General features: G+C 56.8%; 118 protein-coding genes, 5 tRNA genes and 1 riboswitch (1 of these 124 cut by a window edge). Of the genes, 42 read left to right on the plus strand and 81 right to left on the minus strand.

The annotated features are described in order from the left end of the window. Window positions 1-76: 76 nt before the first annotated feature. The 11 genes from EDC27_RS04220 to EDC27_RS04270 all read left to right on the plus strand — a co-directional run bounded on the left by EDC27_RS04220 (window position 77) and on the right by EDC27_RS04270 (window position 8,519). The gene (locus EDC27_RS04220; RefSeq protein ID WP_123289366.1) at window positions 77-277 is read left to right on the plus strand and encodes a cold-shock protein; all 201 of its coding nucleotides are present in this window, start codon (window positions 77-79) and stop codon (window positions 275-277) included. A gap of 157 nt (window positions 278-434) precedes the next feature. Next, window positions 435-510, plus strand: a tRNA-Ile gene (locus EDC27_RS04225). A 204-nt stretch (window positions 511-714) separates the two neighbouring features. After that, a complete protein-coding gene (locus tag EDC27_RS04230; protein WP_123289367.1) occupies window positions 715-1,605 on the plus strand; it encodes a Nif3-like dinuclear metal center hexameric protein in 891 nt (296 codons plus the stop codon). Further along, window positions 1,562-2,308: a zinc ribbon domain-containing protein gene (locus tag EDC27_RS04235; RefSeq protein ID WP_170161579.1), complete on the plus strand. Its 747-nt coding sequence runs from the start codon at window positions 1,562-1,564 to the stop codon at window positions 2,306-2,308. Before EDC27_RS04230 ends, EDC27_RS04235 begins: the two co-directional genes overlap by 44 nt. A 92-nt stretch (window positions 2,309-2,400) precedes the next feature. Then, window positions 2,401-3,354 carry a ribose-phosphate diphosphokinase gene (locus tag EDC27_RS04240; RefSeq protein ID WP_123289369.1) on the plus strand — a complete coding sequence of 318 codons (954 nt, stop codon included), beginning with the start codon at window positions 2,401-2,403 and terminating at the stop codon, window positions 3,352-3,354. Window positions 3,355-3,409: 55 nt separating this feature from the next. Next, the gene (locus tag EDC27_RS04245) at window positions 3,410-4,726 is read left to right on the plus strand and encodes a uracil-xanthine permease family protein (RefSeq protein ID WP_123289370.1); all 1,317 of its coding nucleotides are present in this window, start codon (window positions 3,410-3,412) and stop codon (window positions 4,724-4,726) included. A gap of 41 nt (window positions 4,727-4,767) precedes the next feature. Further along, window positions 4,768-5,190: an NUDIX domain-containing protein gene (locus EDC27_RS04250; protein ID WP_123289673.1), complete on the plus strand. Its 423-nt coding sequence runs from the start codon at window positions 4,768-4,770 to the stop codon at window positions 5,188-5,190. Continuing rightward, window positions 5,187-6,005, plus strand: a complete 819-nt coding sequence (gene fdhD / locus EDC27_RS04255) for a formate dehydrogenase accessory sulfurtransferase FdhD (protein ID WP_148045682.1) — start codon at window positions 5,187-5,189, stop codon at window positions 6,003-6,005. The genes EDC27_RS04250 and fdhD overlap by 4 nt, the downstream gene beginning before the upstream one ends. Window positions 6,006-6,007: 2 nt before the next feature. Continuing rightward, the gene (locus EDC27_RS04260; protein ID WP_281273118.1) at window positions 6,008-7,195 is read left to right on the plus strand and encodes an aminotransferase class V-fold PLP-dependent enzyme; all 1,188 of its coding nucleotides are present in this window, start codon (window positions 6,008-6,010) and stop codon (window positions 7,193-7,195) included. A 5-nt stretch (window positions 7,196-7,200) separates the two neighbouring features. Continuing rightward, the gene (locus tag EDC27_RS04265; RefSeq protein WP_123289373.1) at window positions 7,201-7,659 is read left to right on the plus strand and encodes an N-acetyltransferase; all 459 of its coding nucleotides are present in this window, start codon (window positions 7,201-7,203) and stop codon (window positions 7,657-7,659) included. A 179-nt stretch (window positions 7,660-7,838) separates the two neighbouring features. Further along, a complete protein-coding gene (locus tag EDC27_RS04270; RefSeq protein ID WP_170161580.1) occupies window positions 7,839-8,519 on the plus strand; it encodes an N-acetylmuramoyl-L-alanine amidase in 681 nt (226 codons plus the stop codon). A gap of 161 nt (window positions 8,520-8,680) precedes the next feature. Here the strand turns inward: EDC27_RS04270 and EDC27_RS04275 are convergent, their stop codons facing one another. From EDC27_RS04275 to EDC27_RS04285, 3 genes are all read right to left on the minus strand, one after another. Next, the gene (locus tag EDC27_RS04275) at window positions 8,681-9,328 is read right to left on the minus strand and encodes a hypothetical protein (protein ID WP_123289375.1); all 648 of its coding nucleotides are present in this window, start codon (window positions 9,326-9,328) and stop codon (window positions 8,681-8,683) included. 158 nt (window positions 9,329-9,486) lie between these two features. Further along, window positions 9,487-11,796, minus strand: a complete 2,310-nt coding sequence (locus EDC27_RS04280; RefSeq protein ID WP_170161581.1) for a PEP/pyruvate-binding domain-containing protein — start codon at window positions 11,794-11,796, stop codon at window positions 9,487-9,489. A gap of 26 nt (window positions 11,797-11,822) precedes the next feature. Continuing rightward, entirely contained in the window at window positions 11,823-13,073 is a 1,251-nt protein-coding gene (locus EDC27_RS04285) for a Glu/Leu/Phe/Val family dehydrogenase (protein WP_123289377.1), read from the minus strand. A gap of 279 nt (window positions 13,074-13,352) precedes the next feature. Between EDC27_RS04285 and EDC27_RS04290 the strand changes: the two genes are divergently transcribed. After that, window positions 13,353-14,918, plus strand: coding sequence for an FMN-binding glutamate synthase family protein (locus tag EDC27_RS04290; RefSeq protein ID WP_123289378.1), 1,566 nt, complete (start codon window positions 13,353-13,355; stop codon window positions 14,916-14,918). 86 nt (window positions 14,919-15,004) lie between these two features. Continuing rightward, window positions 15,005-15,211: a 4Fe-4S binding protein gene (locus EDC27_RS04295; RefSeq protein WP_123289379.1), complete on the plus strand. Its 207-nt coding sequence runs from the start codon at window positions 15,005-15,007 to the stop codon at window positions 15,209-15,211. Between the two features lie 918 nt (window positions 15,212-16,129). On the opposite strand, the gene EDC27_RS15910 is transcribed toward EDC27_RS04295, so the two are convergent. Next, complete coding sequence (locus tag EDC27_RS15910; RefSeq protein WP_170161582.1) at window positions 16,130-16,294, minus strand: hypothetical protein; 165 nt, start codon at window positions 16,292-16,294, stop codon at window positions 16,130-16,132. A gap of 257 nt (window positions 16,295-16,551) precedes the next feature. Here EDC27_RS15910 and EDC27_RS04305 point away from each other — a divergent pair, with 257 nt between their 5' ends. Both EDC27_RS04305 and EDC27_RS04310 read left to right on the plus strand, forming a co-directional pair. Next, the gene (locus EDC27_RS04305) at window positions 16,552-16,983 is read left to right on the plus strand and encodes a DUF4870 domain-containing protein (RefSeq protein WP_170161583.1); all 432 of its coding nucleotides are present in this window, start codon (window positions 16,552-16,554) and stop codon (window positions 16,981-16,983) included. A gap of 20 nt (window positions 16,984-17,003) precedes the next feature. Next, on the plus strand, window positions 17,004-17,498 hold the full coding sequence (locus EDC27_RS04310; protein WP_123289382.1) for a hypothetical protein: 495 nt from the start codon (window positions 17,004-17,006) through the stop codon (window positions 17,496-17,498). Here EDC27_RS04310 and EDC27_RS04315 read toward each other — a convergent pair. Beyond that, a complete protein-coding gene (locus EDC27_RS04315) occupies window positions 17,486-18,634 on the minus strand; it encodes a coiled-coil domain-containing protein (RefSeq protein ID WP_123289383.1) in 1,149 nt (382 codons plus the stop codon). The two genes, EDC27_RS04310 and EDC27_RS04315, sit on opposite strands and share 13 nt — an antisense overlap. 234 nt (window positions 18,635-18,868) lie before the next feature. Between EDC27_RS04315 and gspG the strand changes: the two genes are divergently transcribed. Then, a complete protein-coding gene (gene gspG, locus EDC27_RS04320; RefSeq protein WP_245994254.1) occupies window positions 18,869-19,282 on the plus strand; it encodes a type II secretion system major pseudopilin GspG in 414 nt (137 codons plus the stop codon). A gap of 73 nt (window positions 19,283-19,355) precedes the next feature. Here the strand turns inward: gspG and cbpB are convergent, their stop codons facing one another. Continuing rightward, window positions 19,356-20,747: a peptide-modifying radical SAM enzyme CbpB gene (gene cbpB, locus EDC27_RS04325; protein ID WP_123289385.1), complete on the minus strand. Its 1,392-nt coding sequence runs from the start codon at window positions 20,745-20,747 to the stop codon at window positions 19,356-19,358. A 237-nt stretch (window positions 20,748-20,984) separates the two neighbouring features. Further along, window positions 20,985-21,177, minus strand: a riboswitch (cobalamin riboswitch). Window positions 21,178-21,494: 317 nt separating this feature from the next. Between cbpB and EDC27_RS15915 the strand changes: the two genes are divergently transcribed. Then, window positions 21,495-21,653 (plus strand): hypothetical protein, encoded by a 159-nt coding sequence (locus EDC27_RS15915; RefSeq protein ID WP_170161584.1) that lies wholly within the window; start codon window positions 21,495-21,497, stop codon window positions 21,651-21,653. A 503-nt stretch (window positions 21,654-22,156) separates the two neighbouring features. On the opposite strand, the gene EDC27_RS04330 is transcribed toward EDC27_RS15915, so the two are convergent. From EDC27_RS04330 to EDC27_RS04395, 14 genes are all read right to left on the minus strand, one after another. After that, the gene (locus EDC27_RS04330) at window positions 22,157-22,600 is read right to left on the minus strand and encodes an Hsp20/alpha crystallin family protein (RefSeq protein ID WP_123289386.1); all 444 of its coding nucleotides are present in this window, start codon (window positions 22,598-22,600) and stop codon (window positions 22,157-22,159) included. Window positions 22,601-22,729: 129 nt separating this feature from the next. After that, window positions 22,730-22,990 carry a hypothetical protein gene (locus EDC27_RS04335; protein ID WP_123289387.1) on the minus strand — a complete coding sequence of 87 codons (261 nt, stop codon included), beginning with the start codon at window positions 22,988-22,990 and terminating at the stop codon, window positions 22,730-22,732. A gap of 25 nt (window positions 22,991-23,015) precedes the next feature. After that, window positions 23,016-23,429, minus strand: coding sequence for a hydrogenase iron-sulfur subunit (locus tag EDC27_RS04340; RefSeq protein WP_123289388.1), 414 nt, complete (start codon window positions 23,427-23,429; stop codon window positions 23,016-23,018). Next, window positions 23,426-26,320: an FAD-dependent oxidoreductase gene (locus tag EDC27_RS04345; protein ID WP_170161585.1), complete on the minus strand. Its 2,895-nt coding sequence runs from the start codon at window positions 26,318-26,320 to the stop codon at window positions 23,426-23,428. The genes EDC27_RS04340 and EDC27_RS04345 overlap by 4 nt, the downstream gene beginning before the upstream one ends. Window positions 26,321-26,323: 3 nt before the next feature. Continuing rightward, window positions 26,324-26,503 carry an FAD-dependent oxidoreductase gene (locus EDC27_RS16195; RefSeq protein WP_123289390.1) on the minus strand — a complete coding sequence of 60 codons (180 nt, stop codon included), beginning with the start codon at window positions 26,501-26,503 and terminating at the stop codon, window positions 26,324-26,326. Continuing rightward, a complete protein-coding gene (locus EDC27_RS04355; RefSeq protein WP_123289391.1) occupies window positions 26,500-27,972 on the minus strand; it encodes a heterodisulfide reductase-related iron-sulfur binding cluster in 1,473 nt (490 codons plus the stop codon). The genes EDC27_RS16195 and EDC27_RS04355 overlap by 4 nt, the downstream gene beginning before the upstream one ends. Before the next feature lie 34 nt (window positions 27,973-28,006). Continuing rightward, window positions 28,007-28,519, minus strand: coding sequence for a hydrogenase maturation protease (locus tag EDC27_RS04360; RefSeq protein WP_123289392.1), 513 nt, complete (start codon window positions 28,517-28,519; stop codon window positions 28,007-28,009). A 128-nt stretch (window positions 28,520-28,647) separates the two neighbouring features. After that, window positions 28,648-31,362, minus strand: a complete 2,715-nt coding sequence (locus EDC27_RS04365; RefSeq protein ID WP_123289393.1) for a PAS domain-containing protein — start codon at window positions 31,360-31,362, stop codon at window positions 28,648-28,650. Between the two features lie 165 nt (window positions 31,363-31,527). Continuing rightward, a complete protein-coding gene (locus EDC27_RS04370; RefSeq protein ID WP_123289394.1) occupies window positions 31,528-33,549 on the minus strand; it encodes a methyl-accepting chemotaxis protein in 2,022 nt (673 codons plus the stop codon). Continuing rightward, the gene (locus EDC27_RS04375) at window positions 33,546-33,971 is read right to left on the minus strand and encodes a hypothetical protein (protein ID WP_148045683.1); all 426 of its coding nucleotides are present in this window, start codon (window positions 33,969-33,971) and stop codon (window positions 33,546-33,548) included. Before EDC27_RS04375 ends, EDC27_RS04370 begins: the two co-directional genes overlap by 4 nt. A 418-nt stretch (window positions 33,972-34,389) precedes the next feature. Continuing rightward, a complete protein-coding gene (locus EDC27_RS04380; RefSeq protein WP_123289396.1) occupies window positions 34,390-35,871 on the minus strand; it encodes a sigma-54-dependent transcriptional regulator in 1,482 nt (493 codons plus the stop codon). Window positions 35,872-35,874: 3 nt separating this feature from the next. Next, window positions 35,875-37,428: a hybrid sensor histidine kinase/response regulator gene (locus EDC27_RS04385; RefSeq protein ID WP_123289397.1), complete on the minus strand. Its 1,554-nt coding sequence runs from the start codon at window positions 37,426-37,428 to the stop codon at window positions 35,875-35,877. A gap of 518 nt (window positions 37,429-37,946) precedes the next feature. Further along, window positions 37,947-40,592 (minus strand): hybrid sensor histidine kinase/response regulator, encoded by a 2,646-nt coding sequence (locus EDC27_RS04390; RefSeq protein ID WP_170161587.1) that lies wholly within the window; start codon window positions 40,590-40,592, stop codon window positions 37,947-37,949. Window positions 40,593-40,597: 5 nt separating this feature from the next. Beyond that, entirely contained in the window at window positions 40,598-41,755 is a 1,158-nt protein-coding gene (locus EDC27_RS04395; RefSeq protein ID WP_123289399.1) for an ABC transporter substrate-binding protein, read from the minus strand. A gap of 240 nt (window positions 41,756-41,995) precedes the next feature. Here EDC27_RS04395 and EDC27_RS04400 point away from each other — a divergent pair, with 240 nt between their 5' ends. Next, complete coding sequence (locus tag EDC27_RS04400; RefSeq protein ID WP_123289400.1) at window positions 41,996-43,096, plus strand: ABC transporter substrate-binding protein; 1,101 nt, start codon at window positions 41,996-41,998, stop codon at window positions 43,094-43,096. A gap of 33 nt (window positions 43,097-43,129) precedes the next feature. Continuing rightward, complete coding sequence (locus tag EDC27_RS04405) at window positions 43,130-46,186, plus strand: PAS domain S-box protein (RefSeq protein WP_123289401.1); 3,057 nt, start codon at window positions 43,130-43,132, stop codon at window positions 46,184-46,186. A gap of 213 nt (window positions 46,187-46,399) precedes the next feature. Here EDC27_RS04405 and EDC27_RS15925 read toward each other — a convergent pair whose 3' ends face one another. Further along, window positions 46,400-48,394 (minus strand): methyl-accepting chemotaxis protein, encoded by a 1,995-nt coding sequence (locus EDC27_RS15925; RefSeq protein ID WP_170161588.1) that lies wholly within the window; start codon window positions 48,392-48,394, stop codon window positions 46,400-46,402. Window positions 48,395-48,421: 27 nt separating this feature from the next. Next, window positions 48,422-48,928 carry a chemotaxis protein CheW gene (locus EDC27_RS04415; protein WP_123289402.1) on the minus strand — a complete coding sequence of 169 codons (507 nt, stop codon included), beginning with the start codon at window positions 48,926-48,928 and terminating at the stop codon, window positions 48,422-48,424. Between the two features lie 269 nt (window positions 48,929-49,197). On the opposite strand from EDC27_RS04415, the gene EDC27_RS04420 reads away from it, so the two are divergent. From EDC27_RS04420 to EDC27_RS04440, 5 genes are all read left to right on the plus strand, one after another. Continuing rightward, window positions 49,198-49,274, plus strand: a tRNA-His gene (locus tag EDC27_RS04420). Window positions 49,275-49,384: 110 nt separating this feature from the next. Next, the gene (locus EDC27_RS16700) at window positions 49,385-49,675 is read left to right on the plus strand and encodes a potassium channel family protein (protein WP_123289403.1); all 291 of its coding nucleotides are present in this window, start codon (window positions 49,385-49,387) and stop codon (window positions 49,673-49,675) included. Between the two features lie 207 nt (window positions 49,676-49,882). After that, window positions 49,883-51,061, plus strand: coding sequence for an acetyl-CoA C-acetyltransferase (locus tag EDC27_RS04430; RefSeq protein ID WP_123289404.1), 1,179 nt, complete (start codon window positions 49,883-49,885; stop codon window positions 51,059-51,061). Window positions 51,062-51,085: 24 nt separating this feature from the next. Next, window positions 51,086-51,877, plus strand: coding sequence for an enoyl-CoA hydratase/isomerase family protein (locus tag EDC27_RS04435; RefSeq protein ID WP_123289405.1), 792 nt, complete (start codon window positions 51,086-51,088; stop codon window positions 51,875-51,877). Between the two features lie 23 nt (window positions 51,878-51,900). Then, window positions 51,901-53,049: an acyl-CoA dehydrogenase gene (locus EDC27_RS04440; RefSeq protein WP_123289406.1), complete on the plus strand. Its 1,149-nt coding sequence runs from the start codon at window positions 51,901-51,903 to the stop codon at window positions 53,047-53,049. Window positions 53,050-53,362: 313 nt separating this feature from the next. Here the strand turns inward: EDC27_RS04440 and rpsU are convergent, their stop codons facing one another. Together rpsU and fusA are read right to left on the minus strand one after the other, a co-directional pair. Beyond that, the gene (rpsU, locus tag EDC27_RS04445; protein ID WP_123289407.1) at window positions 53,363-53,554 is read right to left on the minus strand and encodes a 30S ribosomal protein S21; all 192 of its coding nucleotides are present in this window, start codon (window positions 53,552-53,554) and stop codon (window positions 53,363-53,365) included. A gap of 168 nt (window positions 53,555-53,722) precedes the next feature. Continuing rightward, window positions 53,723-55,765 (minus strand): elongation factor G, encoded by a 2,043-nt coding sequence (gene fusA, locus EDC27_RS04450; RefSeq protein WP_123289408.1) that lies wholly within the window; start codon window positions 55,763-55,765, stop codon window positions 53,723-53,725. A gap of 109 nt (window positions 55,766-55,874) precedes the next feature. On the opposite strand from fusA, the gene EDC27_RS04455 reads away from it, so the two are divergent. Beyond that, complete coding sequence (locus tag EDC27_RS04455) at window positions 55,875-56,093, plus strand: hypothetical protein (RefSeq protein ID WP_123289409.1); 219 nt, start codon at window positions 55,875-55,877, stop codon at window positions 56,091-56,093. A gap of 308 nt (window positions 56,094-56,401) precedes the next feature. On the opposite strand, the gene rplQ is transcribed toward EDC27_RS04455, so the two are convergent. The 47 genes from rplQ to EDC27_RS04690 form a co-directional block, all read right to left on the minus strand. Beyond that, window positions 56,402-56,818, minus strand: coding sequence for a 50S ribosomal protein L17 (gene rplQ, locus EDC27_RS04460; protein WP_123289410.1), 417 nt, complete (start codon window positions 56,816-56,818; stop codon window positions 56,402-56,404). Between the two features lie 2 nt (window positions 56,819-56,820). Next, window positions 56,821-57,831 (minus strand): DNA-directed RNA polymerase subunit alpha, encoded by a 1,011-nt coding sequence (locus EDC27_RS04465; protein ID WP_123289411.1) that lies wholly within the window; start codon window positions 57,829-57,831, stop codon window positions 56,821-56,823. A gap of 129 nt (window positions 57,832-57,960) precedes the next feature. Then, window positions 57,961-58,587 carry a 30S ribosomal protein S4 gene (rpsD, locus tag EDC27_RS04470; RefSeq protein WP_123289412.1) on the minus strand — a complete coding sequence of 209 codons (627 nt, stop codon included), beginning with the start codon at window positions 58,585-58,587 and terminating at the stop codon, window positions 57,961-57,963. A 57-nt stretch (window positions 58,588-58,644) separates the two neighbouring features. Beyond that, window positions 58,645-59,037: a 30S ribosomal protein S11 gene (gene rpsK / locus EDC27_RS04475; protein WP_123289413.1), complete on the minus strand. Its 393-nt coding sequence runs from the start codon at window positions 59,035-59,037 to the stop codon at window positions 58,645-58,647. A gap of 15 nt (window positions 59,038-59,052) precedes the next feature. Further along, window positions 59,053-59,424, minus strand: coding sequence for a 30S ribosomal protein S13 (rpsM, locus tag EDC27_RS04480; protein ID WP_123289414.1), 372 nt, complete (start codon window positions 59,422-59,424; stop codon window positions 59,053-59,055). A 15-nt stretch (window positions 59,425-59,439) separates the two neighbouring features. Then, a complete protein-coding gene (gene rpmJ, locus EDC27_RS04485) occupies window positions 59,440-59,553 on the minus strand; it encodes a 50S ribosomal protein L36 (protein WP_123289415.1) in 114 nt (37 codons plus the stop codon). Between the two features lie 35 nt (window positions 59,554-59,588). Then, window positions 59,589-59,810 (minus strand): translation initiation factor IF-1, encoded by a 222-nt coding sequence (gene infA / locus EDC27_RS04490; protein ID WP_123289416.1) that lies wholly within the window; start codon window positions 59,808-59,810, stop codon window positions 59,589-59,591. A gap of 87 nt (window positions 59,811-59,897) precedes the next feature. Further along, window positions 59,898-60,650 carry a type I methionyl aminopeptidase gene (gene map / locus EDC27_RS04495; protein WP_123289417.1) on the minus strand — a complete coding sequence of 251 codons (753 nt, stop codon included), beginning with the start codon at window positions 60,648-60,650 and terminating at the stop codon, window positions 59,898-59,900. Between the two features lie 8 nt (window positions 60,651-60,658). Continuing rightward, the gene (locus EDC27_RS04500; RefSeq protein WP_123289418.1) at window positions 60,659-61,300 is read right to left on the minus strand and encodes an adenylate kinase; all 642 of its coding nucleotides are present in this window, start codon (window positions 61,298-61,300) and stop codon (window positions 60,659-60,661) included. Window positions 61,301-61,409: 109 nt separating this feature from the next. Beyond that, window positions 61,410-62,717 (minus strand): preprotein translocase subunit SecY, encoded by a 1,308-nt coding sequence (gene secY, locus EDC27_RS04505; protein ID WP_123289419.1) that lies wholly within the window; start codon window positions 62,715-62,717, stop codon window positions 61,410-61,412. A 13-nt stretch (window positions 62,718-62,730) separates the two neighbouring features. Beyond that, window positions 62,731-63,174: a 50S ribosomal protein L15 gene (gene rplO, locus EDC27_RS04510; protein ID WP_123289420.1), complete on the minus strand. Its 444-nt coding sequence runs from the start codon at window positions 63,172-63,174 to the stop codon at window positions 62,731-62,733. A 31-nt stretch (window positions 63,175-63,205) separates the two neighbouring features. After that, window positions 63,206-63,388, minus strand: a complete 183-nt coding sequence (rpmD, locus tag EDC27_RS04515; protein ID WP_123289421.1) for a 50S ribosomal protein L30 — start codon at window positions 63,386-63,388, stop codon at window positions 63,206-63,208. 3 nt (window positions 63,389-63,391) lie between these two features. Further along, the gene (gene rpsE, locus EDC27_RS04520; RefSeq protein ID WP_407923342.1) at window positions 63,392-63,910 is read right to left on the minus strand and encodes a 30S ribosomal protein S5; all 519 of its coding nucleotides are present in this window, start codon (window positions 63,908-63,910) and stop codon (window positions 63,392-63,394) included. Between the two features lie 25 nt (window positions 63,911-63,935). Next, window positions 63,936-64,307, minus strand: coding sequence for a 50S ribosomal protein L18 (gene rplR / locus EDC27_RS04525; RefSeq protein WP_123289423.1), 372 nt, complete (start codon window positions 64,305-64,307; stop codon window positions 63,936-63,938). A gap of 14 nt (window positions 64,308-64,321) precedes the next feature. Continuing rightward, on the minus strand, window positions 64,322-64,867 hold the full coding sequence (gene rplF, locus EDC27_RS04530; RefSeq protein ID WP_123289424.1) for a 50S ribosomal protein L6: 546 nt from the start codon (window positions 64,865-64,867) through the stop codon (window positions 64,322-64,324). A gap of 20 nt (window positions 64,868-64,887) precedes the next feature. Beyond that, a complete protein-coding gene (gene rpsH / locus EDC27_RS04535) occupies window positions 64,888-65,286 on the minus strand; it encodes a 30S ribosomal protein S8 (protein WP_123289425.1) in 399 nt (132 codons plus the stop codon). Window positions 65,287-65,314: 28 nt separating this feature from the next. After that, complete coding sequence (locus tag EDC27_RS04540) at window positions 65,315-65,500, minus strand: type Z 30S ribosomal protein S14 (protein WP_123289426.1); 186 nt, start codon at window positions 65,498-65,500, stop codon at window positions 65,315-65,317. Between the two features lie 27 nt (window positions 65,501-65,527). Further along, a complete protein-coding gene (gene rplE / locus EDC27_RS04545) occupies window positions 65,528-66,067 on the minus strand; it encodes a 50S ribosomal protein L5 (protein ID WP_123289675.1) in 540 nt (179 codons plus the stop codon). A 32-nt stretch (window positions 66,068-66,099) separates the two neighbouring features. Beyond that, window positions 66,100-66,432 (minus strand): 50S ribosomal protein L24, encoded by a 333-nt coding sequence (gene rplX / locus EDC27_RS04550; protein WP_123289427.1) that lies wholly within the window; start codon window positions 66,430-66,432, stop codon window positions 66,100-66,102. A 24-nt stretch (window positions 66,433-66,456) separates the two neighbouring features. Next, window positions 66,457-66,825 carry a 50S ribosomal protein L14 gene (gene rplN, locus EDC27_RS04555; RefSeq protein WP_123289428.1) on the minus strand — a complete coding sequence of 123 codons (369 nt, stop codon included), beginning with the start codon at window positions 66,823-66,825 and terminating at the stop codon, window positions 66,457-66,459. Between the two features lie 71 nt (window positions 66,826-66,896). After that, window positions 66,897-67,160, minus strand: a complete 264-nt coding sequence (rpsQ, locus tag EDC27_RS04560) for a 30S ribosomal protein S17 (RefSeq protein WP_123289676.1) — start codon at window positions 67,158-67,160, stop codon at window positions 66,897-66,899. A gap of 11 nt (window positions 67,161-67,171) precedes the next feature. Further along, on the minus strand, window positions 67,172-67,372 hold the full coding sequence (rpmC, locus tag EDC27_RS04565) for a 50S ribosomal protein L29 (protein WP_123289429.1): 201 nt from the start codon (window positions 67,370-67,372) through the stop codon (window positions 67,172-67,174). After that, a complete protein-coding gene (gene rplP, locus EDC27_RS04570; RefSeq protein ID WP_123289430.1) occupies window positions 67,369-67,785 on the minus strand; it encodes a 50S ribosomal protein L16 in 417 nt (138 codons plus the stop codon). The genes rpmC and rplP overlap by 4 nt, the downstream gene beginning before the upstream one ends. Before the next feature lie 81 nt (window positions 67,786-67,866). Continuing rightward, window positions 67,867-68,493, minus strand: a complete 627-nt coding sequence (gene rpsC / locus EDC27_RS04575; RefSeq protein ID WP_123289431.1) for a 30S ribosomal protein S3 — start codon at window positions 68,491-68,493, stop codon at window positions 67,867-67,869. 31 nt (window positions 68,494-68,524) lie between these two features. Continuing rightward, a complete protein-coding gene (gene rplV / locus EDC27_RS04580; protein ID WP_123289432.1) occupies window positions 68,525-68,857 on the minus strand; it encodes a 50S ribosomal protein L22 in 333 nt (110 codons plus the stop codon). Next, window positions 68,857-69,144, minus strand: a complete 288-nt coding sequence (gene rpsS, locus EDC27_RS04585; protein ID WP_123289433.1) for a 30S ribosomal protein S19 — start codon at window positions 69,142-69,144, stop codon at window positions 68,857-68,859. Before rpsS ends, rplV begins: the two co-directional genes overlap by 1 nt. 19 nt (window positions 69,145-69,163) lie before the next feature. Then, on the minus strand, window positions 69,164-69,985 hold the full coding sequence (gene rplB / locus EDC27_RS04590) for a 50S ribosomal protein L2 (RefSeq protein ID WP_123289434.1): 822 nt from the start codon (window positions 69,983-69,985) through the stop codon (window positions 69,164-69,166). A 79-nt stretch (window positions 69,986-70,064) separates the two neighbouring features. After that, window positions 70,065-70,358, minus strand: coding sequence for a 50S ribosomal protein L23 (locus tag EDC27_RS04595; RefSeq protein WP_123289435.1), 294 nt, complete (start codon window positions 70,356-70,358; stop codon window positions 70,065-70,067). Next, entirely contained in the window at window positions 70,358-70,978 is a 621-nt protein-coding gene (gene rplD / locus EDC27_RS04600) for a 50S ribosomal protein L4 (RefSeq protein ID WP_123289436.1), read from the minus strand. Before rplD ends, EDC27_RS04595 begins: the two co-directional genes overlap by 1 nt. Window positions 70,979-71,019: 41 nt before the next feature. Further along, the gene (gene rplC, locus EDC27_RS04605; RefSeq protein WP_123289437.1) at window positions 71,020-71,652 is read right to left on the minus strand and encodes a 50S ribosomal protein L3; all 633 of its coding nucleotides are present in this window, start codon (window positions 71,650-71,652) and stop codon (window positions 71,020-71,022) included. Window positions 71,653-71,695: 43 nt separating this feature from the next. Then, on the minus strand, window positions 71,696-72,004 hold the full coding sequence (gene rpsJ, locus EDC27_RS04610; RefSeq protein WP_123289677.1) for a 30S ribosomal protein S10: 309 nt from the start codon (window positions 72,002-72,004) through the stop codon (window positions 71,696-71,698). Window positions 72,005-72,079: 75 nt separating this feature from the next. After that, window positions 72,080-73,273 carry an elongation factor Tu gene (gene tuf / locus EDC27_RS04615; protein WP_123289438.1) on the minus strand — a complete coding sequence of 398 codons (1,194 nt, stop codon included), beginning with the start codon at window positions 73,271-73,273 and terminating at the stop codon, window positions 72,080-72,082. Window positions 73,274-73,429: 156 nt separating this feature from the next. Next, a complete protein-coding gene (gene rpsG / locus EDC27_RS04620; protein WP_123289439.1) occupies window positions 73,430-73,900 on the minus strand; it encodes a 30S ribosomal protein S7 in 471 nt (156 codons plus the stop codon). A gap of 90 nt (window positions 73,901-73,990) precedes the next feature. Next, entirely contained in the window at window positions 73,991-74,362 is a 372-nt protein-coding gene (rpsL, locus tag EDC27_RS04625) for a 30S ribosomal protein S12 (protein WP_123289440.1), read from the minus strand. Window positions 74,363-74,503: 141 nt separating this feature from the next. Next, window positions 74,504-78,625 carry a DNA-directed RNA polymerase subunit beta' gene (rpoC, locus tag EDC27_RS04630; RefSeq protein WP_123289441.1) on the minus strand — a complete coding sequence of 1,374 codons (4,122 nt, stop codon included), beginning with the start codon at window positions 78,623-78,625 and terminating at the stop codon, window positions 74,504-74,506. Between the two features lie 46 nt (window positions 78,626-78,671). Continuing rightward, window positions 78,672-82,790 carry a DNA-directed RNA polymerase subunit beta gene (rpoB, locus tag EDC27_RS04635; protein ID WP_123289442.1) on the minus strand — a complete coding sequence of 1,373 codons (4,119 nt, stop codon included), beginning with the start codon at window positions 82,788-82,790 and terminating at the stop codon, window positions 78,672-78,674. Between the two features lie 172 nt (window positions 82,791-82,962). After that, on the minus strand, window positions 82,963-83,349 hold the full coding sequence (gene rplL, locus EDC27_RS04640) for a 50S ribosomal protein L7/L12 (RefSeq protein ID WP_123289443.1): 387 nt from the start codon (window positions 83,347-83,349) through the stop codon (window positions 82,963-82,965). 21 nt (window positions 83,350-83,370) lie between these two features. Further along, window positions 83,371-83,892 carry a 50S ribosomal protein L10 gene (rplJ, locus tag EDC27_RS04645; RefSeq protein WP_123289444.1) on the minus strand — a complete coding sequence of 174 codons (522 nt, stop codon included), beginning with the start codon at window positions 83,890-83,892 and terminating at the stop codon, window positions 83,371-83,373. Window positions 83,893-84,106: 214 nt separating this feature from the next. Beyond that, window positions 84,107-84,811, minus strand: coding sequence for a 50S ribosomal protein L1 (gene rplA / locus EDC27_RS04650; protein ID WP_123289445.1), 705 nt, complete (start codon window positions 84,809-84,811; stop codon window positions 84,107-84,109). A 55-nt stretch (window positions 84,812-84,866) separates the two neighbouring features. After that, window positions 84,867-85,289 carry a 50S ribosomal protein L11 gene (gene rplK / locus EDC27_RS04655; RefSeq protein WP_123289446.1) on the minus strand — a complete coding sequence of 141 codons (423 nt, stop codon included), beginning with the start codon at window positions 85,287-85,289 and terminating at the stop codon, window positions 84,867-84,869. Window positions 85,290-85,375: 86 nt separating this feature from the next. After that, a complete protein-coding gene (gene nusG, locus EDC27_RS04660; RefSeq protein ID WP_123289447.1) occupies window positions 85,376-85,906 on the minus strand; it encodes a transcription termination/antitermination protein NusG in 531 nt (176 codons plus the stop codon). Window positions 85,907-85,957: 51 nt separating this feature from the next. Continuing rightward, a complete protein-coding gene (gene secE, locus EDC27_RS16205) occupies window positions 85,958-86,326 on the minus strand; it encodes a preprotein translocase subunit SecE (RefSeq protein ID WP_211334773.1) in 369 nt (122 codons plus the stop codon). Beyond that, window positions 86,323-86,472: a 50S ribosomal protein L33 gene (gene rpmG, locus EDC27_RS04670; RefSeq protein WP_123289448.1), complete on the minus strand. Its 150-nt coding sequence runs from the start codon at window positions 86,470-86,472 to the stop codon at window positions 86,323-86,325. Before rpmG ends, secE begins: the two co-directional genes overlap by 4 nt. 45 nt (window positions 86,473-86,517) lie before the next feature. Then, complete coding sequence (gene tuf / locus EDC27_RS04675) at window positions 86,518-87,711, minus strand: elongation factor Tu (RefSeq protein ID WP_123289438.1); 1,194 nt, start codon at window positions 87,709-87,711, stop codon at window positions 86,518-86,520. 136 nt (window positions 87,712-87,847) lie between these two features. Further along, window positions 87,848-87,924 (minus strand) — tRNA-Thr (locus EDC27_RS04680). A 113-nt stretch (window positions 87,925-88,037) separates the two neighbouring features. Further along, window positions 88,038-88,122, minus strand: a tRNA-Tyr gene (locus EDC27_RS04685). A 107-nt stretch (window positions 88,123-88,229) separates the two neighbouring features. Further along, window positions 88,230-88,304: transfer RNA gene (locus tag EDC27_RS04690), tRNA-Thr, on the minus strand. 333 nt (window positions 88,305-88,637) lie between these two features. Between EDC27_RS04690 and EDC27_RS04695 the strand changes: the two genes are divergently transcribed. From EDC27_RS04695 to rlmB, 10 genes are all read left to right on the plus strand, one after another. Further along, on the plus strand, window positions 88,638-89,552 hold the full coding sequence (locus tag EDC27_RS04695; protein WP_170161589.1) for a DMT family transporter: 915 nt from the start codon (window positions 88,638-88,640) through the stop codon (window positions 89,550-89,552). Window positions 89,553-89,814: 262 nt separating this feature from the next. Then, on the plus strand, window positions 89,815-90,117 hold the full coding sequence (locus EDC27_RS04700) for a YggT family protein (RefSeq protein WP_123289450.1): 303 nt from the start codon (window positions 89,815-89,817) through the stop codon (window positions 90,115-90,117). A 36-nt stretch (window positions 90,118-90,153) separates the two neighbouring features. Next, complete coding sequence (locus EDC27_RS04705; RefSeq protein ID WP_123289451.1) at window positions 90,154-90,651, plus strand: DivIVA domain-containing protein; 498 nt, start codon at window positions 90,154-90,156, stop codon at window positions 90,649-90,651. A gap of 15 nt (window positions 90,652-90,666) precedes the next feature. Then, on the plus strand, window positions 90,667-90,837 hold the full coding sequence (locus tag EDC27_RS04710; protein ID WP_123289452.1) for a Trm112 family protein: 171 nt from the start codon (window positions 90,667-90,669) through the stop codon (window positions 90,835-90,837). Window positions 90,838-90,856: 19 nt separating this feature from the next. Beyond that, on the plus strand, window positions 90,857-91,879 hold the full coding sequence (gene rfaE1, locus EDC27_RS04715) for a D-glycero-beta-D-manno-heptose-7-phosphate kinase (RefSeq protein ID WP_123289453.1): 1,023 nt from the start codon (window positions 90,857-90,859) through the stop codon (window positions 91,877-91,879). Continuing rightward, window positions 91,876-92,442 (plus strand): DUF4416 family protein, encoded by a 567-nt coding sequence (locus tag EDC27_RS04720; protein ID WP_123289454.1) that lies wholly within the window; start codon window positions 91,876-91,878, stop codon window positions 92,440-92,442. Before rfaE1 ends, EDC27_RS04720 begins: the two co-directional genes overlap by 4 nt. Continuing rightward, window positions 92,439-93,326 (plus strand): YicC/YloC family endoribonuclease, encoded by an 888-nt coding sequence (locus tag EDC27_RS04725; RefSeq protein ID WP_123289455.1) that lies wholly within the window; start codon window positions 92,439-92,441, stop codon window positions 93,324-93,326. The genes EDC27_RS04720 and EDC27_RS04725 overlap by 4 nt, the downstream gene beginning before the upstream one ends. Before the next feature lie 8 nt (window positions 93,327-93,334). Continuing rightward, window positions 93,335-93,616: an extracellular matrix/biofilm regulator RemA gene (remA, locus tag EDC27_RS04730; RefSeq protein ID WP_123289456.1), complete on the plus strand. Its 282-nt coding sequence runs from the start codon at window positions 93,335-93,337 to the stop codon at window positions 93,614-93,616. 1 nt (window position 93,617) lies between these two features. Next, complete coding sequence (gmk, locus tag EDC27_RS04735; RefSeq protein ID WP_123289457.1) at window positions 93,618-94,235, plus strand: guanylate kinase; 618 nt, start codon at window positions 93,618-93,620, stop codon at window positions 94,233-94,235. 21 nt (window positions 94,236-94,256) lie between these two features. Beyond that, entirely contained in the window at window positions 94,257-95,069 is an 813-nt protein-coding gene (gene rlmB, locus EDC27_RS04740) for a 23S rRNA (guanosine(2251)-2'-O)-methyltransferase RlmB (RefSeq protein WP_123289458.1), read from the plus strand. Between the two features lie 127 nt (window positions 95,070-95,196). On the opposite strand, the gene EDC27_RS04745 is transcribed toward rlmB, so the two are convergent. From EDC27_RS04745 to EDC27_RS04755, 3 genes are all read right to left on the minus strand, one after another. Next, window positions 95,197-95,898, minus strand: a complete 702-nt coding sequence (locus EDC27_RS04745) for a YggS family pyridoxal phosphate-dependent enzyme (RefSeq protein ID WP_123289459.1) — start codon at window positions 95,896-95,898, stop codon at window positions 95,197-95,199. 250 nt (window positions 95,899-96,148) lie between these two features. After that, window positions 96,149-96,769 carry a Maf family protein gene (locus EDC27_RS04750; RefSeq protein WP_123289679.1) on the minus strand — a complete coding sequence of 207 codons (621 nt, stop codon included), beginning with the start codon at window positions 96,767-96,769 and terminating at the stop codon, window positions 96,149-96,151. Window positions 96,770-96,906: 137 nt separating this feature from the next. After that, entirely contained in the window at window positions 96,907-97,704 is a 798-nt protein-coding gene (locus tag EDC27_RS04755) for a TatD family hydrolase (protein WP_123289680.1), read from the minus strand. A 444-nt stretch (window positions 97,705-98,148) separates the two neighbouring features. Here EDC27_RS04755 and EDC27_RS04760 point away from each other — a divergent pair, with 444 nt between their 5' ends. Together EDC27_RS04760 and nfi are read left to right on the plus strand one after the other, a co-directional pair. Beyond that, complete coding sequence (locus EDC27_RS04760) at window positions 98,149-100,356, plus strand: vitamin B12-dependent ribonucleotide reductase (RefSeq protein ID WP_123289681.1); 2,208 nt, start codon at window positions 98,149-98,151, stop codon at window positions 100,354-100,356. A 15-nt stretch (window positions 100,357-100,371) separates the two neighbouring features. Continuing rightward, window positions 100,372-101,034 carry a deoxyribonuclease V gene (nfi, locus tag EDC27_RS04765; protein ID WP_211334774.1) on the plus strand — a complete coding sequence of 221 codons (663 nt, stop codon included), beginning with the start codon at window positions 100,372-100,374 and terminating at the stop codon, window positions 101,032-101,034. A 66-nt stretch (window positions 101,035-101,100) separates the two neighbouring features. On the opposite strand, the gene EDC27_RS17140 is transcribed toward nfi, so the two are convergent. The 4 genes from EDC27_RS17140 to EDC27_RS04785 form a co-directional block, all read right to left on the minus strand. Then, window positions 101,101-101,664: a hypothetical protein gene (locus EDC27_RS17140; protein WP_245994265.1), complete on the minus strand. Its 564-nt coding sequence runs from the start codon at window positions 101,662-101,664 to the stop codon at window positions 101,101-101,103. 144 nt (window positions 101,665-101,808) lie between these two features. Further along, window positions 101,809-102,324: a 3'-5' exonuclease gene (locus EDC27_RS04775; protein ID WP_123289461.1), complete on the minus strand. Its 516-nt coding sequence runs from the start codon at window positions 102,322-102,324 to the stop codon at window positions 101,809-101,811. A gap of 94 nt (window positions 102,325-102,418) precedes the next feature. Further along, on the minus strand, window positions 102,419-103,198 hold the full coding sequence (locus EDC27_RS04780) for an alpha/beta hydrolase family protein (protein ID WP_123289462.1): 780 nt from the start codon (window positions 103,196-103,198) through the stop codon (window positions 102,419-102,421). Window positions 103,199-103,221: 23 nt separating this feature from the next. Beyond that, window positions 103,222-103,935 (minus strand): class I SAM-dependent methyltransferase, encoded by a 714-nt coding sequence (locus tag EDC27_RS04785; protein ID WP_123289463.1) that lies wholly within the window; start codon window positions 103,933-103,935, stop codon window positions 103,222-103,224. 164 nt (window positions 103,936-104,099) lie between these two features. Between EDC27_RS04785 and EDC27_RS04790 the strand changes: the two genes are divergently transcribed. Next, on the plus strand, window positions 104,100-104,549 hold the full coding sequence (locus tag EDC27_RS04790) for a hypothetical protein (protein WP_123289464.1): 450 nt from the start codon (window positions 104,100-104,102) through the stop codon (window positions 104,547-104,549). Here EDC27_RS04790 and EDC27_RS04795 read toward each other — a convergent pair. Genes EDC27_RS04795 through EDC27_RS04805 form a run of 3 tightly spaced genes read right to left on the minus strand, consistent with a single transcriptional unit; the run spans window position 104,544 to window position 107,791 of the window. Further along, window positions 104,544-105,326, minus strand: coding sequence for a macro domain-containing protein (locus EDC27_RS04795; protein ID WP_245994267.1), 783 nt, complete (start codon window positions 105,324-105,326; stop codon window positions 104,544-104,546). The two genes, EDC27_RS04790 and EDC27_RS04795, sit on opposite strands and share 6 nt — an antisense overlap. A 37-nt stretch (window positions 105,327-105,363) precedes the next feature. After that, window positions 105,364-106,956: an MBL fold metallo-hydrolase RNA specificity domain-containing protein gene (locus tag EDC27_RS04800; RefSeq protein WP_123289465.1), complete on the minus strand. Its 1,593-nt coding sequence runs from the start codon at window positions 106,954-106,956 to the stop codon at window positions 105,364-105,366. 13 nt (window positions 106,957-106,969) lie between these two features. Next, window positions 106,970-107,791, minus strand: coding sequence for a CheR family methyltransferase (locus EDC27_RS04805; RefSeq protein ID WP_170161590.1), 822 nt, complete (start codon window positions 107,789-107,791; stop codon window positions 106,970-106,972). Window positions 107,792-108,180: 389 nt separating this feature from the next. Here EDC27_RS04805 and EDC27_RS04810 point away from each other — a divergent pair, with 389 nt between their 5' ends. The 4 genes from EDC27_RS04810 to recC form a co-directional block, all read left to right on the plus strand. After that, complete coding sequence (locus tag EDC27_RS04810) at window positions 108,181-109,299, plus strand: Sfum_1244 family protein (RefSeq protein WP_148045684.1); 1,119 nt, start codon at window positions 108,181-108,183, stop codon at window positions 109,297-109,299. Window positions 109,300-109,624: 325 nt separating this feature from the next. Further along, window positions 109,625-109,930: an ArsR/SmtB family transcription factor gene (locus EDC27_RS04820; protein ID WP_123289469.1), complete on the plus strand. Its 306-nt coding sequence runs from the start codon at window positions 109,625-109,627 to the stop codon at window positions 109,928-109,930. Window positions 109,931-109,982: 52 nt separating this feature from the next. Continuing rightward, entirely contained in the window at window positions 109,983-110,447 is a 465-nt protein-coding gene (locus EDC27_RS04825; protein ID WP_123289470.1) for a DsrE/DsrF/DrsH-like family protein, read from the plus strand. Window positions 110,448-110,731: 284 nt separating this feature from the next. Further along, a protein-coding gene (gene recC, locus EDC27_RS04830) for an exodeoxyribonuclease V subunit gamma (protein ID WP_123289471.1) crosses the window boundary here: on the plus strand, window positions 110,732-113,340 show its 5' portion. It continues 694 nt past the right edge of the window; the window shows 2,609 of its 3,303 coding nt (coding positions 1-2,609); its start codon is at window positions 110,732-110,734; the stop codon falls past the right edge of the window.

Raw genomic sequence — 113,340 nt, forward strand, 5'->3', positions numbered from 1 at the left:
TCCGGCTTTTCCTCAGCAGCCTCGCGATCCAAAGCATCACCCGGCATGCCGTACAGAACAGAAGGAGTTCGGTTTTATGCAGCAAGGTCAAGTGAAGTGGTTTAACGAGAAGAAGGGGTTCGGTTTTATTGAAACGCAAGGCGCCGGGGATGTATTTGTCCATTATTCCGGCATCGAAGGCCGCGGTTTTCGTACCCTGACCGAAGGTGACGCCGTGGTCTTTGAAATTTCCCAAACCCCCAAGGGACCTCAGGCCATCAATGTTCGCCGTGCCTAGTTCCTGATTCGGCATGACCCTTCAACGCCCCGAAAGGCTTCGTCTTTCGGGGCGTTGTTGTTTGGCGCGCTGTCGGCGTGGGAAAAAACGAGCTATGCTACCTTTTCCTTGACACATTGAGAAACTCACTTTTATATACGTATTCACTTTTGCTTTCGGGCCCATAGCTCAGTTGGTAGAGCCACCGGCTCATAACCGGTCGGTCCCTGGTTCGAGGCCAGGTGGGCCCACCATATTCTTCGGGAAAGTGGCCGTGGCATGAAACAACCCATCACTAAGAGCCGACAAGTCCGTTCCATTGAAGGCTTAAAAGCCAAATCCTGCGAACAAAAGGTACCCATACGCTCAGGGGGTGTTCCTCGCAAGGAACACCCCCTTTGCTTTTCGCAGCATGCCGAACGCACCCCATCCATGCCCCGCTCACAAAGGACTCGCCCATGAGAACGCATGTCACCGTCGCGGATGTTCTGCAATGGATCGACGATCTTGCCCCCTTTCGGTTTGCCGAAAGCTGGGATCATTGCGGGTTGCAGGTGGGGGATCCTCAAGAGAAAGTCTCCGGCGTGCTGGTGGCTCTGGACCCGTCGCTTTCCACGGTTCAGGAAGCAGCCCAAAGGCAATGCCAAGTGTTGGTGGTGCACCATCCCCTGTTTTTCAAACCGCTCACTTCCATTTTCCTGGATCGTTCGCCTGGACGAATCGTTGCGGAAGCCATTCGCCACAACGTCCATATTATCTCGGCCCATACCAATCTGGATGCGGCATCCTGCGGCACCAACAACGTTCTCGCTCAAGCCATAAGCCTGCACATTCAGGGCTCCCTGGAAAACCTTTCCACGGCCGATTCCGACCCACGCTACCTTGGTTTGGGCCTCTACGGCCTCTTACCCAAAACATGCTCGGCCTTGGAACTCACGCAACAGCTAGCTCACATTTTGAGTTTACAAACGGTTCGCCTCATCGGCCATCCGGAAACACTTGTGCACAAAGTGGCTCTGTGCACGGGAAGCGGCATGAGCCTTCTCGGTCGCGCTAAGCAAAACGGCTGTGACGCTTTTATTACCGGCGATGTGAAGTATCACGATGCACAATCCGCACTCGACCACAACATCGTGGTCATCGACATCGGCCATTTCGCCTCGGAAGCCCTGGTGGTGTCCCCGTTGGCGGAAGCCCTTCGGGCAGCGGCTCGTCGCCACGACGCCGCCATTGACATCTGGACAAGCACCGTGGAAAGCGATCCTTTTCTTACGGTGATTTTTGATGACAAAAGGAGGACATGCCTTGCAGGAACAACTGAAGTACCTGGTGGAACTCCAGATTCTTGAAAACAAAAAGGCGCAACTCCTGCGAAAGCGCGAGGAAACGCCGCTCAAAATTGCCGCACTTGACAAGGAATTTGCCGCCTTGGAAAGCGAATATCTTTTGAAAAAGACAGAACATGACCACGCGGTGCAACTCCGCCGCTCGGAAGAAAAGGAAATCGCCGATCTGGAAGCCCGCATTCGGCGCAGTCGCCAGAAAGAGCACGAAGTAAAGACCAACCGAGAATACCACGCCCTGCTCAAGGAAATTCAAGACCTTCAAGATGAGATTCGAGCCCGGGAAGATCACGTGCTGGAACTCATGGAGAAGAGTGAAACCCTTTCCAAGGAACTGAAAAGCATGGCGCAGGAACTGGACAAGCGCCGAAAGGCATTAGAGGAACAAAAAGCAGCATTGCAAAGGGAAGGCGATCAAGTGGAGGAAAAGATCGCGCGCCTAGAACAACTTCAGGCGCAGGTTCGCGAGAAACTTGTGCCTTTAATCTTCAATAAATGGAACACTTTGAGCCAGCGCTACAAAGGAGTGGCCGTGGCTCCGGTCAGCCAAGGCGTGTGCCAGATGTGCCACCTCAACATTCCACCCCAGCGGTTTATCGAACTCCTTCGGGACCAAGACATCCTCACCTGCCCTCACTGCCATCGTTTCATTTACTGTCCAGAAAACGAAGCGTATCGGGCGATTCACGAAAACTTCAAGGATTTCTGAAAGGCTGTTGCAAATTTGGGTCTCGTGGACTATGAAAGGACCGCTCAGATCGTGAAGGGCAGAACGTTTTGTAACACGGAGGAGAGCCGTCCATGGCGACCTATGGTTTAAAGATCTTTTCGGGTAACAGCAATTTGGAACTGGCTCAAAAGATCTGCGATGCTTTGGAAATTCCTCTAGGGCGCGCCTTGGTGACCACCTTTAGCGACGGGGAAATACGTGTGGAGATAGGAGAAAACGTCCGTGGGGCGGACGTTTTTGTGGTGCAGTCCGGAGCCCCTCCGGTCAACGATCACCTCATGGAACTGCTCGTCATGATCGATGCCCTGAAGCGGGCTTCCGCCCGCCGCATTACCGCAGTCATTCCCTACTACAGCTACTCCCGGCAAGATCGAAAAAACAAGCCCCGCGTACCCATCACGGCGCGGCTTGTGGCGGACCTCATCACGAGCGTCGGCACGGACCGCATTCTCACCATGGACCTCCACGCAGGCCAGATTCAAGGCTTTTTCGATATTCCCGTGGACAATCTTTATGCCTCCCCCATCTTGCTTCCCTATATTCGTGAACACTTCAACCACAACCTGGTGGTGGTGAGCCCGGATGCCGGAGGCGTTCCGCGCGCCCGCGCGTATGCGCAGCGGCTTCCTGCTGGGTTGGCTTTGATCGACAAACGGCGTGTGGACGTCAATGAGGCCGAAGTGATGAACATCATTGGGGATGTGGCCGGCAAGACCGCCATCATTTTGGACGACATGGCCGACACGGCGGGAACCCTGGTGGAGGCCAGCAAGGCTTTGTTGGAACGCGGCGCCCGTGAAGTGCATGCCTGTGTCACCCATCCCGTGCTTTCGGGCCCTGCGGTGGAGCGCATCGAAAAAAGCGAACTCAAGAGCCTGGTGGTAACGGACACGCTCCCGCTTCGACCTCAAGCCGCCCATTGCGATAAGATCACGGTGGTGTCAGCGGCCCGGTTGTTCAGTCAGGCCATCAAAAGCATTCACAACGAGGATTCCATCAGCAGCCTCTTTGATATTCAACACTGAAAACCGCATAAGACTGGCTTCGCAATTTGGGAAATGGGGCTAAATCGGCGTCGCCATGCCATCTTCAGGTTCCGACCAATATCTCTACGGGCTCGACGACCACCCTCCCCTTGGTTTGACCCTATTGTACGCTCTGCAGTGGGCCATGATCATCTTTCCCGCTTACGTGATCACCGCCAAGATCGCGGCCCAAGCTCTCCATCTTGCCGGCCCCACGGAAGCCCTCTTTCTTCAGATCACGCTCGTCTGCTCAGGGTTCGGCACGCTGGTTCAGACCCTTTGGGGGCACCGGTATCCGCTCGTGGAAGGGCCGGCCACGGCGCATCTTTTAACTTTCGTGTCTCTGAGTCCTCTGGGTATGGACGTCATTCAAGGGGCTTCGGCGACCGCGGCGGCATCCCTGGCCCTGGCTGCCACCACGGGAGTCATGAAATACGTGGTGCGCCTCTTTACGCCCAACGTGGTGGGCGTCATTTTAATCCTCATCGCCTTTTCTCTTCTGCCTCACTTGATCCCTTCCCTACTGGGGTTGGACGCTCGGCACACTGAGCCTTCCGTGGCTGTGCTGAGCGTGACTCTTGCCTTGGTGGTCTTGATGGCCATCTTGGGACAGCACCTCAAGGGTGTCTGGAAGACGTGCAATCTCGCTTTGGGACTGGTCGTGGGCACCGTCCTTTTTTCCTTTTTCGATCGCGTGAACTGGAACGCTCCGCTAACTGCGTCGTGGCTTTCCCTGCCTCAGCCCTGGGTTCCCTTTGCGCCTCGATGGCACGGCGGCGCCTTTGTAGCCTTTCTCATGACCTACTTGGCCATCGCGGTCAACAGCATCGGAAGCCTGCAGTCCATGGAAGCCGTGACGCGCCCTGCTCAGGCGGACACGGCACTGCGCCGAGGTCTCGTGGTCAACGGCCTTTGCGGTGTGGTCTGCGGCTTCTTTGGCGTCGTGGGGACGGTTAGCTATAGTACCGGACCGGGCGTGGTCCTTGCCAGTCGCGTGGCCAGCCGGTTTCCTCTGGCTTGGTGCGGCGCTCTGGTGATCGTTGCCGCTTTTGTTCCCAAGCTGGTGGCCGTCCTGACCCTGGTGCCGTCGGCGGTGGTGGCGTCGGCACTGTGCGTGGCCATGGCGGGCCAAGTGGGCGCAGGTTTGGCGGTTATCGGGGCAAGACGGACCCTGGCATCCCGTGACTATTTTGTCGTGGGCATTCCCGTCCTGCTCGGCACGCTCTTGGCCTTTCTCCCTTCGTCCTTTATAGTGTCCATGTCAGGAACGGTTCGCATTTTTTTGGGAAACGGCTTGATCTTTGGCATCCTTATTGTTTTGCTGCTCGAACATGTGGTTTTTGGGAAAAAGTCCAAGGAGCGAGCGACGTGAAAGCCCACGTTGTTTCGTGCCCTCACTGCGGTGCCGAAGTGCTGAAATACCGCCAACCGGCGCTGACGGTGGATGTGATCATTCACCCTCAGGACGCCCCGGGCCGTGTCGTGCTGATACGCCGAAGAAATCCCCCCTTGGGCTGGGCACTTCCCGGGGGATTTGTTGACGAGGGTGAAAGCTTGGAGCGCGCGGCGCAACGGGAGGCCAAGGAAGAAACGGGGCTGGACCTGGAGGACTTGAGGCAGTTTCGGGCCTATTCGGAGCCGAATCGAGACCCTAGACGACACACGGTCACCGTGGTCTTTTCGGCCACAGGCATCGGTCGCGCTCGAGCGGCGGACGATGCGCAAGATCTCGGGATTTTTTCACTGGAAGCACTCCCCCAGGACATGGCCTTCGATCATCGCCGCATTCTGGAAGATTACATGCAGTGGACGCTTCGAAGTGTGGTGCCGTCGTGAGTCCTAAGCCTCTGGGTTCCCTAATGAGCGACGTGGAAAAAGTGGCCAGTGTGCCCGTGTTCATTTATTCGCCCGACGGCCTTTGCGAGCAAAGAGTCCAATGGGTAATTGAGGAAACACCTGTCACACTCTACATCAACGGCAAGGAATTGGTGACGCTTCTCTGTGCCGGACACCACCTGGACGAATTGGCCGTGGGGTTCGCTTACGCTGAAGGTTTCCTGGATAACCTGGAGGAGCTCCACGAGCTTCGCATCGATCACGAACAAGGGCGAATATTTCTCGAAGTCCAAGGGAAAGATCACCTGGCCTTTGATCTCTGGAATAAGCGCACCATCAGTTCCGGATGCGGGAAAGGGACGGTTTTTTACCATGCTCTGGACGCCTTGCTGGCCCGGCCCATGGCGCAGGGACCGATTTTTTCCGCGCGCACGGTTTGGGAACGCATGGAAGACCTTCACGGGTTGAGCCAGACGTACAAAAGAACCCACGGCGTCCACAACTGCGCCTTGGCCGATGCTGAGGGGATTGTGGTTTTCCGGGATGACATCGGCCGCCACAATGCCGTCGATATGCTCGTGGGTCACAGCCTCTTGAACGAACTTCCTCTGACCGATAAGATGCTCGTCACCACAGGGAGGCTCACCTCGGAAATCGTCATCAAAGCCGCTAAGGTGGGCCTTCCGTGCCTTGTGAGCCGCAATACGGCGACAACTTTGGCCATTCGACTGGCGCAGGACGTGAACATGACGCTTATCGGCTATGCCAGGGCCGGGAAATTCACCGTATACACAGGCAAGCAGCGCCTCGCATGAACATGGACACCCCACAAGGGGGCAGGCAATCCGAGATTTATTTGGACCATGCCGCGACAAGCTTTCCGAAGCCAAAAAGCGTCGTGGCGGAAGTGACGCGGGCCGTGGCGGAGTTGGCTTCTCCGGGGCGTGGCCAATCCCGACGAGCGATGTGGGCCGAAGCGATGGTGCGGGAGGCGCGAGACAGGGCGGCGCGTTTTTTCGCCGTTCCCGAACCTTCGCGCCTCGTCTTTACCAAGAGCGCCACGGAAAGCCTCAATATGGCCCTCAAGGGTTTTCTGAAGAAAGGCCATCGCGTTCTCACATCGTCCATGGAACACAACGCCGTCGCTCGCCCCTTAGCCCGTTTGGCTGAAGAAAGGGCGGTGGAAATCATTCGAGTCCCGTGCTTTGCCGACGGATCCTTGAATTTGGATGCCTTGCGACGCGCCTTGGATCCACCACCGGCGCTGGCCGTCTTTGTCCATGCGTCCAACGTGAACGGAGCCCTGGTCGCCACACCGAAGGTCCTTTCCCTGTGTCGCGAAGCCGGAGTTCCCGTTGTGCTCGATGCCGCTCAAACGGCGGGGCTTCTTCCCATCTCTGTGGTGGACCATGACCTGGGCATGCTTGCCTGTTCCGGCCACAAGGGACTCTTGGGGCCTTCCGGCATCGGAGTCCTCTACATTCGAAGCGACCTGCAGGTGGAGCCCCTCATTGAAGGCGGCACCGGAAGTCATTCTGAGCAATGGGTTCAGCCTCGGGAGATGCCCGAGGCCATGGAAAGCGGAACGCCCAACATACCCGGCATTGCCGGCCTTCAAGCAGGCTTGGAATGCGTGTCGGCCATGGGTCTTGAGACCCTGCAACGGCATGAATTGGGATTGGCCGATGACGTTGCCCAAAGACTGCAGGGGATCAAGGGAGTACAGGTCTACAGGCCTTCGGTTCGCGGTGGCAACGCCGTTTCTTTCACTGTGGAAGGAATGGCGCCGCACGATGTTGCAGCGATCCTGGCCGAAGCCGGCATTGCGGTTCGGGCTGGTCTCCACTGTGCTCCATGGGCTCACGAAACCCTGGGCACCTACCCCACGGGAACTGTGCGCGTTTCACCGGGTTGGTGCACAACCCGCGAAGATCTCGACGCTTTTACGGAAATCGTCGACGCGATGCTCACACGGCGACGCCGCAGACATTTAGGAAGGGCCTAGACGGCATGATACGAAAGGCACGCATTCACGATGCCAAGGATCTGCATAAAATCTTGAACGGCTTTGCCGCTCAAGGCAAGCTGCTGCCCCGGTCTCTGAGCGATCTTTACACGCACATTCGGGAATTCGTGGTCTGGGAATCCGAGGGAACGGGCGAGATCCTAGGCTGCTGCAGCTTGCACATCGTCTGGGAAGACTTGGCAGAAGTGCGTTCCCTGGCCGTTGTGCCTCAATGCCAAGGACAAGGCATTGGTACCTCCCTGGTCCACGCCTGCCTTCAGGAAGCCAGAGAACTGGGCCTTGCCCGCATCTTTGCTTTGACCTATGAAATCAGATTCTTTGAAAAACTCGGTTTTCGGATTACAGATAAGCAGGTGTTTCCGCAAAAAATTTGGGCGGATTGCTTGCACTGCACCAAATTTCCGGACTGTGACGAAACGGCAATGGTTCTGGACTTGGATTAAGGAGCGACGGGCCCATGAGCTCCTTTGCGGGACCTTGTGCATGGCGAACGACGGGACTGTTTCTGATACTCGTGTCGCTGGCCTTGTGGGGCTGCACATCTCACAAACCCGCTCCCTTCGCTGTGCCGGCGCCGGGGGGCACACCGCCGCCGCACCCCGCACCCTCATTAGGAGTTCCGGTGCCCCAGCGCATCCAGGTGATCCAAGAACCCTTGGCAAACCAGCAGAAACCGCGAACCGTCATCCATGAAGTCGCCCCCATGGAAACCATATGGCGCTTGTCCAAGATGTATGGGGTTTCCATGAAATCCATTTACCAAGCCAACAACTTAAAGCCAGGAGCCCCCATTGTCATCGGGCAAAAGCTGATCATTCCCAACGCAACCAAGTTTCAAAATGTTATCCCCCTTTACCCCAACAGATGCTGGCAGTATATCGTGGTGCACCACACGGCCACAGATATCGGCAAGGCCACCCTCATTCATTACAACCACCAGAACCGCGGCTTTTGGAATGGGTTGGGTTACCATTTCCTGATCGACAATGGCACTTTGGGAAAAGGAGATGGCCAGATTGAAGTGTCTCCCCGCTGGATCAAACAACAGAAGGGAGCCCACTGTGTGGCCGGTGGCATGAATGATGTGGGCATTGGTGTGGCTCTGGTGGGCAACTTTAACGAACGACCGCCGACCCCTAAACAAATGCAGTCTCTCGCCCGCCTCATTCGACAGCTGGCCCACTACTACGGGATTCCCCCGAAAAACGTTTTGGGCCACGGTGACGTGCCGGGAGCCAACACGGATTGTCCGGGTAAGCGCTTTCCATGGGGGGAACTCCAAAGGCTCTTGTCATCGGGCTAGGCATCTTGCCTGCGAAGTCTGTTTTATCTATTGCTCTTTTGGAACCGCTAACTGACTGAAATGAGATAATCGGCATTCTTGAGCACTTTCTTGGTCGTTTTCCAAGAACATGGAATTCCCTACCAGCGGCATAAATCAAGATTTGACCCCCATGGTGGGGATCAAGGACGCGGTACAAACCGCTGCCATGCCTCGGGGGCTTTGGGAAATCTCAATGGGCGCCGTGTTCTGAATGGGAGTCGCCCCCGGCGTCGTTCCTTTTCTTGTTGGGCTCGATAGCATTGAGCTTCCCGCATCATACGGGACTTTAGGGTCAGTTTGATCGCATTGCCCTGCGTGTGCTCTTCATCGTCTCCGTCGTAATGGCTTAGAATCATAGTGATCTCTTCGTCATTGGAAATGTCAAAGTTCCATCGCCATGCCACGTAGGCCTGAAAGGGATCCCCCACATACTGTGTCGGCGCGCCATAGCGGGATTTGACGGCCTCGAGTAATTTGTCAAAGAAATCCCGGCTGTCTTCTTCATACTTGACTTTGATTCGCACTATGGTTCCCGGCGCATCGCAGGTTCCGTAAATCACGTAGCCGCTTTGAAAGCCTTCGGGAACCGACACAGCAGCTTCGCGCAGATAAGGGCGCAAACGCACGACGTAGTCCCTGTTCGCCGCAATGCGATTTCCATATTCTTGGATATGAGTCCCCAGGCGGTATCCCGCAATTTCGCGAGGGGGCGGCGGCTGGGCCCAGGAGGTTCCGCATGAACTGAAAACCCACGAAAACAACCATAGGTAGATCCCCACACGTCTCATGGCATCCTTTCCCTTACCCTCTTAAGAAAACGCTTAGAGACGTCGAGAACAAAAGGCGCCGTGACGGCCTTTCGCACCGAAACTCACCGACGTGCCGGCCGCACGAAATTCCTGCCCACGGCCAAAACTCCCATTCAACGCAGGCTCACACTCGCTCATCATCGGCCCGCACTTCCTTTGGGTGCCAGAAAGCCGATACCCCTTTGATGGTGGGCATCCTGATAAACGTGCAACCACAGCCCCTCGGTGGCCTTGGGCACCTGGACAATCTTGATGACATGGGCCCATTGCACCTCGTCCGGACAGATGTGGGCCAAGGCATTGAACGACGGCGCCGAAAAAAAGACTTCGCGAAAAAGCTCCTTCGGATCATCGGGGAAAACGGCCACCGGGACAATTCGCGCTTCCACCAAGTCACTGAAAAAATGCGTTCCATAGGACACTTCCGGCGTAACCCCTTCCCATTCAAAGGCAATCTCGCCCAACACCAGCGCATGGTTGATGTCTTCATACCCCACGGGCACCCCCAAGTGCAGTTCCTTGCTACCCCACCGCCCGGGCCCAAACAGGGCAAACCGTTTTCCTTCCAAGGCTCGGTTGATTTTTCCCACCACTCGTCCCACGGTAGCCTTGAGCGCGGTGTCTTCAAGACGGGCATAAACTTTGGGATCCACATAAACCACATATTCCACATCGAACACAACGGCGTTGAACAAGACATGGGAATTGGTAAAGAGAATCCTATCTTCCGGAATGTTCTTAGGAATGTCCACCTGGGCCAGTTCTTCGTGCACGGCCAGGGTTCGGCATTGCAAAAGATAAAGTTGATCATCGTGCCAGGCAAATTCCACATCCACAGGATGCCCGTAGGCCTTTTCCAGACGCTGAAGAATCTTGCGAAGAAGTCGTGCAAAAGGGGAGCGGCGCAAAAGGTTGTCAAACGTGATGACGGCCATCTCCTGGGGAACACTGTGCCCGCTGAAACCGGGCGACGCCAGATGATCCTCTTCCATCTGAGAAAGGACCCAAAAGGAGGCCTTCGGTGGCACATGCGACAGTACCTCACGGAACGGTACCGTTTCCACACGCCCGGTATCCATATGAAGGGCATCCACAAAGCGCTGGGAATACTTGACGACATCGCGCGCCGAAACCTCTGGTCGCATATCAGGATGGCTTAAGGCAACCAGTCGAGCGTAATCCTGACCGATCCGCTCCACAGCCCGAGTGCCCAAACCAAAGACCACTCGAACCATGCCCTCTTCTTCCCGAATTCTGGGCGACCATCGGTAGGTGTTTCGAGAAAACGCCACGCCCGAAGCGAGGGGAAAAAAGTAGGGACCGTAACGAGCGCCCACCACTTTCTGCACAAGCACGCTCATCTTTTCGTCAAAATCCAGCAACTGATGATCCCGACGGTATAAAATGGGCGCCGGTGCATAGGTGCTCATGTGGACCCGTTTTAATCCCCAAATGAATTCTTCCAGTCGCCTTTCCAGCGGACCTTGATTGGCCAAAAAGACGGAATCGTACTTGCCCGAAAAAGCATGCCCGAAATTGTCCTCCAAGAGGCTCGACGATCTCAAAATCAGAGGGCATTCGCCAACTTTTTCCAGAAACTTTTTGAACATGGCCACCATATCCGGAGGATAGGTCGCTCGAGCGAAACATTCCGAAATATCTTTGTATTCTTCCTCAATGGCTTCTCGGGTCTTGTATTTTTGCGTTCGAAACCAATGGAGATTGTTGTAGTCGATAAAATCGGAAAATATTCCGGAATTGAAATAATAGGACTCCGGGATTCGAAGATACTTGGCCAGCTCTGGATCGGGCGATAAAAACCGCGGCATGAGAATCTTATAGGCCAGAAGCATTCCCGCAGCCTTGCCGCCCACCTTGCCCGACCTTCGAGGATTCCAGTAGGCGCGGTCCATCATCTCGTCGATGTCGCGTAGGGTAATGTACTTCTTGGCAATCCCCACAAAAGGCAGCTGGTTGGAGATGAAATGGTTGATCAAAGCCACGCGAACCCCTTCGGCTTCGCTGGGAGGAATACGCAGATCTCCTTGAGGGACGGCGCAAAATTCCTTGAGTGCTCTTTTGATTTGTTTGGACGTGGCCCCCTCCGCGTGGACCACTCGATCGAGAATCTTGAATTTTTCCAACTTTTGAGCCAGGTGAATGTGATCTTGAATTTCCTTTTCGGAGAAGGCTCGAGCCGCCAGAATGTCCGTGAGAACGGCGGTCACTTCGCGGCGATGCTCCGGCGCATCGGGAAGGCCGAGAGCCTTCAGGGCTTCGTGGACAAGGCCTTCCAGCCACGACGACGTCACAAGACCCCTTTCCACCATGGTGCGCATCAGAAGCCCTCGAATGGCCTCGGCCAAGGAAGCATGGGCAAGGATGCGCTGCTGCACTCGCGCGATGCGCATCCACTGAATGATCTGCTCGGAACGGATATCCATCATGGGTGAGGCCCTGTTCCCCCTTCCTTTCATACCCACCCGCGCAGCTTGCAGGCTTCCGCCACGCGCGCCACGCTAACCAAGTAGGCCGCCTCTCGCAGATTCACCTTATGCCGCTCCGCCATGGCGTGCACATCATGAAAGGCACGGCACATCTTGTCGTTGAGGCGCGCATGAACGTCTCGGATTTCCCAATAGAAATTATAGGTGTTTTGCACCTGCTCAAAATAAGACACCGTAACGCCGCCGGCGTTGGCCAGAAAGTCCGGCAACACCACAATGCCTTTTTCATACAAGATGGCGTCGGCTTCCGGGGTCGTGGGCCCATTGGCCAGTTCGCAGATCATTCGAGCGCGAAGGCGCGGTGCGTTGTCTTCGGTGATCACATTTTCTAATGCCGAAGGGAACAAAACCGTGACGTTCAATTCCAGGAGTTCGGCGTTGCTGAGAGAGTCGGCTTCGGGAAAGCCCACAACGCTGCCTGTTTCTTTCTTGAAGTGAATCAGGGCTGAGGGGTCGATTCCTTGAGGATTATAGACACCTCCTTTGGAATCGGAAGCCGCCACCAATTTGAGACCCAGAATTTCCGCACCCAGCAGTGCCGCATATTGCCCTGCATTGCCGAATCCTTGAATGGCCATGGACCCGCCTTCCAAGGCAATCCCAAAAGCCTTGGCCGCTTCCCGCGTCACATAGATGCCTCCTCGCGCCGTGGCGTCATGGCGCCCCAGGGATCCTCCCAACGGCACAGGTTTCCCTGTAATGACCCCAGGATGATGGTGACCCACAATGGTTTCGTATTCGTCCATCATCCAAGCCATGATTTGGGGCGTGGTGTAGACATCGGGGGCCGGTACATCCTTGGTCACGGCCACGATCCCTGCGATAGCTCGCATGTACGCGCGGGCCAACCGCTCCTTTTCCGCCTCGGAGAGTTCCTTGGGATTGCACACAATGCCCCCTTTTCCTCCTCCAAGCGGAATATCCACCACAGACGTCTTCCACGTCATCCACGCAGCCAGGGCTCGCACGGTGTCCAGCGTTTCGTCCGGATGCCAGCGCAACCCTCCCTTGGCCGGGCCGCGGGCCGTATTGTATTGTACGCGATAGCCTCGAAACACTTTGGTGGACCCGTCATCCATGCGCACCGGCATCATGAAGGCATATTCCCTCATGGGCCAGCGCAAAAGCTCGTGGGTGGCCTCATCCAGGCCGAGTGTCTCGGCCGCCCTATCCAATTGTCTCTGAGCTATGGCAAACGGGTTGATCTGTTCCTTCATGTTTCGCCTCCCTGATGTTTCTCACGACCCTGTTCCGGACACAATGCCTTGGCGTCGATGTCCCCCCGCCCTTGTGAGCACTTTCCTGTTGACAAAGCCTATCACACCTCCTAAACACGTTTGCGTAATTTTTTAGTCTAATGGATCTCCCTGCGCACAACGGCGTGCGGCCTTGAGGGAGCGAAGCCAAGGACGACGGCGTCCAATCTTCTTCATGGTTGAAGAAGGTGGGCGCCTTTTTGTTTGGACAAAAAGACCATTCGTGAGGAGGACTGCAGCATGTCTTACAGCAAGCCGAACCGTAGTGCCGCCACGTTGACGACCACACGCGTGGAACCCGCTCCCATCTCGGGTATTTGTGTCACGTGCCTGGACGGCTGTGAGGGGCCTTGTGAAATCGGCCGATCCGCACTCAAGGGCCGGGAGATGATTTATCCGCAACCCTTTGGAAAAATCACGGCGGGCGCCAGTAAAGAATACCCTGTGGATTTTTCCCACTTCAATATTCAAGGAACCTGTGTGGGTGCCGTGGGAGTGGCGGCCGACCCGGATGTGGCCACATTTCCGGCCGTGGATTGCACAACGGCGGTGGGCGCCGACGGCTCCATTCATCTGGATTTTCCCGTCTTCACCGGTGCCGTTGGGTCTACGGAGATTGCGCGCATCAATTGGGAAGACGTGGCGGTGGGCGCCGCCATTTCGGGGATCATGGTGGTGGCCGGAGAAAACATCTGCGGCATGGACCCACAAGCGGAAATCAAAAACGGGCGGGTGGTCAAATCTCCGGAAATGGAACGGCGCGTGTCCGCATTCAAGCGCTGGTATAACGGCAAGGGCGGCATCATTGTTCAAGCCAATGTGGAAGACACCAAGTTGGGCGTGCCCGAATACGTCATCGAAAAGCTTGGCGTGGAAATCTTTGAACTCAAATGGGGTCAGGGCGCCAAAGATATCGGTGGTGAAGTGAAGCTGCCCACCATAGAAAGGGCTTTGCAACTCAAAGAACGCGGCTACATCGTGTTGCCCGATCCCACCAAGCCGGCGGTCCAAAAGGCCTTTCAAGCCGGCGGCATCACGGAATTTGAACGCCACTCCCGCCTCGGCATGGTGGACGAAGACGGCTTTTACAAGGAAGTGGAAAGGCTGCGCAAGATCGGTGCCAAATACGTGACCTTGAAGACCGGAGCGTACCGACCGGCGGATTTGGCTCGAGCCATCAAGTATTCTTCCCAAGCCAAAATCGATCTTTTGACCATCGACGGCGCCGGCGGTGGCACGGGCATGAGCCCCTGGCGGATGATGAACGAATGGGGCATTCCCACCGTCTACTTGGAATGCATGACTTACGCCATCTGTGAGAAACTCCGAGCCAAAGGGGCCTATGTGCCGCCCATCGCCATGGCCGGAGGGTTGAGCCTGGAAGATCATCTATTCAAGGCCCTTGCACTGGGGGCGCCTTACGTCAAGGCCATCTGCCTGGGACGGGCCATTCTCACCGCCGCCATGGTGGGTAAGACCCATGGCAAGCTCATGGCCAAAAAGATGGCTCAGCAAGGACGAAGCCTTGAAGAAGGCTATTTGTCCCTGTTTGCCGTGGGCAGCCAACTCAAGGAGCGCTTTGGAAACGACTTTGAAAAACTTCCTCCGGGCGCCATCGGCATGTACTCCTACATTGACCGGTTGCGCCAAGGTCTGCAACAGCTTATGGCCGGAGCGCGCAAATTTGCGCTCAAATACATTGACCGAAACGACCTCGTTGCCCTGACTCGAGAAGCGGCGGACATTTCCGGCATTCCCTACATCATGGACAGCGACCGCGAAGAGATTGAAAAAATTCTCGGCTAAGGGTTGAAAAGGCGGCCCCGCCGGAACCCAAAGATGTCGGGGGCCTCTGTGCCCCCTCGAAAGCCCTGAAAAGGAAGGAGTCATTCATGTCCAAGAATGTCTGCGCCCATCTGTGTAAGTCGTGCTATGCGGCCCATGTGTGTGCGGTGCACGCCATCACTGAACTCGACGCATCGGTTCTCATCAATCCGGAAAAATGTATTGGCTGCGGTTCCTGCAAGACAGCCTGCGTCGCTTTCGGCTTCAAGGCCCTGCAAAACAAATCTGCAGCCTCCTTCATGAAAGAGGCCTAACCACCTCAACGTAGGCGAAAAAGCCGCCGGGGCCAGAGCCCCTTTCGGCCCCGGTGGAACAAGGCCACGTTGCCATCGGTTAAAAAACGCAGGCAATTTTCCCCTTGTCCGTCAGTCGGTTTATTCCGTGGCCATGGCCCACGACGGTGGAGCGGCTGTGGGATTCCCGTTTCGCCGTGCTGAGGGGATGGCCGCGGTCAGCTTGATGATGTTATCCTGATGTCCCGCAAAAGCCTTGTTCCCTAGAGGAAACGTCCCCGTTCCTTAAGATTGCGCCCCCCACCTCATGGCCCTTGCCCATAATAAAATGTGTGGCGTCAAAGCTTCCAAGATACATTTCCATGAGATACGGCAGGATTTTGCCTCTCAAATCCCAAGAATTCAAAGCCCGAATGCGCGTGCTTGAAGACGGAGGACCAATGGTCTTGACCACGGGCGCCTCCGGTTCATCTCATCGTCTACGGGAAAAGCGTTCACCGAGGATCCTTCGGTGAAAAACGAAGCGGCGAGAACGTGGAGACCCTCGGCCATTTTGAAAAGGGCCGGCATGGAGGAATAGATCATCTGGCTTTTCACCGGGCACATGATGCTGGGAGTCACCCCTACCCATCGTGACAATTCCGTTTGAGAAAGCCTTCTTTTGTGCGCAGATGCGAAAGACGCCGGCCGATGCTCACGCGGTCCTTCCCCAAACGTCCCGGGAGACAACCACCTGGGGACCGTCCGTCCAGTAAGACACCGGCTCGCCAAAAGAAGGGAGATTCTTTCCCTGTCGGCCTTGAGCACAGTCAGGGTGGCGGCGCGTTTCATCACCATTTCAATGCCAACCTACGCACGCAATCGGGTTGATTCGGGCTTGAAGGTGCGCTGAAAGGGCATTTTTTTCATGATCCAGTAGGCGCCGCCGGTGTTGAGTTCTTAGAGGCGAGGGCAGGGATGGCCGTAAAACATGAAGCGCAGACAAAAGACTGAAGCCAGACTCCCCGCCGCGTCGCACCAGATCACATTGCCCCCAATGACCATGCCCTCCAAGAAATCATCCCATTCCGGAACGCCGGAAACAACCTTCTGTCTCTTCAACATTGGGAACGCTCCCCAGCGAGGAAGGGATTGTCGTGAAACGACGTTAGCCCACCGGGCATGCCACGTCAATGCGCAAGATGAAAAGGAATCCGGGGCGTCCCTTGGTCCTCTGCGCCGCTTCTCCTTCGGCCAACTTTCATCAACGATCCCTTTGGAAGCTTTTGCCCTGCAGCTTCGTCTGTGTTACTTTCGTTGGGGCTTCGGCACGCTCGTTACCCAAACCCAGCCTGAGACGATCACGGGCAAAGGGACCAAACATGACCGCAGATCCGTCAAACGACAAGGATGACGTTGGCACCTGGGCATCCCTGTGCCACTTCAGTGCTTTCCTTGGGGCCATTTGGTGGATCCCCACCAGCACGCTGTGGCTCCCAGTGGGGCATCTTCTGTGCCCCCTGGGCGTCTGGCTCGTCAAGCGAAAAAGATCGCCGAAAATCGACTGGGCCGGAAGGGAAGCCTTAAACTTTCAAATCACCATGACCGCTTACGGGGCTTTGGGCGCTGTGCTGCTTCCCGGCATCGCGGCAACCCTCTGGCTCTGGGCCGTGGCCCTCACGGACCTGTACTGGATTGCTCGTGCCGGCGTGGCGGCCAGTGAAGGGCGGCTCTTTTCGTATCCTCTTGTATTCTGGAGGCTTTTGCGCGAAACCGAAGCCATTCGAGCCATGCGAGAAAAAGAATCTTGGTGAGACGAGCCCAAGGAGAATCCATGGACGGAGCCTTTGACAAACTCCTGCCCATTCTGAGGGAAGGGGTGGATGTGATGAAGATGGTGATTTTCAAGCATCTTAAAGAATATGTTCGTCAGAGCCGTCCCATGATGCCGCCCGATGAGGCGTTGCGCCTCACGGGCGCTGCGGTCAATGAGCTGTTCGGGCACATGCCCGCCGAGGAACCTCATCTGTCTTTTGCCCTGCGCCACGCTGACTGCATTCAAAGGCTTCTCGAAGAGATTCCGGTGAATCTTTCGCCACTTAAGGTACCCATTACGGATGCGCTTCGCATGCAATGCCTATGTGATCGCCTGGAAGGCAAGGATTCCATGAACGTGCTCAAGCAGGCTCAAAGGCTGGGCATTCTCGTCCTGGAGCGGGAGGTGCCGTTGCCGGCATCTTTTATGAGCCTGGTGCGCAGCTGGGGTGTGGCCAGCGGCATCCTCACCGCATCCACTCCAGCTAGCACTCAAAACCTTCAAAAGTCATAGGACCAAAACGCCAGAATGCCTTTTTCTTCAAGATAATGTTCCACCGGCGGCGGAATATCGTGGGCCACGAACACGTGAACAACCTCGCCCCAACCTTCTTGAATGGCCAAACGGCGAGCGATTTTCAGGAACCTATCCACCTCTTTGCGTGACGGGCGCACCTTGCTCTCACCGACAATGACCACTTCACGACCATTGCGACGACCTCGACCCCAAATGTTGACCTGCCGATCGCCCACATACCGACGCAAGAGCTTCCCCTGAACCACAATCCCGTAGCGATCGTGAAGCAGTTTCGGCAAAGCCTTGAAAGCGGCATTTTCCAAGCTGTAACCCACGGAATTGGAGATGCCGTCCAGACGTTCCTCAATGTTTTCCACACGCTGGGTCAATTTCAGAAGCGCTTCTTCCGTGCGTTTCTGCGCCTGGGCCAGTTCTTCCACGCGCTCTTCTGTGCGCTTTTGCGCCGCCGCCAGCTCTTCCAGACGCTCGTCCGTGCGTTTTTGGGCCTGAGCCAGCTCCTTGATGCGTTCTTCGGTGCGTTTCTGCGCGACGGCAAGTTCTTCAAGGCGCTCTTCCGTCCGTTTCTGCGCCCGGGCCAGTTCTTCCACGCGCTCTTCTGTGCGCTTTTGCGCCGCCGCCAGCTCTTTCAGACGCTCGTCCGTACGTTTTTGGGCCTGAGCCAGCTCCTCGATGCGTTCTTCGGTGCGTTTCTGTGCGACGGCAAGTTCTTCAAGGCGCTCTTCCGTGCGCTTCTGCGCCTGGGCCAGTTCTTCCACGCGCTCTTCCGTGCGCTTTTGCGCCGCCGCCAGCTCTTTCAGACGCTCGTCCGTACGTTTTTGGGCCTGAGCCAGCTCCTCGATGCGTTCTTCGGTGCGTTTCTGTGCGACGGCAAGTTCTTTAAGGCACTCTTCGGTCCCCTTGACGGTTTCCGCCAGCTGCGCAAGCTTCCTTTCGGTGAGCTCCTGGGCTTTCGCAAGGCTTTCAATGACTGCCATAAGTTGTTGGAATTCCGCCCTTCTGGCCACATCGTACAATGGCTCGATGGTGCGTAGCACCTCTAATAGAACCGCTTGCAATTCGGAAGGGCTCAGCGATTCATTCTGTAATTTCTGCAGGATATCGATCCAACCCACGGTTTCACCTCACTCGCGACGGTGATCTTTCTGCCCTTTTTAACCCATATGCATGGAGAATTAAAGCTTCAGGGAGTTGACAGACCGCTCCAAAGCTTTTACGCTCCAACGGCTGTGTTCGGAACGGTTTCAAAGCATGCACCCGATGAGGAAACTATGAATAGTCGCTCACTTTTGCAGGCGAGGCCGGCAAGGCACCAAGGGTGGAAAAAGCCACAAGACGGAAAAGATCGGTTGCAGAAACGAAGCCTTCGAGGTTTTACGCTCATTGAACTGCTCATCGTCATGGTCATTTTGGGGCTTTTGGCCGCTCTGGTGGCGCCCAAGATGTTCCAGAAAGTCGGCGCATCCAAGGTCAAAGCCGCCAAGGCGCAGATCGCTCTTCTGGGCACGGCCTTGGATGCTTATCGTCTCGACGTGGGCCGGTACCCCACCACCGAAGAGGGCCTTCAGGCCTTGAGGGTCAATCCAGGCGCCGACACATGGGACGGGCCCTATCTACCCAAGGACGTTCCCAAGGATCCCTGGGGCCGCGACTATGTGTACCGATCCCCCGGGCAACATGGAGACTATGACCTCTATTCATTGGGTGCGGATGGACAGGAAGGTGGAGAAGGTGAAAACGCCGATGTGGTCAGCTGGCAGTAGCACCCATGCGCCTGCGGCGTAAGGGTCTTTGCGTTCGCAGGCGCAGGGTTTCCGTCCGCGGCGTTGTTCTTTTTTAGGCACACCGATAGGTTTCTTCCGTTTCCGACTCCCACCCATTCCACAGGTACGCGGCTTCGCGCCCTTGAGCCACCACGCGGAAGGCGTAGCGGACCTGTTCCTCGTAAAAGTGGCAGTAAGGACTCGGCGCCTCCAACCTGCCACTGACCGCCTGCACCTCCGCAGGGCAAGGCGCTCCGCAAAAATGCCGCACGGCACATCGTCCACAAGGCTCGATGTTTTCCACCTTGCGGCGCGTCACAGCCTGAAAGGGATGGCTTTCCAAAACGCCCGCAATGTCGTCCCGAAACAGGTTTCCGCCTCGGTATTCGGGAAACCCGATGAACTCACTGCATGGAAACAGATCCCCTTGGGCGGACACGGCGAAGAAACAGCGGCCGCCGCCGCACGGGGAAATGTCACACATGAGCCGCCGGCCTGTCGGACCAACCACTCCTGCCAGAACGTTGGCAAAATTGGCAACAACCAGCTTTCTTGAAGTTTTTTCAAACAAGGCGTACGTTCTGTCCAAAGCTGCGCAGAACGCTTCGGCCAGGACGGCATCATCGGGCTTGAGATCCATGCCTCCTTGGCGGGTACACCGCACGGGGTTGAACATCACCACGCCAACGCCGGCGTCGTGATAAAAATCTACCAGCTCCGGCAGGAGCGCCACATTTTCTCGAGTGACCGTCGTGATCACGTTAAAGGCCGGGTACAATGCCAGCCGCTCCATGACCCGGCGCACTTGAGCAAACGCCCCCTTTCCAAGCCAATTTTTTCGAACCTTATCCGCCACGATGGCTTCATGGGCGTCCAGAGAGATGCCGATGCCAACCCCTCGGGACGTGAGAAAATCGATGGCCTCGTCATCCAGAAGGGTCGCATTGGTCTGAATCCCAAACAGGAACCTCCCTCGAAAGCGGTCGATGGCCGAAAAGACCGCATCTCGAGCCAACATGGGCTCCGAGCCGTGAAAGATGAGCTGCGGTGTTGCATCGGGCTCCAGTGTCCGGTCAAAATACTCTGCCAGACGCTCCAGGGCTCGTGCCACCTCTTCCGGCGTCATGGTTGCGCCGTTTCGGCGCATGTCTTCCGGAAGATAACAGTACGTGCAGTTGAAGTTGCACCGTTCCGTCGGGTTGAAATAGACGGCCGAAGGCGTCAACCCAAAACGGAGACGCTGCATCTCGGCTTCAAAGCCTTCCCTTTGCGCCAAAAAGTCCTGGAGCAGAGGCCCGGACAAGGCGTCCGGCAGCGATTCCGCCTCCACAACGGCCCAATAGGCACTGTTCGGCTCGACGACCGCGACGCGATTCGGCAAACCGATGTCCAGCACGGCAAAACAAGGCCCAAAGCCGCTATTGGCGTAGCGGGGACGGCCCTTAAGGAAAACTTCATGACCCATTTACTTGTCCTGTTTCTCTTTGTGACTAGGGGTCAGCAAAATGTAATGGGACAAGCCCGTCGAATCGCCCAACTTTCGGCATCGCCGACGGTACGCAATGATGCGGTTTGCTTTCTTCATGGTTTTCCTCCTCAGTTGATCTTCTGGAATCATCACATTTTGGCCGCGGACCAAATAAAAAGCCCGGAGCCATCCGCATACGCAGATGAACTCCGGGCTTCCTTTGCCATCGGTTGCCCGGCCTCATGTTTTCCAGCAGGTCTTCTGGCTCTCGGATCATCTGAAGGACCGCAGCCTTCCCCTCGGGGTGTTCCCCGAAAGTGACCGGTTCGACCGCTCGAACCTTCGCGCTCCTTCATCCCCGATCACAGCGGCGGGACCGCCACGGATTTTCACCGTGTTCCGGGATGCTGGAAAACCGTTACCGCATTCATGGCTTTTCTGCCACGAACCTCGGGGCCTGTCAAGGTGGAAACCTGCAACCCGTTTGCCCGGGGGTTCATAACCTTGACCCATGGAAAGGGACGATGGGTCCCCCATGGGCCGAAAATCACCATGGCCGTCGTGAAAAAAAAGATTATGACCCCGCTTTAGGTCCTGAGCTCTTTGAAGGGCTCAGAATAAGAGACGTTTATCGTGACCCCGCATCGGACTGACCAGCCATAAGCCGTCGATTTGGTCCGGAAAAGGTGTGTGTGATGGGGGAACAGTCGCTAAGCCAGTTCAAAGCCAAAGATGGACGGTTAAATGGAGATCGTGCTGGACATTCTCAAGGGCCACAAAACCATCGCGAAGGTGGCACGCGAGCACGATGTCAACCGGACAACCCCCAACGCAGGTCGAATAACCTCGAAAATCCCCTCGCGACCACATTGGAACCCGACGATCTATGGCGCATCTGAATGAACGCACCGTCGAACGGCCGGATTTCCTGTCAATCGGCATGGATGCCTCGGCTCAGGGCAGGCCCCCCTGCCGGCCCCGATGACCCCGTGTCTGACCCATGTAGGGGCAGCCACAGGGGCTGCCCCTACGGTGTCGTGGCCGGTTGTGGGTTCAAATGTTGTTACGCCATGTGATCCAAATGGTGTTGCCGCATGGGGTGCACATGTCGCTGCCGCATGAGGTGCATCAGTTTAAAACAACGACAACCCGTCGGTATGGGCACGGGGTGAACATGTCGGCTGCCCTGCTGCCCCCACCCGGGCCGGCCTTTTGCGCACGCGCATCGATATCCGGGCATTACGTAGGAGCACAGGCCCCCGCGACTGACCCGATGACCCCGTGCCTCACCAAAATAGGGGCAGCCACAAGGGCTGCCCCTACATGATCCGGACCTGAAGGCCAAGAAAAGCGCGGTCACAGAATCGACCGTTTTGGCCTTGATTCCTAGGGTTTATGACACGTTCTTAGTGCTTCACTTCAATCCTCTTTGGCCGAGACGCTTCGGCCTTGGGAATCTCGATGCGCAGCACACCGTCTTTGTAGACCGCCTCGATCCCTTCCGCCTTCACTTCCGCCGGCAAACTAAAGGATCGGGCAAACGAACCGTATCGGCGTTCCACGCGGTGGAAAGATTCCCCTTTCTCTTCCTTTTCCTGGCGCTTTTCCCCTTTAACGGTCAACACGTTATCCGTGATGCTGATGTCCAGATCCTTCACATCCACGCCGGGAAGATCGGCTTTGACAACAATCTTATCTTCCGTTTCGGAAATGTCAAAGGCCGGCATCAGCACTTTGTCCTCGCCCCACACGGCCGGAAGGGCTTCCTCAAAGAATCGGTCCATCCAGTCGAAGGCCCTCGGCCATGCAAGGAGCGACTCCCTTCGCGAACGCGGAACCAATCCGAGCATGTCCAGTACCTCCTTTAATGAGAGTTTTTCATGACCTACGCTTTCGCCAAAAAGTTAACTCTCATTGGGGTGCTGTCAAGTCCCCTCCTTGAGGGACCACCGCGTCCGTAAGCTCTGGGGCTTTTCTCGTCACCCTTTCGGGGCGTTTTCCCCTGTTTCTTCAAGGAGTCTTTTGAAACGGGCAGAATCCCGCACGCGGCGTGCCGAAGCCGCTTCCGCCTCTTCCACGGTCAGATGAATCTCTCCACATTCAGGACAGGTGACGTTCAGCTGATCACCGATGATGCGTTCCCGTATTTCGTCCACCGTCATATGGCCGAACAGCCCGCATTTGGTATCCACCCGTCTCGCCCGCACACGAACCGGAAAGGGTTTTTCCTCTGCCTTCATGCTCGGTCCTTGTTCGGTCGGCCGTTCAACCCCGGCCGTTGTCCAGGTCCTGGACCTGTCGAACCATGTCTCGGCACGCCTCCACAAACCTTTCCGCCTCCGATGAGGCGCACCACACCACACGAAACCGTTCCGGCTCCAACCCCATGGCTTCCATCATTTCATGAACCACCACCCGCCGAGCGTCCGCCCGAAGGTTGCCGTCTTTGTAATGGCATTCCCCCGGCCGACACCCCATGATCAGAACACCGGAGGCTCCCAGAGAGAAAGCTTCCATGACCCATTGAGGATGCACCATGCCGGAGCACATGACCCGCACGATGTGTACACTTTCCGGATATTCCATGCGGCGAATCCCCGCAAGATCGGCGGCGCTGTAAGCACACCAATGGCACGCAAAGACGACAATTGTTTTCTTACCCTGGTCGACGCCGTTCATGAGGCCGCCCAGCCCTGTTCAGACCCGAGAAGGGTTTGAAGCTGTCGCGACACTTGCCGCCCACTAAACCCGGCCACTCGAATGCCGTCTTTGGGGCACGTGGCCTGGCAGATACCACAGCCTTTGCACAAGGCCATGTTGATGACGGGAAGCCGCACCGAGTCATGGGTTTCACGCCCCTTGGGCGATCGACTTTCCCAGTCGATGGCCCCGTAGGGGCAGACGTCCAGGCACAAGGCGCACCCGTCGCAGTTTTCCATCACCACATGGGCTTTGACGGCATCCAGGGATCTTCGGCGGGTGGCCAGGATGGACGCGGCGCGCGCCACCACGGCCTGGGCTTGCACGATAACCTCATCCAAAGGCTTTGGCCCGTGCGCCAGGCCGGCCATAAAAACCCCTTCCGTCAAGAATTCCACGGGCCGCAGCTTCGCGTGACTTTCCTGAAAAAACCCGTCGGCGTTCACCGGCAGTTTGTAGATGCCGGCCAGCTCGGCCACCGCCGACTGGGGCACAATGGCCGTGGCCAAGATGATCACATCGGCTCGCAGCGTCAAAGGCCTTTGGAGCATAGGATCCATGGCGTGCACGTAAAGTTCGTTGGGACCGAGGCGCACCGCCGGTTTATGTTCCAGGTCATACCGAATAAAGACGACCCCCTTTTCTCGCGCCTGCCGATAAAGGGATTCGCGCAATCCGTACGTGCGCACATCACGGTAAAGAATGGTGATTTCCCTTGAGGCATCTTCTTCTTTCAATTCCACCGCCGCCTGCATGGCATGGGTGCAACACACGCGGGAACAGTAGGGCCGCTGAGGTTCTCGCGACCCCACACACTGAATGAACACAAAGCTTTTGGCCTCCGTAATGCGCTCATCCCCTACGGCGTGCAGTTTGTCAAATTCCAAAGCCGTCAGCACCCGTTGGGATTCGGCGTACCCGTATTCGTTGGGCTTATGGGCGGTGCCCCCCACGGCGAGCACCGTGACGCCATGGTCCACGCTAAAGGTCGCGCCGCCTTTTTGTATGGTCGACCGAAAATTGCCCACATACCCTTCCGCGGCCACCACTTCGCTTTTCAGGTACACACTGATGTAGGGGTGAGAGCGCACCTTGGCTGCAAGATGCTCCACAAACCCCGCCATGTCTTCCCCTTTCCAAGTGCGGTACAGATGCCGCGCGTTGCCGCCAAGCTGGGAACTCTTTTCCACCAGATGGACAGGAAACCCCTGGTCCGCCAGCCCTAAGGCCGTAGTCATGCCCGCCACGCCGCCGCCCACCACCAAAACCGTGGGGTTCACGTTCACCGTGACCGCAGGCATCGGTTCCTGCAAACTGACCTTGGCCACCGCCATGCGCACAAGGTCCGCCGCCTTGGTGGTGGCCGCTCGAGGGTCCCGCCCGTGAACCCATGCGGCCTGGTTTCGAATGTTGGCCATTTCAAAAAGATATTCGTTCAGGCCGGCATTCTTGAGGGTTTCTCGAAAGAGGGCTTCATGGGTGACCGGGGAGCAGGCCGCCACGACGATGCGGTTGAGCCGACGGCTCTCAATGCTTCGCCGAATCCGCTCCTGACTGTCCTGGGCACAGGCAAAGAGATTCCTTTCCACGTGGACCACGTAAGGCAGTCGAGAGGCCATCTCGGCGACGGCCTCCACGTCCACCACGCCCGCGATGTTGGACCCACAATGGCAAAGGAAAACCCCCACTCGAGGCGCTTCATCGGCGACGGAGCGCTCCTCGGGAAAATCCCTGAGCCTCGACAAACTGTTTCTCACATCCGCCAAGGGAACGGTGGCCGCCGCGGCCGCCGCCGAGCCTTCCAGAACCGCATGGGCAATGTCCTTGGGACCCGCCAAGGTGCCACACACGTAGATGCCGTCTCGGGATGTTTTCACGGGCTCAAAGGACGAGGTTTCCACAAAACCGTGGCTGTCCGTCTGCACACCCAAGCGATGGCACAAGGCTCGCACCCCTGAAGGCACCTCCATGCCCACGGAAAGGACCACCAGGTCAAACACGTGCTTGGCACGGCGGCCGTCCTCCGTAACAACCTGAATCTCAAGGCTGTGGCCGTCCTCGGCCATGTCTACCCTGGGCACACGGTATCGAAGAAACTGCACGCCGCGTTCTTGCATCGCATGGAAATACCGGTCAAAATCCTTTCCGGCCGTGCGCATGTCGGTGTAAAAGACCGTCACCTTCATGGAGGGGTCGCACTCCAGGGCCATGGACGCTTCCTTGACGGCCGTCATGCAACACACGGAAGAACAGTACTCATGACCTCTGGCCGACTCATCGCGGCTGCCCACACACTGCACAAAGGCCACTCGACGAACGGGAGCTCCGTCCGAGGGGCGCACCACCGGCCGCCGCTCCGCTGCGGCGGCGGAAAGCATGCGTTCCCACACCACGGATTGCACCACGTTATCATAAACGCCGAAGCCCCAAGGGTTTCGCGCCGGGGGTTCAAAAGGTCGAAACCCCGTGGCCACAACCACCGATCCCACGGAAACCGTCAGCCAGCGCTCGCGATCATCAAAGCGAACGGCATCGGCCGGGCACACCCGCGCACAGGCGCCGCACGTTCCTTGCGTCAGCTGCAAACATCGTCGGGGATCGATTTGATAGGCCATGGGCACCGCTTGAGGATAACTCAGGAAGATGGCGGCACGCCGAGCCTGGGGGCCGCATCGAGGATCCTCTATGCTTACCGGGCACACGCGCGCACACTCCCCACACGCCACGCATCGACGGACATCCACATATCGAGGCCGACACCGCAGGGTGGCCTGAAACCGAGGCGCCTCGCCTTCCAACCGCTCCAGCTCCGTGTGGGTCATCAATTCGATATTGAAGTGCCGACCGCACTCCACCAATTTGGGCGCCAAAATTCACATGGCACATTCGTTGGTCGGAAAGGTTTTATCCAAGCGGGCCATGGTGCCGCCGATGGCTCCGGTCCTTTCCGCTAGATAGACGAAATAGCCGGCTTCGGCCAAATCCAGGGCCGCCTGAAGCCCGGAAATGCCGCCTCCGATGACCAACACGGCGCCCACCTTTTGGCGAATCATATTTGCACTCCATCGTTTGTGGCGTGAGGCATCACCAGAGCCTCCGCCACAAGTTCCCATAGGAGTTTGACATCCACGTTGAGATCGTATTCCTTGCATAGGGCTTTGAGGATTTGATCCCGGCACGTGTGGCAGGCTGTAACCACCAAACTGGCGCCCGTTCGCCGAATCTGGCGCGCTTTGTGGCGTCCGAAAAAAACCCGCTCCTCATGAAAGGGCAAGGCCGAAAGCCCCCCGCCGGCACCACAGCAATAGGCGTCTTCCCGGTTGGGAACCATCTCCACAAAGCGGCTGCAGCACCGGCGCACGATGTCCCGGGCTTGTTCATCGTAGGCTTGCCCAAAGGCTTTCAGGGACTTTCGCGTCACATGGCAAGGGTCGTGATATGTGACGATGCCGGGATATCCATCCGACCGGACTTGCAGGCGTCCGGTATGGAGGTAGCCCGCAAGAAGATCAAAGAGGGTCAGGACCTGAAACCGTTTGGCTTCTTGCGCATACCATCGATGTAAGGCGAGGCGAAAAGCATAGTAAGCGTGACCGCATTCGGGCAGGAGCAAAGCTTCACAGCCCAGGCGGCGCATGGCGTCCACGACACGGCCCACAGACACCCGCACCGCTTCCTCATCGCCTGTGAAATAGCCCCATTGCACGCCGTCCCAAAACTCCGAACAAAGGGTCCAGGATTCTCCGGCGGCGTAAAAAATCTTCCACCAATGCTTCATCTGCCGGGGTTCCGCAAAGGGTTCTTTGGAATTGACGGTCACAAGCAGTCGAGCCCCTTGAACGTCCAACGGAAGCTGAAATCCTGAACACTCCGTTTCCGCCAATTCCCGAGCCACCGCTTGACAACACGCCGTGAAATCCTCCCGAGGAATCCCCAGATTGTTTCCGGTCTCCAGCAAAGTCACCACGCCCCTGTGCAAGGCGCCGGGCACTCGATCCCGATCCCAGCTTTGCCGCAGAGCCATCATGAGTCCCGTGATGTCCACTCCCGCAGGGCACACCTGTTCACATTGCGCGCATAAAGTGCATTTCCAGGGCCACAGGGATTCGCCCAGCTCCCGTTCCATTCCGAGAACCGCCATGCGGACCACCTTGCGAGGGTCCCAGCCGTCCACACCCGCCAGAGGGCACACGCCCGCGCAACTGCCGCAATTGATGCACACATCGGCCCATTGCGGCACGGCACGAAAGGTGCGGGAACGCCCTTCCACAACCACCGCCCCTTCCGCCTCTTCTTTGGGATCAAAAGGCAGCGCCGATGGAGAGGGCACCTGACGCCCCTGAATGGCCGAGGCATCCAGGCCGTATGTATGGCACAGCCGAATGAACTCGTCCTCGTCCAGCACATAGCGCTTGCCCGGAACGCGACGTGCCGGTAGCCGACCGCTACGTATCCAGTTGCGAATGGTGTTGCGGTGCACGCCCAACTGCTTGGCAAGCTGCCCAATTTGCACCACAATCACGGCTCTTCTCCCATCCGTTTCGCCCAAGACGCCGTCAGGCCACTGCCGGCCTCTCCGAGGCCAGAGCCTTTAAAAGTATTTCCACGGCATGAGGAACCGCTCGAGCCACCGACTCTGAAAGCCCCGGGGCCACATGGTTCGGGATCCACCCCGCCTGCACGGCCAAGACGGCTACCTTGACACCGCCTTCTTGCGCCAGTTCCCGCAACAGATCCGCCGACGGAAACTGATGCATGAGAAAATCCGCCCGCTTGGCCGCCGGGATGTCTTCCAAGGCAAGCCAGAAGAGTTCTCCGGGGTTGCGTCCGCTCATCTGCACCGCATCCACAATGAAAAGGGCCTTGGGCTTTTGGGGGCTGAGCACCAGGTCAAAGAGAAGGTCGGCGGCCGCCGTACCCGCATCTACCACACAGGCGTGGGCCGGACACAAAGCATGGGTCGCCAGAGCTTCCGCCACGGTTGGTCCAAAGCCATCATCACCAAAGAGCGTATTGCCGCAGCCCAGGACCACCGCTGCGGCCGAAAACAACCGGCTTCGTTCATTCATGAAACAAAGTTCCTCCGGGCATTGTGCATGTTGTGCATCCATCGGCTACCTAACGCGAGGCGCATGGCTTGTCAATGACGAAAAAAGGGCGGGGGTTTTGCGTCGTTCTTTCGTGGCGTTACGGCCCATTAACGGGCAAGAAGGGAGCGGATGGCCTGAAGTAGAACCCGCCGACGCACAGGTTTATCGATAAAAAGGTTCAGGCCCTTCGGGTTGTCGGCGCATTCCTCGGGCCGCTTCACATACCCGCTGATAAAAATCGCCGGAATCTTCCAGCCTCTTTGCCGAAGAAGTCCCACGGCCTCTTGGCCGCCCATGCGCGGCATGCTCACATCGGTTACGACCAGGTCAATGGGCTCCTCGCTGGTGGCAAACACTTCCACGGCCTCCATGCCGTCTTGCGCCTCCAAAACGCGATAGCCCGCCTCCCGAAGCACCGTCGCCAGGTAGCTTCGAACGGCCGGGTCATCTTCCGCCAAGAGCACGGTTTCCGTCCCACGTAAGGCCTCTTCCGCCAGAGACTCCGTCTGCTCTTCGCTCTCCGACGGCTTTCCTTCGTGCGGCGGCAAATATATTTTGACTACCGTTCCCTTGCCCGGTTCGCTGGAGACGTCAAGCACGCCGTCGTGCTGCTTGACGATGCCATAGACGACCGCAAGGCCGAGCCCCGATCCTTTGCCGACCTCTTTGGTGGTAAAGAACGGTTCAAAGATTCGTTCCAACACGTCGGCCGTCATGCCAAGCCCCGTATCCGCAACGGACACCATCACATAAGGGCCGGGTTTTAAATGAGCGTGTGGGCGAACATGGTCTTCATGCAGATGCACATTGGCCGTCTCCAGAACGATCTCACCGCCCGAAGGCATGGCATCCCGAGCATTGACGACCAGATTCATCAGCACCTGCTCCATAAGTTGCCGGTCCACCATGACCGGCCACAGCCCATGGCCGAGAACGCAGCGTACGGTGATGGTTTCCCCGACCAGTTTTTGCACTAGCTTGGCAAAATCACGAAGCAGCTCATTCATGTCGGTCACTTCCGGCTGAAGGGCCTTTTTTCGGCTGAAGGCGAGCAGTTGCTGGACCAATCGAGCGGCTCGAAGCCCACCGTGCATCACTCGCTGCAGGTGCTCTCGGCGGGGATCCTCGGCCGGCGTTTCCGCAAGAAGCATTTCCACATAGCCGTTTATGACCTGCAAAATGTTGTTGAACTCATGGGCCACGCCGCCGGCCAATTGACCCACCGCTTGCATCTTCTGCGCGTGGCGAAGCTGTTCTTGAAGCTTTTCACGCTCCGTGACATCGAAAAACAGGGTGACGAATCGACCAGGTTCCGTCTGGTAGGCACGCACAGAAAAGGTCTTCTGAAGCGTTGGCTCGTCAGCAATGAATTCCACCCTCTCGCCGTAAAGCGCCGTCCGTCCATAGCGTTGCACCCACTCCTGTGCACCCTGCGGCAGGATCTGCTGCAACGTCTTCCCCACCACGTCGTGTGCCTTCCACCCCGTCAAGGCTTCAAAAGCGGGGTTGACCTTCAAAAACCGGTAATCCACGGGAACTCCCGACGCGTCGGTTAGTATCTCGTGCAAGGCAAACGCCCCGTGCATGTGGTCAAAAAGAAGTTCCATTTCTCGGTGCTGTTTGGCCAAACGTTCCTGCGCCCGCGCCTCGTTCGTGATGTCCCGAAAGGATTCAATGACTCCCGAAATTTTTTCGCCGTTGTTCTTTAAAGGACTCACCACAACGTGAAACACCCGCGTGGTTTCATCCGCGAGCTGGATTTCCATGCGCCGTGAACACGAAACCCCTGTGGTCAGAACCTGCTGGGCAGGGCATTTTTCAAAAGCGCAGGCCCCGGAAAGAGCATGCCACTTAGAAAAGACGTCCTTGCACGAGCGTCCGACGGCTTGGTCCGGCTCGGTTTCGGCCAATGAAGCCGCGCTCGCATTGAGCACAACAATGTTTAGGTCCCGATCCAGGACCACCATGGGATCCTGAAGATTCTCCAGAACGCTTTTCCAGAACCGCTCCTGCCTTTGGGTTTTTGCGAGAAGGGATTCCCTTTCTCGAACCCGAGCGTAGGCCGTAAAGGACGCCCAGCCAATGCCCAAAACGCCCAGAAACCAAATGAGTGCATGCCGCCCCAGCACGGCGCTCAAAGACTCTCGGTGCGCTTCGGCAAACACGCTCAAAGGCACCACGGTGCTAATGCCGCCGCGAAGGGCTCCGGGTACATCCCAAGGGGTGTTGTGGCATCGACGGCACGCATCTTCCAGGACCAGAGGCATCATGACCTTCACCAATGGTGTACCCGATTCCTCGACCGTTTCGTAAAAGTGGCGCTTATCCGGGTGGTTCTCCAACCATTTCAGGGCTTTGGTTTCCCACGCATTCGGCGCGTTGGCCGGATGGGTTGGATTGAGGCTTGTGAGATGGGAAGAGCTCACGCCGCTTTTACGGGCCAGATCGTGGACCATGCGCGTCATGTAGGCGGGATTGACCAGCGTGAGCTTTTTTCCGAAGGGCGTCTCAATGTCCCGTTCCGGCACATTGAGGTAGGGATTGGGGGGCAGGTTTTCGCTCACGGGAGCATAGACGCCCCCCTGCTGAGCATTCCATCGACGGTACAGAAGATCTTTTTCCATCAGGGCCAGGGCATGTGAAAGAGCCGACTTTTCGATGTGCCGCCTTTCTTGTCTGAGCGTTTCTAGGCTCAAGACAAGGATCGCCGCCGTCCACAGGATCAATGCCCCGGCGGCGATCCACCGCAACGGTGGGCGACGATGGTCTTGGCCATCGGAAAGGGTCGTCCCCAGACCTTGAAATGACCCGACCTGTCCCATGATGCACCCTCTTCAACAAAGACACGCCCTGTTCCCTCAACCAACCTTGTGACGACGGACGCCTTTTCTTTAGAGAAATGCCGGGGGCCACCCACCTCCGGGATTTTCATAAAACCCTCTGTGAACGATCAGCCTTGGTTTTGGTTCGGAAGTTTATCATAGAACTTAAAAATCTTGATAGTCCTCGTCAAAAGGAATGAGCTCTTCGGGCTTCGGCTGCCTTTCCACCTTTTTCAGGGCCGGATGGGCCTTGCCGTTTCCAGAAGATCGAGTTGAGGTGTCGGACTTTGCAACCTGGGGTTTCTCATAGGCCGTCTGCGAGGCCACGGCTCTCTTTTTCCGTGAGAGAATCTTTCCCCCAAGGCTTTGTTCGCGCCGCCCCACCAAGGCCGCCAGCTCCTCCACGGCCCGGCGCATCTGTTCCGCCTGGGCACTGAGCTCCTCCGCCGCCGAAGCCGATTCCTCCGCATTGGCCGCCGTCTGCTGCACCACCTTGTCCATCTCGGAGATCGCCGTATTCACCTGACCGATGCCCTCGCTTTGTTCGTGGGACGCCGCCGCAATCTCGTTAACCAGCTCCGCCACTTTCACCACACTTTCATGGACTTGCTCAAAAACCTCGTTGGTGGATTCCGTTAGATTCACTCCCTGCTTGACCCGGTTCACCGTCCCTTCGATCAACTGCGCCGTGTTCTTAGCCGCTTCCGCCGCCCGCATGGCCAGGTTTCGCACCTCATCGGCCACCACGGCAAACCCCGCTCCGGCCTCCCCGGCCCGCGCCGCCTCCACGGCCGCATTGAGGGCCAACAGGTTGGTTTGAAAGGCGACCTCATCAATGGTCTTGATGATCTTCTGCGTCTCCTCGCTGGATCGGTTGATGTCTTCCATGGACTGCAGAAGATTCGCCATGGCGCTCTTGGCCTGCTCGGCGGCCTTGGCGGCCTGCTTCATGAGTCCGTCGGCCTGGGCGGCGTTGTCCGCGTTCTGGCGCGTCATGGAAGCCATCTCTTCCACCGCCGACGTGGTCTCCTCAATGCCCGCCGCCTGCTGGGAAGCCCCTTCCGCAAGCTGCTGGCTCGCCGAGGCCACCTGTTGCGACGCCGAAGCCACTTGTTCAGAACCTTCACCGATTTCGGTCACCGATCGTCGCAGCACGGCGCTGAGACGCCGGGTGATCAAAGCACCCAAAATGACAGCCAAAGCCAGCCCTGCAAGGGCCACCACGGTCATGATTCCCTGAAAGAGGGAGGCCTGCTGAATCGCCTGATCGGCCGCTTTTTCCCCCACTTCTTTGTTGATCTCCACCACTTTGGCCAAAAGGGGCATGGCTTTGCGCTGGGCCTCGAAACAGGGCCCCATGAGCTGATTTTCTAGGGAACGCCTGGCGGTAAGGGCTTTTAGAATAACGGCGTCGAGATCTTCAAAGTCCTTGAAGACCGAAACTCTCGCTGCTTCGAGCTGTTTACTCGCCATGTCGCGAGCCTCATCGACGCGACCGGAGGCCACCAGCTGCTTGATGGCCCGCACGGCTTCGTGGAACCGGCGGTGCGGTTCCGCCACTCGGCTGATAATGTTTTTCACTTCCGGGTTGTCGCTCTTAAAGGTCGGAAGCCATTTCCCGAAGCGACATTGGGTGTGATCCTCGCCCCCTTCAAAGGACTCGCCGGTTGCGAGCATGTGGTTGACGAGATATTCTAGTTTGTAGTGATCTGTCATAAAAGTAAGCAGATCTTGGTGCACTTGGTCCGGGTCCTGAATCCCCAATTTATCGAAGTCTTTCGCCATGGCAATGGCCTTGTCGTTTTCGGTCACCCAGGCTTCCAGTTCCGCTTTGAACTGTTTCCAAACCTGGGCCTCCTCGGGGGTTTGTGGTAGAGGCTCGTAGACTTTCATGGCTTCTCGGTAGGTCTCCCTGGCCTCAACGATGTTGTCGTACTGGCGTTGTCGGATTTGCGGATCCAAGCCCGCGATGGCCAACGTGCGCAAACTTCCACGGAGGGTTTCCAGCTGGTGCGCCATGGTCAGCGTCGCGTCCACACTGGGTAAACGCACTCGACCTACCTCTTCCAGAGCCTTTACTCCATCGCGAACGGCAACGTAGCCAACAAGGCCTAGGATGGCCACAGCCACGGCAAGAACTCCGAAACTTACAGCCAACCGTTTGCCAATCGTCCATTGTTTCTTCATGATGCCCCTCCTTTTTGTTTTGGAAACTTACCTTCTAGGTTCTCTTGCCTGAATTTGCGGCATACACTAGTCAAAACTTGAGGAATCGCTGCATCGTCGCGTTCGGTCACGGCCACGAAACACGGGGAATAACGCTGCACAGCCACGAGAAGCTCGAGATGGGGGTTGACGATCACAACCACGAGATGCCCGTGAGGAAGCCGACTTCGAAAAAGCCTTATGGGCGAAAGGTCCACTATGTCCGAAGCGACCATCACACCCAGCAGGGCTGGATCCGCGATGTCGGTTTGCCGCCAATGGATTTGCGCCAGATCCAGCAACCGGCACTGCTCCTGAATGGCCCACCGGCACAGAAGCGCCCAAAGCCGCTGCACCCTTTTTTTTGACCTACAGCCGTGCGGAACATGGCATACTAGGACCATGATCTTTTCCCTTTTTGGGCAGCGCCACGTTGTTTCGTTTTCCTAAGCAAAGATGGGGCCATAAATGGGTCACAGCTTGATTTATGCCACAACGGAGAAAATTTATGATCCCTGGAGGCTTGTTGGCTGCCTGCTCGAATATATTTTGTGTTTTGCCGTGAGGGTTTCAGATCCCGATGGCACCTTGCGGCGCGCCTAAGGCATCCAACGCAGAAATGCATTGGAATTTACCTACCGAAGCGGACCCTTTCCTCTGTAGGGATCGCTCGCCGACCCTCACCCCATTGGCGGACTGGTGCGGAAGGTTGTGTCCCCTTGTGCAAGACCCGGGCGTCCTGTTTTCCAGGAATGCCAGACCACGGTGCCACGGTTCGTTTCGCCCGGGGGGTTAACCCACGGGCGCCATGACCGGACCGGATCAAGGGCTGCTGGGCTTTGTGGCATCGCAAGAAGAGGGGACGCCCAAACCCGCTTCTTTCAGGAGGGCGTAAAGTCTGGATCGGGAAAGGCCGCTTAGGGCACAGGCCCGGGCCACGTCTCCCCGGCTCCGCTTCATCAAGGCGTCCAGGTAGGTTCGAGTCGCCTCAGCGGTGACCTTTTCTCGGTAGGCTTTGTAGGTGGGCCACGCCTCTTCTGTAAGCTGATGGAACGAAGAGGTCGGGGCTGCAGGTGGCACCATGGGTGGAGTCATGCCAGGTTCGGCCGACGGCAACGGGTGCCCCAGATTTTTGGCGGCCACCTGGGCTCGAATGTGCTCCGGCAAATGGATGGCGTACAGCGTGGGGCTTTCGGCGCTCATGGCCAGGGCATGCAAGACCGCATGGATCAGTTCCCGCACATTGCCGGGCCAAGAATAAGAGAGAATCGTCTCCACGAAATCCGGAGACAACCCCTTGAGCTCCCCAGCAGAGCTTTCCGTTTGCCGAAGAAGCACATCCTGAACGATAGGCACAATGTCCTTCTTCCGCCGCCGCAGGGGCGGCACTCGCAACACCATACCGGCCAAGCGGTAGTAGAGATCTTGGCGAAACCGCCCCTCTTGGACCATTTTCTCCAAATTTCTATGGGTGGCGGCGATGGGGCGAAAGTCCACATATCGCTCGTCGCCGGCCCCCACGGGGCGAAAAGTCTTTTCCTGGATGACTCGAAGAAGTTTGGCTTGGGCCGACTGGGGCAAATCCCCCACTTCGTCCAGGAAGAGGGTTCCACGATGGGCCAAGGCCACCAGCCCGACACGCTGGCGATCTGCTCCCGTAAAAGCCCCTTTCTCATGCCCAAAAAGATGGCTTTCCATGAGCGGTTCCGGAATGACCGTACAGTCCACCACCACAAAGGGTTTGGAAGCCCTGGCGCTGTGCTCGTGAATAGCCCGCGCCAGTCGTTCTTTTCCCGTCCCTGTCTCCCCGACAATCAGCACGGGCACCTGGGATGCGGCAGCTCGGGCGACCCCATGAAGGCATTCCACCATGGTATCCGACGTGGCGACAAAGTCCGGTAGACGCAGCACAGAAGTGGGAAACCATCCCCCCGAACGTCGGTACTCCACCACTTGGGCGACGGCGAGCTGCACGTCGTCAATGTTCAAGGGTTTGCTCAGATAGTTCCACGCTCCATGACGTAAAGCCAGGGCCGCACCATCGGCACTGGCTTTGCCTGTCATGATGAGCACTTCGGGGCGCCCCAGACTGCTTCGAAAAGCCTCGATGGCTTCCAGCCCGGAACCATCCGGCAAAACCACGTCTAGAAACACTATGTCGAAAGCCATGGCGGCGGCCCTGGTCTTCCCTTCCCCCAGGCCGCCGGCACACTCCACGACGCATGAAACCCCTTCAAGGATATCCTTCAGGGTATCTCTTACCCACGGATCGTCATCGACCACAAGAACCTTGGGCTGCTGCATGGATTAAGATGCTTTCACCACTTCTTTTAAGACGTTCAATAGGTCGGAACGCGTCACGGGCTTGTAGACCACCCGGTCCACGACCGATGTTTCCAGATCCTTCAGTTCGGCAAAGGTGCGATAGCCTGTCAGCATCACCACGGGCGTGGAAGGGCGCACCGTTTTGACGCTTCTGGCCACATCAAGCCCGGTCCATTGAGGCATGGAGTAATCGGTCAAGACCACATCGAACCCCTCAGGATTTTGTTGGAAAAGATGCATCGCCTTCTGTGGCGTTTCGCACACGGTAAGTCGGCTCACAACCGATTTCAGATAGGTTTCCAGAAGCTGACGCACATCGGCATCGTCGTCCACGGCAAGGACGCGAACGTCAAGGCTTTGCATCGGTCCCTCACACACTTCCTCGATGGAGGTTACAGCTTGTGCCGAGGCGGCGGGCAAAAGCACGTGAAAGGCCGCGCCACCCCAGGGCGCGTCATCAACCCAAACGGTACCTCCCAGACGCTGCACCACGCCGGAAACGATAAAAAGCCCCAGTCCGGTACCCTCTTCAGGGCTCTTGGTCGTGAAATAGGGATCAAAAATCTTTTCCCGCAACTCGGGAGGCACGCCCGGCCCCGTGTCGAGAACCGAAAGGCGCACCCAGGATGCGAATTCTGAAGGAACTCGTTTGAGAAAACGGGCGTCTCGGCAGGGGCATTCCAATTCCAGGGTCACCGTCCCCTTGGTGGAACGCACTGCGTGGTAAGCGTTGACGGCAAGATTCATCAAAATCTGGTAAGCCTCTGTGGGATTGGCGCGCGTCGGGGCGCTTTCAGGTAGCTTTGAATATGTAACATCAATGGACTTGGGCATTCCGGCCCGAAGAAGTTTGACGCATTCTTTGAGAATCGGCACAAAATCGGTGGTCGTTTCGACGGAATCCTGCTCGCGGCTGATGAGCAGGATCTGGGCCACAAGGTCCTTGGCACGACGGGCCGCGTCATGAATTCTCTGAAAGTAGCGGAAGGTCAGATCCGAGGGTGTGCCTTGGCTCATGCCCATTTGAGCATATCCCAGAATGGGCATAAGAAGGTTATTGAAATCGTGCCCAATGCCGGCGGCCAAAGCCGCCAGCGCTTCCATCTTTTGCATATGGTGAATCTGCTTGAGAAGCTCCGCCTTTTCCGATGCGGCACGCTTTTGCTCCGTCAGATCGTTAAACACGACCAGAATGTCCCCCGAGGGCAACCGTGCCACATAATTTTCGACCCATAGGGAAAGGCGCTCGTCGGCATACTGGGTGACGGGATGTTTTGCGGGAACCCCCGTGCGATACACCTTTCGAAACACCGCCAGAAGGCCCATGCCTTCGACTCCGGGATAGACCTCCGTGACACGGCGACCGAGGTGGGCTTCACGGGGGATTTTGCCGATGGCCGCCCCCGCCGGATTGATGTCCTTAAAGATGAAATCCGCGCCGTCGTCGACGGCTTCGTAAACGGCGATGCCCGTGGCCACGTGGTTAAAAATTTCCTGAAAGAGAAGAGATTTTTCGCTGGTGTTGGACTTTTCCATTTTCTCTCCTCTAGGCACTGGTGAGGATGCCGTGCTTCATGCCGGCCTATGGATCCCAGGGCTTCGCGTTGACTATGGGCTTATGATCGGCTCACAACTTGGTCGCGTCAGCCCGCCGCCTTTGTCAGGGCCGCACACTCGGCCATCGGTTCAGTGCAGTGCCAGAGCGGTTTGCAACCCGCCTGTGGCGCCGCTTCCCTTCTACCACATGGCTACCACGTTGCCCACGGCCCTGCCCATCCTCCGAAAAAATTATATTTTATAATTTTCAATAAATCATTGACAAAAGGTTTGTAATTAACGGAGTCACATCTCGATTTATGCCATAAGGATCGCGAGCTCTGCTTCCGGACAAGCCTTCAGGCGCCTTTGTGCAAACGGCTCTGAAAGGGCGCACGGGTGGTGGTTGTCGTCGAGCTCTTTGTGGGACAGGCCTTCAGACGAGCCTCGCTGTCCGCCGAAGGGATTCCCATGTGAGGGTGTGTTTCACGTCGGCCGGACTGTGATGCCACGAAACGTTACGCGACACCGAAGCCGCATAGAAGTTCCATGAGATCCCGAAGGCGGTAGGGTTTGGGCAGGAACGCCACGTGCTCGGAAGGCGCCCGCTGTTGCGAAACCAAACCGCTATGCTCACCGCTGGTCAGAATGACAGGTAGGGTTGGGTAAAGGCGCCGAACTTGGGTCAAGCAGGCCGTGCCGCCCATGCCCGGCATATTTTCATCGAGAATCAACGCATGAACGCCGCCGGCTTCCCTTTGCAGCACAGCCAAAGCTTCCTCGCCCGAGGAGGCCGTCAGCACATGAAAACCCTCGTCGGCAAGGCCTTCCGAGATATGTTCCAAAATATCCTTCTCATCATCGACCACGAGAACCGTTCGTGCAATCTCATTAAGGTCCGCCGGCTTCGATGGCCTGCTGGCTTTCGAGGGCGCTGTGACCATGGCTTGGTCGGTCGTCCTGGAAGCATGAACCGGCAGCGTTACGAAAAACGCCGTCCCTTGCCCCGGCCGGCTGTGGAAAGTGACGGTGCCGCCGAGGCGCTTGACCACGCCGTAGACCGTGGAAAGCCCCAATCCCGTTCCTTTGCCGGGTTCCTTGGTGGTGAAAAAGGGATCAAAGATGCGTTCTTGAATGGCTTCCGGAATGCCTCGGCCCGTATCGGAAACGGTCAGGACAACCCCTTGGGTCCCGTCGAGAAATGTGGCTTTCGCCGTGGTCACCCGAATGGAGCCCTCTGCGTCCTCGCCGATGGCGTCCCGGGCGTTCACCACCAAATTGATGAGCAGTTGCTCTAACTGCAGTCGGTCTGCGTAAACAGCAGGAAGATTTTCCGACAGGTTCTCTTCCAGATAAATCCGGCGCGGAATGTTTTGCCGAAGAAACGCCAGTGTCTCGTGCACCAATCGGTTGATGTCCACCACCTCGGGGTTGGCGTCATCCTGTCGGGCAAAGGTGAGCATGCGGCGGACCAGTTCGGCACCTCGATCTGTCGCTTCCTGCACCCGGACAATCCAGCGCCGTTTTCGATCGTCCGCTTCTGTGTGACGTGCCAAAAGTTCCACATACCCGGTCATGGCTTGAAGCAGATTATTGAATTCATGAGCGATGCCGCTGGCCAGAGTCCCCAAGGATTCCATCTTTTGGGCATGGGAGACGATCCGTTCCAGTTCCTTCGCCTTTTTTTCCGCCTCGATCCTTGCCGTAATGTCTCGAGCCATCACGCGAATGCCGACAACCTTTTTGTCGTCCCCGTGCATCGGCTGCGCCGAAATTTCCACCGTTTTGGCAGATCCGTGCACATCATGAAAGGCTAACACCTGAAGTTGCCCGGTGCTGCGGCCCTCGGCCACGTCTCGAAAAAAAGCCTCCATGGCCTCGGCCGTCTCGGCCCCTGCCATATCGGCCAAGGAAAAGGGATGGGCCGGAGGTGGGTCCAAACCGAAAAGGCGGACAAAGGCGCTGTTATGAAAGGTGACAACGCCTTGCGTGTCCAGTTCGAAATAGGCTTCGTCGATGCTTTCTAAAATCTCTCGATACCGCCTTTCACTGCGGGCCAACGATTCCTGGACGCTTACCAGAGCTTTTTGTCGCAGCAGAAGCGCTTCTTCGCGTTCCTGTACGGCCCGGCTCATTTCTCGAAAGCGTTGCGCAAAAATCCCCAATTCTGCAAAGGTTTCTTGAACCTGGGGCCACGCCTCTTCCGCGTCGCCTCGGCCTTCGGCCAAGCGCTGCACCACACGGGTGAGGCTCTCCACGGGTCCAACCACCCCCTTGCGAAGCCGACGCATAAGGCCCCAAACCACCAGGCGGAGAAAGGCAAAAAACAGGGTAAACCCGCAGAAGGCTGCCATAACAATAGGGTAGATCGCGGAACCAAGCGGATAGGCCACGAGGATCACCCATCCCCAGGGCTCGATGCGCCAACTCATCCCGTAGACGGTGGTTCCCGACAGCGACCCCAAGAGCGTTGTGCCTTCCGGATGCGCCAAAGCCCGTGCGATGAGAGGCTCATGAGCCATATTTTCTTGTTCCTGCACTTTACGGACGTCCGGGTGCACGATCAGGTTGCCGTAGCGGTCCATAATCCAGATGATTCGGTGGGGGACTTTTCGAAAGTACGCCTGGATCAATCTGTGAACGTGCCCCAGATCCAGTTCCCCCACCACCGTACCCCACCGCGTGGGCATCATGGTAGCCACGGTTACCGAGTTCAAGTCGGAGCGGAAATAGGGTACCGAATAGTTGGGCCAGTAGCCCGTGCTGGAGAAATAGGATGTGGGAGGCGGCGAGACGGTGGCCCGTTCCCCCGCGGTCATCCAATTCATTCCACGGCCGTAGACCGCAACCGTAGAGCGATCCGGTTGGATGAAAAAGACGCGATGGTACGGCAACGGGACTCCCACAGGAACATCTTTCTTGGCCGCAGCATCAATGAGGCCGCTGACGGCGGCCAACAGGCTCAGGTTTTCGTCCGCGGCGCCCAAAAAATTGGACACGTAGCCGTCCACGCTCCAGCTGATCAACCGGTGTTCATCTTTCAGCTGCACGATGCGCCACGCGACCAGCCCACAGGTGCCCAACACCGCGAGGACCAGAAGTGGGATCAGGAGGCTGCGTCGCAAAAATCGTTGGATAACGTCAGATAAACCACGTTCCATCATGCCCCTCATTGTGGCGCGAGCTTGACGAAACGTCCGTCGCGCACGCCCACCAGGTAACTTTCCCCATGGACATCCCCGTAGGCATCCATGGTCAGGCGACCAAAAAGACCATGAAATTCCCTGGACTCAGCCAAAGCCTTTCGCAGGCGCTCCGGCCTACCCCCTACGGATTCCAGCGCTTGGACGAGAAAGCGCACCGTATCATAGCTGCGCGCCGCCGCGAAGTTGGGTGCCATTCCGAAACGCTCTCGGTAGGCGTGGACGAACTCCGCCGCCTCAGGCACCTCTTCCAACGGCGGATCGTTGGTGGCCAGGATCAGGAACTCGGCCGCGCGCCCCGCTTCGGTGATCAAGCGATCCGTCTGAGCCCATCCCACGCCGAAGAAGGACGATTGGATCTTCGCACGACGCATGGCCACCAGAAGCTGGGCCGTCTCCTGGGCGGAAGCCACCAGAACCACTGCCCGCGGCTCCTTTTCTAAAACCGCTTCGGCCAGAGAGACCTCCGTGCCCTTTTCCAGGCGCGAGAACCCCTTAGTTAAAACCACGTGGCCGCCAAGGGATTCCAGGGTCTGCGTCAGGGCCGAAACCCATGGTTCTGTGTAACCGGGATTTGTCGCGTCGTAGAGAATCCCGACTCGATCCAGGCCGCGGGTAATGAGATGGCGCGCCAAAAAATTGGCCGGAGCTTGCGAGTCGGGCCTTAGGCGGAAAAAGAGGTCCTTTTTCCCGGTCAGGAGGGCACTGGAAGCCACGGGAGAGAAAAGCGGCACACCGATACGCTCCAGCTCGGGAAGGGCATCAAGGCACTGGGTGCTCAGCATGTGGCCGATGATGACCGAAGCGCCCTGAGCGACAAGAAGTTCCCGGGCTCTTTTCGCCCCTTCCAGTGTCCCCTCGTCGTTTTGGACCAGAAGTTCCAGAACGCGCCCACTCACACCACCTCGGCGGTTGATCTCTTCGACGGCGAGTCGGGCACCGTTGCGCGCGTGGATTCCCAGGTCCGCCCACGGCCCGGTGATCACACCGGCTAGGCCGAGGCGAATGGGTTCCTTGTGGCATCCCCACAGGGTCAGCACGAGGGCAAGCATCAGCCCTAGGCTTTTGCGGCCGGCGGTGTCCAAAGACCTCTTTCTTTTTTGCGCCTTGTTGACAACACGCATCTTCTGCTAAAAATTGGCTCACCGAATAAGTTCCACATCCTTTTTCTTCCCTTACACCACACGTTTAGGTGCTTAACGAAGTGCTACCAGCTATTGTATCGGCATGAAAAGGTCACGGCTTCAACAAAACCTGACTGGGTGAAAAAAAGCTTAAAGTCCCGAGCCTGCCCTGCCGATCTTCCACGACAGGCATGGTGACCGTCAGGACCCATGTGAGCTGAAAGGGGAGGGAGGTGAGCCGTGTCACGACATGACAACCGTCGGCGCAACGATGGTTTCGCCCTATGGGGTTTCCTGTTTATCTTCGTCTTCGTCTGGACCAAGGCCGTCATCGCCGAACACCCTTCCGGGCTCCGTCGAATCTTTATCGTTCACAGTTACGAACAAGACCACGTGTGCGGCCAGCCGCAGCATGACGGTGTGCTTAAAGCGCTGCGCGACGCCGGTTTCGAGCCGGGGATCAACCTTGAGGTCCGCACCTTCTACATGGACACCTACAGGACCAACAATACCCCGGAACTGATCGAAAAGGTCGGTCGGGAGGCGCTGGATGAAGTGAAGGCCTCGGCTCCCGATGTGGTGGTGACCTTGGATGACAACGCCTTTCGCACCGTAGGGCTGGCCCTCAACGGAACTTCGACTCCGGTGGTTTTCTCCGGCATGAACGGCTTTCCGGAAGACTACGATGCCCAACGGGATTTTATGCACTCGCGAAGCCACCCCGGCGGCAACATCACCGGGGTCCACGAGAAGCTTCATGTGATCGATGCGCTCAGGGTGCACACGCGGCTTTTTCCCAAAACCCAGAAAGTTCTTTTCATCACCGACACATCTTCCACCGGTCGGGGCATTTGGAAGCAAATCGCGACGGAGTTGGCTCAAGAGGCGGCGCCATGCGATTGGGAGATTCGAGTCGCCCATTCGTGGGAAAACTACAAGGCCATCATTCGTGAAGCCAACGCAGATCCACAGGTGAGTGCTTTGTACCCTGCGGCGCTTGTCCTTGTGGACAAACAGGGTCTGGCTCACACGGCGCCCGAAATCTTTCCGTGGACGGCACGGCATTCACGCAAACCGGAAATCGCCGTCAATTTTGATTTCGTTCAGATGGGGCTCTTCGGCGGCGCCGCCGTGGACTTTTTTGCCATGGGCGAAAAAGCCGGAAGGATGGTCGCGGCCATCCTTGAGGGCACCCCCCCCGGCGACGTGCCCATTGAGGAGGCGGATCGCATTGCGCTGGGCTTTAATTTGCGTCGCGCGAAGCGCCTAGGGATTCACATCCCCGAAGACGTTTTGCTGGCCGCCGATTACGTCCATGAAAGCCGTTTGACCAATCCATAGCCGATCCATTCTCAGGCAAAGGATTCTCCCGCCATGGCTCGAACATCGGTCCCCCGTTACAGCCGGTTTGTCCTTCTGAGTCTTCTTGCCTTTGAAACCGTTTCTATGGCTCTTCTTCTCGGCTGGATCTACCTGATACTCACTCGTTCGTACACCCAAGAGTTCCAACGAAGCCTCGATATGGAGACGGCCCAAATCCAGCTCAGCCTCCAAGAGCGCCTCAACTTTGCGATGGACAGACTCCGCTCGTGCGCCATGAACAATGCTCTTCGAGTGTCCTTGATGCTCGGGCTATCCCAACAAATCGACGAGCATCTCCGTCAGCATTACACCCCAAAGGGCAGCGGGATTCACATCTTCGTCCAGGACGCTGAAACGGGGCGTGTTTATGGCATGCCGCAAGACGGAGACATGGTAAGCCTTCAACTTTCTGAAGAACACGTCTCGTCCTTTTTCGCCTTTGGGCCCAAGATCTTTCCGTTTTTTCTTTCTAATCATTGCCTGTTTGTGGCCACATGGCCCATTCAGCGAAAGAACGAGCTACTGGGGACCGCCCTGTTGATCTACAACATCCAAGGCGACAGCAGATTCGGGTCCCTTTACCGCCCAGGAACAGCTCCGGTGCTGGGCTTTTGGAAGGGATTCAACTTTGTAGATGTTCTGACCGGGAACGAGATCTCTGGAAGGTTTATTCAAAGAGACAAAATAGGCCCTTTGTCTTTACTAAAACTTTCGACAAAGCCCAGTTATACCACTTTACCTCTGAGGAAGACCGAATTTGGACTTCATGCGGCCTTCTCCCTGGAGCCGCTGTCGCAACGTTTTTTCACGTTGCTGCAGACCTTTGGATTGCTTTTTCTTGTGGTTCTTGGCGCCACATGTTTGGTGGGGTTTCTTATCTACCGGCGCATGCATGACCCTTTGCAATCCTTACTCCACCACACCGAACAACTGGCAAGCAACCCGTCCCCGCATTTCATTGAGGAGGAAAAGATTCCTTTCTGGGAGTTTCGCACATTTGCAGCCTCCTTTAATACCATGCTTCGAAGTTTCCTGGAGCTGCAACGGCGCTTTGCCGAGCGAGCCGAAGAAAAACTGAAGGCGTCCGAGGAGCGGTACCAAGAGCTTGTGGAAACCCTACCCATAGGCATTGTGACCCTCGATGCCGGCGGTCGGTTCTTGTTTGCCAATCCGGCGGCGCTTTTCATCATGGGCTACGAACCCCAAGAGCTCAAAACCTTGACGCTGCAGCAGGTGATGGCATTCAAGCGCTCCGTCAGCGACTCCATGGAGGCAACCTGGAACAGCCGCGCAGGCCGTCAAAGCTCATCCCCGTTGATGACGCCTGGGCACAACGAAACCTCGGAGCCTCCTTTAAAAGACATGTCCGGCCCTTTTCCTGGGTGCCTTAGCGAGACGGATGCTGCGGAAGGTCCACTGGAGGCGGATCTGCGGCGCCCGGACGGCCGCACGGTGAGGGTGGAAACCTATTTCCGTGCAACACGTGTGGGTCCTGAGGACGTCTTGTTGCTCACTTTCTTTGACGTCACCCAGCGCAAGACGGCCGAAGAAAGCCGACGGCGTTTCATGACGGCCATTGAACAGGTGCCCGAACCCATTATTATCACAGACAAGGATCGCCGTGTCGTCTATGCCAATCCGGCCTTTGAGACCGTTTTCGGCTATGATCCCAAAGCGGTGATCGGACAGGACATGAGATCTCTTGTGGGAACGTCACAAAGTCAGTGGGCCTACGCCCAAGTGGAACAAGCTTTGCGGCACGGACAAACCTGGAAAGGCTTGCTGGTTAATCGGACGGCGTCCGGGGCTGAGATTGAGACAAGAACGAGCATCACACCCATTAAGGATGAGGACGGGGAGCTGAAATACATCGTCTATGTCAAACGGGATGTCACCGAGGAGCAGCAGCTGGAGAGGCGGCTTCGGCAGACACAAAAGCTGCAGGCCATCGGCACGCTGGCCGGCGGTATCGCCCACGATTTCAACAACATCCTTATGATCATTTTGGGAAATGCCCAAATGGCCATGAGGTTGGCCCAAAATGAAAAAGTGCATCGGCCGCTGGAAAGAATTCTTCAGGCCTCTCAGCGAGCTTCGGACATGGTGCGCCAAATCCTCACCTTCAGTCGAAGCGAGGATCGCCCGTTCCAAAGTGTGCGCTTAAAGAGCGTGGTTCAAGAAGCGTTGCAATTGTTGCGCGGCTCGTTGCCGGCCACGATTCGCATGGAAACGCACCTGGACGTCACCGATGATCTGGTCTTTGGCGATGCGACGCAGTTGCACCAAGTGATCATGAACTTGGGCACCAATGCCGCCTACGCCATGCGCGATGCCCACGGTCTTCTAAGTGTGTCGCTACGAGAAGAGGACTTGTCGGAGCCACGTTTGGCCCAAGCGCTGGGTGTGGCCCCGGGCATGTATCTGTGCCTGAGTGTCACGGACACCGGGCCGGGTATTCCGCCGGACCTTCTGGACCGCATCTTTGAGCCCTTTTTTACCACCAAACCTTTGGGAGAAGGAACGGGTTTGGGCTTGTCCGTGGTCCACGGCATTGTTCGAACCCACAAAGGGGGCATCGACGTGCACAGCGAGCCGGGCAAGGGGACCACCTTTCGTGTCTATTTGCCTAAGGGCGCAGCGGCTCGCACAGACCCTGTGATGGATAAGAACCGTATACGCGTCGCGTCGAAAAGGATTCTGGTGGTGGATGATGAGGAGATGGTTCGTGAGGTTCTAACGGATCTGCTCACAGCGGAGGCCCATCATGTGACGGCGGCGGCCTCCGCCCAGGACGCCATCGAACTTCTGGCATCGCCCGAGACTCCACCCTTTGATCTCATCCTTGTGGATCAAACCATGCCGCACATGACAGGCTTGGAATTCCTTGCGAAGATCAGAGAATATGGCAACCAGGTGCCTGCTGTGCTCTGTTCTGGAAACCCTCAAGACGTTTCCCCCGAGATCAAAAGATCTCTGAGCATTCACGGCGTCCTGACGAAACCCTTTTCCGTGGACATGCTTCATGCCGTCCTCGCGCAGCTTTTCGGCTCAGAATCTCACTCTTTATGAGAAATCTGTGTCCATTATGGAAGGGGCGCATGTGGCGAGACCGCATAGGCCGAAGGCTGCGCATCGGGAAAGTCGTCCGTCGAAGCAGCGCACGTCGCGAAATGGCATCGCGCCATGCGCCGCTTCGACTATCGAAACACAGAGGGTTTTCTCGGACGGCTTCTTGGAGGCCGTCCGAGCCCTTAAGACTAATCCCTTTTTGGACCGACCCCCTTAGAAATCGCCGAAGTCTTCATCAAACGGGATGAGCTCTTCGGGCTTTTGCGGCTTTGACGTCTTGGGTGAACTTATTGGACCTTTTCCGTTGCCCGCCTTTGACCCGGTCACGGATGGTGTGCGCGGCGTGTGATCTGCTGAGGTCCTTGTCTTTTCATGAAAAACACGTGCCGTTTCGGCGGGTTCTCGGCGCCTCTTCCCGATCCGAAACCTCCAGTCTTGGCCGTTCGCCCCGACCAATGCGGCCAGGCGCGTCACGTATTGGCGCATCTGCTCGGCCTGGGCGTTCAATTCCTCCGCCGCCGAAGCCGATTCCTCCGCATTCGCGGCATTTCTCTGCACCACCTTGTCCATTTCCGCCACGGCACGGTTCACCTGGTCGATACCTTCCGCCTGTTCGCCGGAGGCCGCGGCGATCTCTCCCATCAGTTCCCCGATTCGGCCTGACCCTTGGGCAACTTGGCTAAAGGCATTATTGGCTTCTCCAAGCGCACGATCGCCCTGATGCACCTTGTTGACCGTATCTTCAATGAGCTGGGCCGTGGTTCGAGCGGCCTCAGCGGCGCGCATCGCCAGATTGCGCACTTCATCGGCCACAACAGCAAACCCCGCTCCGGCCTCCCCGGCCCGGGCCGCCTCCACGGCCGCATTGAGGGCCAGCAGGTTGGTTTGAAAGGCGATTTCATCAATGGTTTTGATGATCTTTTGCGTCTCTTCACTGGCCGAAGCGATTTGTTTCATGGACTGGGTTAAGGCTTCCATGGACCGTTGCGCTTCCTGAATATCGCGCAAGGCCGCTTTGACAATGGCGTCCGCCTGACTGGCGTTGTCGGCGTTCTGGCGGGTCATGGACGCCATCTCTTCCAGCGCCGAGGACGTTTCTTCCAGCGATGCCGCCTGTTCGCTGGATCCTTCGGCCAGTTGCTGACTGGCCCCAGATACCTGGGACGCTGCCGATGCCACCTGCTCGGCGCCTTCCCTGAGCCCCGTCACCGATTCCATAATGGGCGTGGTGAGCCTTTGGGAAAACACATAAAACACACCCAAGGTGATGAAGATGGCCGCCATGCCGATAATGAGCATGCCCTTCACCTGACGGTGCACCGGCTCGAGGAATTCCGACACCGGTTGGGTCGCTCCGACCATCCATCCGTTGACGCCCACAGGAGCGTAGCCGGAAATCTTTTTTTCGCCCTTGAAGACGTAGTCCACCACGCCCACCGATCCAGAGGCCATGGCCCTGGCCAGATTTTCCAGGCCCGGGGTCTTGGTGAGATCGAGCTTGAGAATGAACTCCTTGTTCGGATGGGAAATGATTAGGCCTTGTCGGTCCACCATGTAGGCGTAGCCGGTTTTTCCCACCTTGGTCTTGCTCAGGGTCTCAATGAGATAGTCAATGTTGACGGTCAGCCCAAGCACACCTTGAAAGGAGCCGTTTCGGCCCTTGAGCGGCACCGCCGCGACCACCACAGGCTGATTGGAAACCTTGGATATGACCGGCTCGCCGATGACCACTTCCCCGGCGGCTTTAGCCTTTTGAAAATAGGGTCGTTCGGCGATTTTGACCCCCTTATAGACTTCCGTATTTCCGTCGGGCGTGGTTCCAGCGTATAGCGTTCCGAAGGCATCCGAGACAAAAACCCCTTCATAATGGCGACCGATATTGGTGAGCAGGCTGAGCAATTCCCGGTTTAGCGCCTCAATCTCCTCACGAGCGGTGTCCACCCCCTGCTCAGAAATTTTTTCTATGGCCGCCTGCAAGGTATCGAGACTCGCAAGAGCTCGAGCCGACCATTTCTCCCGATCCAGCGCGTCAGCTACTATCTGGGCCAGCCCTTTAGTTTGAGCAATGGTTGCCTGTTCGGCGTTTTCTCTCAGCCCGGAGGCCGCCTGCCTCGTCGAAAGGTATCCCGAGGTCACAAGACTCAAAAAAACCACCATAGCACCAACAGCAAGAAGTTTTCCCCTCAGTGTCCATGTTCGCATGAACATTTTCCTCTCCTTCACAAACGCTTGGGTTTAAGCCACCTTTTCCAGAACGCTCATCTCTTGGCTTGTGAGCACGCGGTCAATGTCCAAGAGGATCTTCACATTTTCTCCTGCCTTGGCCATGCCGAGAATGTATTCCGCGGCAAGGCGTGTGCCAAAGGTGGGAGTGTCCTCAATATCTTCCTCCTTAATGTTGACCACTTCGGAAACGGAATCCACCACGAGACCCATCATGACGCGCCCGGCCGCCAATCCTGACGCTTCCACCACAATAATGCAGGTGCGTTCGTTGTAGTCCATGCTTTCCATACCGAACTTGAGCCGCAGGTCGATCACCGGAATCACCTTACCTCGAAGGTTGATGACCCCTTTGACGTAGTCCGGAGTTTGGGGAACAGGGGTGATGGGCATCATGCCGATGATTTCTTTGACTTTTAGAATGCCGATGCCGTACTCTTCCCCACCCAAAGAAAACGTCAAGTACTTGCCCTCGCGATCCTTTCTCTCCTCCTCAGCTTTGGCCGTCATCATGCTCATCGTTCTCCTCCTTGTCATGTTCAATGCGTCCGTGCCCTGAATGGAAGCTTTTCTCTATCCTTGCCACCGACCAAGACGCCCAGGGGCTTCTCCATCACTGCCCTTTGGCTTGCCTATCCCGGCCAAGTGCTTGTGATGTTTGCGTGACACACAAGGGATCGGCATGTGGCGGCCAAAACTTGAGGTCCCGAGTCGAAAAAATTTTTTCTTGCTCGCGCCGTGGCGTTCATGGTAGGAAACGAACGTTTTTCAAAAGGTAAGATGTTGTGGTGGGTGTAGCTCAAGAGGTCAGAGCACTGGGTTGTGGCCCCAGAGGCTGTCGGTTCGAGTCCGATCACTCACCCCAGAGGATACAGGGCCGCCTGCGAAGGCGGCCTTTTTTCTTGGGGCCGCGAGCCGCGTGACGGCGCGGGCCAGCTTCGGACGCCCGCCCGTCGAGGCCGCCAGAGAGGGGGGATGCGACCTCTCGGCAAAGCTTTCCATGCCCCAAGGACATGCCATCACGAGTCGTGGAGTTCTGGTGATCCTGGCTTCATTCCTGGCCGCCGTCGCCTTAGACCTCCCTGGCTATATTACTCGTGCGGCTCCACGTTCGTGAAAGCGCTCTACATGACCGCCATCACGCGCAGCACCGTCGGCAACACAGAGTTTCGTCCTTTGGACACCCGGGGCCGCCTCTTTACGGCCGTGCTCATCGAGGGCGGGGTAAGTCTGGCGGCGTACCACATCGCCAGCGGCGTCGGCTAAATCTAGACGGCTCCTCGTGCCCAAAGGTCGCCGTGCGCAGCGCCCGAAGCGCCTCGAATGTCATTGTCCACGGGAGCGTTCTTGCGTTTGACAACCTCAAAGGCATCCCGTATATGGGATAAGGTAAGTTAGGTTTGCACATCAGTGATATGCTGCGGTTCTTGGCCAGGCGCCAAGCCGCGGCGACGCCACGCTCGGGAGGTGTTCATGGAACATGCTGTCATCGTCAGTGCCGTTCGAACCCCGATTGGTTCTTTTGGAAAATCGCTCGCGAATATTCCCGCCGTGCAGCTGGGTGTCATCGCCCTAAAGGAAGCTCTGGCACGGGTCGCGCTTGTTCCTGAGCAGGTGGACGAAGTCATTTTGGGCAACGTCCTTCAAGCAGCTCAGGGACAAAACCCCGCGCGCCAAGTGGCCGTGCATGCCGGCATTCCCCATGAGGTTCCTGCGTACACCATTAATAAAGTGTGCGCTTCAGGCTTGAAGTCCGTAATCCTCGCGGCCCAGGCCGTGGCCCTGGGAGACGCCGAGGTGGTCGTGGCCGGCGGCATCGAAAACATGAGCGCCTCTCCGTATGCCCTCACCCAAGCTCGTTGGGGCCACCGCATGGGCCACGGGCAGATATTGGATCTCATGATTCACGACGGCTTATGGGATATCTTTAACAATTACCACATGGGCATCACGGCGGAAAACGTGGCCGCTCATTACGGGATCAGCCGAGAGGCACAAGACCGGTTTGCCCTGGCTAGCCAGACCAAGGCTGAAGCCGCCATCAAGGAAGGTCGCTTTAAGGAGGAAATCGTTCCCGTAATAATTCCCCAGCGCAAAGGCGATCCCATGGTGTTTGATACGGACGAACACCCACGATTTGGAACAACCCTTGAAGCCTTGGCGAAGCTTCCACCCGCTTTTAAAAAGGACGGAACGGTGACGGCGGGCAACGCCTCCGGAATCAATGACGGAGCGGCCATTCTCGTTGTCATGTCCGAGAAAAAAGCGGCCTCCTTGGGACTCACACCTTTAGGCCTCATCCGCTCTTACGCGTCGGCCGGCGTCGATCCCGCCATGATGGGAACGGGCCCCATCCCCGCCAGTCGCAAGGCTTTAAAGAAAGCCGGTTGGTCTGTGGCGCAGTTGGACTTGGTTGAAGCCAACGAAGCCTTTGCGGCCCAGGCTTTAGCCGTAAACAAGGCCATGGAATGGAATCCGGACATCGTCAACGTCAACGGTGGAGCTATCGCTTTGGGGCATCCCATCGGTGCTTCCGGCGCGCGCATTCTGACGACCCTCCTTTACGAAATGAAACGGCGTCAGGCGCGTAGGGGGTTGGCCACATTGTGTATCGGCGGCGGCCAGGGCTGTGCCTTGACCATTGAACGTTAACCTTCGCAAAGGAAAGGTTCTACCATGGCATTTCAGAACATTCTTTTTGACGTGCACGATCATGTGGCCCTTGTGACCGTCAACCGTCCCAAGTCTCTTAACGCCCTGAACCCCGCAACCCTCGATGAACTCAAGCGCGCCATCGATCAAGTGCGCGAAGACGACGGGTTGCGCGTTCTGGTCTTGACGGGAGCCGGAGAAAAGGCTTTTGTGGCCGGAGCAGACATCGGTGAGTTTCCCAAGATGAATGCTTTGCAGGCCCGCCTTTTCGCTCAGAAAGGTCAAGACGTCTTTTTTGCCCTGGAGGAGCTACCCAAACCCACGATCGCGTGCGTCAACGGGTTCGCATTAGGCGGGGGACTGGAATTGGCCATGAGTTGCGATTTCATTTACGCCTCGGAAAAAGCCAAGTTCGGCCAGCCGGAAATCAATCTGGGCATCATTCCCGGCTTTGGTGGCACACAACGTCTGGCACGGCTCGTGGGACGCGCCAAGGCCAAGGAGCTGTGCATGACAGGGGAAATGATCGACGCCGCCACGGCTTTGCAATGGGGACTGGTGGCCAAGGTCTTTCCCGCCGAAACCCTTGTGGACGAAACCCTCAAGACGGCCAAGACCTTGGCGTCCAAAAGCGCTTTGGCTCTGCGGGCCATCAAGTTTGTCATTGACCGGGGTGTGGACGCAGACCTCAGGGCCGGGTGCAGCCTGGAAGTTGAAGCCTTTGGCCTGTGTTTCGCCAGTGAAGACGCCAAGGAAGGGGCTTTGGCCTTTTTGGAAAAAAGAAAACCCAACTTCAAGGGCTCTTTCATCGCCTAAAGTGATCCGGGAGGAACAGGACCATGCATTTTGAACTCACCGAAGAGCAAAAAATGATTCAAGACATGGCGCGCAAGTTTGCAGAAAGGGAAATCGCGCCGATCGCCGCCGAACTGGACCGCACGCATCGCCATCCCGAAGAGATCGTCAAGAAGATGGGTGAACTGGGCCTTATGGGCATTACCATTCCGCCCGAATACGGGGGCGCAGGCATGGACTACATCTGTTACGTGCTGGCCATGATTGAAATTTCCAAGGCGTGCGCCTCCTGCGGCGTCATCATGAGTGTGTGTAACAGCCTGTACAATTTCCCGGTCTACACCTATGGCACGGAAGAGCAGAAACAGCAGTTCTTGACGCCGGTGGCCAGCGGTGAATACTTGGGCTGTTACGGACTTACGGAAGCCGGCGCGGGGTCCGATCCGGCCCGCATGCGCACCACCGCGGTCCTCGACGGCAACGAATGGGTCATCAACGGTGAAAAGAAGTTCATCACCAATGGGAACGTGGCCCGCTACTGCGTTTTGGCGGCCGTCACCGATAAAGAGAAGGGCTACAAAGGCATCAGCTCCTTTCTGGTAGATCTGCACAACACGCCGGGATTCCGTGTGGGCCGCGTGGAAGAAAAGATGGGCATCAACGCCTCGGGAACGGCAGAACTCATTTTTGAAGATGCGCGCATTCCCAAAGAAAACCTTCTTGGAAAGGAAGGCGAAGGTTTCAAGCAAATGCTCACTACCCTGGACGGCGGCCGTATCGGCATCGCCGCCCAAGCCATCGGCATCGGACGAGCCGTCCTGGAAGAAGCCATCGCCTACAGCAAGACTCGGGAACAGTTCGGTCGACCCATCGCTTCCTTCCAGGCCATTCAGTGGAAGCTGGCAGATATGGCCACTCAGTTGGATGCAGCGGAGTTGCTGACACTTCGAGCGGCGTGGTTGGAACAGAACAATCGGGGCTATGAGAAGGAAGCCGCCATGGCCAAGATGTACGCCTCCGACACGGCCATGTGGGCCGCTATGGAGGGCGTTCAGATTCTGGGTGGTTACGGCTATTGCAAAGAATACCCCATGGAACGCCACATGCGCGATGCCAAAATCACCCAGATCTACGAAGGCACCAACGAAATCATGCGGCTTGTCATTTCCCGCGGTATTCTAGGAAAAATTTAGGGCCCACCCCACTAGGGGCATCATCTTTTTAGATAACAACCGAGCCGCCGGCGTCTTGTCCGCGGCTTGGCTCCGTTCAGCCAACCCACTGAGGGTTGCCCTTCACACCGCTCGTGAGCAAGGGCCCTGGGGAAAGAGGCCTCCCGTTCACAAAAAACCACATCGCGGAAAAGGCCCAACAGGGCACCGGAACAAAAAAACCCCGGCCTTCGTCCGGGGTTTTTTTATGGCAAACTGCAGGCTCATCGACCGGGGGCCGCCTCGAGGGCCCCTCTGAACATCTTGGCGCCCATAGAACCATCCCAGGGACTTCTCACAGGCCCTGTAGACGCCGCATTCGGCGCTGAATCCTTTTGATGGCTTTTTTCCGCTTTATCCGGCGGCGCTCCCCTTTGGAGAGGTAGTAATTGTGTCGCCGCAGGACGGGCTGCACATTCTTTTGAAAGTCCTTGCGCAGTTTGCGGATCTTTTTTTCAAAACTCTCCGTAGCCTCCGGTTCGGTCATTCAGATTTCACCTGCCTTTCAGCAACAAAAAAACCCTTACGGGGTTTTCGTTGGAATCGTTCCCGACGGCGTCCGGCACGCCGCGGGGAGAGCTACACGTCGTGAGCCTGCCGTCATGCTCTTAAGCGGTTCTGTTTATCACGAGCCATCTCTGAAGGCAACGGCTTTTTAAGAACTTAGCGCATCATAGCGGAAAAACTGCATGGTAAAGGTTGCCCGCCCTTGACTAGCCGATCGCAGCGCCGTGGAATATCCGAACATTTTGGACAGGGCGACGGTTGCTTCCACTATCTGAACGCCCCTCTTGGCCGTGATGCCTTCGATGCGTGCCTTGCGCAAGTTGAGGTCTCCAATTACCTCCCCGAGAAACTCGTCCGGGGTCAGCACCTCCACTCGCATGTACGGCTCCAACAACAAGGGCTCCCCTTTCGAAAAGGCATCCCGAAAGGCCATGCCGGCCGCCACGCGGTAAGCCAAATCTGTGGACAGGCCCTCTCGATGTTCTCCTCCGATGACCGCCACGTCCACATCCACCACGGGATATCCCATGAGTTCTCCGCTGGTTAAGGCGTCCATGATCCCCTCTTCCACGGCGGGCCACCAAATTTCGGGAATGGAACCATCCCGCACTCGATGCTCCACCCGGTTTCCCTTCCCCCGCTCCCTGGGCTCCACACGCACCTCCACCGCGGCAAAATGCTTGCTTCCACCAATGTCTCGGTCAAACAGGCCGCGGCCCAAAGCAGGTTTCTGAATGGTTTCGCGATAGACGACCTGAGGCTTGCCGGCATTGACGCCCACGGCATAATCCCGTTCCAGGCGGTTAATCAGAATTTCTAGGTGCAGCTCTCCCATGCCGCGAATGACCAGCTGCCCCGTGTCCGGGTCTTCCTTATAGCGAAATGTGGGGTCCTCATCGGCCAGCTTGGCCAGAGCATCGGGAAGCTTTTCCTGGTCCGTGCGCGTCTTCGGCTCCACGGCCACGGCCATGACGGGCTCATAGATCTCTATGGGCTCAAGCAAAATCGGATGTTTTTCATCGCAAAGCGTGTCACCCGTGGCGGCCGATTTGAGGCCCATCAAGGCCACAATGGTTCCGGCCCCGGCTTCTTCAAGCCGCTCCCGCTTGTTGGCATGCATGCGAAAAATGCGAGACAACTTCTCACGCGTCTTTTGCCGCGCATTATAGATCGCATCACCGGCGCGCAATCGACCCGAGTAAATGCGCGCATAGGTGAGCTTGCGTCCTTGATCCATAAAGATCTTGAAAGCCAAGGCTGCCAGAGGCTCGCTGTCGTCAGCCAAGCGTTGCACCCTCTCCTGCGTGATGGGATCGACGCCTTCAACCGGCGGAATATCCAGAGGGCACGGAAGAAATTGGACCACGGCATCCAAAAGGGGCTGAATACCCTTGTTCCGCAAAGCCGCCCCGCACAAGACGGGCACGGCGTCCAGATTTAAGGTCAGACGCCTCAGCACACGTTCAATCTCTTCCGGAGCGACCTCCTCTCCCTCCAGGTATTTTTCCATGACGCCGTCGTCCCATTCGGCCACCTTGGCCACCAATTCGTCCCGCGCTTCCATGGCAGCATCCAAAAACTGCGGCTCCACAGGCCCATAGGTGTATTCCGCGCCAAGGGTTTCATCCTTCCAGACAATCTGGCGCATGCGAAGGAGGTCCACCACGCCGCGAAAATCGGACTCTCGCCCCATGGGAATCTGCACGGGGATGGGCGTTGCTTGAAGCTTTTCTTTCATCTGTTCCAGGACCTGATAGAAATCGGCGCCGATACGGTCCATCTTATTGACGAAAGCAATCTTGGGCACCCTGTACTTGTCCGCCTGCCTCCAGACGGTTTCCGACTGTGGTTCTACGCCGCCCACGGCGCAAAACACGGCAATAGCGCCGTCGAGAACACGCAAGGATCTCTCCACCTCGATGGTGAAGTCCACATGGCCGGGAGTGTCGATGAGCTGAATCTGGTATCCCTTCCATTCACAGGTGGTCACGGCAGACGTGATGGTGATGCCGCGTTGCTGTTCCTGTTCCATCCAATCCATGATGGCCGTGCCTTCATGGACTTCGCCGATCTTGTGGGATCGCCCTGTGTAGTACAGAATGCGCTCGCTCACCGTGGTTTTTCCGGCGTCGATATGGGCGATGATACCGATGTTGCGAATCCTTCTGAGACGCTGCCTAACCGCCTTCATGCCATCACCTCATCGTGGACGCCACGACTTTAGAGGGGCCCTTGCTTTCCGCGCGCCCGTGATTAAGCATAGTATGCGCTGACACCTTATGCGGCCAAGGAGGTTGTATATGCCGAGAACCAAAACCATTTCACAGCCCAAAGCGCCCATCGCTTCGAAATCCCTGAAGGCCGTGCCGCATCCTGTGGCGTGCCGAGAGGGTCGAGGGGTGCGTTTCTTTGACTGTACTCATTACGACGACTGCTTGGATCAGGCCGCCAAGGCTCTCTGGACGGGCTTCACCTGTAGCCGTTGCCCCTTTTACCAGAATCCCTTCCACTCGGCATAAAAAAGCAGCCCGTCGCCTAGGGCGCCGGGCTGTCCTTTGATTTCCATGGATGTAGCCCAGATAACTGCGGAGGGCCTTCATGCCATGTTTCTGGCGGCAAGAAGCTCCATGCAGCTATGTTTTCTCCAGGCGCTCAGCGGACGCTTTCGAGCCGCGCGACCACCGCCTCTCTCCACGGCCATGCACCTTACGAGCCACAGGACTCGGCGCCTAGTTCCCGAGACCACACGGTCCACGGCCGCTTATGCCGCTCACCCCTTGCACGGTTTCGCCCTCCTTGCACTCCGCCAACGGGCCTCTCAAGACCACTAACGCTGCGCCGCGGTCGGCTCTTCGGATTGTGTCTTCTTTTTGGGCGTTGTCTTGATTTCGGCTCCCGTCAGCTCGATGAGACACATGGGCGCGCCGTCGCCTTTTCGAAATCCCATCTTCACGATGCGCGTGTAACCACCTTGACGTGCCTGGTACCGCGGCCCCAGTTCTGCAAAGAGTTTATGCACCACGCCCTTGGCGCGAATCACGGCCAAAGCCTGCCGCCTGGCGTGCAGGTCCCCGCGCTTACCCAGCGTGATCATGGCTTCAGCCCATCGCCGAATTTCCTTGGCCTTCGGAATGGTCGTCACAATGCGTTCGTGTTCCAAAAGCGAGGTAACCATATTGCGAAACATGGCCGTTCGGTGGCTGGAAGTTCGGTTGAGCTTCCGACCCGATTTCCTGTGGCGCATGGCTATTCCTCTTCCTTTCTTCTCTGTTCGATCTCTTCCCGACTCGGAAAGTTGTCCAGTTTCATCCCCAGCGTCAAGCCCATCTCCTGAAGAATCTCTTTGATCTCATTGAGTGACTTGCGACCGAAGTTCTTGGTTCGAAGCATTTCCGCTTCGGTCTTTTGCACCAACTCGCCGATGTAGCGAATGTCGGCGCTTTTCAGACAGTTGGCACTGCGCACCGACAGTTCCAGCTCATCTACGCTGCGAAACAGATTTTCGTTGAAGGTGGGCTCCTCAGCTTCCTCTTCCGCAAACGCCGGAGCCTCATAGTCCTCAAAATTCACGAAGACACTGAGCTGGTCTTTAAGAATCTTGGCCGCCACGGCCAGGGCATCCTCGGGTGTGACACTACCGTCGGTCCAGATTTCCATGGTCAGTTTATCATAGTCGGTGCGCTGCCCCACGCGAGCCTGGCTGACGTTGTAGCTTACCTTGCGCACCGGGCTAAAAATCGCGTCGATGGGGATCGTGCCAATGGTTTCCACCTTTTCCGGACCCCATTCGGCAGGCTCGTAACCCTTGCCTTCGTCCACCACAAGCTCCATGCGCACTTTACCGTCTCGCGCCAGGGTGCAGATGTGTTTGTCCGGGTTGAGAATGGTCACCGAGGAGTCCGTTCGAATGTCGCCAGCCGTTACGGGACCTTCTCCGGCTTTTTCCAGAACCACACGCTTGGGACCGTCCCCGTTCAAACGCAGGCGCACTTCCTTGAGATTTAAGATGATGTCCGTCACATCCTCCACAACCCCGGGGGCTGAGGAAAATTCATGAAGCACACCGTCGATCTTTACGGACGTAATGGCCGCGCCTCTCAGAGACGACAGCAGCACCCGTCGCAGCGCATTTCCTAGAGTCGTCCCGAAACCTCGCTCCAGCGGTTCACAGATGAATTTGGCATAGCAGTTCGGGTCTTCCCCGGGCTCTACCACCAGGGGTTTCGGTCGAATCAATTCGCGCCAGTTTTTCTCCATACCCGCCCTCATACCTTCGGCCGACCCGTGAACGTGATGGGCTTCACCTCACGGCCTCAAAAACGGACAGAGGCCTCCGCCATAAGGCAAGGCGGACCCTCTGCCCTGCATTCAAGTCTATCTTCCTTGTTACTTCGAGTAAAATTCAACCACCAGGTGCTCTTGCACCGGCAGCGGCATTTCTTCTCGCGTCGGAAGGCTTCTCATCGTGCCTCGATACGCTTCCTTTTCCAACTCCAACCATGGAACGAGACCGCGTCGCGGCAGGGCATCCAGCGCTTCGTTGATCACTCCCAAAGAGCGGCTCTTTTCCCGCACACTGATCACATCACCGGGCCGCAGGAGATAGGAAGGTATGTTCACCTTTCGCCCGTTGACGAGGAAGTGATTGTGCCGCACCAGCTGACGGGCCTGAGAACGCGAGTTGGCAAAGCCCAGACGATATACCGTGTTGTCCAGACGGCGCTCCAGCAGGATCAGGAAGTTCGTCCCGGTCACCCCTTTTTGCCGATCGGCTTCCTTAAAGTAGGCCTTGAACTGCTTTTCTAGGAGACCGTACGTTCTCTTAATCTTTTGCTTCTCACGAAGCTGCACGCCGTAGTCCGAAAGTTTACCGCGGCGCTGCCCGTGTTGACCCGGAGCGTAATTGCGCCGTTCAAAGGCGCACTTGTCCGAATAGCACCGGTCCCATTTGAGGTACAATTTCATGCTTTCCCGCCGGCACAGCCGGCATTGCGGACCTGTGTATCGCGCCAAGACCGATTCCTCCTTCTATATACCGAAGCCCTCAGGCCTCCTTGATCATCTCGCTGCTTACACTCGGCGACGCTTGGGCGGCCGACATCCGTTGTGAGGAATGGGCGTCACGTCCCGAATGACCGTCACATTTAATCCGGCCGCCTGCAACGCCCGCAGAGCCGCCTCACGGCCCGATCCCGGCCCCTTCACGTAGACCTCCACGTTTTGCAAGCCGTGTTCCATCGCCGCCTTGGCCGCAGCCTGAGCGGCCATCTGGGCGGCAAAAGGCGTGCTCTTGCGCGATCCCTTGAACCCTTGGTTGCCACCACTGGCCCACGAAAGGGTGTTGCCACTCATGTCCGTGATGGTCACGATGGTGTTGTTAAAGGTTGAACGAATATGCGCAATACCGTTTTGAACGTTTTTCCGCTCTTTTTTCTTTCGCGGACCACCTCTGCCACGTGCCATGGTGCCTCCACTTTCCTACTTCTTACGTTTGCCGATGACCGATCGACGTGGACCCTTGCGCGTCCGAGCATTCGTATGGGTGCGCTGCCCTCTGACGGGAAGTCCGCGGCGGTGCCTCAGCCCTCGATAGCAACCCAGATCCATGAGGCGCTTAATATTCATGGACACTTCCGCGCGCAGATCCCCTTCCACCTTGTACTGAGTGTCGATGACGCGACGGATGGCCGTGATCTGTTCCTCCGTCAAGTCATCGGACTTTGTTCCGGGATCCACCTTTGCCTCTTCCAGGATCTTGGACGCCGTCGTCCGCCCGATTCCATAGATATACGTCAGGGCGATTTCCATGCGCTTGTTTCTGGGTAGGTCAATGCCTGCAATCCGTGCCAATGCTTTTTCCTCCAGTTAGCCTTGACGCTGTTTGTGCTTCGGGTTCTCGCAGATGACGCGCACCTGGCCGTGCCGACGAATGATTTTGCATTTTCGGCAGATGACTTTCACTGACGCCCGCACTTTCATGATTCACTCCCTTTCGCCCAGCGCACCCCAACCCGTCAGCTTTTGGCTCTGAAAATAATGCGCCCTCGAGTCAGGTCGTATGGGGATAGTTCCACCGTCACCTTGTCCCCCGGTAAAATGCGAATGAAGTGCATACGCATCTTACCGGAAATATGCGCAAGGACTCGATGGCCGTTTTCCAACTCAACACGAAACATGGCATTGGGTAAAGGCTCGATGACCGTGCCTTCCACCTCAATCGCTTCTTCCTTTACCATGCACCATTCCTCAATTTAGGTCACGTTTTCACCACGCCCACGAAAGCACGCTATTGTATAAGGTCTTTCTGCCTATGTAAAGACCATTTACTTCAATAGAGACAACACGTCCGGTCCGTTTTTCGTCACGGCCACGGTGTGTTCAAAGTGAGCCGAAAGCTTTCCATCGGCCGTCACCGCCGTCCATCGATCTTCCAAAATGCGAATGTCTGCAACCCCCTCGTTGATCATCGGCTCGATGGCAAACACCATACCGGCTTTGAGCTTCACGCCTCGCCCTGGAGGGCCAAAGTTAGGAATCTGGGGGCTTTCATGAAGGTTTCTCCCGATGCCGTGCCCCACGAATTCGCGCACCACCGAGTAGCCAAAAGGTTCCACATGGGCCTGCACCGCGTGGGAAATGTCCGACAACCGATGACCCACCACGGCTTGAGCGATGGCTCGGTCCAGAGCTTCCCGCGTCACGCGGCATAATCGTTGCGCCTCCTTCGATATGGTGCCCACGGGAAGCGTCACCGCCGCATCTCCGTAGAACCCGTCCACAACCACACCGAAATCCACGCTGACGATGTCGCCCTCCTGCAAAATGCGCGTCTTGCTCGGTATGCCATGCACCACTTCTTCATTGACCGAAGTGCACAGCGCATAAGGGAAGCCGTGATAGCCTTTGAAGGCCGGCACGGCTCCACGCTTTTGTGCTTCCTCCTCACTGATGGCATTTAAATCCCACGTGCTCACCCCGGGCACAACCACCTCCCGAAGCCGCTCCAGCACCTCGGCCACAATGAGGCAGGCTTTTCTTATTTTCTCAACCTCTTCTTGGGTCTTGAGAATGATCAAAGTGCCCTCTAACCCAGCACGGCCTTGATGCGGTCAAAAATCTCGTCAATGGAGCCCACGCCGTTGATCTTTCGCAGTTTGCCCTGTTTTTCGTAGTAATCGATGAGCGGCTTGGTCTGATCGGCATATACCTTCAGCCGGGATGTCACGGTGGCTTCGTTGTCATCGTCTCTCTGATAGAGTTGGCCTCCACACTTGTCGCATACGCCCTCTTTCTTTGGTGGATCAAACATCACATGAAAGCCGGCACCGCACTCGCGGCACGTCCGTCGCCCTGTAAGGCGCTGAATGAGTTCCTGGTCCGGCACATCAATGCAGACCACATGATCGATCCCTTGCCCCAATTCCTTAAGCATGCCGTCAAGAGTTTCGGCCTGGCTGACGTTGCGCGGAAACCCGTCCAGCATGTAGCCCTTTTTGCAGTCTTCTTGCTGAATGCGGTCCTTCACAAGACCTACAACCACCGAGTCGGGAACCAACGCTCCTTGATCCATATACTTTTTGGCCTCAAGACCCAGGGGCGTTCCGGCTTTGAGGGCAGCCCGCAACATGTCCCCAGTGGAAATTTGCGGAATGCCGTAGCGTTCGATCATGCGCTTGGCTTGCGTTCCTTTTCCAGCACCCGGTGGTCCCAGCAAAATGATGTTCATCGTCTCCCTCCCTGTCTTTCAGCCTCACCATCGTTGCGTCGACTCTTTCAAGATCACGACGACCCACAACGTTGGGCCATAAGGCGCAGCGCCCCCTGATCTTCCGTCTCTATCGTCGCCCTCGAATGCGTCCGGATTTGAGAAAGCCTTCATAGTGCCGGGTAAGCATGTGGGCTTCGATCTGTCCCACGGTGTCCATGGCAACCCCAACCACAATGAGCAAGGCTGTCCCGCCGAAATAAAATGGCACGTTGAAGTTCTGAATAAAGATCGTGGGGAGCACGCACACAATGGACACGTAGATGGCTCCACCCAAAGTTATGCGGCTGAGTACGCGATCAATGTATTCCGCAGTGGATCGCCCTGGACGAATCCCTGGTATGAAGCCTCCATACTTTTTCATGTTGTCGGCCACATCCACGGGATTGAAGACGATGGCAGTGTAAAAATAGCAAAAAAAGATGATGAACCCCACATAAAGCACCAAATAAAGCCAGTGGCCCGGCATGAGCAACTGCGCGATTTTTTGCATCCAAGGAATCTGAATGAAATTGGCCACCGTAGCCGGAAACATAATAATAGACGAGGCGAAGATGGGTGGAATGACGCCCGACGTATTGATCTTGAGCGGCAAATGGGTGGTTTGTCCTCCGTACATTCGCCTTCCCACGACCCTTTTGGCGTACTGCACGGGAATCCGGCGCTGGGCGCGCTCAACGTAGACGATCACGGCCACCACAGCCACCATGATGACCAAAAGGACCAGAGCCTTAAAGGCACTCATTTCCCCCGTTTGCATGAGGCGCAGCGTGTTACCCATGGCACCGGGCATGCCGGCCACGATGCCTGCAAAAATGATGAGCGAAATACCGTTGCCGATGCCCCGCTCCGTGATCTGCTCACCTAGCCACATGATAAAAGCCGTGCCGGCCGTTAGAGTGATCACGGTGATGAGGCGAAATCCCCAGCCCGGAGCCAGGACCACGGGTTCACCACCAGGTCCGGTCATGCCCTCGAGACCGAAAGCGATGCCAAAGCCCTGAATGATGCTGAGCACCACCGTGCCATATCGCGTGTACTGCGTGATCTTCTTTCGCCCGGCCTCGCCTTCCTTGCTCAGCCGCTCCAAATGGGGAATCACTACAGTCAACAGCTGCAGAATGATCGAGGCGCTAATGTAGGGCATGATCCCCAGCGAAAAAACCGACAGCTGATTCATGGCGCCGCCGGAAAACATGTTGAACAGCCCCAACAGCGTACCTTGGGCCGCAGCAAAAAAAGCCGCCAAGGCTTCCCGATTGATGCCCGGCGTCGGCACATGCACGCCGATGCGGTATACGGCCAAAAGTACCAGTGTGGTACCGATGCGCTTTTTCAGTTCGGGGATTTTTCCGATATTTTGAAAACCCGTGAGCACCCGCTTGATCCTCTCAGCTTAGGATTTCTACACGACCTCCGGCCGCTTCTACCTTCGCCACGGCCGCCGCGCTGGCTTTGTGGACGCGAACCGAAAGGGCCTTTTTAAGTTCGCCGTCAGCGAGAAGCTTGATGCCGCAAGCCTTTTTCTTGGCAAGACCCGTTCGCGCCAGTTCCTCGGGGCCCACGGTGGTTCCGGGCTCAAATCGTTGCAGATCCCCTACGTTGACCACCGCATAAACCTTCCGAAACGGATTACGAAATCCCCTCTTGGGAACCCGACGCTGCAAGGGCATCTGGCCGCCTTCAAACCACGGCACCACGCCACCTCCGGCCCGTGCTTTTTGGCCCTTATGGCCCTTTCCGGCAGTCTTTCCATGGCCTGATCCAGCCCCTCGACCGATCCGTTTTCTGTCTTTTCGGGATCCCGCTGCAGGTTTCAGTTCGTTCAATCGCATAGCCTTCACCTGTGTGTCCGACCGGTCCAGCTTAGGCTTCCGTCACCTGGACCAGATGGTTGACCTTTCGCACGGCTCCCACGACCTGTGGAATCGCGGGAAGCGTCACTTCCCTTTGCAGTCGCGTGAGCCCCAAGGCCTGGAGAATTTTACGGTGCTTCTCCGGCCTGCCGATAGGGCTACGCACCAGCTTAACGCGTATCATTTTCGCCATGGATCACCTCCCGGCTCCTTGAGCTTTCACCTCCATCACATCCACACCTCGTGTTTTGGCAATTTGCTCGGGACTGCGCAGGGCTTTGAGACCAGCGATGGTCGCTTTGACAACATTGTGCGGGTTGCGGGATCCCACACACTTGGTGAGCACATCCGTCACACCGGCGGCTTCCATGATGGCCCGCACGGCCCCCCCCGCAATGACTCCTGTACCCGGAGAGGCCGGCTTCAACACAACGGAGGAAGCTCCAAATTTGCCCAAGACTTCATGGGGCAATGTCCCGTCCATCAAGGGCACCTCAAACATGTTTCTTTTCGCCCCTTCTAGACCCTTACGAATGGCCTCCGGCACTTCGTTCGCCTTGCCCAAAGCAAAACCCACGCGCCCATTGCCATCGCCGACGATGACTAGGGCGCTGAACGAAAACCGCCGCCCGCCCTTGACCACTTTGGCCACTCGGCTGATATGGACGATCTTATCGATGTACTGAATGTCTTGTGAATCGAGAGGTGCCAAGATATGCCTCCTTGCCCGCCAATAAAGGTCAAAATTCTAGCCCTGCCGCCCGCGCTCCATCCGCCACGGCGCGGATTCTTCCATGGTAGATGAATCCATTTCGGTCAAAGACCACCTTGGTGACGCCCCTGTCCAAGGCTTTCTTGGCAACGATCTGACCGACTTTTTCCGCCGCCCCCACCTTACCTTCCACGGGACCTAAGGCCTTGAATTCAGGCGAGAGGGTCGACGCGGCCGCCAGCGTCACGCCCCTGGTGTCGTCGATGATCTGGGCATATATATGCTTCAGGCTTTTGTAAACCGTCAGTCGCGGGCGCTCTGGCGTCCCGTGCACCTTTCTGCGAATGCGCCGTTTACGTTTCAGGCGCGCCACAACGCTGGGATTCGTTTTGGAACCCATAGGTCGTCCTTCTCCTATTTCTTCTTTGCGCCCGTCTTACCGGCCTTTCGCCGGACCCATTGATCGGCGTATCGAATACCTTTGCCTTTGTACGGCTCCACCGGACGCAAAGCCTTAATGTTGGCCGCCGTCTGCCCGAGCAGTTCCTTGTCCACGGCCTCCAGGCGAATCACCGTCTGCTTTTCTACTGAAGCGCTCACTCCTTGAGCCAGAGGAAAGCTAATCGGATGCGAATGACCCAGGGTAAAGGTCAGCACATTTTTGCTTACATCGCAGCGGTAACCCACCCCGTGAATTTCCAACACCTTGGTGAAGCCCTGGCTGACGCCCGTGACCATATTGTGGAGCAAGACCCTCGTGAGGCCATGCATGGCTCTGGCTCGACGTTGATCGCTCTTGCGGCGCACCACAATGTGGCCGTCTTCCACCGACACGGTCACTTCCGAGGGCACCCGCCTTTCCAACTGCCCTTTCAGGCCCTTGACAACGACCACATCCCCCTGAAGGGTCACGTCCACCCCTTTGGGAATGGGGATGGGGTTTTTGCCGATACGCGACATCTTGGGACTCCTTTGGCTCTTTACCACACGCTACAGATCAGTTCGCCACCCACACCCTCTCGCCGTGCCTGCTTGTCGGTGAGAATGCCGCGAGAAGTGGACAATATGGCGACGCCCAGGCCGTTGAGAACCCTCGGCATTTCTTTGCATCCCACATAGATTCGCCGGCTGGGCTTGCTGATGCGGCGCATGTCACGAATGGCCGCCTCGCGGTCCGGCCCATATTTCAGATGGATTCTCAACACGCCCTGCTTGTTGTCCTTGATGAGCTTAAAATGCTTGATGTAGCCTTCTTCCTTGAGGATGCGCGCCAGCTCCACCTTCATGCGCGACGCGGGGACATCCACCTTATCGTGGCGCGCCCTGTGGGCGTTCTTGATGCGATTGAGAAAGTCGGCAATGGGATCCGTCATCACCATACAGGTTCACTCCTTCTCGTTCCGGGTCCTACCAACTGGATTTGACGACGCCGGGAAGTTCGCCGTTGAGGGCCATATTGCGAAAGCAAATGCGGCACATGCCGAATTTGCGAAGGAAAGCGCGTGGCCGTCCGCAGAGCGGGCATCTGTTGTAGGCTCTTACCTTGAATTTCGGCTTTCTTTGGGCTTTTGCGATCATGGATTTCTTGGCCAAGGCTGCCTCCTTCTGTCCCTTGTCCCCTTACTTTCGAAACGGCATTCCCAACAAGGCCAACAGCTCTCGGGCTTCGTCGTCGGTTTTCGCCGTTGTCACGATGGTGATGTTGAGCCCCTTAATCTTGTCGATCTTGTCGTAGTCGATTTCCGGGAAAATGATATGTTCCCGCACTCCAAGGGTGTAGTTCCCCCGCCCGTCAAAGGACTTGGCAGATACACCGCGAAAGTCGCGCACTCGAGGCAGGGCGATGTTGACGAGCTTGTCGTAGAACTCGTACATTCGGTTGCCCCGCAGGGTCACCATGCATCCGATGGGCATGCCTTTACGCAGCTTAAAGGCCGCGATACTCTGGCGCGCCCTCGTGATCACAGGTTTTTGGCCGCTGATCTGCGCCAGTTCCTCGGAAGCCGTTTCCAGAATCTTAACGTTTTGTATTGCCTCTCCCAGGCCCATGTTGAGCACGATTTTGCTCAGCTTTGGAATCTGCATCGGGCTTTTGTAATGAAACATTTTGGCCAATTGCAGGGCCACTTCTTTTTCGTACAACTCGCGCAAACGTGCCATGAACGCCTCCACTCCGCCCGCCGCTGTGGACGTCATCCGTCGATGATCTCCCCGCACTTCTTGCAGAAGCGGGCCTTGCGCCCGTCATCGAGGATCTTATAGCCCACACGGGTCGGATCCGTGCACTTGCTGCAAATCACCATGAGATTGGAAATGTGAATGGGAGCTTCCTTTTCCACAATTCCGCCTTGCCGACTGTGGGGTCCGGGCCTCATGTGCCTTTTGACCATGTTGAGCTTTTCCACCACCGCTCGATCTTTTTTGGTCAAGATGCGCAACACCTTGCCCGATTTGCCCTTTTCTTTCCCGGCAATTACCATCACTGTGTCGTTCTTCTTGACATGATACTTTTTTCTGACAGCCATTGGCGACCTTCCCCATCCGCCTCACTAGAGCACTTCGGGAGCCAGCGAGACGATCTTCATAAACTGCTTGGCACGCAGCTCACGGGCCACAGGGCCAAAGATGCGGGTTCCGATGGGTTCCTTGGCGGCGTTAATCAAGACGGCCGAATTGTCGTCAAACTTGATGTACGACCCGTCTGGCCGTCGCACTTCCTTTTTGGTCCTCACCACCACGGCCCTCATGACATCCCCCTTTTTCACCTTGGAATTGGGGATAGCTTCCTTGACCGACACCACGATGATGTCACCCACCGTAGCGTAGCGTTTTCGAGTCCCACCGAGAACCTTGATACAGTACAGCCGCTTTGCACCCGAATTGTCAGCGGCGTTCAACTGCGTTTCCGCTTGAATCATGATGGCCTCCCTTGACCGCCTTCACCCAACTTCCTCGACCGCAGCCTCGTCGCGCCGTGCTCGAGGGATTTTCAGACAGCGGCCCGTACCAAAATCTTTACGACCACCCAATGCTTGGTTTTGCTTAATGGACGGCTTTCTTGAATCAACACACGATCCCCTATGCGGCACTGATTTTCCGCATCGTGCGCCTTGAATTTGCTGCGGCGCCGAATGTACTTGCCATACTTGGCATGCTTGACCAGCCGCTCCACACTGACCACCACCGTTTTGTTCATTCGGTCACTCACCACGGTGCCGACCCGGGTCTTCCTGTTGCTTCTGCGCTCTTCCATGAACATGCCCTCTACGCCTCACCGGCGCTTTGCTTTTCACGCAATATGGTCAACACTCTCGCAATATCGCGTTTGTGCCGCTTGAGCTGCGCCGTGTTTTCCAGCTGTCCCGTTGCATGCTGAAACTTCAGACTAAACAGAGACTCACGCAACTCCGCCAGCTTCTGCCTCAATTCATCCACACTCATATCCCGTAAGGTCGCTGCTTTCATAACACATCCTGCCTCGACACAAACCGCGTGGCCACAGGAAGTTTATGAGCCGCCAGCCTACATGCTTCTTGGGCGACCTCTTCCGTGACGCCTTTGAGTTCATAGAGGATTCGTCCTGGCTTGACCACGGCGACCCAGCCTTCGGGGGCGCCTTTGCCTTTTCCCATGCGGGTTTCTGCCGGCTTTTTGGTCACCGGCTTATCCGGAAAGATACGAATCCATAGCTTTCCGCCGCGCTTGACATATCTGGTGATGGCCACACGAGCCGCCTCGATCTGCCTCGACGTGATGCGACCCGCCTCCAAGGCCTTGATCCCAAAGTCCCCAAAGTGCAATTGGTTCCCTCGTGAGGCCATGCCTCGCATGCGGCCCTTTTGTTGCTTTCGATACCTAACTCTTTTGGGCGCTAACATGGATTATCTCCTCAGCTCTCTCCGCAGGAGGTTCGCTTCTATTAAGCCCATCTCGTGCCTGGCCCCGAAACTTGAGCGTTGCTACGGAAGCACTTCCCCTTTAAAGATCCACACCTTGACTCCTATCACTCCATATGTGGTTCGAGCTACCGCCACGGCATAGTCAATGTCGGCTCGAAGCGTGTGGAGGGGGACTCGACCTTCGCGATACCACTCCCGCCGTGCCATTTCGGCACCCCCGAGGCGCCCGGCGCAGGCCACCCGAATGCCCTTGGCCCCAAATTTGAGCGCCGACGTCACCGCGCGCTTCATGGCTCGGCGGAATGCCACGCGGCGTTCCAGCTGCAAGGCGATGTTTTCTGCAACCAAGACGGCGTCCAGTTCTGGCCGGCGCACTTCCTGAATGTCAATGAGGATTTCGCGCGAAAATCTCTTCTCTAGCTGTTTCCTCAAGGCTTCGATTTCCGCGCCTTTCTTGCCGATAACGATCCCCGGACGCGCCGTAAAGATGCGAATCTTGGCCTTATTGGCGGCCCTTTCAATCTCGATTCTGGCGATACCGGCATGGTATAATCGTCCTTTTATAAAATCGCGAATCTTCCGGTCTTCATAGGCCAGCTTGGCGTACCCCTTTGCGGCAAACCACTTGGAATCCCATGTTCGGATGACGCCTAGACGAAAACCTTTAGGATTGACCTTCTGTCCCAATCTCCACCTCCGAGATCCTGTGACCTCCCGATTACTTTTCCCCGAGAACCACCGTGATGTGGCTGGTGCGCTTCACAATGCGCGTGGCCCGGCCCATAGCTCGAGGCCTCCATCGCTTCAACCGGGGCCCTTCGTTGACATAAATGGCTTTGATGTAAAGGCCTTCCATGTCCATGGATTTGGTGTTTTCCGCATTGGCCATGGCCGACCGCAACGTCTTGCTCAGCAGCCGCGCCCCTTTCTTAGGCGTAAACTTTAATATGGTCAATGCTTGCCCCACATTCTTGCTGCGGACAAGATCGGCCACCAGGCGCGCCTTGCGCGGTGAGATGCGCACGTATTTGGAAACCGCTCTCACTTCCATTACTTTTTCCCCTTGACCTTAGACTTCTTATCCCCAGCATGACCGTAGAAGGTTCGTGTGGGCGAGAATTCACCCAGCTTATGACCCACCATATTCTCCGTGATAAAGACAGGAATGAACTTCTTGCCGTTGTGAACGGCAATGGTTAGCCCGACGAAATCAGGAAGAATGGTGGATCGCCGAGACCAGGTCTTGATCACCTTGCGATCTCCGGTCTCTTTGGCGGCCAGCACCTTCTTCAGCAGGTGGTCATCCACAAAGGGTCCCTTTCTTAAAGAGCGAGGCACCTTACCCTCCTTAGGTCATCTATTTGCGGCGTCGCACGATGAGCCGATCGCTGTTCTTCCTCTTGCGGGTGCGATATCCCTTGGTGGGCTTGCCCCACGGCGTGCATGGATGCCTGCCTCCGGAACTCCGCCCTTCGCCACCGCCCATGGGATGATCCACCGGATTCATGGCTACGCCGCGCACATGGGGCCGTCGCCCCAGCCATCGGCTTCGACCCGCCTTGCCCAGGCTAATGTTTTCATGTTCAATGTTTCCCACTTGGCCGATGGTGGCTTTGCAGCGCGCGAGCACCATGCGCATCTCGCCGGATGGTAACCTCAGCGTGACATGGCGCCCTTCCTTGGCCATAAGCTGCGCTCCCGCTCCGGCGGATCGCACCATCTGGCCGCCTTTGCCAGGAATCATCTCCACATTGTGCACCACCGTGCCCAGCGGAATGTTCTCCAGAGGTAAACAATTGCCCGGCCTCACATCCGCTTCAGCCCCTGTGACAACCACGTCGCCCACCTTCAGGCCCAAAGGCGCCAAAATGTAGCGCTTCTCTCCATCCACATAGTGTAAAAGGGCAATGCGGGCCGACCGGTTCGGATCATACTCGATGGCCGCCACCTTGGCGGGCACATTTTCCTTGTCACGTTTGAAGTCAATGATGCGATACAGCCTCTTGTGACCCCCACCTCGATGCCGGGCCGTCACGCGGCCATAGTTGTTGCGCCCGCCCTTTTTCTTCAGAGGTTCCACGAGACTGCGTTCCGGCTCCTTCTTCGTAATCTCCTCAAAGGTGGCGTAAGTCATGAACCGGGTTCCGGCGCTGCGCGGCTTGACTTTCCTAATTCCCATAGCTCAACCTCACTAGGCATTCGAGCGAGCCTGACCACCCCTTGGCGGCCGAGCACTCCTCGTCGCACCCGTCACCTGCTTAAACGCCTTCAAAGAATTCGACCCTTTGACCGGGCTTGATGGTCACAATGGCCTTTTTCCAATCGCTCGTGCGCACAGTGTGGCGCCCGACGCGCTTGTTATGCCCTTTGACCTTAAGGGTACGCACCTCCAGCACGTTCACCTTGAACATCTTTTCCACGGCCTCTTTGATCTCAATCTTGTTGGCACGTCGGTCCACTTCAAAATGGAGCTTGTTATGCTGTTCCTTGTCCGTCGTGCTCTTTTCCGTGATCAAAGGGCGCTTGAGGATCACATAGGTCTTGTCCCGCATCACCCGAGAGACTCCTCTATTTTGGAAACCGTGTCTTTGGTGAGCACCAGGTTTCCGTGCTTGAGCATGTCGAAAACGTTGAGGCCTTCGCTGCGCAGCACCTTCACGTCAGGAATGTTGCGCGCAGATTTTTCCACGATCTCATCCTTGCCGGCAAGGACCACCAGAGGCTTTTGTAAGGCGAATCGGTGCATCCAGGCATGAAAATGTTTGGTCTTGATTTCTGGAAACTGGAGCTGGTCCACAACCACCAAAGCCTGATCGCGGAGCTTTTGGCTCAACACCATCTTCAAGGCCAGTCGCCGCACTTTCTTGGGCACCTTTAAGTTATAGGTTCTGGGCTGGGGTCCGTGCACCGTGCCCCCTCCTCGCCATAGCGGCGACCTAGTGGTCCCGGCTCGAGCACGACCTGTTCCTTTCTGACGCCACGGCTTTTTGCCTCCACCCGAAACTTCGCTTCGGCCTTTCGTCTTGGCCGTGCCTCGACGGCGCTTGGCCAGCTGGTAAAGCACCACATGGTGGACCACATGGCTTTTGGCCGGAACGTTAAAGATGTCGTCGCGCAAATCCAGCTGCCCTACCACTTGCCGATTCATGTCGAAAATGTCCACCGTTGGCATGATGTGTTTCCTCTCGTCCTTCACCCAGCGGAGCACGAAAGTTATCGGACCCGGTTAGTCTTGCGAATCATGAGGAAGCCGTTCACACCTCCTGGAACAGCTCCCTTGATCAAGAGGAGATTTTCCTCGGGTCGCACGTCGATGATCTTCAAGTTAAGAGTCGTCGCCCGCTTGTTACCCTTTTGGCCCGCCATCTTTTTTCCCTTGATGACGCGCCCTGGAAAGGTGGCGCATCCGGTGGAGCCCGGCTCTCGAATGTTCTTGCAACCGTGCGTCATGGGACCTCGACGAAATCCCCAGCGCTTCACCGTACCGGCAAAGCCCTTGCCCTTGCTTACCCCGGTGACATCCACACGGTCTCCAATGGCAAAAACACTGCAATCCCATACTTGGCCCGGCTCAAACGCCTCGGCATTCTCCACACGCACCTCACGCAGCAAGGCAAAGTAGCCTTTACCCACCTTGTCCAGATGCCCCTTCAAAGGGCGCGTGACCTTTTTTTCCTTCTTTTGTCCAAAGCCGATCTGCACGGCGCTATACCCATCGCGTGCGGGAACTTTGACCTGTGTGACGACACATGGGCCGGCCTGCACCACCGTGACGGGCACGGCGCTGCCGTCTTCGGCAAACACCTGCGTCATCCCTAGCTTGCGTCCTAGTAATGCCTTCACCATTTTCTCAGCTCTCTTAGGCTAGGCTTTTCCGCTCAAAGCGGCCTTACAGTTTGATTTCCACATCGACTCCCGCCGACAAATCCAGCTTCATGAGCGAATCCACCGTCTGCTGAGTCGGCTCCAAGATGTCCACCAAGCGCTTATGGACACGGATCTCAAACTGCTCCCGAGACTTCTTGTCAATATGGACGGAACGCAGCACCGTGTACCGGTGAATTTTGGTCGGCAAGGGAATGGGGCCCGCTACCTGGGCGCCCGTCTTTTTGGCCGTATTGACGATTTCTGCGGCCGCCTGGTCAAGAAGCTTGTGGTCGTAGGCTTTCAAGCGGATGCGCATTCTCTGATTCATCATGGCGTCTGTTCCCATAATTTGGGTCCCTGCCGAACGTATGCGGTCAGGGACCCCATGGCTTTCGTGACGATGTCCCTACTCGATGATGTCGGTGACCACGCCGGCGCCCACGGTGCGTCCGCCTTCGCGAATCGCAAACCGAAGCTCCTTCTCCAAAGCCACCGGAGCAATCAAATGCACTTCCATGTTCACGTTGTCCCCAGGCATCACCATCTCCACGCCCTCAGGCAACGTCACCACTCCCGTCACATCCGTCGTGCGAAAATAAAACTGCGGCCGATACCCAGGGAAAAACGGCGTGTGCCGCCCCCCTTCCTCCTTCTTCAATACGTACACCTCTGCCTTGAACTTCGTGTGCGGCGTGATGCTCCCAGGCTTCGCCACAACCTGGCCACGCTCCACCTCGTCCCGCTTGATCCCGCGAAGCAACACCCCAATGTTGTCCCCCGCTTCCCCGCGATCCAAGGTCTTGCGAAACATCTCCACACCCGTACACACCGTCTTCATCGTCGGCCGAAATCCCACAATCTCCACTTCATCGCCCACCGAAATCACCCCGCGCTCCACGCGACCCGTCACCACCGTCCCTCGGCCGCTAATGGAAAACACATCCTCAATGGGCATCAAAAACGGCTTGTCAATATCCCGCACCGGATCCGGTATGTAATTGTCCACCGCTTCCAACAATTCAAATATCGGCGCCGCATCCGGACCCGATGGATCATCACACTCCAACGCCTTCAACGCCGACCCCTTGATGATCGGCACATCATCCCCAGGAAACCCATACTTGCTCAACAACTCCCGAAGCTCCAACTCCACCAACTCAATCAGCTCCGGATCATCCACCATGTCCACCTTGTTCAAAAACACCACCATGTTCGGCACACCCACCTGACGCGCCAACAAAATGTGCTCCCGTGTCTGCGGCATCGGACCATCATCGGCCGCCACCACCAAAATGGCCCCGTCCATCTGCGCCGCACCCGTGATCATGTTCTTGATGTAGTCCGCATGCCCCGGACAATCCACATGCGCATAATGCCGCTTTTCCGTCTCATACTCCACATGCGCCGTCGCTATCGTGATCCCTCGCTCCCGCTCCTCCGGCGCCTTGTCAATCGCATCAAACGGCACAAACTCCGCCTTCCCACGAAGCGATAACTGCTTCGTAATCGCCGCCGTCAACGTCGTCTTCCCATGGTCTATGTGACCAATCGTCCCAACATTCACGTGCGGCTTCGTCCGCTCAAACTTCTTCTTCCCCATCGCACTTCCTCCTCAGGTCCACATCAAATCCATAAAAGCGTCATTTTTTTCCAAAGCGTCGGGATGCCCCTGTGTGCGGTGCGCCCGGATAAGCGGCCTGGCCTTTTCGTCACATCCCAGCGCCCGCGGTTCGGCCACCCATGGCCCCGGAATGGCCTACCAGCGATAATGCGCAAAGGCCTTATTGGCTTCAGCCATGCGGTGCGTGTCTTCCTTCTTTTTGACCGCTCCACCCCGGTTCTGGGATGCATCCAAGAGCTCGCCGGCCAACTTATCGATCATGGTCTTTTCCGAACGGTTCTTGGCGTAGGAAATGATCCATCGCATGGCCAAGGCGTCCCGGCGATCGCTGCGTACTTCCACGGGTACCTGATAAGTGGCTCCACCCACCCGCCTTGACTTCACCTCGATGATGGGCCGCACGTGCTCCATAGCCTTGTGGAAAACTTCTAGCGGATCCTGCTTGCTGCGCCGCTCGATGACGTCAAAGGCTCCATAAAGGATCCGTTCGGCCACACTTTTCTTGCCTTGACGCATGATGTTGTTAATAAACTTGGCCACCAACCGGCTGTTGTATTTGGGGTCCGGAAGCACTTCCCGCTTTGCGACTTCTCTTCTACGTGGCATTGCCTTCCTCAACCTCGTCCATCGTTTGCGGCAAAAGAGAAGCCATGGCCCTCAGCAGGGCCATGGCCCGCCTCGGCTCTTCTCCATGCCTTACTTCGGCCGCTTGGCCCCGTACTTGGACCGGCCCTGCTTGCGATTGGCCACACCCAGGGCATCCAACGTTCCGCGAATGATGTGGTAGCGCACACCGGGCAAATCTTTAACGCGGCCGCCACGAATCAGTACCACAGAGTGCTCTTGAAGATTGTGGCCGATTCCGGGAATGTACGACGTCACTTCGATGCCGTTGGTCAGCCGCACACGGGCGATTTTTCGTAAAGCCGAGTTGGGCTTTTTGGGGGTCGTGGTGTAGACGCGCACGCACACGCCCCGCTTTTGCGGACAGCTCTGAAGCGCCGGGGTGCTCGATTTCTTACGAACCTTTTGTCTTCCCTTTCGCACCAACTGATTGATCGTGGGCATCTTTGTTTTCTCCACCAACTCCAGATCGCTTTGATTTCAAAAACTTATTGACTCAGAGCCCCTAGGCTCAGAAACACCTCTATGTACAGAGTCGCCCGAACCTTGTCAAGCCTTTTCAAGCCCCAAGGCACCGGCCTTTGCTCAGCCCTCGTGCAGCACCTGCTCACCGCCATAGAGCTTTCGGTACCGCCGCATACCGGTTCCCGCAGGAATCAAGCGTCCCATAATGACATTTTCCTTGAGGCCCCGAAGTCGGTCTATCTTGCCCGCTGCCGCCGCATCGGTCAAAACCTTGGTGGTTTCCTGGAAAGACGCGGCGGAAATGAAGCTCTCCGTGCTTAGCGACGCTTTGGTGATCCCGAGGAGCAGTGGTTCGGCCGCCGCCGGCCGCTTGCCTTCCGCTTCTAGGGCTTGGTTTACGTCCTCAAACACATGCTTTTCCACGTGTTCCCCAAGCAGAAAGTCGGAGTCGCCGGGATCGGTAATGCGCACCCGGCGAAGCATCTGGCGCACGATGATTTCTATATGCTTGTCGTTAATCTTGACGCCCTGAAGTCGGTACACCTGCTGCACTTCATTGAGCAAATATTTGGCCAATTCCTTTTCTCCCAGCACGTTTAGCACATCGTGTGGATTGGGCGATCCGTCCATGAGGGGTTCGCCAGCCCGCACATAGTCGCCTTCATGAACACTGATGTGTTTGCCCTTGGGAATGAGGTACTCCCGAGGTTCGCCCACTTCCGGCGACACGATAACCTTGCGTTTCCCCTTGGCATCCTTGCCAAAGCTCACCACGCCCTCGATTTCCGTAATGACCGCATGCTCCTTGGGCTTTCGCATCTCAAAGAGCTCGGCCACTCGAGGCAAACCGCCCGTGATGTCCTTGGTTTTGGTGGTTTCTCGAGGAATTCGTGCCAGCACGTCTCCGGGAAAGACCGTATCGCCCTCGTTGACCATGAGAATGGCGCCCACGGGCATGTAGTATCGAGCGTGCCCACCGTCGCCCACGCGCGCTGTCTTGCCTTTTTCATCCTTGATGGAGATGCGAGGCCGCATATCCCCATCCCGCACTTCCACCACCACCTTGCTGGATTTGCCGGTCACGGCATCCAGCCTTTCCTGCATGGTCACCCCTTCGATGATGTCGCCGAATTTCACCGTGCCCTGCACGTCGGTAAGAATGGGAGTAAAATACGGGTCCCATTCGGCCAGTAGGGTTCCCGGCTCCACCTCTTGGCCTTCCCGCACCTTGAGCTTGGCCCCATAGACGATGATATAGCGCTCTCGCTCTCGACCCGTTTCACTGACGATGGCCACTTCCCCGTTACGGTTCATGACCACCAGGTCCCCTTCGCGGTTAAGCACCGTGTTCAGGTTGAGGAACTTGACCTGACCCGGATATCTATTTTGAATAGATGTCTGTTCGATGCGTTTGCTCGCCGTGCCGCCGATATGAAAGGTGCGCATGGTGAGCTGCGTGCCCGGTTCTCCAATGGACTGCGCGGCGATGATGCCGATGGCTTCCCCGAGCTGTACTCTCTTGCCGTGGGCCAGGTCCCGCCCGTAACAGGTGGCGCACACCCCACGACGGCTCTGGCAGGTGAGGATGGATCGAATGGGAACCTTTTCGATGCCGGCGTCTTCAATTTTCTTGACGCCTTCTTCGTCGATTTCTTCCCCCGCACGAATGAGAACGTCTCCCGTGACGGGGTCCACCACATCTTCCAAGGCCACGCGACCAAGGATTCTTTCACCCAGCCGCTGAATGATTTCCCCGGCTTCCAAGAGTGCCTCGGCCATGATGCCGTCCAAGGTGCCGCAGTCTTGCTCGGTGATGATGACATCCTGGGAAACGTCCACCAGGCGGCGGGTGAGGTAGCCCGAGTTGGCCGTCTTGAGGGCCGTGTCGGCCAGGCCTTTTCGCGCACCATGGGTGGAAATGAAGTACTGCAACACGGTCAACCCTTCACGGAAATTGGCCGTGATTGGGGTTTCGATGATTTCCCCTGAGGGCTTGGCCATCAGACCGCGCATGCCCGACAGCTGCCTCATCTGGTCCTTGCTGCCGCGCGCTCCAGAATCCGCCATCATGAAGATGGGATTGTAAGAAGTGGTCTGGGCTTTTTGCCCGTTAGGGCCTTCCACGATTTCCGTCTCGATTTCCTTCATCATTTCGGCGGCCACGCTGTCCGTGGCTTTGGCCCAAATGTCCACGACTTTGTTGTATTTCTCGCCGCCGGTAATCAACCCTTCATTGTACTGACGTTCGATTTCTCGAACTTCCTCAAAAGCTTTTTCGATGATTTCCGATTTTCGCGACGGCACGATCATGTCCTTGATGGCAATGGACAATCCCGATCGCGTCGCCTGGTCATAGCCCAAGTCTTTCAGGCGGTCCGCCAAAATCACGGTGGCCTTTTCACCGGCCCTGCGGTAGCTGAAGTCGATGAGCTCCAGGATAGCCTTTTTGGTCATGACTTTGTTGATCCGCTGAAAGATTTGGTCAAAGAGCGATGGATCTTCGGCCAAAGGCTCCTCCAAGATGCCGCTGATAGTTTCCCAAAGCAGCGCTCGGCCCACGGTGGTTTCCACCAGACGCCTCTGAAGACGAACCTTGATTCGAGCATGTAAATCCACCACTCCCGCATCGTAAGCGCAGCGCACCTCATCCACGCCACAGAAGATACGCCCTTCTCCCTTGGCAAAGGGTCTTTCGCGAGTCATGTAGTAGAGCCCAAGGACAATGTCCTGGGAGGGCACGATGATGGGGCCGCCATGCGCCGGGCTCAGGATGTTGTTGGTGGACATCATGAGCACGCGAGCTTCCGTTTGGGCCTCGATGGACAGCGGCACGTGCACCGCCATCTGGTCTCCGTCAAAGTCCGCGTTAAATGCCGTGCAAACGAGCGGGTGCAACTGAATAGCCTTGCCTTCGATCAAGATGGGTTCAAAGGCCTGAATGCCCAAGCGATGTAAGGTGGGAGCGCGGTTGAGCAGGACGGGAAACTCCCGGACCACCTCGTCAAGGGCGTCCCACACTTCCGGGGTTTCCTTTTCCACCATCTTTTTGGCCGCTTTGATGGTCCCTACATGACCCTTTTCTTCCAACTTGTTGTAGACAAAGGGCTTAAAGAGCTCGAGGGCCATCTTTTTCGGCAAGCCACACTGGTGAAGCCTAAGGTTCGGCCCAACCACGATGACCGTGCGGCCCGAATAGTCCACGCGCTTGCCCAGAAGGTTCTGCCGAAAGCGGCCTTGCTTGCCCTTGAGCATGTCGCTCAGGGACTTGAGCGGTCTCTTGTTGGCTCCGGTGATGGTCTTGCCGCGCCGCCCGTTGTCAAAAAGCACATCCACGGCTTCCTGCAGCATGCGCTTTTCGTTGCGAATGATGATGTCGGGCGCATTGAGGTCCATGAGCCTTTTGAGGCGGTTGTTGCGATTGATCACTCGTCGGTACAGGTCGTTCAGGTCACTGGTGGCAAACCGGCCTCCATCCAGCGGCACCAGAGGACGCAGGTCCGGAGGCAGCACCGGAATGACGTTCATAATCGTCCATTCCGGCTGATTGTCGGAGTCCTTGAAGGCTTCAATGACTTTTAGGCGCTTGGCCAGTTTCTTACGCTTGGCCACAGAAGAGGTTTCCATCATTTCGGTGCGCAACTCTTGCGCCAACGCCGGGAGGTCCAATTCGGCCAGTAGTTCCCGAATGGCTTCGGCCCCGATACCTGCACGAAAACCCGCGCCATGCTCACGGACCAGGTTCCGATATTTTTCCTCGCTGAGCAGATCATATTTCTTGAGCCCCGGAACCTCTCCGGCATCCAGGACAATGTAGGAGTCGAAATAGAGGACCTTTTCCAGGTCCCGCATGGTCAGGTCCAGCAGATTGCCGATCTTGCTGGGCAGGCTGCGCAAAAACCAAATGTGGGCGACCGGGGCGGCCAATTCAATGTGCCCCATGCGCTCACGACGAACCTTGGACTGAATGACCTCCACACCGCACTTTTCACAGACCACGCCGCGGTGCTTCATTCTCTTGTATTTGCCGCAGTTACACTCGTAGTCCTTGGTCGGGCCGAATATCCTAGCGCAGAACAGCCCGTCCCGTTCCGGCTTGAATGTGCGGTAATTGATAGTTTCCGGTTTCTTCACTTCGCCGTAGGACCATTCGCGAATCTTGTCCGGAGACGCCAACATGATCTTCACGGCATCGAAGTGCAAAGGGTCAGTGGGATTCATGAAGTAAGGATACAACTCTTTCAAGGGTTCCTCCTTGTGCGTCGTGCTTCGGGCTTGAGCCGACGCGAATCTATTCTCCCTCACCTTCCTCTTCGCTAAGCAACTGCACGTCCAGGGCGAGGGCTTGGAGTTCCTTGACAAGGACATTAAAGGACTCCGGTAATCCGGCGTCCAAGGTGTTGTCCCCCTTAACGATCTTTTCGTACATGCGTGTACGGCCTACCAGATCGTCCGATTTCACGGTCAAGAACTCCTGCAGGGCGTAGGCTGCCCCATACGCTTCCATGGCCCACACTTCCATCTCGCCCAGTCTCTGGCCGCCAAACTGGGCTTTGCCCCCCAGGGGCTGCTGGGTTACCAAGGAGTAGGGTCCGATGGATCGGGCGTGGATCTTGTCGTCCACCAAGTGGTGAAGCTTGAGCATGTACATGATGCCCACCGTGACCGGTTGATCAAAGGGTTCGCCGGTGCGTCCGTCATAAAGAATGGTCTGGCCTGTTTCAGGAAGTCCCGCTTCTTTGAGGAAATCGCGAATCTCGGCTTCTTCGGCGCCGTCAAAAACCGGGGACGCCACGTGCAGCCCTTCCCTCAGATGAGGCACAAGCGCCTCCAGATCTGTGGGTTCCGCCTCCTTGAAGAACTTGTCAAATTCCAAATGATTGTAAATGCGCCGCAGCTTTTCCTCCAGCGTCTCCTTTTCCTTGTGGGCTTCGATAAGTCGCGCCAACTGCTCGCCCAAACCCTTGGCCGCCCATCCCAGATGCGTTTCCATAACCTGGCCCACATTCATTCGAGACGGCACGCCCAGGGGATTGAGCACGATGTCCACGGGCGTCCCATCAGCAAAGTAAGGCATGTCTTCCATGGGAAGAATCCTGGACACCACGCCCTTATTGCCGTGACGACCCGCCATCTTGTCACCCACCTGCAGTTTGCGTTTGACGGCGACATACACCTTGACCATCTTGATGACACCAGGCGGTAGCTCGTCGCCTTTTCTGAGCTTATTGATCTTTTCCTCAAACAGAGACTGCACCAGCTCCACCTGTTCTCGATAATGCTCGGTGATGCGCTCGACTTCCATGGTGAGAGTCGGGTCTTCCGCAGCCTGCAATTGGTTCCAAAGCCGACTGGGCAGATTCAACAGGACCTCATCGGTGATGGGATCGCCTTTTTTCACGTATATCTTTTTGCCGTCTTTAATAATGTTGGCGCAGGTTTTTCCCGCAAAAAGAGCGGCAATGCGCTTGGCCACACTCTTTCGAATGATCTCCAGCTCGTCGCGCTGATCCTTTTCCAGACGCGCAATCTCTTCATCTTCAATCATGCGTGTGCGCTCATCCTTGTCCACGCCCTTGCGGGAAAAAACCTTGGCATCAATGACGATGCCTTCCACCCCCGGAGGCACCCTCAAGGAGGTGTCTTTGACGTCGCTCGCCTTTTCTCCAAAGATGGCCCGTAAAAGTTTCTCTTCGGGGGTGAGCTGGCTTTCGCCTTTAGGCGTCACCTTGCCCACGAGAATGTCATTGTGGCGAATGTAGGCGCCGATGCGCACGATGCCGCTTTCGTCCAGGTTTTTGAGCGCTTCTTCGCCCACGTTGGGAATGTCCCGCGTGATTTCTTCCTTGCCCAGTTTCGTGTCTCGAGCCAGGACTTCAAACTCTTCGATGTGGATCGACGTGAACACATCGTCTCGAACGATGCGCTCGCTAACCAGAATGGAGTCTTCAAAATTGTAGCCGCCCCAACTCATGAAGGCGATCAAGACATTGCGGCCTAACGCCAACTCGCCGTGATCCGTGGAGGCGCCGTCCGCGATGATCTGCCCTTTGCGCACGGTCTGTCCGGCGCGCACCAGGGGTTTTTGGTTCAGGCACGTGTTTTGGTTAGATCGCTTAAACTTGATAAGCTTGTAAATATCTACGCCGCTGTCTCGGCTACTTTCCGTTTCCGCGGCTCGCACCACGATGCGGCTGGCATCCACGTACTCCACAACACCGTCCCTTTTGGCCACAATGACCACGCCGCTGTCTCGAGCCACAATGCGTTCCATGCCCGTGCCCACCAGAGGGGCTCGCGTCTGAATAAGCGGCACGGCCTGGCGTTGCATATTGGATCCCATGAGGGCACGGTTGGCGTCGTCGTGTTCCAGAAAAGGAATGAGGGAGGCGGAGACGCTCACCAGTTGGTTAGGTGACACGTCCATGTAGCGAATCTCTTCCGGAGGCACCAGCATGAATTCACCGGCCACCCGCGCCGACACCTCATCACGCACAAATCGCCCTTCGTCATCCAGGGGCGCGTTGGCCTGGGCGATGGGGTAGTCCTTTTCTTCCATAGCCGTGAGGTACACCACCTCTTTGCCGACGGTTTTGTTCTCCACCTTACGATACGGCGTTTCAATGAACCCGTAGGGATTCACGCGAGCATAGGTGGACAGCGAAACAATCAGTCCGATGTTGGGACCTTCCGGTGTCTCAATGGGGCAGATGCGGCCGTAGTGCGTCGGATGCACGTCTCGTACTTCAAAGCCCGCCCTTTCCCGCGTCAGGCCTCCCGGCCCCAAGGCGCTCAACCGCCTCTTGTGCGTGACCTCCGAAAGAGGATTGGTCTGATCCATGAACTGAGACAACTGGCTGGTACCGAAAAACTCCTTGACCACCGCCGAGACAGGTTTGGCATTGATCAAGTCGTGGGGCATGAGGGCTTCGATCTCTTGTAAGCTCATCCGCTCTTTGATCGCCCGCTCCATGCGCACCAACCCGATGCGGTATTGGTTTTCCAGCAATTCTCCTACCGCGCGCACCCTGCGGTTGCCCAGGTTGTCAATGTCGTCCACCGGGCCTTGGGTTTCCTTGAGGTGAATGAGGCGCCGCACGGCTTCCAGAATATCTTCTCGCGTGAGGGTTCGCTGTTCCAGGGGACAGTTGAGTCCAAGCTGATGGTTCAACTTGAGGCGCCCCACCTCGGAAAGATCGTACTGCTCCGGATTAAAAAAGAGATTATTAAAGAATTCGGTAACCACCTCTTCAGTGGGCGGATTGCTGGGGCGCAGCTTGCGATAGATTTCGATGAGAGCATCTTTGCGGCTCGTCACCTTATCCTGCAGCAGCGTGTTTCGAAACGCCGGGCTCACATCCTGGCCCTGCAGGTGCAAGATCTCCAACTCCTGGATGCCTTTTTCCAAGAACAAATCAAGATGAGCTGGTGTGATCTCTTCGTTGCACTCGGCAATGATTTCCCCGGTGCTGTAGTCGATGACGTCATGGGCCAGAACCTGGCCGACAATCTCCTCGGTCTTCATGGGCAACCGCTTGATGCCCAGCTCTTCCAATTTTTTCAAAAGCTGCTTGCCAAGCTTTCGGTTTTTCTTGGCAATCAGTTCTCCGGTAACCGGATGGACGATGTCTTCGGGCGCTCTGGTGCCAACCAGCGTCTCTTTGTTCAGTTCCTTTTCCGCGTTCTCCTGGTCGATCAAGAAGACCTTTTCGGTGCGATAAAAATAGTTGAGCAGTTCCTCGGTGGCGTAGCCCAAAGCCTTTAAGAAAACGGTGGCAGGAAGTTTTCGACGTCTGTCAATGCGCACGTAGAGAATGTCCTTGGGGTCGAATTCAAAATCTAGCCAGGAACCCCTCAAAGGAATGACGCGAGCCGAATACAGAATCTTGCCGCTGGAATGGGTCTTGCCGCGATCGTGGTCAAAATAGATTCCCGGCGATCGATGCAGCTGGCTGACGATGACCCGCTCGGTCCCGTTGATAATGAAGGTGCCGTTTTCCGTCATCATGGGCAGGGTGCCAAAATAGATTTCCTGCTCCTTGATGTCCCGAATGGACCGATGCCCCGTTTCCTTGTCCACGTCAAAGACCGCCAGACGCACCACGATCTTCAGGGGCGCCTCGTAGGTCATGCCGCGGGCCAGACACTCCTCCACGTCATACTTGATTTCACCGAAGCTGTACTGAGCAAACTGAAGCGAGGCCGTTTGACTGAAATCCTCGATGGGAAAAACGCTTTCAAAGACTTCTTGAAGGCCTTTTCTTACCCGCTGATCGGGAGGCACGTCCATCTGAAGAAAGCCGGCATAGGACTCTTTCTGCATTTGGATTAAGTTCGGGATGTCCACGATTTTTTTGATCTTCCCGAAACTCTTTCGCACCCGATACTCTTGGCTTAGAGCAGTTGCCATGACATCTCCTGCCACTCTTAAGAAGTATCGTCGCCTTGAGGTCAAAAGGGCGACAAAGCCACCTCGATTCCGCCTACGGCGAAACCTTTGGTGGCACCGACATGCATAAAGGCAAAAATCGGAAGCCCCTTCCTAAGGGGACTTCCGACACACCGCAAGCCAGGGGCTTGCCTTATTTGATTTCCACGGTAGCTCCGGCTTCCGTGAGCTTCTTGGCGATCTCCTCGGCTTCAGCCTTGGGAATGCCTTCCTTGACCACGCCGGGAAGGTTTTCCACCAGGTCTTTGGCTTCCTTAAGCCCGAGGCTGGTCAGCGCGCGCACTTCCTTAATGACGTTGATCTTCTTGTCACCTACCGCGGTGATGACCACGTCAAACTCGGTCTTTTCCTCCACCGGGGCCGCTTCGGCACCGGGCGCTGCCGCCACAGCCGCCACTGCCATCGGCGCGGCCGCACTCACACCGAATCGATCTTCCAACTCCTTTACCAGCTGGCTCAGTTCCAGCACGGTCATGTTTTCAATAAACTTGATGACATCTTCCTTGGTGACTTCCGACATGCTTCCGATCCTCCTTGCGTCCTATGCGTTTTCTTTTTCCCGTTGAATGGCAGCCAGCACGCCCACAAAGGCCCGCGGAACACCGCCGAGCACGCGCACCAAAGCTGTGGGGACAGCATGCAGGGTTCCCAGCAATTTGGCCAGGAGTTCTTCGCGGGAAGGCAGGTCCGCCAGAGCCAGCACGTCTTGTACGGTGAGCTCACGGGTGCCCAACACGCCGCCTTTCACTTGGAACTTGTCGTTGGTCTTGCCAAAGGCTTTGAGAATCTTGGCCGACACGGTGGGATCGTCGTAGGCAATGGCCACCGCGTTAGTCCCTTGCAGCAAGGGTTCCAGCACTTCTGCTCCCGTGCCTTTGGCGGCGATGCGCATCAGCGTGTTCTTGACCACCTTGAACTCCACACCCTGCTGGGCCAAGTTGTCCCGAAGCTCGGTGATCTCGGCCACACTCAGACCCCTGAAATCCGTGAGAATCGCGGCGGTGGCTCGCTGCAGTTTTTCGTGCAGCTCGGCGACCAACTGTTCTTTCTTGACCCTATCCAAGCTCTCTCATCCCTCCTTTCCTCTGCCGGCGTGCTTTCTTCAAACGCATGGTCCGCATGGGGCGATCCCGTTGGTCTTTTCACCACCTCGGTAGGTCCCGCTCGGCGGCGCCAGAATTACCGAGCGGATTTAAACACCTTCCCGATGTACCTACGGTCTCAGATGCGTGAAAGCACCCAACGGCAGTTACTTTAATGGTCTTTGTTCCCAGACTTTAGCCCACGATGGTTTTCACGGCCAAGGGGTCGATGCGAATGCCCGGTCCCATGGTGGTGGAAATGGCAATGCCTCGCAGATAGGTCCCTTTGGCGGCCGCGGGCTTGAGTCGAATCAGGGTGTCGATGAATGTGGAAATGTTTTGCATGAGTTTTTCCGGGCCAAAGGACACCTTGCCCATGGGGGCGTGAACGATACCGGTCTTTTCCACGCGAAAATCCACCTTGCCCGCCTTGATTTCCTGGACCGCCTTGGCCACGTCAAACGTGACCGTGCCCAGCTTGGCGTTGGGCATCAGACCTCGAGGGCCAAGGATCTTTCCGATCTTGCCCACCTGCCCCATCATGTCCGGCGTGGCCACAGCCTTGTCGAACTCCAACCAGCCTTCCTTGATCTTTTCGATGAGTTCTTCACCGCCCGCCACATCGGCTCCGGCGTCCAACGCCTCCTTGACCTTTTCTCCCTTGGCAAAGACGACCACGCGCACCACTTTCCCGAGGCCGTTGGGAAGCACCACGGTGCCACGAACCATCTGGTCCGCATGTCGGGGATCAACCCCCAACCTCACGGCAATGTCCAGCGTCTCATCAAAGGACGCGTAGGCGCACTGAAGGGCAAGATTGAGGCCTTCTTCGAATGTATAGCGCTTTGTTCGATCCACTTTCTCCAGCGCAGCGCGATATTTTTTCCCTCGCTTCGGCATTTCCTTCTCTCCAACCGACGCATACTGTCGCCGTGCACGGGCGACAGCCCACAGATTATTCGATGACGATCCCCATGCTGCGAGCCGTACCCTCAATGGTGCGAATGGCCGCCGCCAGGTCTCGAGCATTGAGATCGGGCATTTTGAGCTTGGCGATTTCCTCCACCTGTGCCTTGGTCACCTTGCCCACTTTTTCGCGGTTGGGCTCGCTGGAGCCCTTGGCGATCTTGGCCGCCTTTTTCAGGAGCACCGAGGCGGGAGGCGTCTTGGTGATAAACGTAAAAGACCGATCGCCATAGACCGTAATGATCACAGGAATGATCATGCCTTCCTGGCCCTGGGTTTTGGCATTGAATGCCTTGCAGAATTCCATGATATTCACGCCATGCTGACCCAAGGCTGGCCCCACAGGCGGGGACGGATTGGCCTGCCCCGCGGGAATCTGCAATTTGATATTTGCAATGACCTTTTTTGCCATCTGAACTCAACTCCCCTATACTCTTGACCCCTTGCTTCGTTGCCGAGCCTCACGCGAACCCCGCGGCTCAAGCGAGCGCCAAAGGCCTACAGGCGGTTCACCTGCACAAAATCCAATTCCACCGGGGTGGAGCGGCCGAAAATGGTGACCAGCACGCGCACCTTGCCTTTTTCAGGAATCACCTGGTCCACCACGCCATGAAAACTGGCAAACGGTCCGTCCACCACGCGGACTTCGTCGCCTTTTTCAAACTGGTACTTGGGTCGAGGCCTTAGCACCCCTTCTTCCATCTGTTGAAGGATGGCCTGGGCTTCCTCTTCGGTCAACGGGATGGGCTTTTCTTGGCTACCAATAAAGCCGGTTACTTTCGGTGTGTGGCGCACCAGATGCCAGGTTTCGTCATTGAGTTCCATCTGGACCAGAATATAGCCGGGATAGAACTTTCGCGAAGAAGAGCGGCGTTCACCCTTGACCAGTTCCACCACCTTTTCGGTGGGCACAAGAATCTGGCCAAAATACTCGGCCTTGCCCGCAGCCTTGATGCGCTCTTCTAAACTCGCCTTAACCTTTTGTTCAAACCCGGAATAGGTATGAACAATGTACCACTGCTTTGCCACGCCTTTTCTCCCATTCCCGCAGCGCCTCGATCCTGCCTAAGGTTCGGCGTCTTAGCCAATGAGAAACTTCACAAAATGGGCCAGTAAGAAATCCACAAAGCCCAAATAGATCCCGCAAAGGATCACAATAATCACAACCACGGACGTAGAACCGATGGTTTCCTTACGGGACGGCCAAACCACCTTGCGCAGTTCATAGACCACTTCGCGTAGGTAGGTTTGAACACGCATCCAAAGGCTCGGCTCGGCGGGCCCGGCCTTGCGCGGCGCCTTCTTCTTGAGAGAGCCCGAACCCTTGGCTTCCCCGGAGCCGCCCTTTGCTTTTTTTTCCGGGACTTTCTTATAGGTTTCCAAACTTTGCCCACCTTCGTCCACGCCGCGTTTCACTCTGTGCGCCTTCATTTTTTTGGCTTCGTTCACCTGGTTTCCTTATGAACCGTATGAGCGTTACAGAATTTACAGTACTTGCGAAAACTTAGACGATCCGGGGTTGTCTTTTTGTTTTTCGTGGTCGTGTAGTTGCGCTGCTTACATTCCTGGCACGCCAAAGTGACCAATACTCGCATCGTCCTTCACCTTTTCTTTTGGCAAAGCCCAGGCGGGCTCCGTCCCTACTCGATGATGTCGGTGACCACGCCGGCGCCCACGGTGCGTCCGCCTTCGCGAATCGCAAACCGAAGCTCCTTCTCCAAAGCCACCGGAGCAATCAAATGCACTTCCATGTTCACGTTGTCCCCAGGCATCACCATCTCCACGCCCTCAGGCAACGTCACCACTCCCGTCACATCCGTCGTGCGAAAATAAAACTGCGGCCGATACCCAGGGAAAAACGGCGTGTGCCGCCCCCCTTCCTCCTTCTTCAATACGTACACCTCTGCCTTGAACTTCGTGTGCGGCGTGATGCTCCCAGGCTTCGCCACAACCTGGCCACGCTCCACCTCGTCCCGCTTGATCCCGCGAAGCAACACCCCAATGTTGTCCCCCGCTTCCCCGCGATCCAAGGTCTTGCGAAACATCTCCACACCCGTACACACCGTCTTCATCGTCGGCCGAAATCCCACAATCTCCACTTCATCGCCCACCGAAATCACCCCGCGCTCCACGCGACCCGTCACCACCGTCCCTCGGCCGCTAATGGAAAACACATCCTCAATGGGCATCAAAAACGGCTTGTCAATATCCCGCACCGGATCCGGTATGTAATTGTCCACCGCTTCCAACAATTCAAATATCGGCGCCGCATCCGGACCCGATGGATCATCACACTCCAACGCCTTCAACGCCGACCCCTTGATGATCGGCACATCATCCCCAGGAAACCCATACTTGCTCAACAACTCCCGAAGCTCCAACTCCACCAACTCAATCAGCTCCGGATCATCCACCATGTCCACCTTGTTCAAAAACACCACCATGTTCGGCACACCCACCTGACGCGCCAACAAAATGTGCTCCCGTGTCTGCGGCATCGGACCATCATCGGCCGCCACCACCAAAATGGCCCCGTCCATCTGCGCCGCACCCGTGATCATGTTCTTGATGTAGTCCGCATGCCCCGGACAATCCACATGCGCATAATGCCGCTTTTCCGTCTCATACTCCACATGCGCCGTCGCTATCGTGATCCCTCGCTCCCGCTCCTCCGGCGCCTTGTCAATCGCATCAAACGGCACAAACTCCGCCTTCCCACGAAGCGATAACTGCTTCGTAATCGCCGCCGTCAACGTCGTCTTCCCATGGTCTATGTGACCAATCGTCCCAACATTCACGTGCGGCTTCGTCCGCTCAAACTTCTTCTTCCCCATCGCACTTCCTCCTCACGTCAAAAGTCGGTCTTCGTCCCGGACCCTCCGGTCCTCAAAGCCTCAACGGCGGTACGCGTCATCCGGACGGTGCGGAGTCTGTGGCAGAAGGCGCCCCCCTGATGGCTTCTAAAAAAAATGGAGCCCACGACCGGGCTCGAACCGGTGAACCTCTTCCTTACCAAGGAAGTGCTCTACCTCCTGAGCTACGTGGGCTCACACCCTAAAGGGGGCGGACATGCAAGACGGGATTGTGCTCGACGATGACATGCAGTTCGAACGACAATGGCCCGCTTCGGCTGCCACTATCTCCTACATGCTTAGGGTGATGGTGGAGAGGGGAGGATTCGAACCTCCGAAGGCTTCGCCGGCAGATTTACAGTCTGCTCCCTTTGACCACTCGGGAACCTCTCCCCAATCAAACCGCCTTCCCGCTTATCAACCCGGGTGCGAGAGCAGCCCTCCCTATCACAGAGCACAGCCGAAGGCAAGCGAAAAGTGCACCGGGTTCACCGGGACAGTGGAGCTGGCGATGGGATTCGAACCCGCAACCTGCTGATTACAAATCAGCTGCTCTACCGTTGAGCTACGCCAGCCCGATTCAATGTATTGCTCTTAACACATTATCCGCGGCATCGTCAACAGCCCGCTGGGCAGCTTTCCATCGTCGCATCATTTTATCTCAAGCGGGTTTCCTTGGGCAGGAATTTTCGCCCCGCTTGGAATGATCCAAGACCCTGCGGACTTTTAACCACATTGTGGAGGACTCGCTTTTGGACTATGATTCAGTTGCAGAGGGGCTTTTCGAAAAAAGCTCATCAGCTTTTGAGTGGTCTTTGTGAAAAACAACCATGGCTCACGCCTATGCACGCTATTTTAGGGAGAGGCCCTTCACTGCGGCAATGAAAAAACCCTTTGCGGAGGCGCTCATGCACGACGACGCATCGCCGGCGCTTTGGAAACTTTGGAGTATTGTCTCCGTAGGGATTTTAGCCATCTCCAGTGCGTCCATTCTCATACGACTTGCCGAGGCGCCTTCTCTGGCCATCGCCGCTTATCGCGTAAGCCTTGCCGCCTCGTGCGTGGCTCCGTGGGCGCTCGGCCGTTTTTCAAAACCCAAGACCACCTTTGTCATTCCATGGAAGGCCGTTGTGGTTTCCGGGTGTTTTCTCGCCTTGCACTTCGCTTTCTGGATTGAATCCTTGAAAAGGACTACTGTGGCCAGTTCCGTGACCTTGGTTAGCACAAGCCCGGTTTACACCGCCGTTTTTTCGTCCCTTTTATTAAGGGAACGCATCGGCCTCTTGATGTGGACGGCCATCACCACATGCGTCATCGGAAGCGCTGTGGTGGCCGGTCTGGATTTTCGCCTGGATGCCGACGCTCTCCTTGGAGACTTGCTCGCCCTTCTGGGTGGCGTCATGGCTTCCGGGTATTTTCTTGCCGGGCGCTATGCCAGAGCCACCTTGCCCCTTTCCCTCTATATCTCATTAAGCTATGGGATTGCGGGCGCCGTGCTTGTCGTCCTGTGCCTAATTAGCCAGATCCCCTTGGTCGGCTTTTCCCCAAAAACCTACGTCATCCTTGTTCTTCTCGCAGCCGTTCCTCAAATGATCGGCCACACGAGCCTCAACTGGGCTCTGAAGCATGTGACCGCCACGGCGGTGGCCGTGCTGACTCTAGGAGAACCTCTAGGAGCGTCCATCTTGGCCTTTTTTGTTTTCCGTGAGACGGTCTCCCTACCCACCGCCTTGGGGCTCGCTCTCTTGGCGGCAGGCATCGTGGCCAGCGGCTTTGCCGCCTCCAGGCGCTCAACCAAAGCTCCCCGCTCCTCGCCACCCTAATGGGCACACGCTCTCAAAGACCGGGCTTTCCCGGGGCTCGCCATCCATGTCGCGTCTTCGAAAAGACCCATCCCATCGGTTGCCTCATTTTTCGCCGGGCTCGCCGTGCAGAAAACCGGAAAACCGTTTGGGGTATGATGGTTTCGTAAGGCTTCATTCCGGGTTTCTTCGTTGACACTGTGGCGGAAAACCGCTAGTTTTCGCCCGTCATCATGGCTGAAACAGAGGAAAAAAACCTACCTCTTGCGAAGTGGAGTGGCTCATGTTTGTTCTCAGCAATCTTCTTCTGGCCGTGGCCGAGGTGTTGAATATCGTCTTAACCGTTTACATGTGGATCATCATTGCTCGTGCCATCCTCTCCTGGGTCAATCCCGACCCGTACAATCCCATTGTTCGCTTCCTTCACGGCGCAACGGAACCTGTCCTTTACGCTATTCGGCGGCGCATCCCCGCCTTTTTCGGGGGCATCGATTTGACTCCCATGATCGTCATTCTGGCGGTCCTTTTCCTTCAGAGGTTTCTTGTTTCATCGCTTCGTGAATTGGCATTGGTCTTAAGGGCCTAAGTTTTGTCGGCGTTCGGAAAGACGAAGTGAGGGCCTATGGAACGGACGTTCGGTGAATCTTTCAAACGACGGTTTCGTCTCTCCTGGAGAGGCTACAATACTCGAGAGGTGGATGTCTTTCTTGACGAAGTGATGGCCGATCTGAACAAGTTGAAGGCGCACAACGCCGCTTTGCAACGTGAAGTGCAAGATCTAGCCAAAGAAGTTTCAGAACATCGGGAGCGGGAAAAAGCCATTCGCAACGTCCTTACCAGCGTACAAAAAGCTTCCGAAATCATGAAAGCCAATGCGGAAAAAGAAGCTAAACTGATCATCGCCGACGCGGAACTTCGTGCAGAAAAAATCCTTCAAAGCGCCCATCAACGCCTTGCCGAGCTCCATCGCGACATTAACGAACTCAAGCGCCAGCGCATTCAACTGGAGGCCAAGTTGCGATCCACCATCGAGACGTACCGGCAGCTTCTGGAAGCGCAGCGAGAGGACGAACCGGCTGAAGAGGGCCTGGATACCAAAGTGGCGTTGCTCAATCGCTAACGGGGGGATGTGAAAATGCCTATCAACCAAGAGCTCCTGGAAATCCTCGTGTGCCCTCGATGCAAAGGCAAGATTCGACTAACGGATGACCAGGATGGCTTGGTGTGCGACCGATGTCGGCTACTCTATGAAATTCGCGATGGCATTCCCATCATGCTTCTCGAGGAAGCCAAGCCATTGGCTTGAGCGAGGCATTCCCGGATCCATGGCCACCAAAGCCTGCTCACGCACCCATCGCTTTCACCGACTTCTTCAAGGGTTGGACCGTTTCTCTCAATGCACCGTTCTCGTGCTTGGGGATCTCATGCTGGACGTCTTCCTCTGGGGGCATGTGCGCCGTATCTCTCCGGAAGCCCCTGTTCCGGTGGTGGAAGTTCGTGCAGAAACCCACGTTTTGGGAGGCGCGGCCAATGTGGTGCACAACATCGTGACCATGGGCGGAAACGCCCGCGTGGTGGGCGTGGTAGGCAACGATGCCTACGGCCGGGAAGTCCGCGATCTCCTGCAAAAGGCTCAGGTTCCTTGCCATGGCTTGGTCATCGTTCAGGACCGGCCCACCACCGTCAAGACGCGGGTCATTGCGCAGCACCAGCAGGTGGTGCGCGTGGATCGAGAGGACACTCGTCCCTACGACTCCGAAGGGCTTCGTGCCATTCTTCATGCGGTGGAAGCGGAGGTCCGCGACGTGGATGCGGTGGTAGTGTCCGACTACGCCAAGGGAGTGGTTTCTCTCGAGGTCATGGACGCGGTGCGAGCTCTGGCGCAGCTCTACGGCATTCCGGTCTTTGTGGATCCGAAGGTGCCTCACGCCCCATTCTATCACCATGTCACCCTGGTGACTCCTAACACCGCGGAAGCCTTGGCCATGGCGGGAATGATCGAATGCGACGACGCTTCTTTGGAAACGGCAGGGCGCCTCCTTTTGGAAAAGCTTCAATGCCAGCACGTGCTCATCACCCGAGGCCCCGAGGGCATGAGTCTTTTTGGAGCGGGAACGCCATCCGTACACATTCCCACGGTGGCCAAGAAAGTCTTTGATGTCACGGGGGCCGGGGATACCGTCATTGCGGCCATGGCCTTGGCCACCGCCGCGGGGCTGGACATGCGGGATGCCGCGCTGCTCGCCAATACGGCCGCAGGCATTGTGGTGGGGGAAGTGGGGACAGCCGCCGTGGAACAGACTCGGCTTCGCGCAGCTCTTCAGAACAGCGGAGGCTGCGAAGAATGAGTGTGCCCAAGGTTTTTGAGCCCTGCAAACTGGTCTTTGGGCTTCTTTATCGTCGGCATGATGACAAGACCCACGTGCTGTCTGCTTTAACCGAGCTCTTTGGCCCCTTGGATGCCGTCACGCAGCCTCAAAATTTCACCTTCACACGGTTCTATGACAAGGAAATGGGCTCGGGCCTCCTTCGCGTGTTTGGAAGTTTCGATGAACTGGTGGATCCCGAACGCCTTGCTGAAATCAAGCACCGCACAAATCTTTTGGAGCAGAGCTGGGCTCAAGACGGACGTCGCACCATCAACGTGGATCCCGGTCTTTTGAGTGAAGAACGCCTGGTTTTGGCCACCGGAAAAAACGCCGCGCATCGAATCCCCCTTCGCAACGGCATTTATGGAGACTTGAGTCTTCTTTATCGCCACGGAGCCTATCGTCCGCTTCCCTGGACCTACCCGGACTACGCTCAGGACGACACGCGCCGATTTTTCGGGCTTCTTCGGGGCCTTCTCATGGCTCGCCGAAGCGGACGTCCACCCCGCCCACCTCAGAGCTTTAAGGAGATGCCCTTGTGATTCGCAGCATGACCGGATACGCCCGCGCCGTCGCGGACAACGGGATCTATCAAGCCGTCGTGGAACTGCGCAGCGTCAACGGAAAGCACCTGGATTTGTTCATTCGCCTTCCCAAGGAACGTTTGGACTTGGACGAGGTGGTTCGAGAAGCCCTGCGCAAGAAGCTGCGACGAGGGCGCGTGGACTGCTATGTGACCATCGAACCCTTGGTTTCATCGCTTCGAGCGGCACGCATTCATTTTCAGACGGCACGGGCTTACTGGGACGTTCTTTACCAGCTTCATCTCAGACTTCCCGGCTCGGATCCTCCCAAGCTGGAACACCTTCTCAAACTGCCCGGTATCTGGGAAACGGACACCACCTTGCCGGAAGCCGAAGAGGTCCGTCATCTCGTGGCTGAAGCCACCGAACAGGCTCTGAATAATCTCCTGGAAGCCCGCGCCGTGGAAGGGCATGCCCTGTCCCGCGATATTTTGCAGAGCCTTCGGGAACTGCAGCAGGACCGTGTTCTGGTGGAGGAACGCTCCCAAGTGATTGCGGAGGAATTGCAAGGTAAACTCCACGCCAAGATGCAAGAAATTATGGCCGCTCTTCAAGGCACCGTGGATGAAAATCGCCTGCTTCAAGAACTAGCCTACCAGTTGGACCGAACGGCCATTAACGAAGAACTGGTACGGCTTAAAAGCCATCTTGACCAGATGATTGGCTGGATTACCGCAGAGGAAGCGGTGGAAGGGCGTCGGCTGGATTTCATGGCGCAAGAGCTTTTACGGGAGGTCAACACGATTGGGTCGAAAACGTCCGACCTGATCGTGACACAAGCCGTGGTTCGCATGAAAAACGCCATTGGAAAGATCAAGGAACAGATTCAAAACATCGAATGAGGCAGACTATGGACATTAAGCTGCTTAATATCGGGTTTGGCAACACCGTGGTGGCCAACCGCATTGTGGCCATCGTGTCGCCCAGTTCAGCGCCCATGAAACGACTTAAGGAAGACGCCAAACAAGCCAACAAGCTTATTGACGCCACCATGGGGCGTCGCACGCGCGCCATTATTATCACGGACAGTGACCATGTGATTTTGTCCGGAGTTCAAGCGGAAACCATCGCCCAAAGGCTTTTGCACGACCAAGGGCAAAAGGATGGACCGACGTCCAAGAGCGGAAAATGATATGGCGCCAGACCTTCGCGGGCACGTGTTTATTCTTTCGGCACCGTCGGGCGTGGGCAAGAGCACCATCGTCAAGGCCGTTTTGGCTCAGGACCGACGTCTTCGCTTTTCGGTTTCCTGCACCACGCGCCCACCGCGCCCCGGGGAAATCCATGGCGTCGACTATGACTTCTTATCCCACCAAGCTTTCGAAAAGGGCATCGAAGAAGGGAGATTTCTCGAATGGGCCAAGGTCTACGGAAACTATTACGGAACCGACCGGCACCGCGTCCAAGCTTGGCTCGCTCAAGGCCTGGATGTCCTGCTGGAAATCGACGTTCAGGGGGCTCGAAAGGTCCGGGCCACCGTCCCTGAATCCACAACGCTCTTCATTCTACCCCCTTCCATGGACGCCTTGGCCGAGCGGCTGCGCCGCCGTGCCACGGATGCAGAGGAAGTGATTCGACGGCGCTTGAAGGCGGCTCAGGAGGAAATTCGGGAAGCTCCCTGGTACGATTACATCATCGTGAACGATGTGCTGGAGGAGGCCGTGGCCGATGTGGTGGCGATCATTCGCGCCTCCCGTTGCGCCCGTCTTCGCGCTCACGGCGTCCTGGCGCCTTTTTTGGCGTTTTTTTAATCTCCTGCCATGGCATGAATCATGGCGAAAAATCTCTCAAAAAACCGCCGCCCTCGGGTAAAACCTTCGCGAGACGTCGGCGAAGAGGCCTTGTGGATCTACGGCGTCAATCCCGTGTGGGAGTGCTTGAAGGCGCACCCGAAAGACGTCATGGAAATTTACTGCAGCCGTGATGATCCACGGGCTCAAGTCGTCCTTCAATTGGCTCAAGCCCATAACATTCCGGTGTCTGTCATGGAACGCCGCGACCTTTCCAATCTCCTTGGCCATGGGCACCACCAGGGGTTGGCGGCACGGCTCAAAACTTTTCGTTACGAGGCCTTGGAAACCCTCCTCACACGTTTAGAAGCGCACAAGCGGCCCCTTCTCGTGCTGGACGGCCTTCAAGATCCGCACAATTTGGGCGCCATTGTGCGCAGCGCCTGCTTTCTAGGAGCTCACGCCGTGATCCTTCCCAAGGACCGCTCCGTGCCGGTTACCGGAGCCGTCTTTAAAGCGTCAGCGGGAGCCCTGGCGCATCTTTTGGTAGTCCAGGTCACCAATCTGGTTCGGGCCATGGAACAGCTCAAATCCGTGGGTTACTGGATGGTGGGGCTTGATGTCCAGGGTAGCTTGTCCATCTACGACTTGGAATACACCATGCCAGTGGGTTTGGTGGTGGGTAGCGAAGGGACGGGGCTTCGCCCCTTGGTGAAAAAGACGTGCGATTTTTTGGTCAAAATTCCAGGCACAGGCCCTGTGCAATCCCTCAACGCCTCCGTTGCCACCGCGGTGGCCTTGGCGGAAATACGCCGCCAGCAGCAACTGTGCTTCAATGCTTCGCTTCGCCCATGACCATCTCAGACGGCTCCGTCCTCGAGCGTGCTTCGCCCGTCTTTTGATCAAGACCATGGCGTGTTCATGAGATCCATCCACTCGATGGCCAAGGCACTGGCGCCGAAGCGGCCTGCCGAGCGGTGCCTCAGGCCCTGTTAGTTCGAGGGCCGAAGAGTGCCGTGCCCACGCGGATCATTGTCGCACCCTCTTCAATGGCCACATGGAAATCGTGGCTCATGCCCATGGAAAGTTCCGTCATGCGTTCGGGATGGCTCGCTTTAAGCCGGAGCCTTTCAAGCCACTGACGCAGGTTCCTAAAAAAAGGCCGGACCGCCTCAGGATCTTCAAAGTAAGGGGGCACAGCCATCAGGCCTCGCACCTCTAGCCATTCCATGGCTTGCGCCTCGTCAAACAAAGCTTCCAACTCGTCGGGAGCAACACCCCCCTTGGTTTCTTCATCCCCCAAATGCACCTGCAAGAGCACGGAAACCCTGTGGCCTAGGTTTCCCGCACGCTTGTTCAGTTCCCTGGCCAGGGACAGGCGATCCAGCGTGTGAATCCAGGAAAACCTTTGCACCGCATGTTTCACCTTGTTGGTCTGCAGGCGGCCGATGAAGTGCCATTCCAAATATAGGTCGGAGAGGGCCTCAATCTTGCGGATGCCTTCCTGAACATAGTTTTCCCCGAAACAGCGAAGCCCGGCCGCAGCGGCTTGGCGTATTTTCTCGACGGAAACCTGTTTGGTGACGCCGATGAGCCGAACACTGTGCGGGTCCCGGCCGCAGCGTCGGCAGGCTTGTTCCATTTGATGAAGTATCGCGGAAAGATTGGCCTCGATATCGTTCATGGCTCGCCTCTTTAAACAACGGAAAAGTGGCGGCGGCGCCGTGAGTTTGTCGGGTCCTACGGCGTTCCTAAAACAGTAAACTTGACCGGCACGGCGGTGCGGCAGAGATCCACCCTACGGATTTGCAGACTGCGAGAACACAGCCTTTTCCGTCAACGATGCCCATGGCCTGTAAGCGCCCGTCTATGGCCCACAAAAAGCGGGCGAGATGCTCACGCTCCCGGAAACCTTCTCCTAGTCGCGCATGCCGCTACAATGCGGGCCCAGGGCCTTCTTCAACGCACGGCGCGATGACCCCGTTTTTTTGGAGCATTCCAAGGGTTTCGGCGAGGGGCAAGCCCACCACGTTGGTGTAGGAGCCGTAGACCGCTCGCACAAAGGCTCCCCCTAACCCTTGAATACCGTAGGCGCCAGCCTTGTCCATGGGTTCACCTGTGCGCACGTAGGCATCAATTTCCGCATTTGTCACCTCGCGAAACTCCACGCGGCTGCGCACAATTTCCAGCCGGCAAAAGCCTCGATCCGCCCGCATCAGACAGACGGCGCTGTAGACCTCGTGGCTTCTGCCGGCAAGGAAGTGCAGCATGTTCCTGGCCTCTTCGGGACTTGATGGTTTGCCGAAAATATGGCCTCCCAAAACCACAATGGTGTCCGCCGCAAGGACCCACGATGCCCCTTCCTGCAGCGCGACGGAGCGCGCTTTAAGGAGCGCAGCCCTTCGAACCCCTTCTGCAGGCCGAGAACCCATAAAAGGTTCCTCCGCTGAGCTGGGACGCACCTGAAAATCCAAGCCTATTTGGGCCAAAAGCTCCCTTCGCCTTGGCGATCCGGAGGCCAGCACCAAAGGCTCGCGCACAACATAAAGGGGCATCGCTTTGTGTTCCATCCCTTGACAACCGTTGAAGGATTTAAGGGGCCCCACGCCGTGAGGCCTTTCTTGGGACAACCGCGACAGGGGGCACAGGGGCGGCGCGCACGCACCGAAGCGCAAGCGAAAACCCGGCCAGGTCAGAAAGTCCACCCGAACACTCTTTGCGCATTGCCACTGGTTGCTTCAGCTACCTCCTTAAGGGAACAGCCGCGAAGCTCGGCTATCTTTTCCGCCGTGTAGCGCACGTAGGCAGGCTCGTTGGGCTTTCCTCGAAAGGGAACCGGCGTGAGGAAGGGTGCATCGGTTTCCACCAACAGGCGGTCCAAAGGCGCCATGCGCACGACCTTTTGCTGCTCTTGAGCGTTCTTGTAGGTGACCGTTCCCGGAATGGACAAGTAAAATCCCAGGTCCAGACAGCGAACGGCCATCTTCCAATCCCCGGAAAAACAATGAAGAACACTGGGCTTTAAGCGGGCCACATAGGGTTTCACGAGTCGAAGGAAATCCTCATGGGCTTCACGAATATGAAACACGCCGGGTTTTTGGCATTGGACAGCCAGCTCCAACTGCTGCTCCAGACACCTTCTTTGCGTCTCCCGAGGCTGCCTGTCTCTGTAGTAGTCCAGACCCATTTCACCGATGGCCACCACCTTGGGCTCGGCGGCCAAGTCGGCGAAATCGCGCAGTTCTTTATCGGTAAGCCGTCGAGCTCCATGGGGATGAAGACCCACGGTGGCGTACACGTGCGGGTAGCGGCGACTGAGTTCCACGGCCGTACGACTGGTCTTGGCGTCAATGCCAATGGTGACGATCACGGCCACCTGCGCGGCACGGCACCGGGCAAACACCCCGTCAAGGTCCGTGGATAGTTCCGGAAAATCCAAATGCGCATGGGTATCAATGAGCCATCCGCCGGTAGGTCGAACTGGATCCATGATCTCATCCATTGGGTGCGTGGCAACCTTTTCTTCAATCCGGCTTCTGATCCAAACTCAAGACCGACAATACCTTTGATTGTCCCACGGCGCAATGGTCTTGGCGCAAAAAGGGAGCGTGGCCGATTGGCAACTTCGGTGGTTTTTTCGTCACAAAAAGGGCACCCGCAAAAACGCAAATGGATTTTCCATGGGAAACTCAGTAGCTGTTTCTAAGCCTTTGGGATGCATCAGTTCTTCTCTTTTGCCAAGGGGAACATCCCGGCATAGAATGCTTCGTCTATGAACCCTGGGGGGATTCAAGGCTGTCGAAAAGCGTCCCATCTTTTCCGAACCGCTCAAGGGAGTTATGAAGTCATGACGGATGAACGAGCCATGAACGCCGCCGTGTCAGAAGAGGCCAAGGATTCTCTGCAACGATCGGCAGGGGGTGAAGAACTCACCATGAAACGCACCAAGCGCTCCGCAGCTCGACGTGCCGTTGCTCTGAGCCCGAACGCTCTTGTGGTTCTGAAAAAGCGCTACCTGAAAAAGGGGCCCAAGGGAGAACCTGTGGAAACGCCGGAAGAGCTCTTTCGGCGCGTGGCCAAAGCCATCGCCGAAGCGGATGCGGTTTATGGGGCGACGGAAAGGGAAGTGGCCGAAACCACGGAACTGTTCTACGACCTCATGGCATCTCTAGACTTTCTTCCCAATTCCCCGACCTTGATGAACGCCGGAACCGAACTGGGCCAGCTTTCCGCCTGCTTCGTCCTTCCCGTGGGGGATTCGTTGGAAGAGATCTTTGAAGCCGTCAAGTATGCCGCCAAGATTCACCAAAGCGGTGGGGGTACGGGGTTTTCTTTTTCGCGCCTCCGCCCGGAAGGTGACGTGGTCAAGAGCACCAACGGCGTGGCCAGCGGCCCGGTGAGTTTCATGACCGTTTTTGATTCGGCCACGGACACCATCAAGCAAGGGGGCCGGCGCCGTGGGGCCAACATGGGCATCCTTCGCGTCGATCACCCGGACATCGAAAAGTTCATCACGTGCAAGCATGACAACGACCGGCTCACCAACTTCAACATTTCCGTGGCCCTGACGGATGCCTTTATGCGCGCCGTGGAAAACGATGAGGACTACGACCTCATCAACCCGCGCACCGGCGCTCGCGTCAAGGCGTTGTCGGCCCGAAAGGTTTTCCATTCCATTGTGCAGTCGGCGTGGAAGAACGGAGAACCCGGCGTTATCTTCCTCGATGCCATCAACCGACACAACCCCACGCCCCACGTGGGGTCCATTGAGAGCACCAACCCTTGCGGCGAACAGCCCCTTTTGCCCTATGAATCGTGCAATCTCGGCTCCATCAACCTCCTGCACATGGTGCAAGACGGAGCCGTGAACTACGAGCGCCTCAAGGATGTGGTCTGGCACGCCGTGCATTTCCTCGACAATGTCATCGACGTGAACAAATACCCTCTGCCCAGCATTCGTGACATGACCCTGGCCAATCGCAAGATCGGCCTGGGCATCATGGGCTTTGCCGACATGCTCATGGCCTTGGGTATTCCTTACAACTCCGAAGAAGCCGTGGCCATGGCCGAAGAGGTTATGGGCTTCATTCAGAGGGAATCGAAGGAAGCCTCAGCGGAACTGGCCAAAAAACGGGGCAACTTTCCCAACTTCAAGGGTTCCATCTATGACCCAGACGCAGGGGGCGCTTGGCCTTACATGAGGAATGCCACCACGACAACTATTGCGCCAACGGGAACCATCAGCATTTTGGCGGGGTGTTCCAGTGGCGTGGAACCCGTGTTCGCCATCACCTTTGTGCGAAAGGTTTTGGATGGTGAGGAACTGCTGGAAGTGCATCCGCTTTTTCAAAAGGTCGCTCGGGAAAGAAAATTCTTCTCTGAAAACCTCATGAAAAAAATCGCCACGCGAGGAAGCCTTCAAGCCTTTTCCGAGATCCCCGAAGATGTGCGTCGCGTCTTTGTCACGGCTCACGACATCAGCCCCGAGTGGCACATTCGTATTCAGGCGGCCTTTCAGAAATATACAGACAACGCCGTCAGCAAGACCATCAATTTTCCCAACAGCGCCACGCCCGAAGACATTGAGAAGGCTTACTTTCAAGCCTTTAAATCCGGGTGCAAGGGTCTGACGGTCTATCGGGACGGCAGTCGAGACATGCAGGTGTTGAACATTCAGAAAAAGGCGGAATTCCGACAGGTTGAACCTCGACCTCGACCGGACAAGACCATCGGGGCAACGGAGCGGATCAATACCGGGTGTGGGAAACTCTACGTGACCATCAACCGTGACGAATACGGCTTCTGTGAAGTGTTTGCGCAGATGGGCAAGGCGGGAGGGTGCGCCTATTCGCAGATTGAAGCCACGGCCCGCCTCATTTCGCTGGCCCTGCGCTCCGGCGTGCGCATTGAAGCCATCATTCGGCAGCTCATGGGTATTCGATGCCCATCGCCCATTTGGCAAAACGGCGAACAAATCCTTTCCTGCACCGACGCCATTGCCAAGGTGTTAAACAGGCACGCCCAGGCCAACGTGGCTTCGGCATTGCAGGAGATGGGAGCCTGCCCCGACTGTGGCGCCTCTGTGGAATACGACGGGGGATGTATCGTGTGCCGAGCCTGTGGGTTTTCTCGGTGCACATAAGGAATGCAAGGCATCGTGGATCGCCTGTCCCCCTCAGAAGCACGTCAACTACAGGAACAATTGGCCGGCAGGGTGGTTTTGCGCCCTCTGCCGGCGGTCTTTTCCGTTCTTGGCGCGGCGGATCTCTCCTACATCAAGGAAACCAACCAGCTCATCGCCGTGATCGTCACCTTCTCTTGGCCCACGCTTCAGCCCTTGGAATCCGTGCACGTGAAGTCGGCCATTCGGTTTCCCTATGTGCCGGGACTCTTGAGTTTCCGTGAAATTCCAGCAATGCTCAAGGCCTACGCCCAGCTTCGCCGCCCTCCGGACATTTTTTTGTGCGATGGCCAAGGTCTGGCCCATCCACGGCGCTTCGGCCTGGCCTGCCATTTAGGGATTCTTCTGGAAAAACCCACCGTGGGATGTGCCAAGACGCGGTTGTGCGGAAATCATGAGCCTCTGGAGGCCGAGCGAGGAGCACGCCAGCCCCTGTGGCTTGACGGCACCCAGGTCGGATATGTGTATCGTTCCAAAACGGGCGTCAAACCTCTCTACATCTCTCCAGGCCATTTGGCCGACTGCAATTCGGCCCTTTGGCTCGTGGAACGGTGTCTGGGCCGATACCGTCTTCCTGAGCCTCTGCGCGCCGCCCACCACACGGCCACAAGGCTTCGAAAAACTATGATGGCAACCTAAGCTCAGGTGGTTCCCCCTGGGCCTTTGCCACGCAGGAGTCCAGCGCGATCACATCATTCTGAACGTTCATGACAGCCAAAGCACGGACAAGTCCAATTCCAGGTCCATAAAAGGCTCGGCCCTCACCTTTGCCGATTGGGCAAACGCGCCGGCCACCACCCAACGGTCATTTTCCAGCACAAACACTTCCAGAGTGCGAAGGTCGGGTCTAAAAGCCACAAGTGTTTCACGCCGTGGCGGGCATAAAGGGGCATCTTGACGACCTGGTCTCGAACGGCCGTGGCGGAAGAAAGCACTTCGCAAATCCAGTGGAGAACCACGGAAATCCAGTTGTGTGGCACCTGCACTGGTAACCCTTTCCTTTTTCCAGCCCGCCCGATCCGGCACCACAATGTTTTCTCCCAAAGCAGTTTCCGGCTCCATGAGAATCACCCAACCGCCCGGACCGCCCCCGCGCCCAAAATCATAGGCCGGAATGATTTCCCCATTCATGCGCGAAGCGGCCGCCGCATGGACGCGGCTCGGCCGAGGGGCCGTCAACACTTCATCGTCGATGATTCCGCCCACGACGTTTTCCGGCAGGCCGCAAAGATCCTCATAAACCGCCCGTTTCTTCGCAGCTACCGACATGGCCTTTTCCTATCAAGATTCTTACCAAGGTTTTTTGAAAACTATCCCTACCGAATCCGGCCATGTCAAGAAGGCTATAGGCCGCCGCACACAGGTTCTCGAGGTGAAGATTTTCGGACGAAAACCCTGGTCTGATTGCTCGCGTCACAGAGCATCCCTTCGTGCGGCCAGCACGATGCGGGCGCAGGCTTCGGCATCCGAAGCCGCATCATGGTGCTGCAGGTCGATTCCAAGATAACGGCAGACATCAGGGAGTCTCGTCGGACGAAGACGCCAACAGCGTCGAGCCAACTGCATGGTGCACACGAAAGGCGTTTGCGGAACGGAAAGGTTGTAGGTTTTGCAACAGGCGTGCAGCACCGATCGGTCAAAAGCAGCATTGTGGGCCGCATAAAAAAAGGCGCCGTCCGTTAGCTGAACCAGTTCGGGCCATATTTCTTCAAAGGTTGGCTCATGGCGCACATCCGCCCAGGTGATTCCGTGTATATGGGTAAAACGAAACTCTGAAGTGGGTGGACGAATGAGTCGAAAGGCACGATGAACAATGCCATCATTCTGGACTTTGACCAAAGCCACGGCACAGGCGCTGTTGCGGTCGGTGGTCGCCGTTTCAAAGTCAAGGGCCACAAAATCCTGATGAATCAATCCATGCAGCGGCATGTATCCCGCTCCAGAAACGCAATGCCTCGTGCCACGGTGCCGGAGGCGCGCCGCCTCACCGGCCCATGCGTTCGCCCATTTTGGAGAGAACCCCTTAAGGTTTTTCCGCACTTTCTGCAGGCGTCATAAGTTTGCTGAAAAACCAGGTAACCGTCGCTTTGGATGCCATGGCTCGAGCTTCAGAATCGGTTAACCGGTGATCGGCCCCTTCCAAGAGCATGAACCGCTTTTCCTCCGCCGCACAACGGTAATAATCCACGGCATGATTCCACGGAACCAGTTCGTCATGGGTGCCATGAACAATGAGGACGTCGGGAACGGCTGGAAGATCGTCCACGGCACTGGGGGTTCCCAAAGGCAGCGCGAGCGGCCAGGTACGCTCCAGTTCCACAGGCCGAGGCTTCGCATGGCCGCCGATTCCCTGCAGCCGAGCCGGAGCGGCCCACAGGGCCAAAGCCTGCACTTTACCAGGGAAAAGTGCCGAATAGACGTAGCTCATGAAGCCTCCGAGGCTGGATCCAAAAAGACCCATAACGGCTTTACGGCCCCATGGCCGATGCCGGGACCGAGCCCACGCCACCACGCACTCCAGATCATCCAAACGGGTTTCCACAAGGCTTGCCCCGAACCGTGAGGTGTTTTCGCCACAGCCGGTAAAGTCAAACCGAACGGCCCAGAGTCCTCTCAGGGCCAGGGCTTCGGCCATGTCCAAAAATTTGGGGCTGTTCTTGGCGCTCAAAAGACCATGGCAACAGAGGACCACGCCGGCCGACTCGTCGGTGGAAGCCAAGGACTCACAGGGACAATGAACCACCGCCGGAATGGCCCCTCGCGTCGATGGTATGGAAATAGTTGTTGCCTCCGGTTCCTGCATACCCGACACCTTATACCCTTGGTTCACGAGCAGGTCGTCTCTCCACGACGGCGTATGGCATAGAGAGCAACGCCCGAAATTTCGTCGTGGCCTTCAAATGGGATGATTTTTTCCTTGTAGGCAAACCGTGTCACCAGCTCCGCAAAAAAGCCCGGAGCCTGAAGCTGGGTGTTTTTGGCAAGAAAGATGGTGCCACCGGGGACAAGAGCCTGATCCAAAAACCGCACCAGCGCCGGATAAGTGGCTCGGTCGTAGACCACTTCCGAACCCACAATGACATGATAGGGTTCGCCCAGAAAGGTGTCGTTCCAATCGATTCGCTGCACATCCGCATTCCCTTCGCACCCGTTCAAAAGAACGTTGGCTCGAGCGAACAGCAGCGCATCCTCATTGATGTCCGACAGGGTGACCCGGTGCCCCTTGGAAGCCATAAAGACGCCAAGAACGCCGATGCCGGTCCCAATTTCCAGGATGCGCCGGCCTGGAACAACCGGTTGATGCGCCCAGTAGGACGCCATGACAAAAGACGCTTCCCAGACTTTGGCCCACAACGGAAGATCCTCCAAGGTCAAGTACTCCTTTTGAGCCAATTTTCCCACGTAATCTTCAAAATCCGCCAATTGCAAGATTCGAAGAAGGTCCGACCCGATTTTCACGTTCACCGTTTCCGTGCGGTACTTAGCCTGTAGAGTAGCGAGAATGCGGGTGAGTTCGCCGTTGTCCACGTTGTCCTCCATTTGCTGAACCGTGGCCCCAGGATTTTTTTCGCGGTCTGCTCAGGGAATATGGCACCGCTTGCCAAAGGCTCTGGTCTGTTTTAGTTTACACCGGTATCGGACCTAAACCTCATCCCCAACCCCTGAATTTGAAGATTGGCCCGCGGTGCGGGCAGGAGCCGGTCATGGCGCAATCCATTCCTTTTCGAGAGGGCACGTACATCATCGAAGCCGCCTATTTGATGACGCCACTGAAGCGTTCCCTTGAACTCACCGAAGGCGTTCTCGAAGTGTACAAAGACACCCTGGGCACCAAACACCTTAGAGGCCGTGCCTTTGTCCGCAATACCCTCATGGTCGCTCTGTTGGAAGACGAAGAATCCCTGGACCTCATCCTGGACCTGGGGCTCGGATTTCGATACCGAATGCCGCAGCCCATACTGCAAGCCGGTAAGGTTTTTGACCCTCGCACCTGTTCCATCGTGCACTTTGCCCCATCCACAGGCCTTGTTCCCCTTGCCGATGCCGACTACGAGGCCCTGCTGTCCGCCGCGACCCTTCTTTTGCCCGAGGATAGCTTCGGCGTGCATCGACTCGCCTCGGACCATGGGCGCTCGGGTCACGACGCCTCATAGGGCTTGCAGCGTTTCTTGGAAAAGGTTTAGATCCTCCGGCGACCAGAGGCAAAACACCACCCGTTCCACGCTGGTTTCCTCCTGGGCCAGGAAGCGGAGCACGGTGTCCAGCATGATCTTTGCGCACAAGTCCTTAGGAAATCCAAAAATCCCCGTGCTGATAGCCGGAAAGGCCACGGAGCGCATGCCTTTCTCCGTGGCCCGTCGCAGGCTATTCAGGGTCGCCTGTCGAAGCTTTTCCTCCTCGTCGCCTTCACCCCATCGAGGTCCCACGGCGTGGATGACCCAGCGGGCCTTAAGACGCCCGCCGGTGGTGACCACAGCACCTCCCACGTGGGTTCCACCAATGCGATCACATTCCTCTTGAATCTCCGGCCCTCCTTTGGTGCGAATAGCCCCGGCCACGCCACCTCCCAGAACCAATTGGGCATTGGCGGCATTGACAATAGCATCCGTTTCCATTTCGGTGATGTCGCCTTGAACAAGCATGATGACCTTGTCACCCACTGACCTTTCCATGTCGACACCCTCGCTTTCTTTGGCCCGCGCTTCCACTAGGCGCACGACGGCTCGATCCAAGGGAAGCCAGCCATCTTCAAAGGGAACCACCGCGTAAAACCCACCGTGCTCCCAACGGCGCAGGTGCGCCTTGTGCAAAAGAGCGTCGCGCACGGCATCCCGACACCATGCCGGAATACTTTCAAGGGCTTGTGCCACAAGATCCTGCAAGATCTTTCGTTGCCGGTCTTTCAGCCACCGTTCCACTTCCCCTTGCACGTCTCACTCCTTTGCACACCAGCGCCTTTTTAGCTCCCTAGGCTTTTCCCGTATAGCGTTCCAGGGTGCGCACAAAAACCCGCACCGCCGCCTCCAGCTCCTCACTGGCATCGGCATCCAACCGCTCCGCCCACAGATCCACACCACGGCGAGCCTGGGCCACTCGAGCCTCTACCGCGGCAAGGACCTCATCCCAGCGAGGACGCACCATCGCAGGCACGGCGGTGGGCTTTTCGGCCTCGTCAAAGTACAAGGTCTGTCGCAGTTCTGGCACGGTGGTCTCCAAACTCAATCGCCGGCGAACCGTCTCAGCAAAGGTGGTGGCGATTTTCTTTTCACCATGGATCACCACCACCTGCAGTTTCGGGTTGGTGAAATGGGCAAGCCACTGCAAAAGCTCCTCCTGGTCCGCATGGGCCGAAAACCCGCCGATGGTAAAAACCCTGGCTCGCACCATAATGTCTTCCCCAAAAATCCTGACGCTCTTGGCCCCTTCAATGATGCGCCGGCCTAGGGATCCTTCGGCCTGGTACCCCACAATGACCAAGGAACAGCCGCGGCGCCACAGATTGTGCTTCAAATGGTGCAGAATCCGGCCAGCCGTGCACATGCCGTTACCGGCAATGATGACGGCAGGCCCCTTGAGTTCGTTCAGGGCCTGAGATTCCTGGGCCGTTCGAGAAAACACAAGCTCTGGAAAATTGAAAGGATCGTGCCCCTGGCGAAGAATCTCCTGCGTCTCCTCGTCAAACTCATGAACCATTTGGCGAAAGATCTCTGTGGCGGCAATGGCCAAAGGGCTGTCCAGATACACCGGAAGGCGCGGAATGGTCCCCTCTCGGTACAACTGTCCAAGGACGTAGAGAATTTCCTGGGTGCGCTCCACGGCAAAGGCAGGAATCAAAACCTTTTGACCATGTTCATGGCTGTAGCGTATGGCTTCGGCCAACTCGGCCACGCTCTCCTCATAGTTTCGATGCCGCCGGTTTCCGTAGGTGGACTCGATGAACAAGACATCGGCGTCAAAAATGGGCTGCGGATCTTTGACAATCAACTGATCTTTGCGACCGATGTCGCCAGAAAAGACGATCTTAAGCCCATGGTTCAGGTCGCCCCTCCACAGTTCCAACAAAGAAGCTCCGAGAATGTGGCCGGCGTTTCGAAACCTGAAGTGAACCGTCTCGGACAGGGAAAGGACCTCGTCCTGGGAAACGGGCTGAAAGAGAGTCATGGTCTTTTCAGCGTCTTCGGTGGTATACAGAGGAGACACCGGGGTGCGGCCTTTTCGCAGGTTTTTGCGCGTCTTCCATTCGGCTTCCATTTCTTGAATGTGGGCGGAGTCCAAAAGAAGAATGCGCGATAGGGCCGCCGTGGGAGCCGTGGTGTAAATGGGCCCGCGAAAGCCGTCCTTGACCAGTTTGGGCAAACGGCCGCTATGGTCGATGTGGGCATGGGTGAGCAGCACCGCCTGAAGACTGGCCGGATCAAAAGGCCAGGGTTCCCAATTCAAGGCATCCATAGCTTTGCCGCCTTGAAATAGGCCGCAGTCCACAAGGACACGCTTTTCATTTTCCACCAGAAAACACGAACCTGTTACGCATCCGGCCGCTCCATAGGCTGTAACTTTCACAAGAACCTCCTTGTCAGGAAAACTCGCTTCGAAAAGGCACTTTTCGAAAAAGATGGGAGTCCGCCGCACAGGGAATCAGCGGCCACATTCCCCCAGGTGGCCTCTCCCGACGCCCCAGAACCAAGAAACCTCCCTCCACGAGGGAATCTACCACGGCGGCAAAGGCTTTCCGCTGCACCGCCGGTGCATAATACGTCAAAAGATTGTTTCGAAGAAACACAAGATGAAAACCCTCCGACGGCGGCCGCTCAATGGACATATCGTGGCATCGCCAAAGGATGCCTTCCTTGAGCTGATCGGAGACGGCAAAGAAACCCTGTGTCTGGCCATGAAACCAGGCCGCCTGACGTTCCGCGTCCACTTCCTTGAGGCTGCTCCGCTGATACACGCCACGCCGGGCTTCTTCCAGTAAACCGCAGTGAAAATCCGTGGCCCACAACTCCAGCTTCGGCAGAGGCGCACCCGCGGCGGCCCATTCGTGCCAGAGGATTTTAAGGCTGTAGACCTCTTCGCCTCGAGCACACCCCGCCGACCAGATGCGTACCGTCTTCCCGCTCCAGCCCACGATGCCGGGAAGGACCTGCCTTTCCAAAACATGCCAAAGCTTTTGGTCTCGAAAGAATCGACTGATGGAAACCGCCAGAGCCCGCCGAACGTCTTCGCTAAGTTTCGCGTCATGACGGCAGCGCTCCAAGAGATCGTCCACCGAAGCCACGCCTTGCGCCTGCATCAAGGCGGCCAGTCGTCGCTTGGCCCCCTTTCGCACCTTTCGATACCCTCGCCACAGCAACCCAAACGCGTGCAGCACCCTTTGAAAATCGGCGTCATGGATCATGCAATGCTCCTTGCAATGGCCTCTGGACGTCAATTGCGCTCGCATGGCCACGATGCTGCCTGGATGACTCAGGGATTGCCATTGGCCTGCAAAGCCAGCCCTCACGGGAACAATGGCAAACGCCGAACAGCACCTCATGATGCCCTTAAAAAGCCAAGTCGGCATAGGTGCGGAACCGGCCCGCTCCTCGTGCCTCAACAAATGGGCCTTCCGAAACCGGCCGGTTCCGCGGGTTTCCTTTGCTCTTTTTGGAGTTATACTCAGCTGAACGGGCTAGAGGCCACCACCGTGAGAGGATGGGCACCTCAGGTCTTGACCCTTGGCTCAAGGGCCTCTCGGTTCCGTTTTCCGTCACACCTGTTGAATTGGATACGTCGGGACAAAGTCGCATGCCCATGGAAAACTTCACCGCACTTCAAGAACAGGTTCGCACCAATTGCCTCATCGCCGAAGCCAATTATGCCGGCACTTTTTCCTTGTGCGGCCTGGTGCTACGCCTTCGGGAATTGTACAAGTGGGAAACAGGACTTCTGCCCTGGACGGAACCGGAACCTTCCGTGCTTATGGAATGGATCGAGCACAGGGAATCCTCCTGGGATCTGTTGATGGAAAAAGGTTTTCAGCCTTTGATTTTGGACGGCTTGTCCGTAGATCCCTTTGACGTGGACGCCGTCAACGCCCATTTGGCCGGCTCGGGCTTGGTCTACGGCGCGGGTTTCGTGGAAGGTTTGAGGCCTACCTTTTTTCTTGGAAAGATCGCCGAGACAAGGAAGATGGACGGCGCCGTGGTCTACTGTGTGGAAGAAGAAATGGTTCGCGATGTTTTTGCGACACCGGCCATGAGGCAAGGGGCCCGTATTTACATTCGCCGTCAACCCATGCTTTCCTTTTTGTGGGACCAGGTCTTTGAAATGAGGCCCTCCGCTCGGTCGGCCCTTACCTTCGCCTTTGCCACCTACGGCCTGGATGTGGCCCACGTGGCGCAACACCCAGCCCAGCACGCCGACGCACTCCAAACCATCGCCCAAAACCAACTGCAGGCATGGATCCATCATGAATTGGGAGAAGTTCACGAAGAAGCCTTTCGCGGTCAGCTCTGGCACGACATCGTGGCCACTTACCCCAACTCGCCGATCGAAATCTACGCCAGGGTGCTTAAGGACCTGTGCGCCGACACCGACGACAAAGGCCTTCTCAAGCATGTCATCTATGAGAAGAACCGAGCAGCTCTGGCCTTTTATGTGGCGTTCCTAAGGCCCTTCACTCGGCTCATGTTTCCGGAAATCCTTAAAGCCTTTCGCCGATTTCAAAAATCGCTTGACTGGAACCTGATCGAAAACGCCCGCACCCGGGGAAAGGCCAAATTCCACGACCGGGCCTCCACGCTGGTGGCCCTTCACCTGGAACACCACCGTCGGGGCGTGGAGTGGGCGAGAGAAAAAATCCAGGAACAATGCATCGCCCCCCTGGGCATTCTGAGAAAATCTCAAAGCGTCATCTCACAATAACGGCTCTTCTCATTGAGGGCTTTTCAGCAGGCTTTCTTTCAAAAAGCAAGCTGAAGTCTCGGCGTAAATCACAGCACTCCATGGAATCTCACCCGGCACGTTGAGCCAAGAATACCCCAAAAAAGCCAAGACGGGCCTTGAGCGTGCCGTTGGCACGCCTGAAATCGCCTTTTGGCAAAATGCGTGCGTCCGCGCTTTCTCGCCGTTGGCTAAGGCAGCCCTCAAGGGATTAAACCTCAAAAAAGCCTTGACTGTCCGGTTTCATTTGAATATTAGCATATTCAAATTTTTCTCCTTATGATAAAGGAAGGAGGCGGCTGTAGCGATGACGATTCGACACGAACGATTGGAAAAGGCGGCGGAAATGCTTCGAGCGGTGGCGCACCCGGTGCGCCTCAGTATCTTGCAAATCTTGGAAGATGGCGAAAAGAACGTGACCGAAATCTGTCAAAGCCTGGGATCAGCCCAATCCTACACGTCCCAGCAGCTCAATCTCTTGAAATCTCGAGGTGTTTTAGCCTCGCGAAAAGACGGAACGCAGGTTTTTTACCGCATCGCTTTTCCCGGCGTCCTGAAAATCATTCAATGCGTGTGCGCTCAGGACCCCGAAGCCCCTGAACCCTTGGGGTGAACGATTCGACAAAATCGATGGCACATCTCAAAGCACAAGGAGGAGGAATTCCATGGTGGAAGAGACTCGAAAGAATCCGGAAGAAAAAACGTCGTGCACCTTCATTTGCAGCCGGGACACTCTGGACGGCGCCTACCCTTCTCTGATTCTGGGGTTGAACGCGGTGCGATTGGGCATGGAAGCCACCATTTTTTACACCTTCATGGGTATTAACGTGATTCGCAAAAATTATTCCGAAAAATGTCGATTCATTCCACCGGGTCCCATGGGCGCCATTCCTGGCATGTCCGCCATGGCCACCAAAATGATGCGCAAAAAGATGGACGCCGCCCAGATCCCTTCCCTGGGAGAACTCTTGGAAATGGCCCAACTTGAAGGCATCAAGCTTGTGGCCTGCAAGATGACCGTGGACATGATGGGGCTGTCGCTGGATGATTTCATCGACGGCGTCGAGATTCAAACGGCGGAAGACTATTTAAAGCATGCCGTTCATTGCCGCATCAATATGTTCACCTGAGAATGGATCATGGCTTTGGGGGCGGCCAAAAGCCGCCCCTTCTTATTTTCCCACACCCCCCATAGCTTATGTGAACCCTCACGAGCCCGTCCTTAGAGAGACTCTCTCAGGACGCTTTGTGTCCAGTTGCCTCCAAAAGGGGCTTGATGTACCCTGTCCGTAAACTTTGAAAAGCTCGTTTCGCTCCGAACGGTTCGGCGCCCTTTGGGCTTTGACCCCAACAAAAAGGTACCGACATTCACCCTATTGGAAGGCTCGGACCTTAAACCGGAGGAGCTTCGTGAATGTGGCGTATCGTTCAAAGCCAGAGAGTGGAAAAACTCTTTGAGGCCTTTCTTCACGATCTAGAGCGCCCAGGCGACGACCTGGTCGACCCCATGACCCCTGAGGTGGTCGTGGTCCAGGATATGGGCATGGCCCGATGGCTGACTCATCAATTGGCGCTGCGCCGAGGCGTCGCCGCCAACCTCCAATTTCTTGTGCCTGCGGCCTTGGTGAATTTGGCCTACAGCGCATGGCTCGGGGAAGGCCCATCCGCTCAGAATTCAAAGGAACGGGTTTCGGCCGATAGGACCGTTTTCTCGGAAAGACCGGATCCTATAGGTTCGGATCTTTCCATAGAGGGACCGCGGCCTGCCGGCCCGAGCACGGGCGTGGAGGGCGAAGATCCCTGGGGCCGACTCGAACTCACGTGGCGCCTTTTTCGACTCCTGCACACTCACCGCCAAGATCCACGATTGCAGGAACTGCAGCGCTATATGGGTGACGATGTCACCGGCCAGAAACGGTATCAGCTGGCGGCACAAATTGCCGCCGCCTTTGACCGCTACATGATGTATCGACAGGACGTCTTGCGTTCATGGGAGGCCGGAAACGGTTCAGACTGGCAGGCGCATTTGTGGCGATGGCTGGTTGAAGAAAGTCCTTCATTGCACATGGCCCAAAAGCACGCCCTGTTCATGAAGGCCGTTCGGAACGGATGCGCTCCACGGTTCACCGGAAAGCTGCCGAGCCGAGTGCACCTTTTCGGCGTGACCATGATCGCACCGGTTCACATGGAAGTCTTTGATGCCCTGGCCTCCTGGATCGACGTCGCGCTCTACTTTTTGAACCCCAGCCGAGAATACTGGGGGGATCTTTCCATCGGCACAAATCAAGATGTGACCCCCCAGCCTTTGATGGCTTCGTGGGCTCAGGCTGGCTGTTTTCTTCTGAATCGCATACAGGAGCTGGGCGGGCATCACGAAGACCTTTTTGAGGATTTTCAGCCGAGCAGTCTTCTCGAAGCGGTGCAACACGACATTTTCACCCTTACGGACCGCCGAACCCACGACCCGAAAGAGCGAGCCCTTTTTTCGAGCACGGCATCCATTCAAGTGCACGCCTGCCACAGCCCCATGCGGGAAATTCAGGTGCTTCACGACCATCTGGCGCACCTTCTGGAAACCCTTCCCCATCTGACCCCCGAGGATGTGGTGGTCATGGCACCAAACATTGACATCTATGCCCCGTACGTGGAAGCCGTCTTTGGAACTCGAGACCATCCGCGCCTACCTTGGAACCTTTCGGATCGAAAGTCTGTGGAAGAAGACCCGGTGCTTCAGAAAATTCTGGACCTGCTGCACCTACCTCAATGGCGTTGCACCGCCTCGGACATTCTTTCGCTCATGCAAGTGCCGGCTATCGCGGCCCGCTATGGGCTCGACGAAGAGGGACTGGAACGGGTGCGCACGTGGATTCGAGAGGCGGGCATACGGTGGGGGCTCGATGCGGGCATGCGGAAAGAGCTTGAGCTTCCGGGAAACGACGAGCACACGTGGCGCTTTGGTCTGGACCGCCTTTTGGCCGGCTACGCCTTGCCGCCTCGGGAAATCTTTTGCGCGGGTGTGCTTTCCTACCCCGACGTGGAAGCTTCTGAGGCTCACTGGCTGGGTGCCCTGCACGACCTTGTGAACATGGTAGCCCGATGGCGAAAAACGCTTCGCGTTCCCAAGACCCCAGAAGAATGGCGCGCCTGTGGCAACGCTCTTGTGGACGATTTTTTTCATCCCGATGCAGAGGCGTCCCTCCGTCGCTTTCGTCGGGCTTTGGACACCTTTGCCACCGCTGCGCGAAACGCCGGTTGTACGCAGCCCCTTTCCGTCCACGTGGTGCGCAATCATTTGGAGGACATCCTCGCCCAGTCGCCCAACGTGCGCCGGTTTCTTTCGGGTGGCATCACCTTTTGCAACCTGGCGCCTATGCGCGCCATACCCTTCCGCGTGGTGTGCCTTCTGGGCATGAATGACGCCGATTTTCCCCGCTCAGACCGCCTACCTCCCTTTGACCTCACGGCCCAGAACCCTCGGCCGGGAGACCGGCGTCGTGGGCCGGAAGACCGTTACCTTTTTCTGGAAGCCCTCATGTCGGCACGGAACGTCTTTTATGTCAGCTACATCGGGCGAGACATTCGAGACAATAGTCTCAAGGTGCCGTCGGTGGTGGTCTCGGAATTGCTGGACTATCTTGAGCAGAGTTATCGCACCAGCAATGAATCCATCAGGGACGCCATCGTCCTGGAACATCCTTTGCCACCCTTCAGTCCTCGCCTGTTCAACAGCGTCCATGAGCGACTCTTTTCCTACGACCCCCTGTGGCTTCAGGCCGTGCAGGCTGTGGAACAGCCCAGCGTTCCGCCTTTTGTGGATCAAGACTTACCCCTCAATGCGCCGGACGTCGCCGAAGTGGCCTTGGAAGACCTCCTTCGCTTCTTTGAAGACCCCTGCGCTTGGTTTCTTGAAAAACGGCTGGGCATGGTCCTTTCCTCAGAAGAAGACGCCCTTGAAGACGAGGAGCCTTTTGAGCTCAACGCCTTGGAACGGTATTGGCTGGCGGACGAAATCCTTGGCGGTCT

The sequence above is a fragment of the Desulfosoma caldarium genome, assembly GCF_003751385.1.
Lineage (GTDB): Bacteria > Desulfobacterota > Syntrophobacteria > Syntrophobacterales > DSM-9756 > Desulfosoma > Desulfosoma caldarium.

Coding starts and splice junctions, on each gene's coding strand:
- EDC27_RS04220 (WP_123289366.1), top strand. CDS start 77: ATGCAGCAAGGTCAAGTGAAGTGGTTTAACGAGAAGAAGGGGTTCGGT.
- EDC27_RS04230 (WP_123289367.1), top strand. CDS start 715: ATGAGAACGCATGTCACCGTCGCGGATGTTCTGCAATGGATCGACGAT.
- EDC27_RS04240 (WP_123289369.1), top strand. CDS start 2,401: ATGGCGACCTATGGTTTAAAGATCTTTTCGGGTAACAGCAATTTGGAA.
- EDC27_RS04245 (WP_123289370.1), top strand. CDS start 3,410: ATGCCATCTTCAGGTTCCGACCAATATCTCTACGGGCTCGACGACCAC.
- EDC27_RS04260 (WP_281273118.1), top strand. CDS start 6,008: ATGGACACCCCACAAGGGGGCAGGCAATCCGAGATTTATTTGGACCAT.
- EDC27_RS04265 (WP_123289373.1), top strand. CDS start 7,201: ATGATACGAAAGGCACGCATTCACGATGCCAAGGATCTGCATAAAATC.
- EDC27_RS04275 (WP_123289375.1), bottom strand. CDS start 9,328: ATGAGACGTGTGGGGATCTACCTATGGTTGTTTTCGTGGGTTTTCAGT.
- EDC27_RS04280 (WP_170161581.1), bottom strand. CDS start 11,796: ATGATGGATATCCGTTCCGAGCAGATCATTCAGTGGATGCGCATCGCG.
- EDC27_RS04285 (WP_123289377.1), bottom strand. CDS start 13,073: ATGAAGGAACAGATCAACCCGTTTGCCATAGCTCAGAGACAATTGGAT.
- EDC27_RS04290 (WP_123289378.1), top strand. CDS start 13,353: ATGTCTTACAGCAAGCCGAACCGTAGTGCCGCCACGTTGACGACCACA.
- EDC27_RS04295 (WP_123289379.1), top strand. CDS start 15,005: ATGTCCAAGAATGTCTGCGCCCATCTGTGTAAGTCGTGCTATGCGGCC.
- EDC27_RS15910 (WP_170161582.1), bottom strand. CDS start 16,294: ATGTTGAAGAGACAGAAGGTTGTTTCCGGCGTTCCGGAATGGGATGAT.
- EDC27_RS04305 (WP_170161583.1), top strand. CDS start 16,552: ATGACCGCAGATCCGTCAAACGACAAGGATGACGTTGGCACCTGGGCA.
- EDC27_RS04310 (WP_123289382.1), top strand. CDS start 17,004: ATGGACGGAGCCTTTGACAAACTCCTGCCCATTCTGAGGGAAGGGGTG.
- cbpB (WP_123289385.1), bottom strand. CDS start 20,747: ATGGGTCATGAAGTTTTCCTTAAGGGCCGTCCCCGCTACGCCAATAGC.
- EDC27_RS15915 (WP_170161584.1), top strand. CDS start 21,495: ATGGAGATCGTGCTGGACATTCTCAAGGGCCACAAAACCATCGCGAAG.
- EDC27_RS04330 (WP_123289386.1), bottom strand. CDS start 22,600: ATGCTCGGATTGGTTCCGCGTTCGCGAAGGGAGTCGCTCCTTGCATGG.
- EDC27_RS04335 (WP_123289387.1), bottom strand. CDS start 22,990: ATGAAGGCAGAGGAAAAACCCTTTCCGGTTCGTGTGCGGGCGAGACGG.
- EDC27_RS04340 (WP_123289388.1), bottom strand. CDS start 23,429: ATGAACGGCGTCGACCAGGGTAAGAAAACAATTGTCGTCTTTGCGTGC.
- EDC27_RS16195 (WP_123289390.1), bottom strand. CDS start 26,503: ATGATTCGCCAAAAGGTGGGCGCCGTGTTGGTCATCGGAGGCGGCATT.
- EDC27_RS04360 (WP_123289392.1), bottom strand. CDS start 28,519: ATGAATGAACGAAGCCGGTTGTTTTCGGCCGCAGCGGTGGTCCTGGGC.
- EDC27_RS04365 (WP_123289393.1), bottom strand. CDS start 31,362: ATGGGACAGGTCGGGTCATTTCAAGGTCTGGGGACGACCCTTTCCGAT.
- EDC27_RS04370 (WP_123289394.1), bottom strand. CDS start 33,549: ATGAAGAAACAATGGACGATTGGCAAACGGTTGGCTGTAAGTTTCGGA.
- EDC27_RS04375 (WP_148045683.1), bottom strand. CDS start 33,971: ATGGTCCTAGTATGCCATGTTCCGCACGGCTGTAGGTCAAAAAAAAGG.
- EDC27_RS04380 (WP_123289396.1), bottom strand. CDS start 35,871: ATGCAGCAGCCCAAGGTTCTTGTGGTCGATGACGATCCGTGGGTAAGA.
- EDC27_RS04385 (WP_123289397.1), bottom strand. CDS start 37,428: ATGGAAAAGTCCAACACCAGCGAAAAATCTCTTCTCTTTCAGGAAATT.
- EDC27_RS04390 (WP_170161587.1), bottom strand. CDS start 40,592: ATGATGGAACGTGGTTTATCTGACGTTATCCAACGATTTTTGCGACGC.
- EDC27_RS04395 (WP_123289399.1), bottom strand. CDS start 41,755: ATGCGTGTTGTCAACAAGGCGCAAAAAAGAAAGAGGTCTTTGGACACC.
- EDC27_RS04405 (WP_123289401.1), top strand. CDS start 43,130: ATGGCTCGAACATCGGTCCCCCGTTACAGCCGGTTTGTCCTTCTGAGT.
- EDC27_RS15925 (WP_170161588.1), bottom strand. CDS start 48,394: ATGTTCATGCGAACATGGACACTGAGGGGAAAACTTCTTGCTGTTGGT.
- EDC27_RS04415 (WP_123289402.1), bottom strand. CDS start 48,928: ATGAGCATGATGACGGCCAAAGCTGAGGAGGAGAGAAAGGATCGCGAG.
- EDC27_RS16700 (WP_123289403.1), top strand. CDS start 49,385: ATGCGACCTCTCGGCAAAGCTTTCCATGCCCCAAGGACATGCCATCAC.
- EDC27_RS04430 (WP_123289404.1), top strand. CDS start 49,883: ATGGAACATGCTGTCATCGTCAGTGCCGTTCGAACCCCGATTGGTTCT.
- EDC27_RS04435 (WP_123289405.1), top strand. CDS start 51,086: ATGGCATTTCAGAACATTCTTTTTGACGTGCACGATCATGTGGCCCTT.
- EDC27_RS04440 (WP_123289406.1), top strand. CDS start 51,901: ATGCATTTTGAACTCACCGAAGAGCAAAAAATGATTCAAGACATGGCG.
- rpsU (WP_123289407.1), bottom strand. CDS start 53,554: ATGACCGAACCGGAGGCTACGGAGAGTTTTGAAAAAAAGATCCGCAAA.
- fusA (WP_123289408.1), bottom strand. CDS start 55,765: ATGAAGGCGGTTAGGCAGCGTCTCAGAAGGATTCGCAACATCGGTATC.
- EDC27_RS04455 (WP_123289409.1), top strand. CDS start 55,875: ATGCCGAGAACCAAAACCATTTCACAGCCCAAAGCGCCCATCGCTTCG.
- rplQ (WP_123289410.1), bottom strand. CDS start 56,818: ATGCGCCACAGGAAATCGGGTCGGAAGCTCAACCGAACTTCCAGCCAC.
- EDC27_RS04465 (WP_123289411.1), bottom strand. CDS start 57,831: ATGGAGAAAAACTGGCGCGAATTGATTCGACCGAAACCCCTGGTGGTA.
- rpsK (WP_123289413.1), bottom strand. CDS start 59,037: ATGGCACGTGGCAGAGGTGGTCCGCGAAAGAAAAAAGAGCGGAAAAAC.
- rpmJ (WP_123289415.1), bottom strand. CDS start 59,553: ATGAAAGTGCGGGCGTCAGTGAAAGTCATCTGCCGAAAATGCAAAATC.
- infA (WP_123289416.1), bottom strand. CDS start 59,810: ATGGTAAAGGAAGAAGCGATTGAGGTGGAAGGCACGGTCATCGAGCCT.
- EDC27_RS04500 (WP_123289418.1), bottom strand. CDS start 61,300: ATGAACATCATTTTGCTGGGACCACCGGGTGCTGGAAAAGGAACGCAA.
- rplO (WP_123289420.1), bottom strand. CDS start 63,174: ATGCGATTGAACGAACTGAAACCTGCAGCGGGATCCCGAAAAGACAGA.
- rpmD (WP_123289421.1), bottom strand. CDS start 63,388: ATGGCGAAAATGATACGCGTTAAGCTGGTGCGTAGCCCTATCGGCAGG.
- rplR (WP_123289423.1), bottom strand. CDS start 64,307: ATGGGTTCCAAAACGAATCCCAGCGTTGTGGCGCGCCTGAAACGTAAA.
- rplF (WP_123289424.1), bottom strand. CDS start 64,867: ATGTCGCGTATCGGCAAAAACCCCATCCCCATTCCCAAAGGGGTGGAC.
- rpsH (WP_123289425.1), bottom strand. CDS start 65,286: ATGGTGATGACGGATCCCATTGCCGACTTTCTCAATCGCATCAAGAAC.
- rplE (WP_123289675.1), bottom strand. CDS start 66,067: ATGGCACGTTTGCGCGAGTTGTACGAAAAAGAAGTGGCCCTGCAATTG.
- rplX (WP_123289427.1), bottom strand. CDS start 66,432: ATGGCTGTCAGAAAAAAGTATCATGTCAAGAAGAACGACACAGTGATG.
- rplN (WP_123289428.1), bottom strand. CDS start 66,825: ATGATTCAAGCGGAAACGCAGTTGAACGCCGCTGACAATTCGGGTGCA.
- rpsQ (WP_123289676.1), bottom strand. CDS start 67,160: ATGGAAGAGCGCAGAAGCAACAGGAAGACCCGGGTCGGCACCGTGGTG.
- rpmC (WP_123289429.1), bottom strand. CDS start 67,372: ATGAAAGCAGCGACCTTACGGGATATGAGTGTGGATGAATTGAGGCAG.
- rplP (WP_123289430.1), bottom strand. CDS start 67,785: ATGTTAGCGCCCAAAAGAGTTAGGTATCGAAAGCAACAAAAGGGCCGC.
- rplV (WP_123289432.1), bottom strand. CDS start 68,857: ATGGAAGTGAGAGCGGTTTCCAAATACGTGCGCATCTCACCGCGCAAG.
- rplB (WP_123289434.1), bottom strand. CDS start 69,985: ATGGGAATTAGGAAAGTCAAGCCGCGCAGCGCCGGAACCCGGTTCATG.
- EDC27_RS04595 (WP_123289435.1), bottom strand. CDS start 70,358: ATGCGGGACAAGACCTATGTGATCCTCAAGCGCCCTTTGATCACGGAA.
- rplD (WP_123289436.1), bottom strand. CDS start 70,978: ATGCCAACGGTGGACATTTTCGACATGAATCGGCAAGTGGTAGGGCAG.
- rplC (WP_123289437.1), bottom strand. CDS start 71,652: ATGGTGAAGGCATTACTAGGACGCAAGCTAGGGATGACGCAGGTGTTT.
- rpsJ (WP_123289677.1), bottom strand. CDS start 72,004: ATGATGAATCAGAGAATGCGCATCCGCTTGAAAGCCTACGACCACAAG.
- tuf (WP_123289438.1), bottom strand. CDS start 73,273: ATGGGGAAGAAGAAGTTTGAGCGGACGAAGCCGCACGTGAATGTTGGG.
- rpsG (WP_123289439.1), bottom strand. CDS start 73,900: ATGCCACGTAGAAGAGAAGTCGCAAAGCGGGAAGTGCTTCCGGACCCC.
- rpsL (WP_123289440.1), bottom strand. CDS start 74,362: ATGCCCACGATCAATCAGTTGGTGCGAAAGGGAAGACAAAAGGTTCGT.
- rpoB (WP_123289442.1), bottom strand. CDS start 82,790: ATGGCAACTGCTCTAAGCCAAGAGTATCGGGTGCGAAAGAGTTTCGGG.
- rplL (WP_123289443.1), bottom strand. CDS start 83,349: ATGTCGGAAGTCACCAAGGAAGATGTCATCAAGTTTATTGAAAACATG.
- rplA (WP_123289445.1), bottom strand. CDS start 84,811: ATGCCGAAGCGAGGGAAAAAATATCGCGCTGCGCTGGAGAAAGTGGAT.
- rplK (WP_123289446.1), bottom strand. CDS start 85,289: ATGGCAAAAAAGGTCATTGCAAATATCAAATTGCAGATTCCCGCGGGG.
- rpmG (WP_123289448.1), bottom strand. CDS start 86,472: ATGCGAGTATTGGTCACTTTGGCGTGCCAGGAATGTAAGCAGCGCAAC.
- tuf (WP_123289438.1), bottom strand. CDS start 87,711: ATGGGGAAGAAGAAGTTTGAGCGGACGAAGCCGCACGTGAATGTTGGG.
- EDC27_RS04695 (WP_170161589.1), top strand. CDS start 88,638: ATGCACGACGACGCATCGCCGGCGCTTTGGAAACTTTGGAGTATTGTC.
- EDC27_RS04700 (WP_123289450.1), top strand. CDS start 89,815: ATGTTTGTTCTCAGCAATCTTCTTCTGGCCGTGGCCGAGGTGTTGAAT.
- EDC27_RS04705 (WP_123289451.1), top strand. CDS start 90,154: ATGGAACGGACGTTCGGTGAATCTTTCAAACGACGGTTTCGTCTCTCC.
- EDC27_RS04710 (WP_123289452.1), top strand. CDS start 90,667: ATGCCTATCAACCAAGAGCTCCTGGAAATCCTCGTGTGCCCTCGATGC.
- rfaE1 (WP_123289453.1), top strand. CDS start 90,857: ATGGCCACCAAAGCCTGCTCACGCACCCATCGCTTTCACCGACTTCTT.
- EDC27_RS04720 (WP_123289454.1), top strand. CDS start 91,876: ATGAGTGTGCCCAAGGTTTTTGAGCCCTGCAAACTGGTCTTTGGGCTT.
- remA (WP_123289456.1), top strand. CDS start 93,335: ATGGACATTAAGCTGCTTAATATCGGGTTTGGCAACACCGTGGTGGCC.
- gmk (WP_123289457.1), top strand. CDS start 93,618: ATGGCGCCAGACCTTCGCGGGCACGTGTTTATTCTTTCGGCACCGTCG.
- rlmB (WP_123289458.1), top strand. CDS start 94,257: ATGGCGAAAAATCTCTCAAAAAACCGCCGCCCTCGGGTAAAACCTTCG.
- EDC27_RS04745 (WP_123289459.1), bottom strand. CDS start 95,898: ATGAACGATATCGAGGCCAATCTTTCCGCGATACTTCATCAAATGGAA.
- EDC27_RS04750 (WP_123289679.1), bottom strand. CDS start 96,769: ATGCCCCTTTATGTTGTGCGCGAGCCTTTGGTGCTGGCCTCCGGATCG.
- EDC27_RS04755 (WP_123289680.1), bottom strand. CDS start 97,704: ATGGATCCAGTTCGACCTACCGGCGGATGGCTCATTGATACCCATGCG.
- EDC27_RS04760 (WP_123289681.1), top strand. CDS start 98,149: ATGAAACGCACCAAGCGCTCCGCAGCTCGACGTGCCGTTGCTCTGAGC.
- EDC27_RS17140 (WP_245994265.1), bottom strand. CDS start 101,664: ATGTCGGTAGCTGCGAAGAAACGGGCGGTTTATGAGGATCTTTGCGGC.
- EDC27_RS04775 (WP_123289461.1), bottom strand. CDS start 102,324: ATGCCGCTGCATGGATTGATTCATCAGGATTTTGTGGCCCTTGACTTT.
- EDC27_RS04780 (WP_123289462.1), bottom strand. CDS start 103,198: ATGCAGGAACCGGAGGCAACAACTATTTCCATACCATCGACGCGAGGG.
- EDC27_RS04785 (WP_123289463.1), bottom strand. CDS start 103,935: ATGGAGGACAACGTGGACAACGGCGAACTCACCCGCATTCTCGCTACT.
- EDC27_RS04790 (WP_123289464.1), top strand. CDS start 104,100: ATGGCGCAATCCATTCCTTTTCGAGAGGGCACGTACATCATCGAAGCC.
- EDC27_RS04805 (WP_170161590.1), bottom strand. CDS start 107,791: ATGATCCATGACGCCGATTTTCAAAGGGTGCTGCACGCGTTTGGGTTG.
- EDC27_RS04810 (WP_148045684.1), top strand. CDS start 108,181: ATGCCCATGGAAAACTTCACCGCACTTCAAGAACAGGTTCGCACCAAT.
- EDC27_RS04820 (WP_123289469.1), top strand. CDS start 109,625: ATGACGATTCGACACGAACGATTGGAAAAGGCGGCGGAAATGCTTCGA.
- EDC27_RS04825 (WP_123289470.1), top strand. CDS start 109,983: ATGGTGGAAGAGACTCGAAAGAATCCGGAAGAAAAAACGTCGTGCACC.